The 101,708-nt window shown below is 67.5% G+C and carries 66 protein-coding genes and 3 pseudogenes (1 of these 69 only partly in view); 35 read left to right on the forward strand and 34 right to left on the reverse strand.

Features of this window, described 5'->3' with window-relative positions; translation table 11 throughout:
• Positions 1–1,300, reverse strand: partial view of an FUSC family protein gene (locus FB600_RS10050; RefSeq protein ID WP_145756700.1) — the 5' portion only. 923 nt of this gene lie to the left of the window's left edge; 1,300 of the gene's 2,223 nt are visible here — the first part of the coding sequence; its start codon is at positions 1,298–1,300; its stop codon lies off the left edge, out of view.
• A gap of 214 nt (positions 1,301–1,514) precedes the next feature.
• On the opposite strand from FB600_RS10050, the gene FB600_RS10055 reads away from it, so the two are divergent.
• Complete coding sequence (locus FB600_RS10055) at positions 1,515–2,498, forward strand: LysR family transcriptional regulator (protein ID WP_096751023.1); 984 nt, start codon at positions 1,515–1,517, stop codon at positions 2,496–2,498.
• A gap of 148 nt (positions 2,499–2,646) precedes the next feature.
• Here FB600_RS10055 and FB600_RS10060 read toward each other — a convergent pair whose 3' ends face one another.
• Positions 2,647–2,940, reverse strand: coding sequence for a DUF4148 domain-containing protein (locus tag FB600_RS10060; RefSeq protein WP_013690138.1), 294 nt, complete (start codon positions 2,938–2,940; stop codon positions 2,647–2,649).
• 283 nt (positions 2,941–3,223) lie between these two features.
• On the opposite strand from FB600_RS10060, the gene codA reads away from it, so the two are divergent.
• The 3 genes from codA to FB600_RS10075 all read left to right on the forward strand — a co-directional run bounded on the left by codA (position 3,224) and on the right by FB600_RS10075 (position 6,682).
• Entirely contained in the window at positions 3,224–4,483 is a 1,260-nt protein-coding gene (codA, locus tag FB600_RS10065) for a cytosine deaminase (RefSeq protein ID WP_145756702.1), read from the forward strand.
• 151 nt (positions 4,484–4,634) lie between these two features.
• On the forward strand, positions 4,635–5,999 hold the full coding sequence (locus tag FB600_RS10070) for a 2Fe-2S iron-sulfur cluster-binding protein (RefSeq protein ID WP_186029618.1): 1,365 nt from the start codon (positions 4,635–4,637) through the stop codon (positions 5,997–5,999).
• Positions 5,996–6,682 carry a M24 family metallopeptidase gene (locus tag FB600_RS10075; protein ID WP_096751027.1) on the forward strand — a complete coding sequence of 229 codons (687 nt, stop codon included), beginning with the start codon at positions 5,996–5,998 and terminating at the stop codon, positions 6,680–6,682. Before FB600_RS10070 ends, FB600_RS10075 begins: the two co-directional genes overlap by 4 nt.
• Positions 6,683–6,737: 55 nt before the next feature.
• Here the strand turns inward: FB600_RS10075 and FB600_RS10080 are convergent, their stop codons facing one another.
• The 5 genes from FB600_RS10080 to FB600_RS10100 all read right to left on the reverse strand — a co-directional run bounded on the left by FB600_RS10080 (position 6,738) and on the right by FB600_RS10100 (position 12,092).
• Positions 6,738–8,105: an amidase gene (locus tag FB600_RS10080; RefSeq protein WP_098182856.1), complete on the reverse strand. Its 1,368-nt coding sequence runs from the start codon at positions 8,103–8,105 to the stop codon at positions 6,738–6,740.
• Between the two features lie 45 nt (positions 8,106–8,150).
• Positions 8,151–8,858: a DUF2848 domain-containing protein gene (locus FB600_RS10085; protein ID WP_096751029.1), complete on the reverse strand. Its 708-nt coding sequence runs from the start codon at positions 8,856–8,858 to the stop codon at positions 8,151–8,153.
• A gap of 174 nt (positions 8,859–9,032) precedes the next feature.
• A complete protein-coding gene (locus FB600_RS10090) occupies positions 9,033–10,343 on the reverse strand; it encodes an MFS transporter (RefSeq protein WP_096752850.1) in 1,311 nt (436 codons plus the stop codon).
• Between the two features lie 41 nt (positions 10,344–10,384).
• Positions 10,385–11,038, reverse strand: coding sequence for a DUF4286 family protein (locus FB600_RS10095; RefSeq protein WP_145756705.1), 654 nt, complete (start codon positions 11,036–11,038; stop codon positions 10,385–10,387).
• A gap of 97 nt (positions 11,039–11,135) precedes the next feature.
• Positions 11,136–12,092, reverse strand: coding sequence for a LysR family transcriptional regulator (locus FB600_RS10100; protein ID WP_096751031.1), 957 nt, complete (start codon positions 12,090–12,092; stop codon positions 11,136–11,138).
• Positions 12,093–12,394: 302 nt separating this feature from the next.
• Here FB600_RS10100 and FB600_RS10105 point away from each other — a divergent pair, with 302 nt between their 5' ends.
• Entirely contained in the window at positions 12,395–13,660 is a 1,266-nt protein-coding gene (locus FB600_RS10105) for a porin (protein ID WP_145756706.1), read from the forward strand.
• A gap of 88 nt (positions 13,661–13,748) precedes the next feature.
• On the opposite strand, the gene FB600_RS10110 is transcribed toward FB600_RS10105, so the two are convergent.
• The 4 genes from FB600_RS10110 to FB600_RS10125 form a co-directional block, all read right to left on the reverse strand.
• Positions 13,749–15,050: an MFS transporter gene (locus FB600_RS10110; RefSeq protein WP_096751033.1), complete on the reverse strand. Its 1,302-nt coding sequence runs from the start codon at positions 15,048–15,050 to the stop codon at positions 13,749–13,751.
• 247 nt (positions 15,051–15,297) lie between these two features.
• On the reverse strand, positions 15,298–16,230 hold the full coding sequence (locus FB600_RS10115; protein ID WP_025101646.1) for a 3-keto-5-aminohexanoate cleavage protein: 933 nt from the start codon (positions 16,228–16,230) through the stop codon (positions 15,298–15,300).
• A gap of 60 nt (positions 16,231–16,290) precedes the next feature.
• Positions 16,291–17,088: an SDR family oxidoreductase gene (locus FB600_RS10120; protein ID WP_096751034.1), complete on the reverse strand. Its 798-nt coding sequence runs from the start codon at positions 17,086–17,088 to the stop codon at positions 16,291–16,293.
• A 105-nt stretch (positions 17,089–17,193) separates the two neighbouring features.
• Complete coding sequence (locus FB600_RS10125) at positions 17,194–17,943, reverse strand: GntR family transcriptional regulator (RefSeq protein WP_013690151.1); 750 nt, start codon at positions 17,941–17,943, stop codon at positions 17,194–17,196.
• 350 nt (positions 17,944–18,293) lie between these two features.
• On the opposite strand from FB600_RS10125, the gene FB600_RS10130 reads away from it, so the two are divergent.
• From FB600_RS10130 to FB600_RS10150, 5 genes are all read left to right on the forward strand, one after another.
• Positions 18,294–19,643 (forward strand): chloride channel protein, encoded by a 1,350-nt coding sequence (locus FB600_RS10130; RefSeq protein ID WP_261383361.1) that lies wholly within the window; start codon positions 18,294–18,296, stop codon positions 19,641–19,643.
• A gap of 388 nt (positions 19,644–20,031) precedes the next feature.
• On the forward strand, positions 20,032–21,429 hold the full coding sequence (locus FB600_RS10135; protein WP_025101642.1) for a cytochrome ubiquinol oxidase subunit I: 1,398 nt from the start codon (positions 20,032–20,034) through the stop codon (positions 21,427–21,429).
• Positions 21,430–21,433: 4 nt separating this feature from the next.
• A complete protein-coding gene (gene cydB, locus FB600_RS10140; protein ID WP_096751036.1) occupies positions 21,434–22,444 on the forward strand; it encodes a cytochrome d ubiquinol oxidase subunit II in 1,011 nt (336 codons plus the stop codon).
• Positions 22,445–23,139: 695 nt separating this feature from the next.
• Positions 23,140–25,668 (forward strand): glucose/quinate/shikimate family membrane-bound PQQ-dependent dehydrogenase, encoded by a 2,529-nt coding sequence (locus tag FB600_RS10145; protein WP_105819210.1) that lies wholly within the window; start codon positions 23,140–23,142, stop codon positions 25,666–25,668.
• A gap of 217 nt (positions 25,669–25,885) precedes the next feature.
• Positions 25,886–26,965, forward strand: a complete 1,080-nt coding sequence (locus FB600_RS10150) for a porin (RefSeq protein ID WP_145756708.1) — start codon at positions 25,886–25,888, stop codon at positions 26,963–26,965.
• A 10-nt stretch (positions 26,966–26,975) separates the two neighbouring features.
• Here FB600_RS10150 and FB600_RS10155 read toward each other — a convergent pair whose 3' ends face one another.
• Positions 26,976–27,965 carry a LysR substrate-binding domain-containing protein gene (locus FB600_RS10155; protein WP_164467667.1) on the reverse strand — a complete coding sequence of 330 codons (990 nt, stop codon included), beginning with the start codon at positions 27,963–27,965 and terminating at the stop codon, positions 26,976–26,978.
• A 140-nt stretch (positions 27,966–28,105) separates the two neighbouring features.
• Here FB600_RS10155 and FB600_RS10160 point away from each other — a divergent pair, with 140 nt between their 5' ends.
• Together FB600_RS10160 and FB600_RS10165 are read left to right on the forward strand one after the other, a co-directional pair.
• A complete protein-coding gene (locus FB600_RS10160) occupies positions 28,106–29,320 on the forward strand; it encodes an MFS transporter (RefSeq protein ID WP_145756710.1) in 1,215 nt (404 codons plus the stop codon).
• A 42-nt stretch (positions 29,321–29,362) separates the two neighbouring features.
• The gene (locus FB600_RS10165; RefSeq protein ID WP_096751041.1) at positions 29,363–30,124 is read left to right on the forward strand and encodes an SDR family oxidoreductase; all 762 of its coding nucleotides are present in this window, start codon (positions 29,363–29,365) and stop codon (positions 30,122–30,124) included.
• Between the two features lie 99 nt (positions 30,125–30,223).
• On the opposite strand, the gene FB600_RS10170 is transcribed toward FB600_RS10165, so the two are convergent.
• Together FB600_RS10170 and FB600_RS10175 are read right to left on the reverse strand one after the other, a co-directional pair.
• On the reverse strand, positions 30,224–30,697 hold the full coding sequence (locus FB600_RS10170; RefSeq protein WP_145756712.1) for a MaoC family dehydratase: 474 nt from the start codon (positions 30,695–30,697) through the stop codon (positions 30,224–30,226).
• Between the two features lie 10 nt (positions 30,698–30,707).
• Positions 30,708–31,466 (reverse strand): SDR family NAD(P)-dependent oxidoreductase, encoded by a 759-nt coding sequence (locus FB600_RS10175; protein ID WP_145756714.1) that lies wholly within the window; start codon positions 31,464–31,466, stop codon positions 30,708–30,710.
• Positions 31,467–31,746: 280 nt separating this feature from the next.
• On the opposite strand from FB600_RS10175, the gene FB600_RS10180 reads away from it, so the two are divergent.
• From FB600_RS10180 to FB600_RS10190, 3 genes and pseudogenes are all read left to right on the forward strand, one after another.
• On the forward strand, positions 31,747–32,037 hold the full coding sequence (locus FB600_RS10180) for an acyl carrier protein (RefSeq protein ID WP_098182865.1): 291 nt from the start codon (positions 31,747–31,749) through the stop codon (positions 32,035–32,037).
• 99 nt (positions 32,038–32,136) lie between these two features.
• On the forward strand, positions 32,137–33,174 hold the full coding sequence (locus FB600_RS10185) for a beta-ketoacyl-ACP synthase III (RefSeq protein ID WP_098182866.1): 1,038 nt from the start codon (positions 32,137–32,139) through the stop codon (positions 33,172–33,174).
• A gap of 86 nt (positions 33,175–33,260) precedes the next feature.
• A pseudogene (locus FB600_RS10190) lies at positions 33,261–36,767 on the forward strand (indolepyruvate ferredoxin oxidoreductase family protein).
• 124 nt (positions 36,768–36,891) lie between these two features.
• Here FB600_RS10190 and FB600_RS10195 read toward each other — a convergent pair.
• Positions 36,892–38,640, reverse strand: coding sequence for a hypothetical protein (locus FB600_RS10195; RefSeq protein WP_145756715.1), 1,749 nt, complete (start codon positions 38,638–38,640; stop codon positions 36,892–36,894).
• Positions 38,641–38,862: 222 nt separating this feature from the next.
• Here FB600_RS10195 and ccrA point away from each other — a divergent pair, with 222 nt between their 5' ends.
• From ccrA to FB600_RS10210, 3 genes are all read left to right on the forward strand, one after another.
• Positions 38,863–40,149 (forward strand): crotonyl-CoA carboxylase/reductase, encoded by a 1,287-nt coding sequence (gene ccrA, locus FB600_RS10200; RefSeq protein WP_098182869.1) that lies wholly within the window; start codon positions 38,863–38,865, stop codon positions 40,147–40,149.
• Positions 40,150–40,282: 133 nt separating this feature from the next.
• The gene (locus tag FB600_RS10205; RefSeq protein ID WP_145756717.1) at positions 40,283–44,164 is read left to right on the forward strand and encodes a type I polyketide synthase; all 3,882 of its coding nucleotides are present in this window, start codon (positions 40,283–40,285) and stop codon (positions 44,162–44,164) included.
• 121 nt (positions 44,165–44,285) lie between these two features.
• Positions 44,286–45,326 carry an aromatic ring-hydroxylating oxygenase subunit alpha gene (locus tag FB600_RS10210; RefSeq protein ID WP_261383362.1) on the forward strand — a complete coding sequence of 347 codons (1,041 nt, stop codon included), beginning with the start codon at positions 44,286–44,288 and terminating at the stop codon, positions 45,324–45,326.
• Positions 45,327–45,456: 130 nt separating this feature from the next.
• Here the strand turns inward: FB600_RS10210 and FB600_RS10215 are convergent, their stop codons facing one another.
• A complete protein-coding gene (locus FB600_RS10215; protein ID WP_244128327.1) occupies positions 45,457–46,338 on the reverse strand; it encodes an EAL domain-containing protein in 882 nt (293 codons plus the stop codon).
• A 420-nt stretch (positions 46,339–46,758) separates the two neighbouring features.
• On the opposite strand from FB600_RS10215, the gene FB600_RS10220 reads away from it, so the two are divergent.
• Positions 46,759–49,017, forward strand: coding sequence for an ATP-binding protein (locus FB600_RS10220; protein ID WP_261383363.1), 2,259 nt, complete (start codon positions 46,759–46,761; stop codon positions 49,015–49,017).
• An 85-nt stretch (positions 49,018–49,102) separates the two neighbouring features.
• Here FB600_RS10220 and FB600_RS10225 read toward each other — a convergent pair whose 3' ends face one another.
• Both FB600_RS10225 and FB600_RS10230 read right to left on the reverse strand, forming a co-directional pair.
• Positions 49,103–49,840 (reverse strand): response regulator transcription factor, encoded by a 738-nt coding sequence (locus FB600_RS10225; RefSeq protein WP_098182873.1) that lies wholly within the window; start codon positions 49,838–49,840, stop codon positions 49,103–49,105.
• Entirely contained in the window at positions 49,841–50,146 is a 306-nt protein-coding gene (locus FB600_RS10230) for a hypothetical protein (protein WP_145756719.1), read from the reverse strand.
• A gap of 764 nt (positions 50,147–50,910) precedes the next feature.
• On the opposite strand from FB600_RS10230, the pseudogene FB600_RS38155 reads away from it, so the two are divergent.
• From FB600_RS38155 to FB600_RS10245, 4 genes and pseudogenes are all read left to right on the forward strand, one after another.
• A pseudogene (locus FB600_RS38155) lies at positions 50,911–51,138 on the forward strand (hypothetical protein); the annotation flags it as partial.
• 39 nt (positions 51,139–51,177) lie between these two features.
• Entirely contained in the window at positions 51,178–55,836 is a 4,659-nt protein-coding gene (locus tag FB600_RS10235) for a beta strand repeat-containing protein (RefSeq protein ID WP_409995217.1), read from the forward strand.
• 127 nt (positions 55,837–55,963) lie between these two features.
• Positions 55,964–56,767 (forward strand): OmpA family protein, encoded by an 804-nt coding sequence (locus tag FB600_RS10240; RefSeq protein WP_145756723.1) that lies wholly within the window; start codon positions 55,964–55,966, stop codon positions 56,765–56,767.
• Between the two features lie 159 nt (positions 56,768–56,926).
• Entirely contained in the window at positions 56,927–57,280 is a 354-nt protein-coding gene (locus tag FB600_RS10245) for an H-NS family nucleoid-associated regulatory protein (protein WP_098182875.1), read from the forward strand.
• 91 nt (positions 57,281–57,371) lie between these two features.
• Here the strand turns inward: FB600_RS10245 and FB600_RS10250 are convergent, their stop codons facing one another.
• A complete protein-coding gene (locus FB600_RS10250; protein ID WP_145756725.1) occupies positions 57,372–58,277 on the reverse strand; it encodes an SDR family NAD(P)-dependent oxidoreductase in 906 nt (301 codons plus the stop codon).
• A gap of 104 nt (positions 58,278–58,381) precedes the next feature.
• Here FB600_RS10250 and FB600_RS10255 point away from each other — a divergent pair, with 104 nt between their 5' ends.
• Positions 58,382–60,133, forward strand: coding sequence for a hypothetical protein (locus FB600_RS10255; protein ID WP_145756727.1), 1,752 nt, complete (start codon positions 58,382–58,384; stop codon positions 60,131–60,133).
• Between the two features lie 22 nt (positions 60,134–60,155).
• Here the strand turns inward: FB600_RS10255 and FB600_RS10260 are convergent, their stop codons facing one another.
• From FB600_RS10260 to FB600_RS10310, 11 genes are all read right to left on the reverse strand, one after another.
• Positions 60,156–60,578 (reverse strand): DUF3224 domain-containing protein, encoded by a 423-nt coding sequence (locus FB600_RS10260; RefSeq protein WP_025100522.1) that lies wholly within the window; start codon positions 60,576–60,578, stop codon positions 60,156–60,158.
• A gap of 224 nt (positions 60,579–60,802) precedes the next feature.
• Entirely contained in the window at positions 60,803–62,917 is a 2,115-nt protein-coding gene (locus FB600_RS10265; protein WP_096751042.1) for an HlyD family efflux transporter periplasmic adaptor subunit, read from the reverse strand.
• 20 nt (positions 62,918–62,937) lie between these two features.
• Complete coding sequence (locus FB600_RS10270) at positions 62,938–64,392, reverse strand: efflux RND transporter periplasmic adaptor subunit (protein ID WP_013690162.1); 1,455 nt, start codon at positions 64,390–64,392, stop codon at positions 62,938–62,940.
• A gap of 4 nt (positions 64,393–64,396) precedes the next feature.
• Entirely contained in the window at positions 64,397–65,197 is an 801-nt protein-coding gene (locus tag FB600_RS10275; protein ID WP_096751043.1) for an efflux RND transporter periplasmic adaptor subunit, read from the reverse strand.
• The gene (locus FB600_RS10280) at positions 65,194–66,846 is read right to left on the reverse strand and encodes a TolC family protein (protein WP_096751044.1); all 1,653 of its coding nucleotides are present in this window, start codon (positions 66,844–66,846) and stop codon (positions 65,194–65,196) included. Before FB600_RS10280 ends, FB600_RS10275 begins: the two co-directional genes overlap by 4 nt.
• Positions 66,843–76,751, reverse strand: a complete 9,909-nt coding sequence (locus FB600_RS10285; protein ID WP_145756729.1) for a DUF4347 domain-containing protein — start codon at positions 76,749–76,751, stop codon at positions 66,843–66,845. Before FB600_RS10285 ends, FB600_RS10280 begins: the two co-directional genes overlap by 4 nt.
• 93 nt (positions 76,752–76,844) lie before the next feature.
• Entirely contained in the window at positions 76,845–77,459 is a 615-nt protein-coding gene (locus FB600_RS10290; RefSeq protein ID WP_046574614.1) for a phage tail protein, read from the reverse strand.
• 68 nt (positions 77,460–77,527) lie between these two features.
• On the reverse strand, positions 77,528–77,881 hold the full coding sequence (locus tag FB600_RS10295) for a DUF6916 family protein (protein WP_098152219.1): 354 nt from the start codon (positions 77,879–77,881) through the stop codon (positions 77,528–77,530).
• A 192-nt stretch (positions 77,882–78,073) separates the two neighbouring features.
• Positions 78,074–78,682: a GNAT family N-acetyltransferase gene (locus FB600_RS10300; RefSeq protein WP_244117758.1), complete on the reverse strand. Its 609-nt coding sequence runs from the start codon at positions 78,680–78,682 to the stop codon at positions 78,074–78,076.
• Positions 78,683–79,094: 412 nt separating this feature from the next.
• Positions 79,095–80,522 (reverse strand): cytochrome-c peroxidase, encoded by a 1,428-nt coding sequence (locus FB600_RS10305; RefSeq protein ID WP_145756732.1) that lies wholly within the window; start codon positions 80,520–80,522, stop codon positions 79,095–79,097.
• Positions 80,523–80,628: 106 nt separating this feature from the next.
• Positions 80,629–82,332, reverse strand: coding sequence for a phospholipase C (locus FB600_RS10310; protein WP_098152225.1), 1,704 nt, complete (start codon positions 82,330–82,332; stop codon positions 80,629–80,631).
• A 306-nt stretch (positions 82,333–82,638) separates the two neighbouring features.
• Between FB600_RS10310 and FB600_RS10315 the strand changes: the two genes are divergently transcribed.
• A complete protein-coding gene (locus FB600_RS10315) occupies positions 82,639–82,821 on the forward strand; it encodes a hypothetical protein (protein WP_124076768.1) in 183 nt (60 codons plus the stop codon).
• A gap of 128 nt (positions 82,822–82,949) precedes the next feature.
• On the opposite strand, the gene FB600_RS10320 is transcribed toward FB600_RS10315, so the two are convergent.
• Entirely contained in the window at positions 82,950–83,441 is a 492-nt protein-coding gene (locus tag FB600_RS10320; RefSeq protein ID WP_013690171.1) for an Lrp/AsnC family transcriptional regulator, read from the reverse strand.
• A 303-nt stretch (positions 83,442–83,744) separates the two neighbouring features.
• Here FB600_RS10320 and FB600_RS10325 point away from each other — a divergent pair, with 303 nt between their 5' ends.
• From FB600_RS10325 to FB600_RS10335, 3 genes are all read left to right on the forward strand, one after another.
• Positions 83,745–85,136 carry an amino acid permease gene (locus FB600_RS10325; RefSeq protein WP_036056459.1) on the forward strand — a complete coding sequence of 464 codons (1,392 nt, stop codon included), beginning with the start codon at positions 83,745–83,747 and terminating at the stop codon, positions 85,134–85,136.
• A gap of 47 nt (positions 85,137–85,183) precedes the next feature.
• Entirely contained in the window at positions 85,184–86,386 is a 1,203-nt protein-coding gene (locus FB600_RS10330; protein ID WP_098152227.1) for an amino acid aminotransferase, read from the forward strand.
• Positions 86,387–86,563: 177 nt separating this feature from the next.
• On the forward strand, positions 86,564–86,962 hold the full coding sequence (locus FB600_RS10335; protein ID WP_145756733.1) for a DUF488 domain-containing protein: 399 nt from the start codon (positions 86,564–86,566) through the stop codon (positions 86,960–86,962).
• A gap of 159 nt (positions 86,963–87,121) precedes the next feature.
• Here the strand turns inward: FB600_RS10335 and FB600_RS10340 are convergent, their stop codons facing one another.
• Complete coding sequence (locus FB600_RS10340; protein ID WP_096751049.1) at positions 87,122–87,784, reverse strand: HAD family hydrolase; 663 nt, start codon at positions 87,782–87,784, stop codon at positions 87,122–87,124.
• Positions 87,785–88,406: 622 nt separating this feature from the next.
• Between FB600_RS10340 and FB600_RS10345 the strand changes: the two genes are divergently transcribed.
• A complete protein-coding gene (locus tag FB600_RS10345) occupies positions 88,407–88,682 on the forward strand; it encodes a DUF1488 domain-containing protein (protein ID WP_036032971.1) in 276 nt (91 codons plus the stop codon).
• Positions 88,683–88,796: 114 nt separating this feature from the next.
• On the opposite strand, the gene FB600_RS10350 is transcribed toward FB600_RS10345, so the two are convergent.
• On the reverse strand, positions 88,797–89,441 hold the full coding sequence (locus tag FB600_RS10350; RefSeq protein ID WP_013690177.1) for a response regulator transcription factor: 645 nt from the start codon (positions 89,439–89,441) through the stop codon (positions 88,797–88,799).
• Positions 89,438–91,663: a PAS domain S-box protein gene (locus tag FB600_RS10355; RefSeq protein ID WP_145756735.1), complete on the reverse strand. Its 2,226-nt coding sequence runs from the start codon at positions 91,661–91,663 to the stop codon at positions 89,438–89,440. The genes FB600_RS10350 and FB600_RS10355 overlap by 4 nt, the downstream gene beginning before the upstream one ends.
• Before the next feature lie 609 nt (positions 91,664–92,272).
• On the opposite strand from FB600_RS10355, the gene FB600_RS10360 reads away from it, so the two are divergent.
• The 6 genes and pseudogenes from FB600_RS10360 to FB600_RS10385 form a co-directional block, all read left to right on the forward strand.
• Positions 92,273–93,295 carry a VTT domain-containing protein gene (locus FB600_RS10360; RefSeq protein WP_025102204.1) on the forward strand — a complete coding sequence of 341 codons (1,023 nt, stop codon included), beginning with the start codon at positions 92,273–92,275 and terminating at the stop codon, positions 93,293–93,295.
• A gap of 214 nt (positions 93,296–93,509) precedes the next feature.
• A pseudogene (locus FB600_RS10365) lies at positions 93,510–96,267 on the forward strand (type VI secretion system Vgr family protein).
• A 22-nt stretch (positions 96,268–96,289) separates the two neighbouring features.
• Positions 96,290–97,555, forward strand: coding sequence for a VRR-NUC domain-containing protein (locus FB600_RS10370; protein WP_233630314.1), 1,266 nt, complete (start codon positions 96,290–96,292; stop codon positions 97,553–97,555).
• Between the two features lie 30 nt (positions 97,556–97,585).
• Positions 97,586–98,920, forward strand: coding sequence for a type VI immunity family protein (locus FB600_RS10375; protein ID WP_145756737.1), 1,335 nt, complete (start codon positions 97,586–97,588; stop codon positions 98,918–98,920).
• 330 nt (positions 98,921–99,250) lie between these two features.
• Complete coding sequence (locus FB600_RS10380) at positions 99,251–100,495, forward strand: sel1 repeat family protein (protein ID WP_145756739.1); 1,245 nt, start codon at positions 99,251–99,253, stop codon at positions 100,493–100,495.
• 203 nt (positions 100,496–100,698) lie between these two features.
• Positions 100,699–101,708 (forward strand): thiamine pyrophosphate-binding protein (locus tag FB600_RS10385; protein WP_261383364.1); only part of this gene is annotated, 1,010 nt, incomplete at its 3' end.

The raw sequence follows: 101,708 nt of genomic DNA on the forward strand, positions 1-101,708 counted from the left end.
CGCTGGGCCAGGCCGTCGCCAGCCAGAAGGCGCCCACCACGGCGAGCACCACCACGCTGCGCACGAAGGTGAAGGCGACGAACACCCCATTGGTGCGCAGCGTGTAGCGCGGCACGTCGCCGTCGGTTTCGAGCACGTGCGTGTCGTGGGCCAGCGAGGCGCGGGTCTGCGCGTAACCGAGGAACTCGTCGGCGAAGCGCGACAGCAGTTCGATCGCGGTATCGAAGTCGAGCAGGTCGTCGGGCGTGCCGGCGGCGATCGCGAGCCGCGACTCGCGCGCCTGCGCCGGCAGCGTGGCCAGTTGGCGGCTCAGGTCGAGCAGGGCGCCGGCCGGCCGAGGCGCGGCGTCTCCCATGCCTTCCGCACCTTCCGCCTGCAACGCGCCGAGCGCGGCCGCCAGCCGTTCCAGGTGCGGGGCCAGCGCCGCCAGCACGGCTTGCGCGCGCCGATGCACCAGCCGCTTGTGCAACTGGCGCAGCGCATGCAGCCGCGTGCAGGTGCTGACGAACTCGCCGTTCAGGCGCGCCAGGCGCCGGCTGCGCGCGCGGATGCGCGGATCCTCGAAGGAGGCGTAGGCGCGGATCGCGTCGAAGCCGACGATGTCATCGACGAAGTCGGCGAAACGCCGCTCGAACTCGCCGCGTTCGAGCCGGCCGCCCAGCGCCGCCGCCGCGAAGGCCACGAAGCGCGCGTGCCGCGCGTTCAGCGAGCGCATCAGCGCGCGGCTCGAACTGAGCGGCAGCACCAGCGCGCTGACGGCCGCCGAGCAGACGATGCCCACCGTGACCTCGGCCGCGCGCGTGAGCGCCGACAGGAACAGCGCGTCGGGCGTCATCACGGCCGGGATGCCGATCAGCGCGGCGGTGTAGCCGGCCAGCACGTAGCCGTACCAGCGGAAGTGCCGGTTGCGCACCGCGCAGGCGATGCACAGGCCGATCCACAGCGTGATGCCGGCCATGTAGAGCCCGGGCTGCTGGGCGAACAGCCCGCCCAGCGCCAGCGCGGCCGCCAGGCCGACCACCGTGCCGATCGTGCGATAGAAGGCCTTGGCGAACACCATGCCGCTCATCGGCTGCATCAGCACGAACACGGTGGTCATGGCGATGCGCGGCTGGGACAGCTCGAAGCGCATCGCGATGCCCATCGCCAGCAGCGCGGCGCCCACCGTCTTGGCCAGGTGCAGCCAGACCAGGCCGTCCGAGAGCGCCCAATCGCGCGCGAGGCGCCCGAGCGGCGCGAGTCGTGCCGGCGCGCGACGGATTTCGGCGGCGGCACGGGGGGAGGCGGATGCGGATTTCATCAAGGCGACGAGAGGCTGGTGGGGCGCAGGCGCGGCGGTTCAAGGAGGGATGGCCGGCGTGCCGTGGCGAATCGGAACGATGCGGCGCAGATTGTAGAAGTCCGATAAACGCCCATTAACGCGGGTCAGGGGAAACCAGAGTTGCTGTACCGGTAACAATCGGATAAGCGCGCGGTAGGACAATGGCGCCTTCCCTGGCCGTCCCCCGATAAGCATGGACACCTTGCAAAACATGCGGGTCTTCGCCCGCGTGGTGGAAGCGGGCAGCTTCACCGCCGCCGCGCTGTCGCTCAACTCGACCACCGGCGCCATGTCGCGCGCCGTCTCGGAGCTGGAGGCGCGCCTGCGCACGCGGCTCATGAACCGCTCGACGCGTCGCCTCTCGCTGACGCCGGCCGGCGAAAGCTACCTGCTGCGCTGCCGGCAGATCCTCGCCGACGTCGACGCGGCCGAGGAGGAGGCGAGCTGCGCGCACGAGCGGCCATCGGGCCTGTTGCGCCTGCACAGCTACGCCAGCATCGGCCAGCACTACGTATTGCCGGCGCTCAACGCCTATCGCGAGCAGCGTCCCGAGGTCTCGGTCGAGCTGACCCTGTCGCAGCGCGTGCCCGACCTGTTCGACGGCAGCAGCGACATGGCCGTGGTGACGGCCTCGTCCCTGCCCGATTCGGAGCTGGTCTCGTATCGGCTCGGCGAGACCTTCAGCATCCTGTGCGCCTCGCCCGCCTACCTGCGTTCTCGCGGCGCGCCGGCCACGCCCGCCGAACTGGCCGCGCACGACTGCCTGACGCTGCAGACACCCGCCTTCCCGACCCACGACTGGCTGCTCGAAACCCGCCAAGGCCAGGTCGAGCAGATCCGCGTCAGCGGGCCGGTGCAGACCAATACCGCCGAATCGCTGGCGGTGGCGATCGGCGAGGGCGTGGGCATCGGCATGCTGCCGCTGTATGCCGCGATCGGCCTGCTGCGCGACGGCTCGCTGATGCGCGTGCTGCCGGCGCACACGCTGCAGCGCATGAGCATCTACGCGCTGTACCCGTCGCGCCGCTTCGTCGACGCGAAGGTGCGCACCTGGGTGGAGTTCCTGCGCGCCGACCTGCCCGATCGCATCGCGCGCGACGAGGCGATGCTGGCCTCGCTCGACGCGCGCATGCGCGCCGCGCTCGACTCCACCCGCCGCAGCGGCGTCACGCCCTGAAGCCGCGGCGCTCGCGCGCGGCCAGGCCGAAGCGCGAGCGCGGGATTGGGGCGTTGTCATCTGCGAGAGCCCGGGTTCGGCCTGGCGACAGGCAGCCGAGGCCATGGCGCGCGTGCCGGCCGAATGCGTGCCGCGCGTGCCAGCCGTCTTACTGCGTGGCCTTGCCGGCTTCCGACACGGCCTGCCCGTTCGGGCCGTAAGCCTGCTTCGCGGCCTCGGCCTGCGCGACTCGCCTGGCCTGCAGGCGCTGCTGCGCGGCCAGCACGTTCTCCGGATAGTTCGCGTCGTTGCCGCTGGCCGGCGAGTAGCCGACCGATTCCAGGTCGACCAGTTCCTGGATCACCTGGGCGCGCGTCAGGCCGTGGTTGGCGGTCTGGGCGAAGGCAAGGGCGGGGGCCGCGATCACGAGGGCGGCGGCGGTCGAGGCGATGAACGTTTTCATGGTTTGGCTCCTTCTGGCGTTCCGGTTCGATGTCAACGCAACGATCGAATCCATGCAGGCAGTGTAGGGAGCGGCCGCGGCAGGAAACACCGGGCCGGCTGGAGGGCAGCCTTCCGGATTTCGCAACAGTGGCGCGGCTCGACGCCCGCTGCGCGGCGGTGATTTTGGTGGCGCGGGCGTTTGATTAGAATGAACGTCGGCCGGTGCCTGCCTCGCGCGCCCGGCACCCGCGATATCGCCCGGCACGCGTTTGCGGCGCCGGTTGCCCACCACAGGAACGACCATGAAGATCGTCAACGCGACGCTGCGCCGGCGCAGCGGCCTCCATACCCTCGAACTCGACGGCGCGAGCATCGCCCGGATCGTCCCGCAGGAGGCGCGCATCGCGCCGGGCCAGCCGAACGCGCCGGCCGCGCCGGACCTGATCGACGCCGAAGGCCGCCTGGTGATCCCGCCGCTGGTCGAGCCGCATATCCACCTCGACGCCGTGCTGACGGCGGGCGACCCCGAATGGAACCGCAGCGGCACGCTGTTCGAGGGCATCGAGCGCTGGAGCCAGCGCAAGGCCACCATCACCCACGAGGACACCAAGACGCGCGCCCACACGGCGATCGCGATGCTGCGCGACCACGGCATCCAGCACGTGCGCACCCATGTCGACGTGACCGATCCGACGCTGGCCGCGTTGGCGGCGATGCTGGAGGTCAAGGAGGAGGCGCGCGGGCTGATCGACCTGCAGATCGTCGCCTTCCCGCAGGAGGGCATCGAGTCCTTCGACGACGGCCGCGCGCTGATGGCGCGCGCGATCGAGATGGGCGCCGACGTGGTGGGCGGCATCCCGCACTTCGAGAACACGCGCGAGCAGGGCGTGAGTTCGCTGAAATACCTGATGGAGCTGGCCGAGCGCAGCGCTTGCCTGGTCGACGTCCATTGCGACGAGACCGACGATCCGCATTCGCGCTTCCTGGAGGTGCTGGCCGAGGAGGCGCGCGTGCGCGGCATGGGCTCGCGCGTGACGGCCAGCCATACCACGGCGATGGGCTCCTACGACAACGCCTATTGCTCGAAGCTGTTTCGCCTGCTCAAGCGCTCGGGGATCCACTTCATTTCCTGCCCGACCGAGAGCATCCATCTGCAGGGGCGCTTCGACAGCTTCCCGAAGCGACGCGGCGTGACGCGCGTGGCCGAACTCGACCGCGCCGGCATCAACGTCTGCTTCGGGCAGGACTCGATCCAGGATCCCTGGTACCCGCTCGGCAACGGCAATATCCTGCGCGTGCTCGATGCCGGCCTGCATATCTGCCACATGATGGGCTACGACGACCTGCAGCGCTGTCTCGACTTCGTCACCGACCACAGCGCGGCAGCCTTGTCGCTCGGCGAGCGCTACGGGCTGGAGGCGGGGCGGCCGGCGAACCTGGTGGTGCTCGATGCAGACAGCGATTACGACGCGCTGCGGCGGCAGGTCAAGCCGCTGCTGTCGATTCGCGCGGGGCGCGTGATCCTGCGTCGCGAGCCGGAACGGATCGCCTATCCCTCGTAAGCCGAGGCGCGGGCCTGAACGGGCGGCGGCGCCTTGCGCGCCGAAGCCACCAAGGTATCTCGTCCATTGCCCCCGCGGGTAGTCGTTGCCGCGGGCTTCTCGCACAGGCAAGATTCCGCCATCGTCGATTTCCGCCGGACCCCAGATAGTCGTGAAGATAACGGACGCCCCCACGCAGTGGCAATTCAGGACATCCAGCGCCGAGGACGTGGTGACCTCGGCGCTGGCCGCCGATTTTCCGGTGCGCTTTTCGTGCCGCGAAGGCTTCTGCGGCCAGTGCCGCGGCGAGGTGCTGGCCGGGCGCTACCGCAGCGGCCGCGACGGCGAACCGCGCGAGGTCGCGCCGGGCGCCCGCGCCGAACCGGTGCTGCTGTGCCAGACCTATCCGCAGGCCGACCTGCTGCTGCGCGTGCCGCGCGCGGGCGACACCGCCTCGGGCGTGCGCGCCGCGCGCATCGAGTCGGTCGAGCTGGCGGCGGCCGATATCGCGGTGGTGCGCTTCACCTTGCTCGACGGCGAGCCCCTGCGCTACGAGGCCGGCCAGTTCATGGCGATCCGCTGGTCGGCGGCCGGCTACAAGCCGTTCTCGCTGGCGCGCGCCTGCGAGGGCGGGGCGGGCTTCGAGATCCATGTGCGCAAGATGGCGGGCGGCGAATTCACCGAATGGCTGTTCGCCGAGGAAGGGCGGCGCGCGGTGGGGGCGATCCTCGGCGTCGAGGGGCCGCTCGGCGAATTCGGCTGGCAGACGCCGCTGGACCGGCCGGCGATACTGGTCGCCACCGGCACCGGCTTCGCGCCGCTCGAGGCGATGATCGAGGCGCATCGGCTGTGGGAGCGCGCCAGCCCCGTGCACCTTTATGTCGGCGCGCGGACCGCGGCCGATCTCTACGCCGATGCGCGGTGCCGTGCCTGGGCGGCCGCGCCCGGGCAGGCCGGCCTGCGTTACGTGCCGGTGCTGTCGGGCGAGTCGCGCGAGGGAATGCGCAGCGGCAAGGTCGATGCGGCCGTGATGGCGGATTTCCCCTCGCTGGCCCAGGTCGATGTCTATGCCTGCGGCGCGCCGGCCATGGTCGAGGCGGCGCGGGTTGGTTTCGTCGGCGCGCGTGGCCTGCCGGCCGGGCGTTTCTTCGCCGATCCGTTCGCGCCGCCGCGCCCTTCGTCGGCGCGGCGCGACACGCTGCTGCGCATGAACCTGCGCTTGCCCGACGGCCGGCAAGGCCACTTGATGGCCGTGCAAGGGCGTCCCCTGCTGGGCGAACTGATGCGCGCCGGCATCGCGCTCCAGCATCTGTGCGGCGGCCATGCCGTCTGCGCGACCTGCGCGGTCCAGATCCAGGCCGGCGCCGACGCGCCGCCGCCCGCCGAGGACGAAGCCGACCTGCTCGACTTCCTGGGCGCCGCGCCCGGCACGCGCCTGGCCTGCCAGTTGCGGCTCGCCGCCGGCTTCGAGCATGCGCAAGTGAGCTTGCCGCGAGGCCTGCTGCTCGACGGCCCGCGAACGGAGGCGACGCGATGATGAAGCGCGAGGATTACGAGGACGTCGGCCCGCATTTCGACATCGGGGGCATGCTCGAGGTGCGTCGCCGCAGCCGCGAGGCGGTGCACGCGATCGCGGCGCGCATTGAGCCGGGCATGCGCGAGGAGGACGGGACGCGCCTGGCGCGCGCGGTGTTGCGCGAGCATGGGCTGCTGCGTGGTTGGCACAAGATCGTGGTGCGCTTCGGCCCGAACACGCTGCGCGAATACGGCAACCCCTCGGCGCCCGACGTGGTGCTGGGCGCCGACGACATCTTCTTCATCGATGTCGGCCCGGTCTGGCAGCGCTGGGAGGGCGACGCGGGCGAGACCTTCGTGGTCGGCCACGATCCCGAGATGCATCGCGCCCGCGCCGAGGTGTTCGCGCTCTGGAAGGCGGTGCATGCGCAATGGCGCGAGGCGCGCATCAGCGGCCGCGCGCTCTACGAATTCGCCACGCGCGAGGCCGAGGCAATGGGCTGGGAGCTGAACCTGAAGCGGATGTCGGGGCACCGGATCGCCGACTTCCCGCACGAACCGAAGTTCGCGGGCACCTTGTCGACGGCCGATATCGTGCCGAGCGCGCATGTCTGGATCCTGGAGATGCATATCCGTCATCGCACACGCGGCTTCGGCGCCTTCTACGAGGACCTGATGCTGGAGCGCGAGGTGCTGGCGCGCTGAATCATGAGGCAGGCAAGCGGGCCCGGCCGGGACGATCGGCCGGGCCCGCCGCGTTTCAGTGGCGCAAGGCCTGCTCGATGCCGGCCGCCACGCGCAGCACGCGCGCATCCTCCAGCGCGAGCCCGCCGACGCTGAGCCCTACCGGCGCGCTGCCGGCCGGCGTGCAAGGCAGCGATACGGCGCAGCCGTCGAGGAAGTTCACCACCGAGGGATTGCGCAGCACCAGCCCGTTGGTGCTGGCGAAGCGCGCCGCGTCGGCTTCGAGCGGGGCGATCGCGGGCGGCACGATCGGCACGGTCGGCATCAGGAAGGCGTCGAAGCCCTCGAACGCGGCGCGCGCCTGTTCGATCGCCTCGGCGCGCGCCGCCTGCAGTTCGATGTAGTCGGCCGCGAGCGCCGGCTCGCCGATCCGCAGCCGCGCCAGCACGCGCGGGTCATAGGCGTCGGCGCGCGTGGCCAGCGTCTCGCGATGCAGCGCATAGGCCTCGATCGGCGAGAAGCCGAAGCGGTTGATCGAAGGCAGCATGTCGAGCACCGGCAGGCGCACCGGCACCAGCTTCGCGCCGCAGCGTGACAGGCGGCCCAGCGTCTCGTCCCAGGCACGCGCGACGGTCTCGTCCATCTGTTCGCTCACGTAGTTCGACAGCACCGCCAGGCGCAGGCCGTCGAGCGGCGCCGCCGGCTGCGAGAAACCGCCGGCCTCGACGGTCTCGCCGGCCAGCAGCCGGTCGATCAGCGCGCAGCAGGCCACGCTCGGCGCGATCGCGCCGGTCGAATCGAGCGTGGTGGAGAGCGGGAACATGCCGCGCGTCGAGATCCGCCGCGCGGTGGGCTTGAAGCCGACCAGCCCGCAGAACGCGGCCGGAATCCGCAGCGAGCCGCCGGTATCGCTGCCCAGGCCGGCCGCGGCCATGCCTTGCGCGACCGAGGCCGCCGCGCCCGAGGAGGAGCCGCCCGCCACGCGCGGCTCGTCGGGCTGCCAGGGCGAGCGCGGCGTGCCGCGCCAGGGATTGACGCCGAGCCCCGAGAAGGCGAACTCGCTCATGTTGGTGCGGCCCACCAGCACCGCGCCGGCGCGGCGCATCAACGCGATCGCGGGCGCGTCGGCCGCGGCGGGCGGCGCGTCGTCGAGCACGCGCGAGCCGGCGCGCGTGACCTGGCCCGCCACGTCGTAGAGATCCTTGACCGAGACGGGCAGGCCCGCCAGCGGCGACAGGCGCACGCCGGCGCGACGCAGCGCGTCCTGCGCATCGGCCTGGCGGCGCGCGTCGTCGGCATCGACTTGGCAGAACGCATGGGCGCCGTTGCCGCCCTCGGCGTCGATGCGCGCGAGCGCGATATCGACCAGCTCGCGGCTGGTGGTGGTGCCGGCATCGAGTTGCGCGGCGAGAGTCAGCAGCGGGGTGGCGGGCGTGAAGCGCATCGGGGTGTCTCCTGCAGGTTGGTAGGGAGCGCGCATGCGGGCCGCTCAGGCGACCACGGGCAGCGCCTGGATCGCGTAACGGTGGCGCAGGCTGCGGCCGAGCACGGGATCGTGCAGCTCGAGCTCGAAGGCGTCGCCGCTCTTCATCGCGGCCATCTCGCCGAGCACGGCCAGGGTGCCGCTGTACATCGCGCTGCCGGCCGGCAGGGCCTCGATGTCGATGCCGCCGTGGCGCTGCCACAGCGTGGCGGGCGGCAGCAGGCCGTCGACGCTGCCTTGCTGGTAGGCGCGCGCGCCGCCGTCGGCGGCGACGAAGCGCGCGCGCAGCTCCAGGCGGTCCCAGTGCGCGGCCACCTCGGCGTAGCGCCAGGCCTCGCGCGCCACCGGCTTGACGCAGACCTGCTTGGAGACGGCCACGCTGTAGGCCTCGGTCTTGCGGTCGGTGTGATCGGAGCCGATCGTCACCAGGGTGCCGAGCGGGCTGCCGAACAGCACGCATTCGATCTCGCCGCTGGTGTCGGTGCCGAGCACCTCGACCGTGTCGGCCTGGCTCAGTTGCTGGGCGGCGACGCGGTAGAAGCAGGGCGTGCTGGAGGGCGGCGCCACGCCGAGCGCGGCCAGTTCGTCGATGTGGTGCTGGATCGCGGCCGCGTCGCGGCCGGCCCAGCCGGCGATGACGAGCGTGTCGAAGCCGAGTTCGAGCGTGCGAGGGGCGCCGTCGGGCGAGGAAACGGTGAAGGAAAGCTGGGTCATGTCGGGTTCGGGTCGTGCGGGAGCCGGCGTCGCGCCAGGCGCGCGGCCGGCCTCGCGCGGCGCCCGGGCATCGCGGCCCGCGCGTCGGCTAAGACGGCCGCGCCGGCATGGCGCCGGCGGGGAGCGTGGCAAGAAGCGCGGCGGCTGCCGCGCGGGAGTTTCATGGGCGAGGCTTCAGTCCTCGAGCGCGCGATGCGCGGTCTCGCGCGCGGCGAGCAGGGCGATCGCGGTGATGATCAGCGCGCCTGTCACGTACAGCGAGACGGCGATCGTGGTGTGCCAGTTGCGGAACAGCGCGACGATGATCAGCGGCGCGAATCCGCCGCCGAGGATGCCGGCCAGCGTGTAGGCCAGCGAGGAGCCGGCGTAGCGCACGCGGGTCGGGAACTGCTCGGTGACGAAGGCGGCCTGCGGGCCGTACATCACGGCGTGGATCACCAGGCCGATCACCACCGCCAGCACGATCAATCCCGGCTGCGAGGTGTTGACCAGCGAGAAGAACGCGAAGGCCCAGACGATCGCCGCCAGCACGCCGCCGAGATAGACGGGGCGCCGGCCGAAACGGTCCGACAGCGCGCCGAACAGCGGCACCGTCAGCGCGTTGCAGGCGGTGCCGCACAGCACGGCGGTGAGTGCCAGCGAACGCGACAGGTTCAGCACCGTGGTCACGTAGGTCAGCGTGAACACCACGATCAACGCATAGAGCACGTCCGAGCCGATCCGCGAGCCGCCGGCCACCAGCAGGCGGCGCCAGTGCTGCGAGAACACCTCGGCCACCGGCACCTTGGCGGTGTTGTGCGATTCGCTGAGCTTCTCGAAGGCCGGCGTCTCGCCCACGCCGCGGCGCACCCACAGCCCGAAGACCACCAGCAGCAGGCTGGCCAGGAAGGGCACGCGCCAGCCCCAGGCGAGGAATGCGTCGGAGGACACCGAGATGGTGATCAGCGCGATGAAGCCGGTGCCGAGCAGGGTGCCGAACGAGGGCCCGACCTGGGCCCAGGAGGCATTCAGGCCGCGCTTCTTCTGGTTGCCGTGCTCGACCGAGAGCAGCACCGCGCCGGCCCATTCGCCGCCCAGCGCGATGCCTTGCACGAAGCGCAGGCTCACCAGCAGGATCGGGCTCAGGATGCCGGCCGACTGGTAGGTGGGCAGCACGCCCATCAGCGCGGTGGTGATGCCCATCAGCAGCAGGGTCAGCATCAGCACGGCGCGCCGGCCGAGCTTGTCGCCGAGGTTGCCGAACACGAAGCCGCCCAGCGGCCGCGACACGTAGCCGACCGCGTAGGTCGAGAAGGCCAGCAGGGTGCCGGCCAGCGGATCGACCGAGGGGAAGAACAGGTGGTTGAAGACCAGCGCGGCGAGCGTGTTGTAGACCGTGAAGTCGTACCACTCCAGCGAGGTGCCGATCATGCTCGCGGTGGCGAGGCGTCCGCGTCCGGCGCGCGGTTGCTCCAGCGTCGGTGACGTGCTGGCGAGAGCGTTCATCTTTTTCTCCATCAGGTGGGGCAGCGGTGGCACATCGGGTTTCAGGCCGCCAGGCGCCAGAGCAGGTCGAAGGCGCGCACGTTCGCGGCTTCGACGTCGGCGAGCGCGGCCAGGCGCGTGGCGAGGGCGTGCGCGGCGGCGGCCGAGCTGCCTTCGACCAGCACCAGCGCGTCGCCGAGCGCGGCGCCGGGCGCACCGGCGCCGGTGGCGATCGGTGCCGACAGCGAGGCGTCGGTCGCGAACACGCGCACCGCGTGCACGCCCGGGGTGGCCTGCGCGGCGGCGCTGGCCGCCTCGCGCCAGGCGGCGCCGGCCAGCGCGGCGGGCGCGGCCACGAACAGCGCCAGCCGGCCGCCTTCGCCGGCACCGGCCGCGAACGCGAGCTCGCCGACGCGGCGCTGGTTGTTGCGCATGCGCTCGAAGCTGCGCAGCGACCACTCGGTCTGTTGCGCGAAGGCCTGGCGATAGGCCTCGCCGCGGAACACGTCGAGCGAGACGGTTTCATAGAGCGCCAGGTAGCGCCGCGTCGCGCCATCGCTGGCGAGGAAGCGCCGCGCATGGCTGAAGCCGGGGATCGCGACGCGCTCCTGCATGTGCTCGCGGTCGTACCACGCGTTGAAGTCGTCCTCGGTACGAGGGTCGGTATCGGTCCAGATGCAAAGCTGGCCCGGCCGTTGCGTCGGCTGTTCGCTCATCGTGGCGTTCCTGCGTAAGGTTTCGGACAGGCGCAGTTTGGCGAGGGCGGGCCGGATCGGTCCAACAAGAAAAAAAATACGGACTGAACGGGTTTTCTTATCGCTTGCGGGCGCGCCGCGGCGCCGCCGGGCCGGCTTCGGCGGGCTGGGCCGGTTCGGGCGCGGGGCCGTGCTCGGCCATGAAGTCGCGCGCCGTCTCGGCCGCCAGCTCGGCGATCCGCGCCGACAGCGGGTGGGCCAGCCGGTGGCTGGCCACCAGCGGCATCGGCGTGAAGCGGCTGTCGGTATCGAGCACCAGCAGCGAAGCCTCGCGCAGCTCGCGCTCGATGATGGCCGGCGGCAGCGCGGCCACCCCGAAGCCGTCCACCACCAGGCGCACGATCGCCGCCACCGAGCTGATGCAGTTGATCCGCACCGGCCGCTCGACGGCGCGCGAGAATTCGCGCTCGATCGCCGTATGCGGGCCGGAATGCCGCGAGAAGCTGATCACCGGGTGCTCGGCCAACTGGCCCAGCGTGACGCCCTTGCCGCCCAGGCCCAGCGAGGGGCTGGCCACCCAGCGCATCGGGAATTCGCAGAGCGCCGCGTTGACGAATTCGCGGTCGGCCAGCGTATCGGTATGAAGAATCAGGTCGACCGCATCGGCGCGCAGCCACTGCACCAGGTGGATGGTGGTATCGCTGGTGACCTCCACCTCGAGGCGCGGGAAACGCTCGCGGATGCGCGCCATCAGCGCCGGGAACCAGCTATGGACGATCGATTCGATCACGCCGAGGCGGATCAGGCCCGCGTCGGCCTCGGTGTCCTCCACCTCGCGGCGCATCTCGTCGCCCAGGCGCACGATCCGCTCGGCATAACCGAGCATCTTGCGCCCGGCCGGCGTGAGCGTGGCCGAGCGCGAGTTGCGGTCGAACAGGCGCACGTCGAAGCTCTCCTCGAGCGCGGCGATGCGGCTCGACACGGCGGCCTGCGTGGTGTGCAGCTTCTCGGCGGTGAGGCGGAAGTTCTGCAGGCGGGCCAGCCAGATGAAGGTCTCGAGGAAGCGGATGTTCATGATGCGGGTGGGGAGTCGCGGAATCGAGCCCGATGATAACGCGGCGCTTTTTTGAGAAGGCAGGCGCCCGCGCGGGCGACGACGGCCAGGCCGGGCCTGGGGCGCGGCGATAGCAAAAAGTGTTCGGCGCGAATTTATTTTCTTGTTGGAGCGAAGCGGGGCGGCTGGGCAACACTTCGGCATCCGAATGCGCGGTGCCCCGAACCGGCGTCGCGCCGCGGCCGGCCCGGCCCGACCCAGCGTCGAGGCGAGCCTGATCAATCGCAGTCCTGACGATACGAAACGGTTCAAGAGGAGCCAGCATGACCCCTTCGCGCTACCTGCGCCACGCGCGCGCCGCACGCCATTCGCAATCCCTTCGCACCCGCGCCCGACGGCGACTTGCCGCGTCGCTGTGTTCGCCATTGGCTTCGGGCCTGGCCGCCGGCGTCGCCGGCCTGGCGCTCGGCGCCGCGGCCGGCCCGGCGCAGGCGCAATCGAGCGTGACCTTGTACGGCACCATCGACACGGCGATCGTCTACGCCAACAACGCGGGCGGCAAGCGCCAGTTCGAGATGAACAGCAGCAACGTGCTCGGCAACCGCTGGGGGCTGCGCGGCAGCGAGGATCTCGGCAACGGCCTGCGCGCCGTGTTCGACCTGGAGAACGGTTATTCGTCGACCACCGGCGGCTTCCAGCAGGGCGGCGACCTGTTCGGTCGACAGGCCTGGGTGGGGCTCGCCTCGCAGCGCGCCGGCACGCTGACGGCGGGCCGTCAATACGACGCGGTGGTCGATTTCATCGGGCCCTTCATCGCCGGCACGCAATGGGCGACCTACCTCGGCGGCCACCCGGGCGACCTCGACAACACCAACAACGACTATCGCTCGAACAACTCGGTGAAGTACACCACGCCGACTTATCGTGGCCTGCGCGCCAGCGGCCTCTACAGCTTCGGCGGCACGCCGGGGCAGTTCGGGCGCAATTCGATCTGGTCGCTCGGGGTGGGCTACACGGGCGGCCCGATCGTGCTCGGCGCGGCCTACGTGCACGTCAAGGACCCGAACTTCTCCTACTTCGGCAACAACTCGAGCTCGAGCGCCACCGGCAGCAACATGGCCGCGAGCCGCGTCTATTCGGGTTACGCCTCGGCCGGCGACGAGCAGATCGTGGCGGTCGGCGGTACCTACACGGCGGGGCCGGCGATCATCGGCGCGGTCTATACCAACACGCGCTTCGGCGAACTGGGCGCGCATGCGAGCCTGGACCCGCTCGGCTATCGCGGCTCGGCCAGCTTCCACAACGCCGAGCTGAACCTGCGCTACTACCTCACGCCGGTCTGGCTGCTCGGCGCGGCTTACGACTACACGCGCGGCTACGGCGTCAACCACGTGACCTACCAGCAGGGCGACCTGGGCATCACCTACATTCTCTCCAAGCGCACCCAGCTCTACCTGGTCGGCCTCTACCAGCACGCGTCGGGCACCGATTCGAGCGGGCAGGCGGCGGTGGCCAACATCAACGGGCTGAGCGCCTCGTCGACGCCGAACCAGGTTTCGGTGCTGGCCGGCATCACGCATCGGTTTTGATCAAGCTGTCGTCGTGCAAAAAGGCCATCGCGAGGATTCGCGATGGCCTTTTGTTTCGTCTCGATTCAGCGAGCTTGCCGCGCGATGCTCATTCCTCGCCGTGCCTCAACCTTAGCGCGACCACCGCCGCGATCGCCAGCGCCACGGCCAGCAGGGTGAGGCCGTTCTTCGCGTCGCCGGTGGCCTGCTCGATCGCGCCCACCACGGTGGGTCCGACGAAGCCGCCGAGCAGGCCGCAGGTATTGACCAGCCCCAGCCCGCCCGCCAGCGCATTGCCGGACAAGCGCGAGGCCGGGAAGGTGAAGATGATGGCCTGCACCACGAAGAACATCGCGGCGGCCACGCACACGCTCAGCAGGGCCAGCCCCGGCGAGGCATGGGCGGCGCTGACCAGGCCCGCGGCCATCACCAGCAGCCCCGCGCAGAGCAGCGAGCGCGAGCGCTTCGAGTCGCGCGCCAGGCGCGGCAGCGTCGAGGCGCCGAGCGCGGCGGCCACCCAGGGCATCGCGCTCAGCAGCCCGACCGCGAACGATGAGAACTGCCCCGAGGCCGAGATGATGCCGGGCAGGAAGAAGATCATCGTGTAGATCGTCAACTGGTGGCAGAAGTAGACGAAGATCGCCAGCCAGATCTGCGGATCGCGTACCGCCAGCCCGAACGAATGGCCGCCGTGCGAGGCGCTGCCGGCCTGCTGCTCGGCCGCCAGCGAGCGCTCCAGCGCGCGGCCCGTCTCGGCGTCGAGCCAGGGCGCGCTGCTGGGCCGGTCCGGCAGCTTGCGCCAGACCACGAAGGCCAGCAGCACGGCCGGAACCCCCTCGATCGCGAACAGCCACTGCCAGCCGTGCAAGCCGAAGGCGCCGTCGAGTTCGAGCAGCGCGCCGGCCAGCGGCCCGCCGACGATGTTCGCCACGCACACGCCGAGCAGGAAATAGCCGGTCGCGCGGGCCCGCTCCTCGCGGCCGAACCAGTAGGTCAGGTACAGCATCACGCCGGGGAACAGGCCGGCCTCCGCCGCGCCGAGCAGCAGGCGCATCACGTAGAACGAGGTTTCGCCGCGCACGAAGGCCATCGCGATCGACAGCAGCCCCCAGGTGATCATGATGCGGGTGATCCAGAAGCGCGCGCCGACGCGGTGCAGCACCAGGTTGCTGGGAATCTCCAGCACCGCGTAGGTCAGGAAGAACAGGCCGGCGCCCAGGCCGTAGGCGGCCGAGGAAATGCCGAGATCGACGCTCATCGCGTGCTTGGCGAAGGCGATGTTGGTGCGATCGAGGAAGCTGATGACGTAGGCGACGATCAGGATCGGCATCAGCTTGCGCAACAGCAGCCGGTTCAGCGCGACGCGGGCATCGCCGTCGACGGCGGACAGGGTGGCGGGTTGGGACGACATCGAATGGACTCCATCGGCAAGGGGCCGGCGCGCGCCGCAAGCCGGGCGCACCGCGAGGTTCGGACGACAGGCGGGGGCGCCCGGCGCGTGCGCGCGCCGCGCCGGCCCGGCTTGCCGTGCGCTCCCTTCATCTCATGGAGCCCGGCCTTGCTCGGGGCGGCGCGCGCGACGGCGTGCCAGGGGCGCGGAGCCCGCGCTTGCTTGTCGGTCGTGCGTCAATACAGGAACGATTGCTTGGGGCTTCGGTTCAGAATCTGACCGCGTCGGGCCCCTTGAGGCCCAGCATCGCGCGGGCCTCGGCCGGGGTGGCGATCTCCAGCGACAGCCCTTCCAGCACCTGGCGCATCTTCAGCACCTGGGCGGCGCTCGATTCGGCCAGCTTGCCGGGGCCGATCCAGAGCGAATCCTCGAGCCCGACGCGCACGTTCGCGCCCTGCGCGGCGCCGATCGTGGCCAGCGGAATCTGGTTGCGGCCCGCGCCGAGGATCGACCAGACGTAGTCCGCGCCGAACAGCCGGTCGGCGGTGCGCCGCATGTGCATCAGGTCCTCGGGATGAGCGCCGATCCCGCCCAGCAGCCCGAACACGCTCTGCACGAAGAACGGCGGCTTGGCCAGGCCGCGATCGACGAAGTGCGCGAGGTTGTAGAGATGCGAGATGTCGTAGCACTCGAATTCGAAGCGCGTGCCGTTCGCGCCGCAACTGGTGAGGATGGTCTCGATGTCGGCGAAGGTGTTCTTGAACACCAGGTCGCGGCTGTTCGCGAGATGCTCGCGTTCCCAGTCGTGCTTCAGCTCGGGGAAGCGCTCCAGCATCGGGTAGAGGCCGAAGTTCATCGAGCCCATGTTCAGCGAGGCGATCTCGGGCTGGAAGTGATGCGCGGGGCGCAGCCGCTCGGCGATCGTCATGTGCGGGCTGCCGCCCGAGGTCAGGTTGATCACGGCATCGCAGCGCGCCTTGATGCGCGGCAGGAACTCCGCGAACACGGCCGGGTCCTGGGTCGGCTTGCCGTCGGAAGGGTTGCGCGCGTGCAGGTGCAGGATCGCGGCGCCGGCCTCGGCGGCCGCGACCGCGGCGTCCTCGATCTCGCGCGGCGTGACGGGCAGGTAGGGCGACATCGACGGCGTGTGGATTGCGCCGGTCGGGGCGCAGGTGATGATGACTTTGCGGGCGGAGGCCATGTGGGTTCCTCGTGAAGCGTGGATTCGGATCGAGCGGGAGGGCGGGGCGCGGGGGTGGGCTCAGAGCACCTCGACGTTGCCGCACACGGAGATCGCCTGCCCCGAGATGCCATGGCCGCCCGGCGAGCAGAGGAACAGCGCGGTGGCGGCGATTTCCTCGGGGTCGGTCATGCGGCGCAGCGAGATCTTCTCCAGGTAGCGCGCCTCCATCTCCTCGTAGGCGAGGCCGAGCTGCTTCGCGCGCGCCTCGATCACGCCGCGCATGCGCGGGCCGCGCACGATGCCGGGCTGGATCGCGTTGACGCGGATGCCGGTCGGCCCGAGCTCGATCGCGAGGCTCTTGACCAGGCCGACGATCGCCCACTTGGTGGCCGCGTAGGGCGTGCGGAACGCGTAGCCGAGCCGCCCGGCCACCGAGGACAGCGCGATGATCGAGCCGCCTTGCGGCGAGGCGCGCAGCAGCGGCACCGCGCGCCGCGCGAAACGGTATTGCGCGTCGAGGTTGATCGAGATGGTGCGTTGCCAGTCGCCCGGGTCGATCTCGTCGATGCCGCCGGTCGGCCCGGCGATGCCGGCGTTGTTGACCAGCACGTCGAGCCCGCCCAGCGTTCGGCCGAGGTCCTCGAACACGCGCTCGATCGCGGCCGGGTCGGCCACGTCGGCCAGCGTGGCGCCGTGCACGGGTTTGCCGGCGCGCTCGCCGAGCGCGGCGACGGCCGCCTCGGATGCGTCGCAGACATGCACGCGCGCGCCGGCCTCGGCGAACGCGTCGGCGATCATCAGGCCGATGCCGGAAGCGCCGCCCGTGACGAGCACGCGCAGGCCGGGGAAGGGTTTGAGCAAATCGAGGATGGCCATGCCGGTTTGTCTCCTGTTTCGTTCTACTGAGGGTCGTGCTTGCAAGCGCGCCCCGGTGGGCCGCGCTTTCCGTGTTGCGGTGTTGCCGTGCCGCCGGTGCGTGGTTCAGGCGCGCGCCGGCTTGAGTCGTGCCGCTGCTTCCTTGTTCGCGGGATCGGCGCCATCCTCGGCGTCCCGCGCCGTGCCGAGCGTGGTCGCCAGGTCGTGCGCGGCGCCGTCGATGTCGAGCGCGATGCCGGCTTTCGCGCCGGCGCCGTCGCCGCGCGCGATCGCCTCGACGATCGCGCGGTGCGCCACCATCGAGCGGCGCATATGCGGGATGTCGGGCGCCACCATGTTCAGGAACGGGCCGATCCGCATCCACAGGTTCTCGATGATGGCCAGCGTGCTCTCGCTCGCGCCGTGCCGGTAGATCGCGCGGTGGAAGGCGAAGTTGGCGCGCAGGTATTCGCGCGTGTCGCCGGCCTCGGCGTGCGTGTGCATGGTCTCGCAGAGCGCGCGGACCTCGGCCACCTGCGCCTCGTCCATGCGGGCGGTGGCACGCGCGGCCACGCAGCCCTCCAGGGCGATGCGCACGTCGCGCAGCTCGTCGAGCATCTCGAGCGTCATCGGCGGCACCACCAGGGCGCGGTTCGGGCCGTCCACCAGCGCGCGCTCGGCGGCCAGCCGCGTGAGCGCCGCGCGCACCGGCATGGTGGACGAGCCGACCGCCTCGGCCACGCCGCGCAGGCTCAGCGCCTGGCCCGGCGCGAAACGGCCGCTCATCAGCGCCTCGCGCAGTTGCTGGTAGACCTTGTCGGCCATCGTTTCGGATTCGACGAGCTGCAGGGCGGGCGGGGTGATGCGCGGTGACAAGGCGGTGGGCTCCGGGTTTGATGTGTGATCACACTGGAATGGATTGCAGTGTTGTCGATTCGCGTGGGCGAGTCAAGACTAGCGCGCTCAGGGAAAACGCGAGGGCGCCGGCATGTCGCGGGGAGCGGGGCAGGTGCATGATCAAGGCGGACGCGGGGCGGTTGGGATCGCGCTCGCGATCGCGCGCGGATCGGATCACTGTCGACCATGCGCGATGGGAATGAATCAAGTAGAAAAATCCATTTGTCTCATGAGTTTTCGCTCACTAGGATGTCGCCATGACGGACCCACGTGCTCCGCGCCTTCCTGACTCGCAGGCTCATTCCAAGACTCACCCACCACCGCCCATCATGTCCTCGCCGACCACTCCCTCCACGGCCCAGGCCGTCGTGCCGCCCCAGCCGGCCGCGCCCGCTTCGGCCACGGCCGCCACCACCACGACATCGTCCCGGGCCGCCAGCCGCCCGCTCGCGAGGCTGGCCATCGTCACCGTGCTGACGGGGATCGGCGCCGGCATCGGCGGCATGCTGCTGGCGCTGCTGCTGCACGAGATCCAGCATCTCGCCTACGGCTACAGCGTCGGCCAGGTGATCAGCGAGGAGAGCTTCCTGCACGGCGTGAGCGCGGCCTCGCCGCTGCGCCGCGTACTGGTGATGACCGGCTGCGGGCTGGTGGCCGGCTTCGGCTGGTGGGCGCTGTACCGCTGGGGCAAGCCGCTGGTCAGCATCAAGCGCGCCGTGAAGGCGGCCGACCCGCGCATGCCGATCCTCAGCACCACCGTCCACGCGCTGCTGCAGATCGTGACGGTGGGGCTCGGCTCGCCGCTCGGCCGCGAGGTGGCGCCGCGCGAGATCGGCTCGCTGTGGGCCGGCTGGATCGCGCATCGGGCCGGGCTGTCAGCCGCCGACCAGCGCCTGATGGTGGCCTGCGGCGCCGGCGCCGGGCTGGCCGCCGTCTACAACGTGCCGCTGGGCGGCGCCGTGTTCGTGCTGGAGGTGCTGCTCGGCGGTTTCGGCTGGTCGGCCGCGGTGCCGGCCCTGGCCAGCTCGGCGATCGCCGCCGTGGTGGCCTGGATCGGCCTGGGCAACGAGCACCAGTACACGGTCGCGCCGCTCGCCATCGACGCCTCGCTGGTGGTGTGGTCGGCGCTCTGCGGGCCGGTGTTCGGGGTGGCCGCCTACGGCTTCACGCGCCTGACCACGGCCGCGCGGGCCAGCGCGCCGCGCGACTGGCGGCTGCCGGCGCTCTCGGTGCTCAATTTCGCGATCATCGGCGGCCTGTCGATCGCCTTGCCGGCCCTGCTCGGCAACGGCAAGGGGCCGGCCTCGCTGGGCTTCGACAGCGCCCTGACGATCGGCATGGCCGCCGTGCTGCTGGTGGCCAAGGTGGCGATCGAGTGGGGCAGCCTGCGGGCCGGCGCCGAAGGCGGCCTGCTCACGCCGGGCCTGGCCAACGGCGCGCTGCTCGCGATCGTGCTGGGCGGCCTCTGGCACTTCGTGTGGCCCGGCACGGCGCCCGGCGCGTTCGCCATCGTGGGCGCCGCCGCCTTCCTGGCCGCCTCGATGCAGATGCCGCTGACCGCGATCGTGCTGGTTGTCGAATTTACCCGCGTCGGCCACGATTTCCTGGTGCCGGTGCTGATCGCGGTGGCCGGTTCGATCGCCGCGTTCCGGCTGGTCTCGACGCGCGCGCAGGGCTGAGCGGCACGCCGGGCGTGTCGCCCGGCATGGGTCGAAGCGCAACATGAGCCGGCGCCGTCTCGCGCCGGCTTTTCCTTTCTTGCAGGCACGAAGCCTGCCGCACTCGATATCGATGGAGCGATTCACGGCGAATGTGCGCGGCGTTCGCCGAATCGGCGCCTTTACCTTTGCCGAGGATGGTTTATTGTTGAGGCGTGCCGGCCGCCGTCGCGCGCTCGGCATGGTGGATTCGTCCGGCATGCACCGCGTCGCCACCCAGTCATGTTTCTCGGGCATCATGCCGGTTGGTTCAATCGATGCGCGAGCAACCATCGACGTGCCGCCGGCGAAGCGGGCCGTCGATGCCCGTCCCGCGCGTCACCCGCAATCCCAAGGCAGGAGAGGCCGCATGGAGATCTTCGACGCATTGCATCTGGCGCGCCTGCAGTTCGCGTTCACGGTGTCGTTCCACATCGTGTTCCCGGCGATCAGCATCGGCATGGCCAGCTTCCTCGCGGTGCTCGAAGGCATGTGGCTCAAGACCGGCGATTCGTCCTACAAGGACATGTTCCTGTTCTGGTCGAAGATCTTCGCGGTCGGCTTCGGCATGGGCGTGATCTCGGGCGTGGTGATGGCCTACGAGATCGGCACCAACTGGGGCGGCTTCTCGCGCATCGCCGGCAGCGTGACCGGGCCGCTGCTGACCTACGAGGTGCTGACCGCCTTCTTCCTCGAGGCCGGCTTCCTCGGCGTGATGCTGTTCGGCTGGCAGCGCGTGAGCCCGCGCGCGCATTACTTCGCCACGCTGATGGTCGCGCTCGGCACCCTGATCTCCACCTTCTGGATCCTCGCCTCCAACAGCTTCATGCAGACTCCGCAGGGTTTCGGCATCGAGAACGGGCGGCTGGTGCCGGTCGACTGGTGGAAGATCATCTTCAATCCTTCGTTCCCGTATCGCCTGTTCCACATGACGATCGCGGCCTTCATCGTGGCCGGCTTCCTGGTGGCCGCCTGCAGCGCCTGGCACCTGCTCAAGGGGCGGCGCGACGCGGCCGTCACGCGCAGCTTCTCGATGGCGCTGTGGCTGCTGCTGCCGCTGGTGCCGCTGCAGATCGCGATCGGCGACGCGCACGGCCTGAACACGCGCGAATACCAGCCGGCCAAGATCGCGGCGATCGAGGGCATCTGGGAGACCGAGCACGGCGGCACCGCGCTGAACCTGGTGGGCCTGCCCGACATGGACGCCGAGGTGACGCGCTACGCGATCCAGCTCCCGCACCTGGGCAGCCTGATCCTCACTCACAGCTGGGACGGCGAGATCCGCGGCCTCAAGACCTTCCCGCGCGAGGACCGCCCCTATTCGCCGATCATCTTCTGGACCTTCCGCGTGATGGCCGGGCTCGGCTTCCTGATGCTGTTCGCGGTGCTGCTGGGCTGCTGGCTGCGGCGCGGCGCGCGGCTCTACGATTCGCGCGTGTTCCAGCGCTTCATGCTGTGGATGGGCCCATCGGGCATCGTGGCGCTGCTGGCCGGCTGGATCACCACCGAGGTGGGCCGCCAGCCCTGGACCGTCTACGGCGTGCTGCGCACCGAGCATTCGGTCTCGCCGCTGAGCGGCCAGCAGGTCGGCGTGACCCTGCTGCTGTTCGTGATCGTCTATTTCCTGGTGTTCGGCACAGGGGTCTACTACATGCTCAAGCTGATGCGAAAGGGCCCCTCGATCGGCCATGACGAAGGCCAGGCCGCCCATCCGGTGCTGCAGAACCGGGCGCTGTCGCGCCCCCACGACGCGATCGACGAGGAGTGACGCGATGAGTCTCGACCTTCCCGTGCTGTGGGCCTTCATCGTCGGGCTCGGCGTGTTCCTCTACGTGATGCTCGACGGTTTCGACCTCGGCCTCGGCCTGCTGTTTCCGTTCTTCGACGCGCGCAGCGAGCGGCAGGTGATGCTCAACACCGTCGCGCCCGTGTGGGACGGCAACGAAACCTTCCTGGTGCTGGGCGGCGCGGTGTTGTATGGCGCCTTCCCGGTGGCCTATGCCACGCTGCTGCCGGCCAACTACCTGCCGCTGGTGCTGATGGTGATCGGCCTGATCTTCCGGGGCGCGGCCTTCGAGTTGCGCGCCAAGGCCCGGCGCACCCAGAACCTCTGGGACCTGGCCTTCATCGGCGGCTCGATGCTCGCCACCTTCTGTCAGGGCGTGGTGCTCGGCTCGCTGCTGCAGGGCACCACCATCGTCAACGGCGCGTTCGCCGGCGACCCGTTCGGCTGGCTCTCGCCGTTCAGCGTATTCTGCGGCTTCTGCCTGCTGATCACCTATGCCACGCTCGGCTGCGGCTGGCTGATCTGGAAGACCGATGGCGCGCTGCGGGAGAAGGCGTATTTCTTGATGAAGCCGCTGTGCCTGATCCTGCTCGGCGCGATCTTCCTGATCAGCGCCTGGACCGTGATCGGGCTGCCGTCGGTGGCCGAGCGCTGGTTCGGCGGCGGCCGGCTGATCGTGTTCTCGCCGGTGCCGATCCTGGTGCTGGCCTGCGCCACCGGCATCCTGCGCGCGGTGAACCATCGCCGTCGCGACCTGCAACCCTTCGTGCTGACGCTGGCGATCCTGTTCCTCGGCTACACGGGCCTCGCGATCAGCATCTGGCCCAACCTGGTGCCGCCCTCGCTGTCGATCTGGGACGCGTCCTCGCCCGCCGAGAGCCAGTGGTTCATCCTGGTCGGCACGGTGATCGTGCTGCCGGTCATCCTGGTCTACAACTTCATGCAGTACCGCGTATTCCACGGCAAGGTCCGGGAGGGCGACGCCGGGTATCACTGAGCGCGGGCACGCGCCTTGCCCCGCCCTGGAGCGAGGCTCCGGCGAGCCGGACGATTGCATCCGGGAAGGCGTTCTATCGCATCGTTTGTTGCGCGATTCGCGCGCGCCGCTTGAAGATCGCGATGGCCCGCCAGGCCCGCGAACGTGCAGTCCGACGGAAAAAAAGATATATTTGCGACCCTAAACGAAACGAGCCGAATGTTTCAGAAGTCTTTCATGCCGTGATGGTTCGCGCCTGACATGCGCCCCGTCGCGGCACTCGATGTGCATGCCATGCATTCACGTGACGGGAAGGACATGACAGCCAGGCAAACCGGGTGGGCGTTTCTTCGGGAAGTCGGGCCTCGCGCCGCGTCGAGCGCGCAGCGGGCCGGGCTCCCGCCGACATGATGCACGCGCCGTCGTCGCAGCGATTCGAATTCGCGCGGCCGGACGCGTCGCACGCTTCGTGGTGTGTTCCCAGAATCCTGCCGTGCCGCACTCGCCCGATCGCGCCTGCGTGCGCGGTCTTTCCGGTCTTTCGTATCGCGCCCGTGGCCGCCGTAAGCTCGGCGGCGCGGGTGCTGGCGTCGCGCGGGCAGGCCGTCCCGCGCGACGCGAATCCGTAGCGCCATAACAAAACAAGGATGGAGGATGACCTGCGTGTCTCGCGCACGCAGTCTGTTGATAACCGTCTCAAACAAAAGGTTGGGATCATGACAAAACAATCCTCGTCGCTCGGAGTCGTCGGCGGGCTGACATTGCTGTTCGCCGTGCTGGCCGGGCTGTACCTGCTGGTCGGCGGCGCGTGGCTGGTCGCCATCGGCGGCTCGGCGTACTACGTGGTCGCCGGCATCGTGCTGCTGGTCTTCGCCTGGCTGGTGCGCGGCCGCCGTGCCGTCGCGCTGACGCTCTACGCGCTGCTGCTGGTGGGCACCGCGATCTGGGCCGTCGGCGAATCCGGTTTCGATTTCTGGGCCCTCGCGCCGCGCTCCGGCGTGCTGGTCATCTTCGGCGTCTGGCTGCTGGTGCTGGTCACGCGCAAGCTCAACGGCGCCCGCGCCGCCAACGGCTGGGCCCTGGCGATCTCGCTGGTGATCTGGGGCGGCGTGCTGTTCTACGCGAACTTCAACGATCCGCAGGAACTGAACGGCACCCTCGCGGCGCAGACGCCCGCGCAGACCTCGCCGATTCCCGGCATCGCCGACGCCGACTGGCCGGCCTATGGCCGCACCCAGGACGGCACGCGCTACTCGCCGCTCAAGCAGATCACGCCCGATAACGTGAAGAACCTGCAGGTGGCGTGGACCTTCCGCACCGGCGACATGAAAGGCCCGAACGATCCGGGCGAGATCACCAACGAGGTCACGCCGATCAAGATCGGCAACCTGCTGTACCTCTGCTCGCCGCACCAGATCCTGTTCGCGCTCGACGCCGCCTCGGGCAAGCTCGCGTGGAAGTTCGACCCGGGCCTGAAGGCCGATCCGTCGTTCCAGCACGTGACCTGCCGCGGCGTGTCCTACGTCGACCTGTCGGCTTCCGCGCAAGGCGCCGCCGCCAGCGCGGCACCGGCCGCCGATACGGCTGCCGCCGCGTCCGCCGCCTCGGGTGCCGCCGCGAACGCGGCCACCGACGCCGCCAGCGCCACCGACGCGGCTGCCGCCGCCAGCGCCCCGGCCGCGCCGGCGCCGATCACGGCCGATGCCGCCACCGGTGCCGCCTGCGCGCGCCGCATCTACCTGCCGGTCAACGACGGCCACCTGTATGCGCTCGACGCGCAGACCGGCCAGCGCTGCGCCGACTTCGGCAACAACGGCGACCTGGACCTCCAGCATCTGCAGCCGGTCACCACGCCGGGCATGTACGAGCCGACCTCGCCGCCGATCGTCACCGACAAGGTGATCGTGGTGGCGGGCTCGGTCGAGGACAACTTCTCGACGCGCGAGCCTTCCGGCGTGATCCGCGGCTTCGACGTGCGCACCGGCAAGCTGCTGTGGGCATTCGACCCGGGCGCGAAGGACCCGAACCACATTCCGGGTCCGGGCGAGCACTACACCTGGAACTCGCCGAACTCGTGGGCGCCGGCCGCCTACGACGCCAAGCTCGACATCGTCTACCTGCCGATGGGCGTGACCACCCCCGACATCTGGGGCGGCCATCGCACGCCGGAGCAGGAGCGCTACGCGAGCGGCCTGCTGGCGCTGCATGCCTCGACCGGCAAGCTGGCCTGGTTCTACCAGACCGCCCATCACGATCTGTGGGACATGGACCAGCCCTCGCAGCCGACCCTGGCCGACATCACCGACAAGAACGGCAACAAGGTGCCGGTGGTCTACGCGCCGGCCAAGACCGGCAACATCTTCGTGCTCGACCGCCGTACCGGCGCCACCGTGGTGCCGGCGCCCGAGCTGCCGGTGCCGCAAGGCGCCGCCAAGGGCGACCATCTCTCGCCGACGCAGCCGTTCTCGGACCTGACCTTCCGTCCGAAGAAGAACCTGACGGACGCGGACATGTGGGGGGCGACGATGTTCGACCAACTGGTCTGCCGCGTGATGTTCCACCGCCTGCGTTACGAAGGCACCTTCACGCCGCCGTCGGAGCAGGGCACGCTGGTGTTCCCGGGCAACCTGGGCATGTTCGAGTGGGGCGGCATCGCCGTCGATACCGACCGCCAGATCGCGATCGCCAACCCGATCGCGCTGCCCTTCGTGTCGCGCCTGATCCCGCGCGGCCCGGGCAACCCGATGGAACCGGAACCGGGCGCCAAGGGCAGCGGCACCGAATCCGGCATCCAGCCGCAGTACGGCGTGCCGTTCGGCGTGACGCTCAACCCGTTCCTCTCGCCGTTCGGCCTGCCGTGCAAGCAGCCGGCCTGGGGCTACGTGTCGGCGATCGACCTGAAGACCAACGAGATCGTCTGGAAGCGCCGCATCGGCACGGTCCGCGACAGCTCGCCGATCCCGCTGCCGTTCCGGATGGGCATGCCGATGCTGGGCGGCCCGGCCACCACGGCGGGCGGCGTGTTCTTCATCGGCGCCACCGCGGACAACTACATCCGCGGCTACGACACCAACAACGGCAAGCTGCTGTGGGAACAGCGCCTGCCGGCCGGCGGCCAGGCCACGCCGATGACCTACGAGGTCAACGGCCGCCAGTACGTGGTGATCGCCGCGGGCGGCCATGGCTCGTTCGGCACCAAGCTCGGCGACTACGTGATCGCCTACGCGCTGCCGGACGGCAAGTAATCCGGCAGGCGAGGGCGCGGCGCGCGATGCAGCAAAGCGCGCCGCGCCCGATCCGATGCGCCGGCGGGAAAGGGCTCCTGGATGGGGGCCATGTCCTGCCGGCGTTTTTCGTGGCTGGCTGTTTTTCGGCCGGCCGCGTATCCATGGACATCGCCTCGATGCGCCGGCGTCGCCCGTGGATACGCGTGTCGGCGAAGTCCCTTTCCCTCCTTCGTTCATGCGTGATGAATCCGTTGCGCGCGCAAGCTTCGGCGCGCGTCGTCTCGTGCCGCCGTTTCGGGCGGCGCGGCAGCTTGCCTTTGCCGCCTTGTGCGGCGGAGCCGCCGCGCCCGCGTTCGCGCAGGGCTCGGTCACGCTCTATGGCGTGATCGATACCAGCATCGAGCTGACCAATCCCGGCTCGGGCTGGGTGCCGCGGCTCGATTCGGGCGCCTATCGCGGCTCGCGGATCGGGCTGCGCGGCGCCGAGCCGATCGGCGGCGGCACACGCATCCTGTTCGACCTGGAAAGCGGCTTCGGCTCCAACGACGGCACGCTCTCGAGCGCGGGCACGCTGTTCAACCGGCAGGCCTGGGTGGGGCTCGGCGCGCCCTGGGGCGAGATTCGCGTGGGCCGGCAGTATTCGCCGATCTACATCCCCTTCAAAGGGCAGATCGATGCCTTCGGGGCCGGCACCATCGCGTCCGGGCTCAACAACCTCTCGAAGATCACGCCCTACGAGAGCAATGCGATCACCTACCTGTCGCCCGATTTCCATGGCTTCTCGAGCACGCTGATGGTGTCGATGCGCGACCCGTCGGCGGGCGGCGCCAACGGCCTGGGCGGCACCATCGCGACCTTCGTCTATCGCCGCGGGCCGTTCCGGATCGCCTTCGCGCACCAGCAGACCAACGATTCGGGCGCGCTGCGCTCGAACCTCGGCGGCGTGTCCTACACGCTGGGCCGCGTGACGGGCTTCGTCTCGGTGTTCAACGGCGACGGCGGCGGCACGCCCCGTTATCACGACGACGGCGCGGCCGTGTCGCTGCGTTACGCGGCGACGTCGAGGCTGCGCGCCATGCTCGGTTACGCCTACCTGCGCGATCGCTCGGGCGCCGGCAACGATGCCGACCAGTTCAGCGCGATGGGGGAATACGATCTGTCGCGGCGCCTGCTGCTGTACGCGAGCGCGGGCTGGCTGCGCAATCGCGGCAAGGCGAGCTTCACGCTGCGCGGCGTGAACGTGACGGGCCTGCCGCCGGCTTATCCGGGCGCGACGGTGAAGGGCGTGCAGATCGGCATGATCGAGCGCTTCTGAGCCCGACGGCTCAGGCGCGCCGTGGCGATTTCCGTTTGCCCGCCGCCCGGGCGGCGGATTCGACACGCGGCGGCTCGCCCGAATGCTGGGCCGCTGCCGCCACGATCCAGCTCCTGAACGCCTTGACGGCGGCGTCCCCGATGCGATCGGCATTCACCACCAGGGTGTAGTCGGGGGCCCGCCACACGGGCTCCGGGATCGGGCAGACCAGGCGCCCGGTCGCCATCTCGCGCTCGATCAGCGGCAGCGAGGCCAGGGTCACGCCGAGTCCTTCGGTGGCCGCGCCCAGTTGCAGGAACACGTGATCGAAGTGCTGGTGGCGCATGCCCTGCAGCCCCGGCGCGCCGGCTTCCCTCATCCAGTCCGACCAGGCCGTGCGCGTGCTGGAGGAGTGCAGCAGCGTGTGCTGGCGCAGGTCGGCGACGCCGCGGATCGGCTGGCTTTGCAGCAGCGCCGGGCTGCAGGCGGGCAGGCGCAGGTCGGGCATCAGGCTCGACGAGGTGAGGCCGGCGGCGTGCTCGGGCCCCGAGCGAACGCCGACGTCGAAGGCGTCGCCCACATAGCGCAGGCGGCGCGAGGTGGTGGACAGCCGCACTTCGATATCCGGGTAGCGGGCCTGGAAGTCGCTCAGGCGCGGGATCAGCCAGCACAGCGCGAAGCTCGCCAGCGCGTTGACGCGCACCAGGCCGGTGATGCGGCGCGTGATGGATTCATGGCGCAGCCGCGTGACCGAGCTGCTCAGCCGCGCGAAGGCGCCGTTGACGTCACCGAGCAGCGCCGCGCCCTCGTCGGTCGGCACCACGCCGCGCGGGCGGCGCTCGAACAGCGGCACGCCGAACCAGTCCTCCAGCAGGCGGATCTGCTTGCCGACCGCCCAATGCGTGACGTGCAGTTCGGTGGCCGCCGCCGCGAAACTGCCCAGTCGCGCGACCGCCTCGAAGTGCCGCAAGGCATTCAGCGGCGGCAGGTGGTCGGCGTCCTTCTCGCGGTGCTCGTTCATGTCCATGCGTGACTTTTTCTCCCGGCTGGCGCAATTTTACGTCAGTTGTGGCGCCCGCCGGGCGAACCTAGACTCAAGGCATTCCGAAACCGAACCTCGAGCAGCCGCCAGGGACTGCCTTGGCGCGATCCAGCCTATCCATGAGACTTTCTTCCTTTTCCTCCCCAAACGCGGCCGTATCCGGCGGCCCCGAGCAAGCCGGCCCCGTCTCGTGCAAGCGGGTACTTTGGCTCTCCTGCACGGCGCATGCGCTGCACGACGGCTACACCGACATGATCTACGCCCTGCTGCCGGTCTGGCAGGCGGATTTCGGCCTCAACTACGGCGCGCTGGCGATCCTGCGCGGCATCTATGCCGGCACCATGGCAACCCTGCAGTTGCCGGCGGGGCGCATCGCCGCCATGCTCGGCACGCGCGCCACGCTGGTGCTCGGCACCTTGCTGGCCGCGCTCGGTTATGCCTTTGCCGGCATGTCGGGCAGCCTGCTGGGCCTGTGCGTGGCGCTGGCCATCTCCGGCAGCGGCTCGAGCACCCAGCATCCGCTGGCCTCGGGCGCCGTCTCGCGCGTGTATGGGCGCCAGGCACGCGGGCCGCTCAGCATCTACAACTTCTCGGGCGACCTGGGGAAATCCGCGCTGCCGGCGGCCATCTCGCTGCTGATCACCTTCATGCCGTGGCGCCATGCCTTGTGGGCGATGTCGGCGCTCGGCATGGTGGTGGCGCTGGTGATCGCGCTGTGGCTGCCGAACGTGCCGCGTAACGCGGCTCCCGCCGACGAGGCGTCGAGCCGTCATGCGGAGGGCTCCGGCTCCGGCTTCTCGCTGCTGTTCACGATCGGCATGCTCGACACGGCGGTGCGCATGGGCCTGCTGACCTTCCTGCCGTTCCTGATGAAGGCCAAGGGCATCTCGACGCCGATGATGGGCACCGCGCTCGCGCTGGTGTTCATCGGCGGCGCCGCCGGCAAGTTCGTGTGCGGCTGGCTCGGCGAGCGCATGGGCGTGATCGGCACGGTGCTGTCCACCGAAGGCGGCACGGCGCTGCTGATCCTGGCGGTGATCTACCTGCCGCTGGCGCCCGCCATGATCCTGCTGCCGCTGCTCGGGGCGATGCTCAACGGCACCTCGTCGGTGCTGTATGGCACGGTGCCCGAGCTGACCACGGTCGAGCGCACCGAGCGGGCCTTCGCGATCTTCTATACCGGCATCATCGCGGCGGGCGCGCTGGCGCCGGTCGGCTACGGCTTGCTGGGCGACCGGATCGGCGTGGTCGGCGCGACCATCGCCACGGCCGCCACCGCGCTGGCCATCTTCCCGCTGGCCTTGGCGCTGCGGCCGCATCTGCGCGTGGCTTGATACCGCCACGCACGATTTCATTCTCTTCCGGAGTTTCACCACATGAATACGGATTCGCGGATCCCGTTGATCCTGATAACGGGCGGCAGCCGCGGCGTGGGCGCGGCCACCGCGCGGCTCGCCGCCGCGCAAGGCTACGACGTGGCGATCAGCTTCGTCTCCGACGAGGCGGCCGCGCGGGCGGTGGCGGCCGATGTCGAGGCAGCCGGGCGCCGGGCCCTGGCGGTCCGCGCCGACAGCGCCGATCCCGTGCAGGTCGCCGGTCTATTCGAGGCGATCGACCAAGCGTTCGGCCGCCTCGACGTGCTGGTGAACAATGCCGCGATCATCGCGCGGCAGTCGCGGCTGGAGGATCTCGGCTTCGAGCGGATGCAGCGGATCTTCGCGGTCAACGCGATCGGGCCGATGCTGTGCGCGCAGCAGGCGGTCAAGCGGATGTCGACCCGGCACGGCGGCCGCGGCGGCGCGGTGGTCAACGTGTCGTCGGCTTCGGCGCGGCTTGGCAGTCCGAATGAATACGTGGACTATGCCGCGTCGAAGGGCGCGCTGGAGACGTTCACCACCGGGTTCGCCAAGGAAGTGGCGCGGGAGGGCATTCGCGTGAACTGTGTGCGCCCGGGGCATATCTACACCGACATGCATGCCAGCGGCGGCGAGCCGGGGCGCGTGGACCGCGTCAAGGATTCGATCCCGATGGGGCGGGGCGGGCAGCCCGAGGAGGTGGCGAGGGCGATTCTGTGGCTGGCCGGCGCGGAGGCCTCGTTCGTCACGGGGACGTTTCTCGATGCCACGGGAGGAAAGTAGGCGAGGGCAAGGTTCCATCAGCGAGCGGGGAGCGCCACCAACCGCCGATGTTTCCCGCGCGCGCCTGCTTGTCGCCTCGCGCGTAACAGGTCTCGCCGCTCAGTCCGCGGATGACGGTACGCGTCGTGCCGATGCGGCCGCTCGCTCGAGCTGCGAGGTCGGCATCACGATCGCCTCGCCATCCACCACCACGCGTCCATTCACCTCGCAGACGGTCGACAGCACCACCCGCTGTTTGTCCGGAATCAATGCGCTGATCGTGACGATCGCATTGACCGTCTCGCCCAGCATCACCGGCCGCTGGAATGCCAGGTTCTGCGACAGGTAGATCGTGCCCGGCCCGGGCATGCGCGAGGCGAGCGCGGCCGAGATCACCGAGGCCGACAGCATGCCATGCGCGATACGGCCGCCAAAGCGCGTGCCGCGCGCGTATCCCTCGTCGAGATGGACAGGGTTGTGATCTCCCGTCGCGGAGGCGAACAGGAAGATGTCACGTTCCGTCAAGGTCTTCACGAAACGTTCGCTCATGCCGACCATCAGGTCTTCCAGGTCGTAGCCGCCGGCCTCGTTCATGTTCGTCTCCTCAGGCCGCGCCCATGCCGCCGTCGATCGACAGCGTGGTGCCGGTGATGAAGGTCGAGGCATCGCCGGCGAGGAACACCACCGCTTCCGCCATTTCCTCCAGCGTGCCCATCCTGCCGAGCGGGTGCAGTGCATCGAGCCGGGCGACCTGCTCCGGATCGTCGAGCAGGTCGTGGATCAGGTCGGTCGCCACGAAGGCGGGACAGACCGCATTGACACGCAGTTTCTCCTTCGCGTATTCGAGCGCCGCCGCCTTGGTCAGGCCGATCACGCCATGTTTCGAGGCGTGGTAGGCGCAGGCTCCGAAGGTCGAGCCCTTCAGGCCATATGCCGAGGACATGTTGATGATGGAGCCGCCGCCTGCCTTCAGGATCTCGGGAATCTCGTACTTCATCGACAGGAACACGCCTTTGAGATTGATGTCGATCACGGCGTCCCAGGCCTGTTCGTCGGTCTCGGCGGTCGGCTTGCCGAAGCTGGTGATACCGGCATTGTTGAAGGCGATGTCGAGCTTGCCGAACGCGGCCACGGTACGCGATACGGCGGCCTCGCAATCCTCGGCTCGCGCTACGTCTGTCCTGACGAAGATGGCCTCGCCGCCCAGCTCGCAAATTTCCCTGACCACCTTTTCGCCTTGCTCCTGCCGGCGCGCCGCGATGGCCACTTTCGCGCCTTCCCTGGCGAACAGCAGCGCGCTCGCGCGGCCGATGCCCGAGGACGCGCCCGTAACGAGCGCCACTTTGTTGAGAAGCCTCTGCATGAATCGTTCCTCGACGTGATGTTGGGTTGTCAGTTGGTGTGGATGCCGCAGAGTAGACGCGTATCGAATGGAAATCCTTGAACAAATGTCACCGACCCGAAAGCCGCGCGGGAGCGCTTGATACAAGGGTTTTTCGTGCGTCGAGCGCAGCCTCGGCAGAGTGACAATCGTTCACTTTCAAGGCGAGTCCTTGAACCTATGATGTCCCGCAGCAATCGGAGAAACCCTCGGGCGCGTGCCGCCGCAAGCGCCTGCTCTTCAACCGTATCGGGGATGTGTGATGACGACTCAAACTGCCGCGCCGGATTCGAATGCCGTTCAACAAGCGGATCGTGCCTCGGTCACGACCGACGACATCCTGGGCATGATCAACACCTGGATGCGCGAGCGCAAACTCGCCCAGCCGTCCGACCTGAACACCACCTTCTCGGAAGCGGGCTTCGATTCGCTCGACTCCGTCGAACTGTCCTTCTTCCTGCAGGATCAGTTCGGCGTCGAGATCGACGAAACCGTGCTCTACAACTATCCCACCTTCGCGGCCCTGGTCGATTACGTGAAGGCACGCCTCTGAGCGGCGCCGGGACCGAAGGCGCCGCCTGGCGAGGCCCCTCTCGTTGCCGGGCAAGACAACCGGCCGCTTGAACTCAATGTATCGCGGGATCGAATCGACATGACCGTAAGCTCTCATTCCGAAACGGCCGGCGCCGCGCCTGGCCGAGCCCCCATCGCGCGTGCGCCGTTCCGCTCCCGCGTGGTCGGTTACGGCTCCGCCTTGCCGCAGCGGCGCGTGACGAACCATGAACTGGCCGAGACGGTGGACACCTCGGACGAGTGGATCGTCCAGCGCTCCGGCATCCGCGAGAGACGGATCGCCGCCGTGGGCGAGACCACCGCGGACCTTTCGATCGCCGCGGCAAGGCACGCGCTGGAACGTGCCGGCATGACCGGCGCCGATCTCGACCTGCTGATCGTCGCGACGGTCTCGCCGGACCAGACCATTCCCTCCACCGCGGTTCGCGTGCAGGCCGCGCTGGAGATGAACCAGGGCGTCGCCTTCGACGTGAAGGCCGCCTGCTCGGGTTTCGTCTACGGCCTGTCGATCGCCGACAGCATGATGAAGTGCGGGCAGGCCAGGACGGCCATGGTGATCGGCGCGGAAACGCTGTCGCGGCTGGTCGACTGGACCGACCGCGCCAGCTGCGTGCTGTTCGGCGACGGCGCCGGCGCGATGATCCTGCGCGCCGAACCCGACGACGGCAGCGCCGAGCAGCCTGGCCTGCTGTCCACGCACCTGCATTCCGACGGGCGGCACCAGGACAAGATCCGCACCGACGGCGGGGTATCCTCGACCGGGACGATCGGCCAGATCCGTCTGGAAGGGCGCGAGGTGTTCCTGCATGCCGTCATCAACCTGAGCGCCGCGGCCGACGAGGCGCTGGCCGCGAATGGCCTGTCGCGCGAGGACATCGACTGGCTGATCCCGCACCAGGCCAACCGGCGCATCGTCGAGACGGTGGGGCAGCAGTTGCATATCCCGGCCGGGAAGGTGGTGCTGACAGTCGATCGGCATGCCAATACCTCGGCGGCCTCGATCCCGCTGGCCTTCGACGAAGCCGCCTCGGACGGGCGCATCAAGCCGGGCGACCTGGTGATGCTGGCCGCGATGGGCGGCGGCTTCACCTGGGGCTCGGCCCTGCTGCGCTGGTAGCGAGAGCGCCCCGTTCGAGGCGTCGTTCCCCGCAATCGGCCGCGATAGCCGGCCTCATTCCGACGCCGACCGGCAAGGAACCGATCATGACGCTACGCAATGTCTCGCTCGGCGACAAATACGAGCTGGGCGAGAACCGCATTTTCATCTCGGGCGCGCAGGCCGTGGTGCGCTTGCTGCTGATGCAGCACGAGCGCGACCGGCAAGCCGGCCTGAACACCGCCGGTTTCGTGTCCGGCTACCGCGGCTCGCCGCTGGGCGGCCTGGATCACCAGCTCTGGAAGGCCAGCAAGGTCTTGTCGGCCGCCGATATCGTGTTCCAGCCCGGTCTCAACGAGGAACTCGCCGCCACCGCGGTATGGGGCTCGCAGCAGGCCGAGATGCTGGGCGAGGGCAGGTACGACGGCGTGTTCTCGCTCTGGTACGGCAAGGGGCCGGGCGTGGATCGCGCCGGCGACATCTTCCGCCACGCCAATCTCGCCGGCTCGTCCCGACATGGCGGCGCGCTGGCCCTGATGGGCGACGACCACCTGGCCGAATCCTCGAGCGCGGCGCATGCCAGCGAATACGCCTTCGCCGACGCCATGGTGCCGATCCTCAATCCGGCCGGCGTGCAGGAGATCATCGACTACGGCCTGTATGGCTACGCCTTGTCCCGTTATGCCGGCACCTGGGCCGCGCTCAAGTGCGTGAAGGACAATATCGAGTCGACCGCCTCGGTGGACCTGTCCACCCGTCGTATCGAGATCGTCGTGCCCGAGCTGGAACTGCCCCCGGAAGGCCTGAATATCCGCCGCGAGGTGGACGCGCTCGGCCAGGAGCAGCGCATGCTGGTCCACAAGCGCCGGGCCGTCGCGGCCTTCGTGCAGGCTAACCGCCTGAACCGCATCGTGTTCACGGGTGGCCCTCGCGCCCGGCTGGGCGTCGTCACCACCGGCAAGAGCCACCTGGACACGTTGCAGGCGCTGCGCGACCTGGGCATCGACGAGGCGCGCGCGAACGCGCTCGGCCTGCGTCTGTTCAAGATCGCCTGCCCCTGGCCGCTCGACTACGAGCACGTGGCCGAGTTCGTGCAGGGCCTCGATTGCGTGGTCGTGGTCGAGGAGAAGCGAGCGCTGGTCGAGGCCCAGTTGCGCGAGCAACTCTATGGCACACCGCATCGCCCGGCGATCGTCGGCAAGCGCGACGAGGCGGGAAATCCGCTGCTGCCGGCGACGGGCGCGCTCGATTCGAACCTGATCGGCATCGCGCTCGGCGAGCGCATCCTCGCGCGGCTCGGTCCGTCGGAGGAAGTCGCCGCGCGACTCGCGCGCCTGCGCGAGGTACAGGCGGCCCAGCGCGAGGCCCGCAGCCTCGCCTCGCGCGTGCCGCATTTCTGCCCCGGCTGCCCGCACAACAGCTCGACGCGCCTTCCCGAAGGTTCAATCGCCGGCGGCGGCATCGGCTGCCACTTCATGGCGATGTGGATGGATCGCGGCACCATCGGCTTCACGGCGATGGGCGTGGAGGGGGCGCAGTGGGTCGGGCAGGCGCCGTTCTCGCGGCGCGAGCATTTTTTCCAGAACCTCGGCGACGGCACCTACAACCATTCGGGATCGCTGGCGCTGCGCTTCGCGCTCACGGCCGAGGTCAACGTCACCTACAAGATCCTGTTCAACGATGCCGTGGCGATGACCGGCGGCCAGCCCGTCGAGGGCCAGCTCACCGTCGACGCGATCGCGCGGCAGGTGCATGCCGAAGGCGTGAAGCGCATCGCCGTGGTGAGCGACGAGCCGGAAAAATACCAGGGCGCCATGCAGTTCCCCAAGGGCACCACGGTCCACCATCGATCGGGTCTCGACGCCCTGCAGCGCGAGTTGCGCGAGGTGCCGGGCGTGTCGGTGCTGATCTACGACCAGACCTGCGCGGCGGAAAAGCGGCGCCGCCGCAAGCGCGGCAAGCTCCCCGATCCCGACCGGCGCGTGCTGATCAACGAACTGGTGTGCGAGGGTTGCGGCGATTGCGGCGTCGCCTCCAATTGCGTGGCGATCCAGCCGCTGGAAACCGAGTTCGGCCGCAAGCGCCGCATCGACCAATCGAGCTGCAACAAGGATTTCTCCTGCCTCGACGGGTTCTGTCCCGCGATGGTGACGGTGCACGGCGCCAAGCCCAGGAAGCGCCAGGCGCGGCTCGCCGCGATCGACCCCTTGCAGGGCGTGCCGGCACCGCGCGCGTACCCGCTGGAGCGGGGCTGGTCGGCGATCGTCGACGGCGTGGGCGGGACCGGCGTGATCACGATCGGCGCCGTGCTCGGCATGGCCGCGCATCTGGAGGGCAAGGGCGTGGGCATCATCGACATGGCGGGCCTCGCGCAGAAGGGCGGCGCGGTGCATTCGCACCTGCGTATCGCGGCGACGCCGGCCGAGGTCGACTGCATCCACGTGGCCGCCGGCAATGCCGATTTCGTGTTCGGCGGTGATCTCGTCGTGACCGGATCGAGCAAGGTGCTGACCACGGTTCGCCACGGACATACGCGCTGCCTGGTGAACACCGCCGAGACCATGCCCGGCGATTTCACGCGTTCGGCCGATTTCAGCCTGCCCACCGAAGCGCTGAAGCAGGCCATCCGCGACGCCGCGGGCCCGGAGCAGGTCAGCTTCTTCGATGCCGCGGCCGCCTCGACGGCGCTGTTCGGCTAATCGATCGGCGCCAACGTCTTCATGCTCGGCATGGCTTGCCAACTGGGCAGCCTGCCGGTGTCGCCCGAGGCGATCGAGCGGGCGATCGAACTGAACGGCGAAGCCGCCGCGATGAATCTCGCCGCGTTCCGCTGGGGGCGGCGCGCGGCCCACGAACCCGCCTTGGTACTCGAGGTGATGTCCAGTCTCGCGGCCACCCGCCGCGACCAGGCTGCCGCCACGATTCACGAGATCGTCGAGCGGCGGGCGGCATTCCTGGCCGACTACCAGGACCAGGCCTATGCGCTGCGCTATCGCGGATGGATCGAACGCGTGCAGATGGCCGAAGCGCTGGCGACGCCCGGCAGCTCGGTCGTCACCGAGGCGGTGGCGCGCGGCCTGTTCAAGCTGATGGCGGTCAAGGACGAATACGAGGTCGCGCGACTGCATACGGACGCGCATTTCCGCAGGCAGATCGAGGCGGAGTTCGAAAGCATCGAGCGGATCGAATTTCATCTCGCTCCACCGTTGTTCGCCCGTCGTGACGCGCAGGGGCGGCCGAGGAAGTCCGCTTACGGCCCATGGATCCGCAAGCCGTTCGCCTTGCTGGCCGGTCTCAGGCGGGTGCGCGGCACCTGGCTGGACGTGTTCGGTCATACCGCCGAGCGCCGCATGGAGCGCGCCTTGCTGGCGCGCTATGTCGACGACCTGGAGCAGATCGTGCATCTGATCGTCGAGGGCCGCGTGGAGCTGGCGAGGGAGCTGGCCGCGATCCCGGAGTCGATCCGCGGCTTCGGTCACGTGAAGGCGGCCAGCGTGTCCGCGGCGGCCGAAAAGCGGGCGAGGCTGATGGCGCGTATCGCCGAACCCGACGCGCCGGTCGCCGCGAAGGCCGGGCCGAAGCGGGTGATTCCCGTGGCCGTGGCGCAAGCATGAAGCGCGTCTTCCGGCGTCGTTCGGGGACGGTGATGTCCACCTCGCCTCGTGCGGCGCGCCCGGTTGGCGCGTCGCCACCGATGCCGCGCTTCCGTTTCGGGAGCGCGGCATCGCGGGAGATGGTTCAGCCCGCCGAGCGCAGATCCCCGACGTAGGCGCGGACATAATCGTCCTGCGCCATCGGTGCCCGGATCACCTCGGTCGAGAGCCGGAATGCATCCAGCAGGCGATCGAGCTCGCGTTGCACGATCTCGAAGGCGCTGGCCAGCGCGCGATCGCGGGCTGGGTAGGACAGCGCGGCACCGAAATGCTCGACGGCGTAGATCGTCGCGAGCGCCATCGCGGCCTCGGCATCCTCGTTCTGGGGCAAGGCCTGCAGGAAGCCTTCCAGCGCGATCCGGCAGCCATGCGTTCTTGCCAGGTCGAGCAGGGCGGGAAGGCGGGGATTCCAGGCGGCGAAGGCGGACTCGGCGTCGATCGCCTCGATCGCGAGGTCGTGCGTCGCCCGATCGTGCTGGCGACGTTCCTCGAGCCGGGCCAACCGGCAGAGCGCCGCGACATCGTCGAGCAGATCGGGTGGGACGAGATCGGCCGGCAGGCTCGACGGCGAGGAGGCGAGCTCGCGGCCGATCTCGAGCAGGCTCAGCTGGCTGTCGCCGCCGGCCGACGAATAGGCGTCCGTCAGGTCTTCGTAGCTGCCGAAGCGATTGGCGCCGAGGCAACCGTGCGCGCCGCTGGCGCGGCGGCAGTTGCGGACCACGTCGGCGGCCCCGGCCACGGTCACGGCCTTGGTCAGGGCGCCGATCCGGTTGATGGCGGCCCAGGGCACGGCGGCCATTCCCGCCGACATGGTGTCGTGATGGCCGCCTTCCATCAGACGACGCGCGAAATGACTGATCACGAAGGCCTCGGCCAGGGCGCCGAACAGCAGGCTCTGCTGATTGCGGAATGCCAGCACCACGCGATCGCCGCCCAGGCGCGCCCGGCTCCTGCGCTGCCGCGCGTATCGCAGGTTGGTCCAGATGCAGGCGCGTGCCGCGGCGCAGACACCCGCCGCGGTGGCCGCGTTCGCGTTGACGCCGATCCCCAGCGAGCGCACCAGGCGCTGATCGATGTCGAGCGGATCGTGGAATCGCCCGTCGGCGTCGATATCCGCGCTGTCCTGCAGCCAATGCGTGCGCGGCACGCGTACCCGGTTGAACGACACCAGGCTGTAGTCCAGGCCCATCGACGAATCACCGGGAAGCGCCTTGACGCGGATGCCGTCGAATACGCGCGTGCGGTCGCGAATCGGCACCGCGAACGGAAACAAGCCGTAGCCTTGGCCGCCGCACCAGAGCCGGGCGAATACCACGCCGGTCTTTGCGACGCCGTCCAGCGCCACGTTCGCCATCATCTTGCAGGCACCGTCCTCGGGCGTGACGAGCACGAAGCTGTCGGTGGCCGGATCGTATTCGGCGCGGGTCGCTACCGACAGATGGCTGCAGGCCATGCCCACCTCGGTGATCAGGATCGAGGCGACCGAATCGAGCCGGTCGACCTGCGCGATGATCCTGTCCAGTGCGGCGGAGGGCTTGCCCAGGGTCTTGAGCGTGAACAGGCAGACGCCGTAGTGCGCCTGCGCGACATTGAACAGCGGCGGGCTGACGGTGGCCGCGAAGGCCAGCGTGTCGATCAGGCGTCGGCGATCGGCCAGCAAGGCCGCGCCGCCGCCCGAGTATTGGTTGAGCAGGCGCAGTTGTTCGTAGATGCGTGCCTGCATCGCATGACGATCGGGCTCGTCGCGATCGGGGGCGAAGGCGGGATGGTTCAGCAGGTTCGCGAGTTCGCGCGAATGCTCGGTGTCCTGATCGAATATCAGTGGATGTGGCATGGCAGGATTTCCATTGGAGGTCGACGCCCGGACGATGGCGATCGTCGCCGATACTTGCATATCGCCGGCGCGCCGAATCTGAACTTTTGTGACGCCCGGAAGCCTTGTGCGGCAAGGCTCGGCAGGTGACAAAAGTTCACTTTGCGCGTCCATGCCGGCGTTCTATTCTGGCCGCACTTCGCACGCAGCGGTTCGCGAAAGAGACCTGATCGGAGCGCACAAATGGTTGACCTGGTTCTGGAAGACGCGCTGCAAATCGCGCATGAAACGCCCGAGATTTTCGATGTCGACGCCGATATTCCCCTCGGCGTGGTGCCCTTGAAGATGCATGCCTGGACGATCCGCCGGGAGCGGCACGGCGAACCGCTGACGGCCTTCGTGCGCGAGATCGTCGAGGTGCCCGAGCTGGGCGACGACGACGCGCTGGTGCTGGTCAAGGCCGCGGGCGTCAACTACAACGGCGTGTGGGCCGCGGTGGGCCAGCCGGTCTCCGTGCTCGACGTGCACAAGCAGGATTTCCATATCGCGGGTTCCGACGCGTCGGGCATCGTCTGGGCGGTCGGCAGGAACGTGCGGCGCTGGAAGGTCGGCGACGAAGTGGTCGCGCATTGTTCCCAGGTGGACGGCGACGACGAGGAATGCAACGGCGGCGACCCGATGCTGTCGCCTACCCAGAAGATCTGGGGCTACGAGACCTCCTACGGCTCCTTCGCCCAGTTCACGCGCGTGCAGGCCACCCAGCTGCTGCCGCGTCCCCGGCACTTGAGCTGGGCCGCCAGCGCCTGCTACACGCTCACGCTGGCCACCGCCTACCGCATGCTGTTCGGCCATCAGCCGCACGTGCTCGGCCCGGGCCAGTCGGTGCTGATCTGGGGCGGGGCGGGCGGCCTGGGCACCATGGCGATCCAGCTTGCCTCGCTGGTCGGCGCGAAGCCGATCGCGGTGGTCTCCGACGATTCGAAGGAGCAGTACGTTCGAAACCTCGGCGCGACCGGCGTGATCAATCGCGCGAAGTTCGACTGCTGGGGCACGCCGCCCGCCCTGGAATCGCCCGACTACGGGCGCTACATGGACAGCGTGCGCGCCTTCGGCAAGGCGATCTGGCAGGCCAGCGGCGAGAAGCGCGACGTGGACATGGTGTTCGAGCATCCGGGGCGCAACACCTTTCCGGTGTCGTGCTTCGTGGTCAAGCGCGGCGGCATGGTGGTGTTCTGCGCGGCCACCACGGGCTACGAGCTCAACTGCGATGCGCGTTACGTGTGGATGCGGCAGAAGCGGATCCAGGGCAGCCATTTCGCGAACCTGAAGCAGGCCGAGCAAGCCAACCGCCTGGTGGTGAGCGGGCGGATCGATCCCTGCCTGTCCGAGGTGTTCGCCTGGAACGAGCTGCCCCAGGCGCACCAGAAGATGCGCCGCAACGAACACGCGCCCGGCAACATGGCCGTGCTGGTCAATGCGCGCGAGGCCGAGGACGGCGTGGCGATTCCCGATCCGGCACGCCGCCCCTGAGTCGATCGCCTTGGCGGCGGCCGTGGCCGCCGCCGTTTCATTCCGCGCCGTGCAGCGAGCGCCATTTCCATCGAACGCGCAGCGACCCGACAGGATTCCTGCGCATTCCTTCACTGCCAGATGCGGGGAACCTATGCAAGGGACCAAGCGGCCGGAATCGCGCATCGCGATCACCGGCACTGCCTATCGTTTTCCAGGCGATGCCAGCAACCACGAATCCTATTGGGATTTGCTGGAATCCGGGCGAGCGGCGACGCGCGAGACGCCCAAGGCGCGCTTCGACATCGAACCGTTCTTCAACGAGGACGCCAGCGTGCCGGGCACCACCTACGCGCGCCATGGCGGCTACGTGGACGGCGCGTTCGAGTTCGACCCGGGATTCTTCCGGATCTCGGAATCGGAAGCGCTCGCGATGGACCCGCAGCAGCGCTGGCTGCTCGAGCTGTGCTGGCAGGCGCTGGAGAACGCCGGCATCGCGCCGGGCAAGGTGCGCGGGCAGCGCATCGGCGTGTTCCTCGGCAGCGGCGAGGTCGACTATGGCCGCCGCACCATGTGGGCCGGCGACATGAGCAAGCTGACGGCCTACGCCAGGCTCGGCGCGAGCCGGGCCACGCTGGCCGGGCGCATCGCCTATTTCCTCGGTGTGCACGGCCCCGCCGTGTTCGTCGATACCGCCTGTTCCTCGTCCCTGACTGCCGTCCATCTCGCCGCGCAGAGCCTGCGTGCCGACGATTGCGATATCGCCATCGCCGGCGGCATCAACCTGATCCTCTCGCCGGAAGAGACGATTGCCGGCGCGCGTTTGCAGGCCATGGCGCATGGCGAGATCTGCAGGCCTTTCGACGCTCGCGCCGACGGCTACCTGCGTGGCGAGGGCGGCGGCGTGGTGGTGCTCAAGCGCATCGAGGACGCCAGCCACGACGGCGACCGGATCGACGCCGTGCTGGCCGGCTCGGCCATCAACAACGACGGCGCCAGCAACGGCATGACCGCGCCCAACGGCGTCGCGCAGGAGAGCGCGATCCGCGTCGCGCTGCAGCGCGCCGGCGTCGGGCCCGAGTCGATCGCATACGTGGAGGCGCACGGCACCGGCACGCAATTGGGCGATCCGATCGAGCTGACCGCCTTGCGCAACGTCTACACGAGCAAGGTCGAGCGACGCCATCCGCTGCTGGTCGGTTCGGTCAAGGCGCAGATTGGCCACCTCGAGGCCGGGGCGGGCATCGCCGGCCTGGTCAAGGCGATCCTGGTCCTGCGTCGGGGGCGCGTGCCGAGGCAGGCGAATTTCGAGGTGCCGACCTCGCGCTTTCGCTGGGACGGCAGCGGGATCGGCGTGCCGCGCGCCAGCGAGGACCTGCCGGGCGAGGACGCCATGGTGGGCGTCAACAGCTTCGGGATCAGCGGCACGAACGTGCATCTGGTGCTGGCCAAGGCACCCGCGGGCGAGGCGCGTGCCGAGGATACCGAGTACCTGCCGCGGGTCCTGCCGCTATCGGCCAAGACACGCGAGGCCGTCGCTCGTCTTGCGCGAGCCTATCGGCATGCGCTTGAGGACGAGGGCTTGTCCCTGCACGAACTCTGCTACACGGCGAGCACGCGGCGCGATCACTGGTCTCACCGCGCAGTCGTGGTGGGCGAGACGCGCGAGCAGTTGAGCCAGGCGCTGGACGATTTCCTGGCCGAGAATCCGGAAGGCGAGTGGCATGCGGGGAGCGTCACCAAAACGCGCCGGCTGGTGTTCCTGTTTCCCGGCCAGGGGGCATGGAAGCCGGGCGTGGGCGCCGAGCTTCACGAGCGGAACGCGCTGTTTCGCGGCTTCGTCGATGAGTGCCTCGGGTATCTCGATGCGGCGCTGGCCGCCGACGTGCTGGCCGCGATCCGCGGCGAGCAGCCGGAGACGGTCCGGCATCGGGCGGGCCAGCTTGCCCATTTCGTGATGCTTCATTCGCTCGCGAGGACCTGGATCGCGCTGGGCAATCCGCCCGATGCGGTGGTCGGCCATTCTCTCGGCGAGCACGTCGCGGCGACGCTGGCCGGTGTGATGTCGCTGGAGGACGGCCTGAAGGCGGTCGAGGCACGCGGCCGCCTGTTCGATACCGCCACGCCGCCCGGCGCGATGCTCGCGGTGGCGGCCAGCGTGGCCGAGCTGCGGGAGCGATTCGAATTCGGCGAGGTGTTGTTCGTGGCCGGCATCAACGGGCCGGAGCAGACCGTGGTGAGCGGCACGGCGGATGCGGTCGAGAAGGTGCACGCCGCGATGCTCGCGATGGGCCGGCGCGCGTCGGTGCTGAGCACCTACGACACGCCGGGGCATTCGCCCCTGCTGGCGCCGATGCGCCCCGGATTCGACGAGGTGCTGTCGACGCTGCGCTTTTCGGCGCCGCGCATCGAACTGGTCTCGACGCTGACCGGCCGGCGCGCCGGCGACGATATCGCGAGCAGCCGGCACTGGCTGGACCTGGTGGAGCAGCCGGTGCTGTTCGCCGATGCACTGCAGCAGTTCGCCGACCAGGATTGCGTGTTCCTGGAGGTCGGGCCCGGGGCCGCGCTGTCGAACCTGGCGCGCGCCGCGACGCAGAAGTGGGATCAGGCCGTGTCGTCGCTGGCGGACGCGCCCGGCGATGACGCCACGGAAGCCGAAGGTTTCGCGCATGCCTGCGCGCGCCTGTATTGCCTCGGTTTCCTGCGCAACTGGGCCGCGTTCTATCCGCGGCCGCCGCAACCGGCCGAAGTGCCGACCTATCCGTTCGAGCGCGTGCATCTGGAGTTGCCCGGGATCGCCTATGCCGCGGCGAGCGCGGTCGAGGCGCCGGCGCTCCCTCGTGAATTGGCGAAGGCGGGGCAAGACAGCGCCCGGCCCGCGCATGACGGCGCTCCTGTCGATCAGGCGCGCTTGCTCGACACGATTCGGCGGATCGTCCAGTCCGTGGCCAGCGGTGCCGTGGTGCTCGAGGACGAGGCGCCGCTGGTCGCCTGCGGCCTGGATTCGCTGGCGCTGACCGAACTGCGTTCGCGCCTGCAGCAGACCTTCGGGCGTGCCTTGCCGGTGGCCTTGCTGGCGCGCGGCGTGTCGATCGCGAAGCTCGCCGGATTCTTCGGCGGTGCATCGGCCGCCACGCCGCCGGCCGTGGCGAGGCTCGCGTCGGGCCGATCCGGCGAACAGCCGCTGGCTGCCGGGGACGCGGACCCGGCGCCCGTCGACGAATCGCTGATCGTGCTGCGCCAGGGTCGGGGCGAACTCGTCGCCCTGGTCCATCCGGTCGGCGGCGACGTGCTGTGCTACCAGGAGCTCGCCGAGGCCTGGCCAGGGGAGCCGACCGTGGTCGGCCTGCGGCATCCCGATGTCGACCGGGCGGCCCTGGCGGTGCATCGGCCGCTCGCCGAGCTGGCCAACTGGTATCGCGTGCTGCTCGAACGCAGCTTCGGCCGCTTGCCCGACCGGCTCGGCGGCTGGTCCTTCGGTGGTCTCGTCAGCCTCGAAATGGCGGCGCAATGGGAGGCGGCGGGGCAGGCGATGGCGCCCCTGATGCTGATCGACAGCCCATTTCCCAGCGGCGACTTCGCCTCGCGGCTCAAGGCGATCGTCGGCCCTGTCGCCGGGCAGCCCACCCTGGACGGGATCGACGCCTTGTCCCGGGACGCCCGCTTCATCGCGCTGCTCGATCGCGACCTGGGCCTCGCGCAGATGCGCGACCGCCTCGACGCCGCCGAATTCGCGCGCATCTCCCGGCTCTATGCCTCGAGCGTGGTGTCGATCGTGTCTCGATCATTCACGCAGCTGCGCACGCCGATTCACTATGCCCTGGCTGCCCGGGGCAGCAATGCCGGCTGTCGCGAGGATGCCTTGCCGCATCTGCGCGTCCTGAGCACGGGCCCGATCGAAGTGGCGGTATTCGACGACGACCACAACTCGATCGTCACGGGGGATGCCGCACGCCGGCTGGCGGCGCTGTTCAACCAGCACGCTGGTGTCGATGCCGAGGTCGAGGTGCCGGCCGAGACGAATGGCCGTTGAGGCGACGCCGGGCGGCTTGCATGGAATGTCATCGGTCCGGACGAATGCCGCGGCCACGGAGCTTGGCATGTCGAGGCCCGAGCCGGCCTCGGAAACCGATTAGCGACACAAGGAACGATTCATGCAGCATGACACCCAGGTGGCCCTGGCCAAGCGCCTCTTCGCCCTGATCGACGAGCACGGCACGGACATGAGCGACACCTGCGGGAGCAATCCCGTCTCGGCCTACAGCAGCCCGGCGGTCCTCGAGCAGGAGCGCCGGCGCCTGTTTACTGATCGTCCCGTGCTGATCACGACGAGCTGCCGGATCAAGTCGCCCGGCGACTACCTGACCGACGATCGAAGCGGCGTGCCGATCCTGCTGGTGCGCAATCGCGACGGCAGGCTGAACGCCTTCGCCAATGTATGCCGCCACCGTGGCGCGCGGCTGGCCGACGGTTGCGGGCGCGATGCCAGCGCCTTCGTCTGCCCGTATCACGGCTGGGGCTACACGCTCGAGGGGAAGCTGCGCCTGCTGGCGCCGCGTGGTGCCTTCCCGGGACTCGATTGCGAGCACACCGACCTGACGCGGCTGCCCGTGCTGGAGCGGCACGGGCTGGTGTGGGTGTTGCCGAAGCCGGGCGGGACGATCGACGAGGACGCCTTGCTGCCGGGGCTGGACGAGGAACTGGCCTCGTACGGGTTGGCCGACTTCACGCATTTCGGCACGCGCGCGCTGGAGAAGCGGCTCAACTGGAAACTCGCGGTGGATACCTTCCTGGAAAGCTGGCATATCGACAAGCTGCACAAGGAAACGATCAATCCGATCTTCCTGCCCGGCATCGGCCTGGTCGACCGCTTCGGCGACAACATGCGGCTCACCTTCCCGCGACGCTCGATCGTCGAGATGCGCAAGCAGCCGGAGCGGGACTGGGACCTGTTGCGTCATACGCTGGTCGTCTACGTGCTGTTCCCGAATACGCTGCTGAACTGGCAGGGGCGCCACTTCGAGATCTGGCGCATGTTTCCGGCCGACTATCGGGATCCGGACAACTGCGTGGCCGAGGTCTCGCTATACCCGCCCACGCCGATCCACACCGAACAGGCCAGGGCGCACTGGACCCGTAATTTCGATTTGCTGACGAATACGGTGGAGAAGGAGGACTTCGAGCTCGCGGAATAGATCCAGCGAGGTTTCCACGGGCGCACGCAGGAGCACATCAGGTTCGGCCGGCACGAGCCGGCCCTGTCCTACTACCACGAGCGGATTCGCCAGGCACTGGCACCGGGATGAGGCGAGAGCACATCCGCCCTCAGGAAAGGGCCCTGGCTCGCTGCTCGGCGATGAAGGCCTCGACCGCCGGCTCGTCGAGCGGTTCGCCGAGGTGGTAGCCCTGGCCTTCGACGCCGGGCAGGGTTCGGGCCCAGGCGAATTGCTCGGCGGTTTCGATGCCGGTCATCACGATGTGCTTGTCGTTGCTTTTCGCCAGTTGCACCAGGGTTTCGACCACGCGCATGGATTCGCCGTTCTGCAGCACGTCACGGATCAGCGAGCGGTCGAACTTGATGGTGTCCACCGGCAATTGCTGCAGCAGCGTCAAGGAATTGAAGCCGGCGCCGAAATCGTCGAGCGCGACGCGCACGCCGATGGCCTGCACGGCATGAATGGCTTCCACCAGCCAGTCGAGCTGATCGGGCGGGACCACGTCGGTCAGTTCGATCTCGAAGCGTTTCGGATCGAGGCCGAAGGAGTCGAGCAGCACGGCGAGTCGAGCAGGGAATTGCGTTTGCCCCAATTCCAGCGAGGACAGGTTGATGGCGAGAGACAGGCCGTCATGCCCGGCGCTCACCCACTGCGCCAGCATGCGCGCGGCACGCTCGGTAAGCAGGTCGGTGAAGCGCGTGGCCAGGAAGGAATCCTCCACCACGCTGATGAACGAGGTGGGCGCCAGCACGCCGCGCTCCGGGTGCCGCCAGCGGATCAGGTATTCGAAGCCGGAAAGCTGGTGTTCGGCCAGCAGGAATTTGGGTTGCAGCAGGAAAAAGAATTCATCCTGGTGAAGCCCACGTTCCGCGTCGTCAAGGGGATGGTTTGCCACGAAGGTGCGGTTCATGAATATTCCAATTGGCCGGGCCAGGAGTTTCGGTTCATTTTTTGATGGCTCAATTTTATTGATAGAACTTTGAATTTTCAACTTCCAATAATGAACAAATGTAAATTTGCTTTAACGGTCTAGACTTGATTTTTTTGATAAGGTGCTATGTTTTTATTCGGTGTGTTGCCCTTGTGGATGAGTGGCTTGTCAGGAATATTTGCGCCTCGGTGAGGTTATCGAGCAACGTGGCGGAGAGCTTTGTCTTGCATCAAGGAGATGCCTGACGAGGGCGGGAGGCAGGCTGGTCTTGCGGAGCGTTGCTGGAAAGTGAAATTTATTGAGAATTGGTCATGGTAATTCTGTATTGATGGGTGCGTTCATGTTTTTAATAATGCATGTGTATTATTGTTGTGTTTTTTGATGTAATATAAAATTATTCAATGATGATTAGTGGGGTTGTTTTTATCGATATTGCCGTTGTGTGTCGTTGATTGATTCGATGCGGGTGTCGATGTTTGAGTGGAAGAAATTCTCAGGTTTTTTGTCATTGATTTGAATTTCGTCCAGGGCGATATGATGAAGGGCCATCGAATTGACATGCTGGGGAAATTCTTCGAGCCGGGCCGATGTCGTCCACCTGCCACGGAAAATCGAGGAGGCGAGGTGGCCCGCTTCAGGCTCGCGAGAGAGTGGGTCGGCCTGAGCGCCGTGCTGATGCTGATTTGCCTGGTACTGACGGCAACGCATCTCCTGTCGCGCTTCGACCAGGCTTTTTTCGACCTCGTGCCGCAGCCGGCTCACCGAGGTACCGCCAGGCCCCTGGCCTTGATCGTTGTCGATGCTCGCACCACGGCCCGATTGGGGCCGTGGCCGTTTGATCGTGAAACCCGCATGAAGATGCTCGATCGGCTCACCGACAGCGGTGTCACGGTAATCGGTATCGATCTGATGAGCTTGCGTGAATCGAATCCGGTTCGTATCGGCGGCGACGTACACGCAGCCGGCATGGCGCGCTCCGATAAAGTGGGGAACCCATCGTCCATTCACCAGGCTGGTGCCGACAGTTCGGGCGCCAGCCGCGTCCGGGCCGCATCCGGATGCGGCAAACGTTACGAGCGTTACTCGTACATCAATGTGCTGGACGGGCGTGTTTCCCCGGAGCGCTTGAAGGGCCGGCCGGTCCTGATTCGCGCCCTGGTAGGAGAAACCGGTCTGGGTTCGGCCTGGCCGACGAGCGGAGCCCGGCTCGGCGACACATTCGACATGCGTCGCGTGTCCGCTATGCCGCGCTCGCCGGGCTTCGCCTTCGAACTGCTGTTCAACGAGTTCGTCGTCTGCCTGGTTTGTGTCTTGCTCTACCGGCTGGGGCCGCGTGCCGGCCTGCTCGGGTCGTTTGGTATTTCCGTTGCGATCGCAGTGCTTGCCGCCGTCCTGTTCTGCTGCGCGGATCGGCTTCTGCCGCCTGCCACCGCCGTGCTGATCTGTGCCGCTGCCTGCTTGTTATGGTCGTGGCGGCGCCTGGAGGCCTTGTTGAGATTCATCGTCCTGATGGCGGACCGCCTGGCGGCCGAACCGGCGTTGCCGGGAAAGCCGATGCCGGAGCGCCGCGGCGTGGATCCGGTCGAGCGCCAGTTGAGGCGGGCCGCCGATCTGGACGAACGGGTGCGCAGCTATCGCGAACTGATCGACGAATGGGTCGACAGCCTGCCGGAGGCGACCTTGATTGCCTCGACCGGCGGCACCGTGCTGTTGGCGAACGAGCGCCTGGCCGCGCTGTATGGCGAACCGGGAGCGAATCCAGTCTCCAATGGCGTGCCGGCGGGGCGTTCCGTGTCCGACGTGCTGTTCCAGATCACCGCGTCGCACCGGGCCAACGAGTTTGCCGAGCAGGCACTGGCCTCGCTCAAGCCCTGGCCAGAAGGCGAGAATCTGTCCGCCCAGACGAAATCCCAGCTCGGCCAGGGCATCGAGATCGCGAACGCGCGCGGCGGCCTGTCCTTGCTGATCAAGTGCGCGCCGATCCGGCCGGCCAGCTATGGCGAGGGTGCGCTGGTGTTTCATGTGGCCGATGTCTCTTCCGTGAGAATGGCCGAGCGGCAGCGGGACATGGCCTTGCGGTTTCTTTCGCACGACATGCGCTCGCCGCAGGCTTCGATTCTCGCGCTGGTTTCGCAGGTCCAGCGCGATCCGTCGCGCCATACCCCGCAGCGCTTCGCCGAGCTGGTTTCCCAGTATGCGACGCGGGCCCTCAGCCTGTCCGACGATTTCCTGTTCCTGGCCAAGGCGGAGAACCTGCCGCCCAAGCTGGCCTCGGTGGACCCCGCGCTGGTGCTGGGCGATGCGGTGGACGATCTGCTGCCGCAGGCGAGTGCCCGTTCCACCATCGTGAACCTGATGGCAGAGCCGGGCCTGAGCACCATCGCCGACGTGCAGTTGCTGAGGCGGGCCTTCGTCAACCTGATCGGGAACGCGATCAAGTTCGGCCGCGAGTCGTCGACCGTCGACGTGGAACTGTCGGCGACCGAGCAGCATGTGAAGATTGCCGTCACCGATTACGGCAAAGGCATATCCGAGCTGGACCAGGCGAAGCTGTTCCGGGAGTTCACCCAGCTCGACGGCAGTTCGTCATTGTCCGGCCACGGCCTGGGCCTGGCCTTCGTGAAGACGGTGGTGGATTCGCTGGGAGGCAAGCTGCAGGTGCGCTCGAAGCTCGGGGAGGGGACCACCTTTCTCATGCTGCTGTCGAAACACGAACATGATGCGGCCCTGGGCGGTTGAAGCTCGTGGCAGGGTTCGCCGGCGCGTCCCCGCGCGACATGCGTAGCAGCAGGTGCGGGTGCCGAACTCGCGCGATCGCGCTGCTTCAGGCGCGGCTCTCCATCAGCATTCCCGCGTTGGCGTGAAACTCGCCCGAGGGCTTGGTCTGATCCAGGCGATAGCCGAGCGTGTAGATGGCCGACAGGCGCAAGCCGTTCTCGATGCTCAGCTTCAGCTTTTGCCGGATTCGGTAGATATGGGTGTCGAGCGAACGCGATTCCGTCCCCAACTCGCGTCCCCAGGCCGTGGTGGCAAGCAGTTCGCGCGACATGATCTTGCCAAGGTTGTGGAACAGGCAGGCGACCAGCTGGAATTCCTTGGTCGTCAGTTCGATCTTGCTGTCCCGCAGCCGCACCGCGCGCTCGACCGGATCGAGCACGTAGTCGCCGGCCCGGATCGGCTCGTCGCGCTTCACGTTGCGCGCCACGCGGCGCAGTAGGGCATTGACGCGTGCGGCCAGTTCTTCCGGCCGGAACGGCTTGCTCAGGTAATCGTCGGCGCCGGCCTCGAGCGCCCGCACCACGTCGAGCTCTTGCACGCGGCTGGTCAGGAACAGCACGCCGTATTCGACATCGGCCCGCGTGCGAATCCAGTTCAGCACCTCGATGCCCGTCATGCTGGGCAAATGCCAGTCGAGCACCACCGCGTCGACGGATTCGGATCGTAGGAAGCGCAGCGCCTGCTCGCCGTCGGTCACGAGCTTGATCGTGTGACGGAACGGCGCCAGTGCGCTTTGAACTTCCTCGGCCTGGATGGGATCGTCCTCTACCACCAATATGCGCATTCATGCACCCCTGAGTATCGTGGTTCGACTGGCAACCTGGCAAAAATGCTGGGTTTCAGCAAACGTTTGCCATTTGATGCGTTTGGTATGAATGGTTGGGAAATATAAATCAACGGGAAGGAATGCAATTGTGACATTTTGTGAATTTGTAGGATGAATTGCGGGCCAGGTAAAAACGATCGGCGTGCCGGATTCGGGTAATTTTTTCTCGAACCGGGATGTGAGCTTGGGTTTTGAAAGAGGGCAGCCGCGTCCCGGCGCAATGGCACCGCGGGCACGTCGTTGCAGGCCGTTGCGGTGTTGCATCGTTGCTTGTCGGGTCCATGTTTCGGACTGCGATCGATGTCGCGTCGGCGATGTCTGATTCCGCCGATCACCGGATCGGAGCGTGGTCATGGCGGACGCATGACACGCCGACCATTCACCGTTCCTCGCTCCCGGTTTGTCTGCTGTCCAGGCGGATCTATTCCATTCCTCACGCTTGCCGTGCAGGCGATTGAACCGCACCGCTGTTCATTGGAACGAGCCGCCGTGGCACATCCATTTTTCAAATCAATTGAAATGCCAAGGCGGTGACAAATGTTCACTTTTTGGTCGATGCGGTTATTTGTCAGAAAGTTTAAAACCGTGACAATTGTTCACTTTGCGATTTGAAAAGATGTCGATAATTTGGCAATTAATAAAGGATCTCCTGTGGTAGGAATTAAGGGGTTTTATAAAAATTATTTCCCCGTTCTGTTGGGAAGGTCGTCCTGTTGCTATTCAAATAATCGCGAATGTCCCGGCGCGGGAAGCTGTTGCCTGCGTGGGGGATGTCGTGTCATGAGATTTTTTTGTCGCGACTCGATGGGAAATGCGAGGCTGCATTTCGGTTGAATATCGAGAATAAATCAGAAAATTTAAATTCAGATGGAGTTTCCATGGCTGAAAGTTATTTGAGTGCAACCGCGCGTGATCGCGTACATGATGCCAAGTCGATTCAGACGCGCTCGCCGCGCCGGAGTCGCCGTCATCTGCCGGCGGGTGTTGAATCTGCGCGGCTTCGTCCGCTCGTCTCGGTCTTGGGTCTCATGTTGGCAGGTCTTCCGTATGGGGCGGTGGCTCAGCAGGCGACGGGATCCGTCATAGTGAGCGGGACCAATTGCCCAACGAGCACGACAGCGGTCAACGGTGTCAGTATTGGCTGCGCCTCAAACGCAGGTAGCGGGGCCACGGCGATCGGCTTTGATTCAAACGCATCAGGATTCAATAGCGTGGCGGTCGGTCAACATGCAACGGCTTCCGGAACAGGCTCCTCTGCGTTTGCAGGCGCGGCAACCGGGTCGGGGGCGACAGGGATCGGGTTCGGTGCGACGGCGTCGGGTGACGGCTCTTCAGCGTTAGGACAGGCCGCTGCAGCGAGCGATGTCAATGCCACGGCTGTCGGGGCTCGCGCGACGGCGTCGTCCGCGGGGTCAGTGGCGCTTGGCCAGGCATCGACGGCGACGGGTACCAACGCCTCGGCGATCGGCCCGTTGTCCACAGCCTCCGGGACGAATGCCAACGCGATCGGCACGTCCGCGTCAGCGTCCGGATCCGGAGCGAGCGCGATCGGTGCCGGTGCGAGAGCATTGACCGACAACACGCTCGCGGCCGGCCTCAACGCACAGGCGACAGGGAACGGCGCGGTGGCACTGGGTGCTACGTCAGTGGCCTCACAAACCTTTGCCACGGCTGTCGGCATCAATGCCAACGCGTCGGGCGTGGGCGGGACCGCCGTCGGAAACCAGGCGAATGTGACCTCTGCGGCCGACGGCGGCGTGGCCCTGGGCAGTGGCGCATTGGCTGGCGGACCTTCGGCGGTTTCGATCGGCACCAATACCGGCTCGACGGGCACGAGTTCGATCGCGATCGGCGCTGGCGGCGGCGTGGCAGGTACGCCTGGGTCCGGTACCTCGGCATCTGGCAACCAGTCGATTGCGGTCGGCTTCGGCAGCAATGCGAGCGGCGCGCAAGCCGTTGTTTTCGGTCCCAATTCCATTGGGGCAGGCGCGAATGCGGTCGCGGTTGGCTCGTCCGCGAGCGCAAGCCAACAATCGGCTGTGGCGGTTGGCAATCTCACCGTGTCCAACGCTGCGAGCGCCACGGCGCTCGGCGCCGGCAGCCAGGCGCTGGCCGCCTCGACCGTCGCTTTCGGCGATACCAGCGTCGTGGCGGCGGCGGCGGGCACCGGCTCCATCGCCGGTGGCCACAACTCGCAGGTGACAGGTGGCACGGGCGCCGTTGCGCTCGGCGAGGCGCAGACGGCCAACGGCAACGGCGCGGTGGCAATCGGCGATCCCAATTCGGCCACCGGCAATGGCGCGGTGGCGGTGGGCGCCGACAACACCGCGAATGGCGACGGCGCCGTCGCATTGGGCAACACCAATGTCGCGACCGGTCAAGGCGCAGTCTCGATCGGCAATGCATCGCAGGCCAATGTCGCGGGCGCGGTGGCGATCGGCGATGCCGCCAGCGTGCAGGCTGCCGCCACTGGCGGCGTGGCGCTCGGCTCAGGTGCCTCGACGAGCGTCGCGAACAGCGTGGCGCTCGGCGCGAATGCAACCACCACGGCGGCCACGCCGACCGCCAATGCCACGATGGGTGGGGTGAACTACAACTTCGCGGGCGCGACGCCGGCCGGCGTGGTCAGCGTCGGTTCGGCAGGCGCCGAACGCCAGATCCAGAACGTGGCGGCCGGCCAGTTGAGCGCCACCAGCACCGATGCGGTTAACGGCTCGCAGCTATTCGCGACCAACCAGCAGGTGAGCACCAATACCACGGATATCTCGACCGTCAGCTCGACGCTCACGAACATTAATAACGGCGCGGGCATCAAGTATTTCCACGCAAATTCGACCGATCCGGACAGCCAGGCCGTGGGTGCCAACAGCGTCGCGATCGGCCCGAGCGCGGTGGCCAGCAACGCCGGCGACGTGGCGCTGGGCAGCGGCTCGAGCACGACGGCGGTGACGCCGACGGCTGGCGCGACGATCGGCGGCGTGAACTATACATTCGCCGGCGCGACGCCTGCCAGCGCGCTGAGCGTGGGCAGCGCGGGCGCCGAGCGCCAGATCCAGAACGTGGCGGCCGGCCAGTTGAGCGCCACCAGCACCGATGCCGTGAACGGCTCGCAACTGTTCGCGACGAACCAGCAGGTGACCACCAACACCACGGCCATCACGAACATCAACAACGGCGCGGGCATCAAGTATTTCCGCGCGAACTCGACGGATCCCGACAGCCAGGCCGTCGGTGCGAACAGCGTGGCGATCGGGCCGAACGCGGTGGCCAACAACGCGGGCGATGTGGCGCTGGGCAGCGGATCGACCACGGCGGCGGTGACGCCGACGTCCGGTGCGACGATCGGCGGCGTCAACTACACGTTCGCCGGCGCGACGCCGACCAGTGCGTTGAGCGTGGGCAGCGCCGGTGCCGAGCGGCAGATCCAGAACGTGGCGGCCGGCCAGTTGAGCACGACCAGCACCGATGCCGTGAACGGTTCGCAGTTGAATGCCACCAACCAGCAGGTAACGGCCAACACCACGGCCATTACGAACATCAACAACGGTGCCGGCATCAAGTATTTCCACGCGAATTCGACGGATCCCGACAGCCAGGCCGTCGGTGCGAACAGCGTGGCGATCGGGCCGAACGCGGTGGCCAACAACGCGGGCGATGTGGCACTGGGCAGCGGATCGACCACGGCGGCGGTGACGCCGACGTCCGGTGCAACGATCGGCGGCGTCAACTACACGTTCGCCGGTGCGACGCCTGCCAGCGCGCTGAGCGTGGGTAGCGCGGGCGCCGAACGCCAGATTCAGAACGTGGCGGCGGGGCAACTGAGCGCCACCAGCACCGATGCCGTGAACGGCTCGCAACTGTTCGCGACGAACCAGCAGGTGACCACCAACACCACGGCCATCACGAACATCAACAACGGCGCCGGCATCAAGTACTTCCACGCCAATTCGACGCTGGCCGATTCGACGGCGAGCGGCACTGACGCGGTGGCGATCGGCGGCAATGCGCAGGCGACGATCGCGAATTCGGTCGCCCTGGGTTCCAACTCGACCACCACGGCGGCGACGCCGACCGCGGGCGCCACCATCGGGGGCGTGAGCTACAGCTTCGCGGGTGCCGCGCCGGCAGGCGTGGTCAGCGTGGGCGCCGCAGGTGCCGAACGCCAGATCCAGAACGTGGCGGCCGGCCAGCTGAGCGCGACGAGCACCGACGCCGTGAACGGCTCGCAACTGTTCGCCACCAACCAGCAGGTGGGCACCAACACCAGCGACATCGCGAACCTCAACACGGCCGTCACCAACATCAACAACGGCTCGGGCATCAAGTACTTCCATGCCAACTCCACGCTGGCGGACAGCCAGGCCACCGGTGCCGACAGCATTGCCGTCGGCCCGCAGGCGGTGGCCAGCGCGGCGAACAGCTTCGCGGCGGGCACGGGGGCGCAATCGAGTGCGGCGAATGCCACGGCGCTCGGCGCGCAGGCGGTGGCGTCGATCGCGGGCGGCGTCGCGATCGGTTCGGGCTCGGTGTCGGATCGCGCCGTCGCGGCGGGCAGCGGTACGATCCCGGCCGGCAGCCACACGGTGCCGTTCAACACGTCCGACGCGACCCTGCTGGGTGCCGTCTCTTTCGGCAGTGCCTCGGGCAACACCTATCGTCAGCTCGTCAACGTCGCCGACGGCACCGAGGCGCACGACGCCGTCACGGTTCGCCAGTTGACGGGAGCGCTGCAATCCTTCGCCGTGACGCCGACGCTGTACTTCCACGCGAACTCCACGGCGGCGGATTCCCTCGCCGTAGGCGCCGAATCGGTCGCGGTCGGCCCCACCACGGTAGTGAACGGCGACAACGGCGTGGGCGTGGGCAACGGCGCGATCGTTCAGCAGAGCGCGCCGGGCGGCATCGCGATCGGACAGGCCGCCAATTCCGGGCAGGCCGATGCGATCGCCATGGGCAGCGGGGCGAATGCCACCGGTCCGCAGGCGATTGCCCAGGGTGCCAATGCCGTGGCCTCCGCCTCGGGCAGCGTGGCGATCGGCTCCGGCGCGAACAGCAGCGCAAGCGACGCGCTCGCCTTCGGTTCCGGCTCCAGCGCGACCTTCGCGAACAGCGTGGCGATCGGCGCCGGCTCGGTGACGACGGTCGGCGCGTTGAGCAACTACATCGGCTACGGGCTCAGCACGCCGCAATCCTCGGTCGGCGAGGTGAACATCGGCAACCGCCAGATCACCGGGCTGGCGGCCGGCGTGGCGGGCACCGACGCGGTCAACGTGAGCCAGCTGCAGGCGGTCAACCAGAGCCTCACCACCATGATCCAGAACATCAGCAATACCGGTGGCACCGGCGGCTTCCCGTCCACGCCGGGTTCGAGTTCGCCGGCCAGCTCGACGGGCTCGAACTCGTCGGCGGGCGGCAATGGCGCGGTGGCCTCGGGCAACAACAGCACGGCGGTCGGCAACGGCTCGACGGCATCGGGCACGGGTTCGACCACCATCGGCGCGGGTTCGACCTCGTCCGGCAACAACTCGGTGGCGATCGGCGCCGGCAGCAACGACGGTGGACGCAACAACGTGGTGTCGATCGGAACGGCGGACACGCCGCGGCAGATCACCAATGTCGCGGCTGGCACGGCGCCGACCGATGGCGTGAACGTCCAGCAGCTGAACGCCGCGGTTGGCAATGCCAATGCCTACACCGATGCGCGGATCCAGAGCCTGCGTCGCGATGCGGACGGCGGTACCGCCAGCGCGATGGCGGTGGCGGGCCTGCCGCAACCGTCCGGGCCGGGCAAGAGCATGGTGGCGATCGCGGGCAGCGTGTATCGCAGCCAGTCTGGCCAGGCGATCGGCATCTCGACGATCTCGGAGAACAATCACTGGATCTACAAGGCGGCCGTCACCACCAACACGCGCAACGACTATGGCGCGGTGGTCGGCGCCGGTTACCAGTGGTAAGGACGCGCGTCCTCGCCGTCTCGCCATGAACGGGCAGGGCCGCGGGAGCAGTGCCAGGGCGTATCGCACGTGGCCCTGGCCGGCTTTCGCGGCCTGCCGATCCCAGCATTCCTCATCGAGTCATGACATGAACATTCGAACCATTGCCGCCGTGGCGGCCAGCCTGCTGACGGCCGCCGTCCTGCAGGGGTGCGCGTCGCCGAAGACGCCGCCGCAGTTTCCGAATCAGCAATCCGCCTCGCCTTCCGGCGGGACCTTCGTCAACCTCGACAACCTGCGCAACGTCAGCGCCGGGTTGAACAAGGACCAGGTCTACGACCTGATCGGGCCGCCGCACTTCAACGAGTGGTTCGTCGGCAAGCGCGTCTGGAACTACCTGTTCGATTTCCGGCGTGGCGGCGAAGTGGTGACCTGCCAGTACCAAGTGCAGTTCGACAAGCATGGGAAGGTCAGCGGCACCTACTGGCGCGAGTCGGCCTGCGCGGATTGGCTGCGCACCGCGGCCCCGGCGGCGCCGGTTGCCGTCGAGCAGAAGGTAGTGACGATCGAGCAGTTCTCGCTGGAGAGCGATGCGCTGTTCGCGTTCGGCAAGTCGGATATCGATTCGATGCTGCCGGGCGGCAAGACTGAACTCGATCGCGCTGTCGCGCGGATCAAGGGCCATCGCGCGGTGAGCGAGATCGCTATCGTCGGCCATACCGACCGGATCGGCTCCGCCGCGTTGAACCAGCGCCTGTCGCTGGCGCGCGCCAATGCCGTGCGCGACTACATGGTCGCGCACGGGCTCGCGCAAGCGAGCATCCACACCAGCGGGGTGGGCGCCAGCGAATCCGTTACGACATGTCCGGAAGGCGAGAGCGGGGCGGTGATCGCCTGCCTGCAGCCGGACCGCCGCGTCGCCGTCACCGTGAAGGGGCAGCGCGACGATTGAGCGAGTCGGCTGCCCGCCGCGGTTTCCTTGCCTCGGTCATGTCCCGGAGCTACGTCGAGACGATTCGATCATGCGGACGGGACATGGCTTTTTTCATGCCGTAGTGCAACGCGCCATCCGGTCGTCGGAGACGATCGATGCACCTGTTCGAGCCATGCAATGAATCAGTTTGAAGAAAAAGGCGACGCGAAATCCGAGTACCTGGACCTGGTTCGCCAGCAGCGCCAACTGGACGAGAAGGTGGCGCGAGCCAGGGACCTGGTGCTCGCCGATGTCGTGAAATCGATTATCAGGGTGATGCTGGAATATGGGGTGGAAGTCGAGGACGTGCGCAAGGCCTTTCCCCGTGGCAGGGATTTGCCGCGAACCGGCATCAAGCGGCCGAGGCTCAAGCATGTCGCCAGATATCTGGATGCCGCGACCGGGCGCACCTGGAGCGGCCGCGGACGGATGCCGAAATGGCTGAAAGGGAAGTGTCTCGACGACTACCTGCTGAAGCCCGGCGGATCGTGATCTCGCGCCGGGCACGATGGGAAGGGGGCGGCCCGACCGCGCCGGCGGATGCGCGAAATCCGGCATCCAGTCGGCGGCCATGATGCCGGCCTCAGGGCAGGTCCTGCACATGCATGCACGGAGCTTCTCCGAAGGTGTTGCTCAGCGCATGGGTGACGATTCTCGTCGCGGCTTCGCGCGGCGTGTACACCGTGTCGTTACGCACCATCTCGAGGTACGCGTCGCGCGTCGGAAAGCGTTCGAGATCGGCGCTGCACACTTCCTTCAGCATGTTCGTATCGACCTTGCCGGGCCGGATGGCACAGATGCGCAGCCGGTCGCTCGCATCGAGCGCGACCGTTCGCGCATGCTGTTCGAGCGCGGCCTTGGAGGCGCAATAGAGGCTCCAGCCGGCCATCGAGATTTGCGCGGCGCCGCTGGAGATATGCACGATACGCCGATCGACGGCCTCGGCGCTGGCTTTCGCGAAGGCGGCAGACAAGGTCAGGGGGGCCGCCACGTTCACGGCGATGGTATGCGCCACGCTCGCGGGGTCCTGCAGTTCGAGGCGGCCGATCGGATTCACGGTGCTGGCGTTGTTGAACAGCATCACGCGCTGCGCGCCGCCGACGAAGCGCAGGAACATCTCGCCGCCGAGCCATTGCAGCAGGCGCTCGCGGTCGCCGAGATCGAGTGCGACCTCGTTGAAGCGCTCGGGATGGCGTTGCGACAGGGTTGGATGTTTGGCGAGCGAGACCCCGAGGACTTCGATGTTGCGTTCCAGCAGGGATTCGGCGATCGCTTCGCCAAGGCCGCGCATGTGTCCGCTCACGATCGCGCGGGTAAGGGGGGAGGTGTCGATAGCGCCCACAGTGTCGATTCCATGAAAGAGGCGCGAACGCGCCGGACCTTGGGATACGCGGGCTCGCCGGATACGCAGCGAAACCGCGGAAGGCAGTCTAGTGGGCAACGCAGGCGGCAGGTTTGAACAAATGTGAACCGCCTCCGGTCCATCCATCGAGCCCGGGCCGGTTCACAAAAGTTCAGATATCGGCGCTGCCCGATGTGCAACCATGAGCGCCGAGATTCGACCCATCCACGAACAAGCAAGGAGAGTCCACGATGCTGCGCAAACTGGTTCGCGGGCATGAAGCGAGGCACGAGAGGGAACTGGTGGCCCTGCTCGAGCAGCCCGCATTCGCCGCGATCGACGACGAGCCCCATCGCGGCAAGCAGCAGCATGGCATCTACCGGCAGCTCGAGTTGCTGAACGGCTGGGCACGTTCGGGCTCGGCGCTGATCGCCGATAACCAGCGCCTGTTCGACGCGCTGGCATTCGCGGCGACGGTGAGTCCGCCCCTGTTCAGCGTCGCCCAGGAGCATTATGGCGTGTGCCTGGCGTCGATCAGGACACTGGGCCGTCCTTCGGCCGCGCTCGATCGGGTCATCACGGACCTGGACAAGCTCTCGTCCGTCGCGGTGATCCTGAACACCGAAATAGGCGTGTCATGCAGCCACTTCGCGATCGGCACGCGTGCCGACTACGATCCGGCCAGCGATGAATTCGTCCTCACCACGCCGACGGCAAGCGCATGCAAGTTCCTGGGCAACGTCGCGCTCGATGGCGTGGCAAAAACCGGGCTGGTTTTCGCGCAGGTGTGGTGTGGCGATCGTCATCTCGGCTTGTTCCCGTTCGTGGTGCCGATCCGCGATCGAGAGCGAGTATGCGAAGGCGTCAACATCAAGGAATTGTCGGGCGCTTCTTCCCTGGGCCTCGACTATAGCGTCGTGTCGTTTTCCGGCGCTCGCGTGCCGCGCACGCATTGGCTGCAGGACAGCGCCACACTCGGCACCGATGGCGAGTTCCACGATCCGCTGGGGGATGCCGGCAAGCGCATGCTGCGTTCGCTGAGCGCCGGAACCAATGCCTGGATCGCCTCGGCCGTCGGCTCGGCGGCCGCCGCGCGCGCCAGCGCATGGACGGCGATTCGTTACGCATCGAAAAGGAAGACGAGCGCCTTGCTGGATCGGGATGGGTCGATACTCGCATTCCGCAACGTGCAGGGCATGTTGCTGACGGCTCTTGCCGAAGCCTTCGTCATCAGCCATTTCGCAAGCCGGCTGACCGGCGGCGTCAAGCACGAGGGCACCACCTCGGGCATCTCGACCGTGCCCTGGGCGGCAGTCAGCAAGATCGGCGCGCTGACCAAGGCGATCACGGTGGCCGGCGCGGCCGACGCGATCCACAACTGCCGCCGGGCAACCGGCGGTCACGGCTTCGTCGGCGAAAACAGGCTCTGCAGCTACAAGGATCTCGTCGATGCTTATGGATCGGCCGGCGGCGACAGCCAACTGATTCTCATCGAAATCGGGCGTGAACTCGCGTCGAAGCCGTCGGAACTGCCCGAGGTGCCGGCGCTTCCCGAATCGCTGGATGGCGTCGATGCACTGCATGCCCTGATGAGGTTCGAGGAGCGCAGTCAGCACCAGCGTGCCAGTGCCGGTCTCGCGGCCGCGAAGCCGGGCGACGACGCGTATCTTTCGATCTGGAATCCGCGCCTGCCGGCGCTCATCGATCTGGCTCGCGCGCATGGTTGCCGCCTCGCGGTCGAAAGCTTCCTGGCCCAGGAGGTCGCGAGCGAGGATCGCCAGCCGATTCTCGCGCTCGCGACCCTCTATGTGCTGGAGCATTTCGGCCAGCGTCTTGCGCATGAGTTGCGCGATGCGGCGCTTGCCGGCGCGTTTGACGTCGTGATGGCCAATCTCGACCGGCTGCTCGATGCCTTCGACTTGTCGACGGCGCTGGTGAACACCCCCTTGGCCCAGGACGACTACATCGCCGCCTACATCGCAGACCTGCCGCTGGGCGGCTGAGCGACTGAGCCTCGGGGTTTGCTCAGGCCATCCAGTACGTCAGCGTGTAATCGTGCCTCCCGGCTTCGCGCCGGATCTGCAACTGCCCCTTGATCCCCGCCAGCTCGCCGGTTCCGGAGCCGGGCACGATGCCGATCCGCAGGAACTCGCTGCCCGCATCCATCTCGCCGAGATGGGCCAGCGCGAATCCGCCGGATCGGCCATCCAGGGTGCCTTCGAAGGACTCGATCGCCACGTAGCCGGCCTTGGCCTGTTGCGGCTGTCCGGCGCTCAGCATTTCCCCGAGCGAGTGGCCCGCCAGGCCGCCGTGGTAGGTTTTCTCGATCGCGTGACGGCCGATGGCGGAAGCGCCGGGCGCAACGGCGACCGGCTCGGGGGGCGAGATCTTCACGTCGAATCCGCCGGTGGCGACGGACGAGGGCGAGTCGGAAGGAGCAAGGTTCACGGGATGCCTCACAAGGGGATGCGATGGATCGCGGCCATTCGGAATCGCCGGATCGGAAGCGAGCCAGGCCTGATGATCGACGAAAAGGCCTGCCCCGGGTTGCCGTCTTGAACGCCGGGCAAGACAGCCTATGCTGTCTGGGGCGGCTTACGGAATCCGAATCATGGGGCGAGCGACGAAGACAATGATCGCGACCGTATTGGTCATTGTGTCTGGCCAGCCCCTCAAAACCCCACCTCCCGCTGCAACACCGCCGCCACGAACCGAACCCCGTTTCCCGCCAGGCTCTCGCGCCCCGCGCCGAGCTGCACCGTCCCCGGCACCTCCCGCCCGATCCCCGGATCGCCGTCGCAACCGGCGAAACGAACCTGCCAGGTCGCCTGCAGCGGCACGATCTGGCGCGTCTTCATATCCTGCTCGGCCGGAATCGGCCCGCCATAGACGCTCGCCACGGTCGGCTCGTCGAGCGTGGCGACATTGACCTTGTCGATCGCGTCGATCCGGCAGCGCCGCGCCGCGAGCTCCGGCAGGTTCGCCACGAAGCTGGCCGACTGCCCGGCCTCGAGTCGCGCGATATCGTTCTCGCCGACATAGGCATCGCCCTTCACGCCGCCCGGCGCGACCAGGTCGTAGAGCCGCTCGCCGCGCGGCAGCCAGGTGCCGGGCGCCTGCGCGTCGTCGTTGGCCTGCACGGTGCCGTCGAAGGGCGCGCGAATCGTCAGTTGTGCGATCTCGGCGCGCAGCCCGTCCACGGTCTGGCGCGAGGCATCCCAGCGTCGCGCCAGCGCCGTGCCTTGCTTCTGCAGGCGATCGTCGAACGACTGCTGGTCGACCTCCCAATGCAGCTGCGTTTCCTCGGCCGTCGCGGCGGCCAGCTTCGCCTCCAGGTCCGGCGAGACCAGCACCGCCAGCGTGTCGCCCGCGCGCACGCGCTGGCCGTCGCGCGCTGGCGGCGGCGTCTCGGCCAGGTAACCGGCCGCGACGGTGTACAGCCCCTGCGCGCGTTGCGGGCCGAGCACGGCCGGCGCGCTCACGCCGGCATGCCAGGGCAGCACCAGGAAGGCCAGCAGCGCACCGCCGAGCAGCGCGCTGCGCCGGGTCTCGCGGCGCCAGTGCAGCTCGTCGCGGCGCTGCCAGCAGACCTGCGCCTCGCGCCAGACCGGCCGCGCGATGAACCAGCCGAACTCCACGCAGAACAGCAGCATGCCCAGCAGCTTGAAGAAGGCGTGATAGACGATCAGCGCGATCGACATGAACACCACCACGCGATAGAGCCAGGTGGCGAACGAGAACGCGATCAGGAAGCGCCGCCGCTGCGTGCTGCAGGGCTCGGGCTGCGGGTCGCCCAGGCCGAACAGCCATTCGCGCAGCCACCAGCGCCCCAGCGCGAAGGCGCGGTCGTGCAGGTTCGGCATGTCCAGCCAGTCCGACAGCAGGAAGTAGCCGTCGAAGCGCATGAAGGGGCTGGCGTTGATGCCGAGCGTGGCCACCCAGGTGGTGGTGGCCAGCAGGAATGCGCCGGCGCGCAGCGGGCCGTCGGGCAGCACGGTCCAGGCCAGGGTGGCGAAGGCGGCCAGCGCGATCTCGCTGAGCATGCCGGCCGCGCCGATGCGCAGCCGGTCGCGCCGCGCCGGCACCTTCCAGGCCTCGGTGGTATCGGTATAGAGCACCGGCACCATCACCAGCAGGGCCACGCCCATGGTCGGCACGCGGCAGCCGTGGCGCTGGGCCGTGTAGGCATGACCGAACTCGTGCAGCACCTTGGCGAAACCCAGGGCGATGCCCACCCCCACCAGGCCGCGCCAGTCGGCATAACCGTGGAAGGTGTGCAGGAACTCGTCCCAGCGCCGCGAGACCAGGAACAGCCCGAGCAGCGCCACGGCGGCCACCAGGTACCAGAACGCCGGACGGAACGCGAAGGCGACATGGCGGGCGGTGGCGCGCAGGAAGGGCATCGGGTGCCACAGCGGGATCCGCACCATCAGGTAGTGCTTGAGCAGCCACATGCCGCGCGAGGTATGGTGCGCGGCTTCGTGCTGCTCCAGCCGCGCGGTGTCGGCGGCCGAATTCGAGACCAGCAGGTTCTGGTGGCGCAGCAGGCGCAGCAGCGCGTCCAGGTCGTCGAGCGTCACCGTCAGCGTGGTATCGCGGTTGACGGCCTCGACCATCGCGCGCGGATCGTCGAGCGGCCAGCGCGACAGCAGCTCGAAGGCGGGCCAGCCGAGCTGGAAGAAGCGGTTCGCGGCGGGGTCGTGCAGCATCCAGGTGGGCGCGCCCTCGGGCGTCGCGGCGCCGGGCGAGAGCGTCAGTTCCTGGCGCAGTTGCGGAAGTCGTGGCATGGAGCGTGGGCGCCGGCAAATCACCAGCCGAGCCACTGGCGGGCCAGTGTCAGCGGACGGCGCAATACGTAGTAGATCGACGGCACCCAGCCGCCGCGAATCCGCGCGGTGCCCATCGCGCCGAGCGGCGCGCGGGCCTCGCCGGCGTCGAGCGTGGCGCGCACGCGATAGGCCAGCACGCCCTCGGGCGTGGGCTCGGCGCGCCAGGCCACCGAGTCGATGCGCGCGTCGTAGCTCGACAGCGGCGAACTCTTCGGATAGAGCGTGAGCGACATGCCGGGCTTGACGTCGATGTTGTCGGCCACCGGCAGCCAGGCGGTCACCTCCACGTGGGCCGGATCGGCCAGCACCAGGATCTTCTCGCCGACGGCCACCGCCTTGCCGGTCCACTCGTTCGGATCGCTGAAGATCGCCACGCCGGCGCGCTGCGCGTTGACGCTCACGCGCGCGAGCTGGCGCGCCGTGTAGTCGAGCTCGACGCGGCTCTGGTCGAGCTTGCCCTGGCGCTCGGCCATGTCCAGCCGGGTCTTGTCGTCGGTGACGGCGAGCTGGGCGGTCTGCCGGTATTCCTCCTGGGCGGTGTCGTAGTCCTTGCGGGCCAGCGCGTAGCGCGACTGCAGCGTGGTGGCGTCCAGGCCGAGCAGGGGCGTGCCGCGCTGCACCGGCTGGTTCGGCTGCACGTAGAGGCGGTCGATCACGCCGTCGAGCGGCGCGCGCACCACGAACGGGTCCTTCGGCGTGACTTCGGCCGGCGCCAGCACGGTCAGCCGTACGGGGATCAGGCACAGCACCGCCAGGCCGATCAGCACGCGGCGCTGCTGGCGGCCGGGCCGCAGCAGGGCGCGCGCGCGTTCCTGCCACGAGGCGCGCGGCGCGAAGGATTCGAAGGCATGCGCCCAGACCTGGCCGAGTTCGGTCAGCAGGGCCGAGTCGGTGGCGCTCCAGGGCTCCTCGCGGGCGAACACCACGCCGCCCACGGCGCGCCCGCCGCGATCGGTCAGCGGCAGCCAGGCGCCGTGCGCCGGCCACCAGGCGCTCCATTCCTCGGCCACGTGCGGCGCGCCGGCCTGCAGGTCGGCGGCCGTGAAGGTCCGCACCTGCGGGCGGGCCGGCAGCACCGGCGCGCCCTGGCCTTCCACGCGCGCCGCGGCGTCCTTGGGCGGTGCGTCCTGCAGGCCGCGCGCGAGCGCCTTGCAGAGCGCGCCGAGCCACTGCACATAGGGCGCGTTCGGGTCGCTCTGCGGCAGGCCCGAGACCGCCGCCACGTGGCCCGGCGCGTCGCCGCGCCACCAGGCGGCCTGGCGATAGGGCACCAGGGCCAGGGTTTCGTTGACGATCGTGAAGCCGAGCGTGGTCTCGCTGGCGGCCGCGCGGGCGCGGGCCGACAACTGCCAGAGCAGCGCGAGCTGCTGGCCGTCGATGCGCACCTGTTCCTGGGCTGCCTCTTCCGCCATGCGGGTTGCCGTCACCGTCATGACATCACCGCGCGAAGCTGGCCCAGCCGCTCATGCCCGGCAGCAGCTCGGGCGCGCCGGCGTTCAGCGCGGCGGTCACGTCGACGGTCTGCGTGACCGGGTCGACGCGCGCGCCGATCCGCGCCACCTTGGCCGGGTAGGTCTTGCCCACCTCGTCGACCTGCACGCTCAGCGCATGGCCTGGCTTGAGCCAGGCCAGCCATTTCGACGGCACGATCATCTTCAGTTCGAGATGGCCGGTGTCGACGATGGTCAGCAGCGGCTTGCCGGGCTCGGCGAACTGCTGCGGCGAGGCGCTGCGCTTGACCACGCGCCCGTCGAAGGGCGCCGCGATCGCGCACTTGTGCACGGTGGCCTGCATATAGGCCACGTCGGCCGCGCTGGCCCTCTGCTTGGCCTGCGCCTGCTGCACCTCCAGCTCGCCGATCGAATGCAGCGCGAGCAGCTTGCGGTTGGTGTCGAGCAGGTCGCGCGCGCCGTCGGCGTCGGCCTGGGCCTTGCGCAACTGCGCGCTGTACAGCGAACAATCGAGCGTGACGAGGGTCTGCCCGGTGCGGAAGCTGTCGCCCTCGCGGAACGGCAGCGAGGCGATCTTGGCCGAGATTTCGCTCGACACGTCGACCTGGTCGCGCGCCACCAATTGGATGCGGATCCGCGAATCGGGGCTGTCGGCGGCCGGGGCCTGGGCCGTCGCCGGAGCGGGCGCGGCGGCGGGAGCGGAAGCCGGCGGCGCCGCCATCGCGAAACCTGTCGCGACGAGCAGCGCGATCGCGCCGGCTGCCCGGTAGTGCCTGGCCTGCGTCATTTCTGGGTGGCTCCCGCTGCGTCGAGCGCGGCTGCGGCGGCCAGCGTCGGGCCCGGCTGGGCGGGCGCGGCGGCAGTCAGGTCGCCGCCCTGGGCCAGCACGTCCCAGCGCTGCTGTTCCTCGCCGATTGACTTGCGCAGCGAGGCGAGGTCATGGCCGTTCAGCTTGTCGCCGACCGGGTCCAGGCCCAGCGTGGCGAGCATCTGCCCATAGGCGCTCTCGAGTTCGCCGTAGCTCTGGTAGAGGCGCAGCTCGGACATCATCGCGGCGGTGGCCACGCGGATCTCCTCGAGCTTGCCCTGCGCGTTGGCCGTGGTGGCGTTGTGGGTGTGTTCGAGGATCTGCTGGTCGACGTCGTTCATCTGCTTGAACAGGTCGAACTGGCGCGTCTTGGCGGCCAGCTCGCTGCGTGCCACGTGCACCTGGGTGAGCACCGCCATGCTGAGCGCCATGCGCTGCATCTTCGCCACCTCGAGCTGGGCTTGCGCGGTGCCGCGGATATTGCGTTCGTTGAGCAGGTTCAGCAGGTTCCAGCTCACGCTGATGCCGGCCGAGCGCCAGGCGTTGTAGACCAGGAAGCTGTTGCTGTCGTAATGCGCGCCGAGGCTGAACTCGATGCCCGGCAGCAGCTTGGCGATCGCCTTGTGGGTCTCGTTGACGCTGATGCGCTCGTTGTAGCTGGCCTCGACCAGCTCGGGCCGGCGTTGCAGCGCCATGTCTTCCATCTTGGGCATCGGCATCTCGAACACCGGCACCTTGAAGTCGTCGCCGGCGGCCAGCGTGAAGTCGCGGCCGGGCTCCAGGTTCATCAGCGAGGCCAGGCGCGGCTTGGCTTCCTCGAGCTGGTCGCGCACCGCCTCGAGCTGGCGCATCAGGTCGAGCAGCGCGTGCTGGTAGTTGAGCGTCTCGATCGGCGAGCGCAGGCCCTGCGCCTGCGTCTTGCGCGAATCGTCGAGCGCGGCGCCGGCCTGCTCGAGCAGCGGCCCGATCCTCTCGCGCAGGCGCTGCGCGCCCACCGCCTGCCAGTAGGCCTCGCGCACCTGCTGCATCATCAGCTGCACCACCTTGCGGCGGCGCTGCTCGAGCACCAGCACGTGGTCGGCCTGCTCCTTGGCCTCGAAGTAGCTGACGCCGAAGTCGAGGATGTTCCAGGACAGGTTGAGGTCGGCGGTGCGGCTGTTCTTGTCGGTCGAGTACGAGGGAATCAGGGATTCCTCGTGCGTGAACAGGCCTTCCGAGGCCGAGGCGAGCTCGTGGTTGCGGTTGGTGTAGCCGGCTTGCGCGGTCAGCTTGGGCAGCAGGTCGAAGTTCGACAGGTCGAGCTGCCGCTGCGCGAGCGCCTCTTCCATCATCTTCAGGCGATGGTCGAGGTTGTAGCGGATCGCGCGCGCCATCGCCTCGTCGAGCGTGATCGGGCCGTTCACCGGCTGCTGGTTCGTGAACATCGCCGCGCGGTCGGTGCGGGCCGTATCGGCGCGCTCCGCGTCGGTGAACGGGACCGGCTTCACGGCGCAGCCGGACAGCCAGATCACGGCAAGGGCGGCGGCGAGCAGGGCGGGACGCGGCGCGCGTCCCCGGAGCGTCTTGTTGTTCACGGCGAGTGGTCTCTTGGCGGAATGGGCAAAGGAAAAAACGAATGCGGATTTCATGAGCGGCGCTCCGGGGTGACGGCCGCGACGGCGGACTGCCGCTCGGCGAGGGCCGCGTCGTGGCGCGGCACGTGCAGCGTGGCCACCGCATTGGCGAATTGCGCGGTGAGCGAGGCCTTGGCGGGCGGCATGGCGGCTTGCGGCGCCGGCTTGGCTGCCGGTTTCGGCGCGGCATGCGCGTTGGCGGCGGGCTTGCCGTGCGCGTCGAAGCGCACCACCACCTCGCGGCGCACCACGTTGCCGGCGGCATCGCGCGAGACCAGCGTGACGCGGATCTCGTGCACGCCGGCCGGCGGCGTGCCGCTCAGCGTGCCGTGCGTGGCGTCGTAATGGAGCCAGGCCGGCAGGGCCGCGCCGTCGGCCAGCGTGACGGCCACGCTGGCCTGCTCGTGCGCGGCTTCGGCATTGGCCGGCGCGCGCAGCAGCGGGGCCACGTTGAGCGCGAAGGCGCTGCCGGGCTGGTGCATGGCGTGCACGTCGGCGGCTGGCAGCAGATGCGCGGTTGCCGGTGCAGCGGCCGCCTCCTGCGGCACGATTGAATCGAGCGAGGTGACGGAGGTGTCGCCCAATGCGTTTCCGCGCGCGTCGTGGGTGGCGAAGGTAAAGGTGTCGCGCGGCACGATGGTGCTGATCTGGCGCGGTGCGTCGAGCGCCGTCAGCACGATCAGGGGATTCGACACGCCGTCGTTGCGCTCGTGGGCATCCGGTGCGATCAGCATGGTCGAACGCGGAATCTCGACTTGCGGCGGCGCGATCGGCGGCGTCGGCTGGTGATCCGGTTCCACGGTAGGCGGCAGGATCGGCACGCCGACCGGCTGCGGCACGCCCACGATCTGCAGCGTGCGCGTGAGCGGCGCGCTGGTGCGCGTGCCGTCGCCGACCGTGAACACCAGGGTGCGCGAGCCGTTGGCGTGCTCGGCCTGGGTGTCGGTGTAGGTCACCGCGTCCAGCGCCGCCTGCCATTGCGCGGTAGTGGCGCTGCCGCTGGCCGAGCTGAAGGTCAGGGTGCCGGTGGCGGCGTTGTAGCTGGCCGTGATGTCGCCGCTGGCGGCGCTGGGCGTGAAGCCCAGCACGTCGTGCCTGGCGTCGAAGCTGCCGCCGAAGGCCACCGTCGCCGTGGTGGGCGGCGTGTTGTTGCGATCGCCCAGCGTGATGCCGTCGCCGACCGTGATCGTGGAGCCGCTCTTGCCATCGGCCGTGTAGCTGAGCTGCGCATCGCCGCCGCCCAGTTGCGGCGTCTGGTGCGTGGCCGTGACCGACACGCTGCGCGTGAGGGCGGCGCTGGTCCTGGTGCCGTCGTTGACGGAGACGATCAGCGTGCGCGAGGCCGTGTTGGGCAGCACTGCCGTGTCGGTATAGGTGACCGAGCGCAGCGCGGCCTGCCATTGCGCGAGCGTGGCGGTGGCGCCGGCCGAAGTCAGCGTCAGGGTGCCGTGCACGGCATCGTAGCTGGCCGTGATGTTGCCCATGGTGGCGCCGTCGTTGACGAAGGCGAGCAGGTCCTCGCTGGCATGGAAGCCGGCGCCGATCTGCACCGTGGCCGAGGCGAAGGTCGTGTTGTCGCGGTCGGACAGCGTGATGCCGTTGTCGATCGCGATCGGCGTGGAGGGGGCGTTGTCTCCCGAGACGAAGGCGGCCGGCCCGGTGTTGCTCGACGAGATGAGCGGCGTCTGGTCGACATCGGTGACGGTCACGCTGCGCGTGATGGCGGTGCTGGCCTTCACGCCGTCGTTGACGGCGAAGCTGATGCTGCGCGTGGCGGCATCGGGCGTGACGGCCGTGTCGGTGTAGGTGACCGCGCGCAGCGCGGCCTGCCACTGCGCCAGCGAGGCGATCGCGCCGGCCGAGTTCAGCGTCAGCGTGCCGGTGGCGGCATCGTAGCTGGCCGTGATGTTGCCCATGGTGGCGCCGTCGTTGACGAAGCCGAGCACGTCCTCGCCGGCGTGGAAGCCGGTGCCGATCTTCACGGTGGCGGAGGCGAAGGTGGCGTTGTCAAGGTCGCTCAGCGTGATGCCGTTGTCGACCACCACCGGCGTCGAGGCGACGTTGTCGCCTGCCGTGAAGGCGACCGAACCCGTGTTGCTCGACGAGATGATCGGCGTCTGGTCGGTATCGGTGACGGTGACGTCGCGCGTGATGGCGGTGCTGGCCTTCACGCCGTCGCTGACGGCGAAGCTGATGACGCGCGTCGTCGAATCGGGCGTGATGGCCGTGTCGGTGTAGGTGACCGAGCGCAGCGCTGCCTGCCATTGCGCCAGCGAGGCGGTGGCGCCGGCCGAGCTCAGCGTGAGGGTGCCGTGCACCGCGTCGTAGCTGGCCGTGATGTTGCCCATCGTGAGGCCGTCGTTGACGAAGCCGAGCACGTCCTCGCCGGCGTGGAAGCCGGTGCCGATCTGCACGGTGGCCGAGGCGAAGGTGGAATTGTCGCGATCGGTCAGCGTGATGCCGTTGTCGACCACGATCGGCGTGGACGCCGCATTGTCGCCGGCCACGAAGGCGGCCGGGTCGCTGTTGCTCGACGAGATGATCGGCGTCTGGTCGGTATCGGTGACCGTGACGTTGCGTGTGATGGCCGCGCTGGTCTTCACGCCGTCATTGACCGAGACGATCAGGGTGCGCGTGGCGGTGGCGGGCGTGACGGCCGTGTCGGTATAGGTGACCGAGCGCAGCGCGGCCTGCCATTGCGCGAGCGTGGCGGTGGCGCCGGCCGAATTCAGCGTGAGGGTGCCGTGCACCGCGTCGTAGCTGGCCGTGATGTTGCCCATGGTGGTGCCGTCGTTGACGAAGGCGAGCACGTCCTCGCCGGCATGGAAGCCCGCGCCGATCTGCACCGTGGCCGAGGCGAAGGTGGCGTTGTCGCGATCGGACAAGGTGATGCCGTTGTCGATCACCACCGGCGTCGAGGTGACGTTGTCGCCGGCCGTGAAGGCGACCGAACCGGTGTTGCTCGACGAGATGAGCGGCGTCTGATCGACGTCGGCAACGGTGAGGTCGCGCGAGTAGGTCGCGCTGGTCTTGGTGCCGTCGTTGAGCGAGAAGCCGATGCTGCGAGCGGCCGTATCGGGCGTGATGGCCGTGTCGGTATAGGTGACCGAGCGCAGCGCGGCCTGCCATTGCGCCAGCGAGGCGATCGCGCCGGCCGAGCTCAGCGTCAGGGTGCCGTGCGCGGCGTCGTAGCTGGCGGTGATGTTGCCCATCGTGGCGCCGTCGTTGACGAAGGACAGCACGTCCTCGCCGGCATGGAAGCCGGCTCCGATCTGCACTGTGGCGGAGGCCAGCGTGGCGTTGTCGAGGTCGCTCAATGTGATGCCGTTGTCGACCACGATCGGCGTGGAAACGGTGTTGTCGCCGGCCTGGAAGGCAGCCGGGCCGCTGCTGCTGGAGCCGACGAGCGGCGTCTGGTCGACGTCGGCAACCGTGATGTTGCGCGCGAGCGAGAGGCTCGACTTGGTGCCGTCGTTGATCGAGAAGCTGAGCGTGCGGGTGGCCGTGTCGGGCGTGATGGCCGTATCGGTATAAGTGACCGAGCGCAGCGCGGCCTGCCATTGCGCCAGCGTGGCGGTGTTGCCCGAGGAACTTAGCGTCAGGGTGCCGGTGGCCGCGTCGTAGTTGGCGCTGATGTTGCCCATGGTGGTGCCGTCGTTGACGAAGCCGAGCACGTCCTCGCCGGCATGGAAGCCGGCGCCGATCTGGAAGGTGGCCGAAGCCAGCGTGCCGTTGTCGAGATCCGAGACGACCATGCCGGTGTCGATCGCGACCGGCGTCGATGCCACGTTGTCGCCGGCCGTGAACGCCACCGAACCCGTGCTGCCGGTTGTGAGGATCGGCGTCTGGTCGGTATCGGCGACGGTGAGGTCGCGCGAGTAGGTCGCGCTGGTCTTGGTGCCGTCGCTGACCGAGAAGCCGATGCTGCGGGTGGCCGTGTCGGGCGTGACGGCCGTGTCGACATAGGTGACCGAGCGCAGCGCGGCCTGCCATTGCGCGAGCGCGGCGGTGGCACCGGCCGAAGTCAGCGTCAAGGTGCCGTGCACGGCGTCGTAGCTGGCCGTGATGTTGCCCATCGTGAGGCCGTCGTTGACGAAGCTCAGGACATCCTCGCCGGCATGGAAGCCGACACCGATCTGCACGATGGCCGAGGCGAAGGTGCCATTGTCGAGATCGGACAGCGTGATGCCGTCATCGATCGTGACCGGCGTGGACGGGGCATTGTCGGCGGCCTGGAAGGGTACCGAGCCGGAGCTGCTTGAGCCCACGACAGGCGTCTGGTCCACATCGGCCACGGTGAGGTCGCGCGAGTAGGTCGCGCTGGTCTTGGTGCCGTCGCTGACCGAGAAGCCGATCGTGCGGGTGGCCGTGTCGGGCGTGATGGCCGTGTCGGTGTAGCTGACCGAACGCAGCGCGGCCTGCCATTGCGCGAGCGTGGCGCTGGCACCGGCCGAAGTCAGCGTCAGGGTGCCGTGCACGGCGTCGTAGCTGGCCGTGATATTGCCCATGGTGGCGCCGTCGTTGACGAACAGCAGCACGTCCTCGCCGGGGTGGAAGCCGGTGCCGATCTGCACCTTGGCCGAGGCCAGCGTGGCGTTGTCGAGGTCGCTCAGCGTGATGCCGCTGTCGATCGCGATCGGCGTGGAAACGGTGTTGTCGCCGGCCTGGAAGGCGGCCGGGCCACTGCTGCCGGAGCCGATGACCGGCGTCTGGTCGACATCGGCGACGGTGACGGTGCGCGTGAGCGGGGTGCTCGACTTGGTGCCGTCGTTGACCGAGAAGCTGATGGTGCGGGTGGCCGTGTCGGGCGTGACGGCGGTATCGGTGTAGCTGACCGAGCGCAGCGCGGCCTGCCATTGCGCGAGTGTGGCAGTGCCGTGGGCCGAACTCAGCGTCAGGGTGCCCAGCGCGGCGTCGTAGCTGGCCGTGATGTTGCCCATCGTGGCGCCGTCGTTGATGAAGCCGAGCACGTCCTCGCCGGCGTGGAAGCCCGTGCCGATCTGGAAGGTGGCCGAAGCCAGCGTGCCGTTGTCGAGATCCGAGACGACCATGCCGGTGTCGATCGCGACCGGCGTCGATGCCGCGTTGTCGCCGGCGGTGAACGGCACCGAGCCGGTGCTGCCGGTGCTGAGGATCGGCGTCTGATCGGCGGCCGCCACCGTGATGGTGCGCGTCAGCGTGTTGCTGGTCTGCGCGCCGGCGCTCAGCGTGATGCTGACCGTGCGCGTCGCCGTATTCGGCGTGACGGCCGTGTCGGTATAGGTGACCGAGTCCAGCGCGGATTGCCACTGCGCGAGGGTGGCCGTGCCGCTCGACGAGCTCAGCACCAGCACGCCGGTCAGCGGGTTGTAGGTGCCGGTGATGTCGCCCATCGTCAGGCCATTGTTGACGAAGCCGAGCACATCCTCGCCGCTGTGCAGGTTGCCGGTGATCGCGATCACGGCGGTGTCCACCACGTTGCCGAGCGGATCGCCGACGGTCATGCCCGCATCGATCGCGATCGGCGTGGCGGGCGCGTTGTCGCCGGCCTGGAAGCTCGCACTGCCGGTGCTGCTGGTGGCCAGCGACGGCGCGGAGCTGATCACGTCGATCGAGTATGTCGCGGGCGCGCTGGTCTTGACGCCGTCGCCGATGGTGATCGAGATCGCGCGCGTGCCGAGCGGAGCGCCGGAGCCGGTCTGGAACTGCAGATTGTCGAGCACGCTCTGCCACTGCGCGAGGGTGCCGCCCGTGGAGGTGATCGTCAGCGTGCCCGTGGACGGATCGTAGGATGGGGAGATGCCGTTGACCGGAATCTGGCCCAGCCCGCTGAAGGACAGGACGTCGCCGCTCTCGAAACCGGACGTGATTTGCACCGTGATCGTCAGCGAGACCAGCGCGGACGGGTTGCCGACGTTCAGGTCGGTCAGCGCGAGGCTGCTGTCGATCGTCGTGGCCGAATTGCCGGGCAGGTAGTCCCGGCTGGTCGAGGTACCGCTGGTCAGGACCGGCGTCTGGTGAGTCGCGACGATGCCGAGCGACCTGGTCTCGGTGGCGCTGGCCTTGGTGCCGTCGCTGACCGTGAACGAGATGGTGCGGGTCGTGCCGGTCGGCACCGCCGCCAGGTCGGTATAGGTCACCGAGCGCAGCGCCGCGATCCATTGCGCGTTGGTCGAGGTGCCGGCCGAGTTCAGTGTGAGCTTGCCGCTGTTGGCGTCGAAGCTCGCGGTGATGTCGCCGAACGAGCCGCCGAGCGCAAGCACGTCCTCGCCTGCAACGTAGTTGCCGGTGATCTGCACGGTGGCCGAGACCATCGTGGGGCTGTCGCTGTCGGTCAGGATCAGGCCGGTGTCGATGGCCACCGGCGTCGAGGGGGCGTTGTCGGCCGAGGTGAAGGTGGCGGTGCCGCCGCTGGTGGTCAGCAGCGGCGTCTGGTCGGTCAGCGCCACGTCCACCGTGCGGCTCCACGTGCCGCTCGTCTTGGTGCCGTCGCTGATCACGAAGGTGATGACACGCGGCGTGGTGGTCGGCACCGACGAGAAGTTCTGGAATTGGATCGAGCGCAGCGCGGCCTGCCATTGCGCGACCGTGGCAGCGCCGCCGGCCGAAGTCAGTGTCAGCACGCCGTTGGAGTACGAGCCGTCGATGTTGCCCATCGTCGACGGATTGCTGAAGAACAGCAGGACGTCGCCGCCGTCCTGGAAGTTGCTGATCGCGACGGTGGCCGAGGCGAGCGTGCCGTTGTCGAGGTCGGACACCACGATGCCGCCGTCCACCGTGACCGGCGTGGAGCTCGTGTTGTCACCCTGGGTCAGCGTGACGTTGCCGCTGCTGCCGTTGATCAGCGGCGTCTGGTCGGTGTCGGCCACGTTCACCGTGGCCGACACGGTGCCGCTGCTCTTGGTGCCGTCGCTGATGCCGAAGGTGACGGTGCGCGACAGGTTCGACGGCGTGACGGCGGTGGAGGTATAGGTGACGGCGCGCAGCGCGGCCTGCCATTGCGCGAGCGTGGCCGTGGTACTGGACGAACTCAGCGTGAGCACGCCGTTCGAATAGGTCGCCTGGATGTCGCCGTAGAGCGCCGGATTATTGTTGTTGAACGCCAGCACGTCGGTGGCCTGGTAGTTGCCGCTGATCCTGACGGTGGCCGTGTGCAGCGGGCCGCCGTCGGCGTCGGCCACCGTGATGGCGTTGTCGACCACCACCGGCGTGGAGACGGTGTTGTCGCCTGCCGTGAAATTGACGGTGGTGCCGCCGCCGCCGATGATCGGTGTCTGGTCGACCGCCGTGACGCTCACGGAGCGGTTCGCCACCGGGCTGACCTGGGTGCCGTCGTTGATCCGGAAGCTGACCGTGCGCGTCGCGTTCGACGGCACGACCAGGTCGCTGGTGAAGGTGACGGCGCGCAGCGCCGCCTGCCATTGCGCCAGGCTGGCCGTGCCGCTGGCCGAGGTCAGCGTGAGCAGGCCGGTGCTGGTGTTGTAGACGGCGCTGATGTCGCCCATCGTCGCCGGGTTGTTGGTGAACAGCAACTGGTCGTGATTGACCTGGAAGTTGCCGGTGATCTGCACCGTGGCGCTCGCCAGCGTGCTGCTGACGCCGTCGGAGACGGTGATGCCCGAGTCCACCGCTACCGGCGTCGAGGCCGTGTTGTCGCCGGTGACGAATGCGGCCGAGCCGCCGTCGGTGGTGACCGTCGGGCCGGCCGTCACGACCACGCTGTGATGCAGCGCGCCGCTGGTCTTGGTGCCGTCGCTCACGGTGAACGTGATGTCGCGCGTGCCGCTGGTGGTGCCGCTCGAGGACGCGAACGTGACCGCATCGAGCGCGGCCTGCCATTGCGCGACCGTGGCGGTGCCGCTGCCCGAGAACAGCGACAGCGCGTGCGTGCTCGTGTTGTAGCTGGCCTGGATGTCGCCGTACAGCGTCGAGTTGCTGTTGATGAAACTCAGCGAATCGCCGTTCGCGAAGCCGCTGGCGATGGTGACGGTGGCGGCGGCCAGCGAGGCATTGTCCGCGTCGCTGACGTGAATGTTCGCGTCCACCGCGGCGGCGGCACTGCCGGCGAGATAGCTGGTGCTGGTCGCGCCGCCTTCGCTCAGCACCGGGCTCTGGTCGACCGCCGTGACCGTCACGTTGCGCGTGGCGATGTTGCTGACGAAGGTGCCGTCGTTGAACGAGAACGAGACGGTGCGCGTGGTGGTCGAGAGATTGGGCGAGGTCAGAGAGCTCGAGAACGTCACCGATTCGAGCGCGGCCTGCCATTGCGCGATGGTCGCCGTGCCGGAGCCGGTGCTCAGCGTCAGCGTGCCGGTGGACGTATTGTAGACGCTGCTGATGCCGTTCTGCGCCACGAAGTTGAGCATGTCGCCGGCCTGGAAATTGGTGATCTTGACGGTGGCCGTCTTGGCCGTGCTGGAACTGCCGTCGCTGAGGATCAGGCCGGAATCGACGCTCACAGCCGTGCCGCCCGTGCCTGTGCCGTTGTCGGCCGAACTCCAGGCCGCGTTGCCGCTGCTGGTGGTGACGGTCGGGCCGGTGTCCTGGTAGGTCAGGTTGTCCAGCGAAGGCTCGAAGGCGCCGCTGTCGTTCTGGTCGATCAGCGAGAACGAGACGATATTGTTGAAGGCGCTGCCCAGCTGGCTCGACACGGTGGCGCCGGGGAAGCCGCCCACCGCGGCCGTGGCGAGCTGGATCAGCGCGCTGCTGGTGCCGTTGGCATAGTGCGCCTGGATGTAGAGGTCGCCGTTGAAGGAGCTGAGGTCGAAGCTCTGCAGGTTGAAGGTATGGCCGTTTGCCAGCGAGATGGTGACGTTGCTCATCGCCGAAACCCCGTCCGCATTGATCTCGAGCACGCCGTCGGTCGGCGAGTCGGTGATGTCGGTGGGGCCGTTCGGCGAATTCGAATCGTTGTAGGCGAAGGTGTTGGCGGCCTGGTCGAGCGTGTAGACGATGCCGTCGAGCGTGAACTGGGACGAGCCGAGCGCCTGGAAGTTGTTGTTGGCGGCGGTGTCGTAGGTTTCCACCGTCACGCCGAGCAGCTCGTTGAACTGCGCCTGGGCAGCGGCCGATTCGTTCAGCGCCGTGTGCACCTGGCCGACCTGGTATTCGAGCGTCCAGTTGCCGCCGAGCGCGGCGGCGCCGGTCGCGTCGATCGAGGCCGCCACGTTCAGGTGCGTGAGGCCGGCGATCTGCTGCACCAGCGCCTGACCATCGGCCCGCTGGGCGACGTCGCAGCCGTAGATCAGGAAGTCGCCGCCCGGCTTCATGGCCGCGCCGATCTGCGCGAGTTGCGCGCTGTAGGCCGAGAAATCGGAGGCGGTCAGCCAGGTCGAACCGGCCTGGATCGCGCCGTCCGTGCCGTGCGAGATCAGGCTGATCGATTCGACCCCTTGGTGCGATCGCAGATAACTTGCGATCTGCGCGAAGCCGTCGCTGCCGGCATCGAGCACCACGTACTGCGTGCCGGCGGGCAGGCCGGCGATCAGCGTCTGGTAGTTCGCCACGCTCGGGTCGATGAAGACCACATCGGTCTGGCCGACGGCCGGCATCGCGATGCCGACGTCGTTTGCCGTGGCGTGCTGCGTATCGGTGTTCCCTTGGGTGGCCGATCGCGATTGGGCTTGCGCCGAGGTGTCGGTGCCTTCGGCGGTGGCGCGCGAGGCGCTGCGTACCGGCTTGTCGACCGGCGCCGAGGACACTTGCGGCGGGGTGGCGTTGCCGGCCGTCGCGGTATCGGTCTGCGCTTCGGTGCGATGCGTTTCCGCATGCGCGTGTTCATGGGCGTGCGTCTGCGCGGCGACGGCAGCCACCGACGCGTCGTAGACGACGCGCGGTTCGAGTGCGAGCAACAGCGGGGAGGCCGCGACGCGCGAGCCGGGCCGTTCGGCATCCCGCTGCTTCCGGCTCTGGCGTGCGAACCACTGCTTGACGATCTTCATGACGATACTCTCCGTGCTGCTACCGGCCCGACGCCGTGCTCGCGTGCCCGGGCGGCCGATCCGCTCCGGGCGATGTTTGAAGCTGTGACGCGCCTAGCCCCGCGTCGGGTAAACCCCTTGCAGCGCGATGATGAACGTCAGGCCGATGTAGGGATTGCGACTGTCGAACGGCAGGCTGTTGCCGGCCACCGAATTCGTGATGCTGGGGGGGGCGGTGGTCACGCTGGCGTTGAACGGCAGCAGGTTCGTGTTCGGCGTGGCGGTGCTGTACACCGTGGCCGTGTGGCCGCTCGATGCGCCCGGGCCAAGCACCATGTTGCTGCCCGGCACCGACTGCGGACTCGTGGTGGTGGTGGTGGCCGGGATCGAGATCGACACCGAGCTGGTGCCGCCGCCGCCCGTCACGGCTGCCGCGTGCGTATGCATCGGCATTTGGGAGCTGGTCAGCGTGATCTGCTCGGCGCCGCCAGTCTCGCCAAGCACGATCGGCGCGAGGCCCGCCCCGGTGCCGACGCCGACCGGCGAGCGGCCCTGCAGGTTCGGCAAGCCGAAGGTGGAGGTGCCGGTGCCGCCGTAATTGGTGCCGAGCAAGGCGAACAGCGCGTTGTTTTGCGAGATCTGCAGCAACTGGCCTCCGCACAGCGCCCAGCCATAGGGCGCGAAGTCGAAGGCGACCATGCGGATTTCACCAAGGTACTGATCGGACATGTTGACTCCTGAGGGAGATCGGGTGGGGAAACGGATGCGCTGCGGATGCCGATGGCGGCTCGTCGGCGTCAGGCATGGGGCGTCGCCAGGCCGGTGGCGGCCTGGTCGTCGGATTTCTTGCGGTGGATGACGGCGCAGAGCATGCCTGCGCCGCTGGCGAGCGGCCGCGTCGGCGAGGCGAACAGCAGCCAGTGGCGGCCGTCCGGAACGCGAAAGCGGTAGGTGTCCTGCGGCAACCGGACGTTGACCGGCAGTTCGAAGTGCGCCAGGTAGCAGTCGTAGCTGCTGTCCATCGGCAGGCCGGCCGGCGCGTCAGTCAGGCGCGTCTGGGTCAGCGGCAGCGCGGCTTCGTCGGCCGTCTCGATGGTCAATACCTGTCCGAGCAATTGCACGAGCTCGTCGTGAGTGGGTAGAGCTGACACGTCGTTTCCTAGGCGTTTGGTCCATACGCCCGCCGGACGCCCCACCCCCCCGGGTTGTGCGAACCAGCGATCCCTGTTGGCCGTCCTGTATTCCGGGCCGCGGTAAAAGCTTCCACGCTCCGCGCCCGGCTTCCTTGAATTTTCCGCTTCACGATTTCAAACGATCGTATGCGGGATATATTGAATAGGTAGTTATACGGAATGCGCGTTTTCCCCGTTGCTTCCGCTTTCGCTGTTAACGGCAGGCTCCGGATTTCCTGAAGTCGAAAATCGCGCACTTAATATATTGAGCGGCAAAGGCCGCGTCGCGGCCGCCGAAGCGGGCAAATCGCCGGCGCCGCATTCGCGGCGCATCGTGTCATAAATACCGCTGTTTCCGATTTTCGAAAAACCCAGCCGCCTATATAAAGCCTGCACCGGATTGTCGACTTCCACCTGCAGGCTGACGGGCAGGCCCTGGCGGTCTGCCTCGGCCACCACCGCCTGCATCAGGCGGGTGCCGATACCGCGGCCGCGCCAGGCCGGCAGCAGGGCGATGTCGATCACCCGCGCCTCCTCGCCGAGCTGTTCGGGGCGCCAGGCGTGGTAAAGCCGCCCGATCGGTTCGCCGTCCAGGCGCACCACGTCGAACCGACCCTGCCCGTAATGCTGGCGGTAGTAGCGGTCCTGCATCCGCGATTGCTCGTGCAGGAAGGCCTCGACGCGCTCGCTCGGCCAGCCGGTCCGCATGAATTCCTCGCGGCGCGTGGTCACGAACACGGCATGCAGGAAAGCCTGGTCCTCGGCGGTCGATGCCTGCACGGTCAATTCCGCATTCGCGTGAATTGACGCGGTACAGCTTGTCGAGGTATGCGGCGATTCGAGTGCCATGGAGCAGGAAGTGTCGAAAAATCAGACTACAAAATTAACAATCGAGATCCTAACCAAATGTCAGACCAGCGGCAACAGAATTTCAATTCCGCTTATTCGGTAATTGCCCGAATACGTTTGCGCGGCGAGTATCTAAATTTTTTTGATCGATTGCGCGGGGAATTACACGCCGCGAGATTGTTAAAATGTGTGGCGAATTTGAAATGAAATTGAAAGGCGTGGATGTCTTGCAATACCGGATCTTCATGGCAACCGCTATCGCCGGGATCAAAAAAAACGCCCCGGAAAATCCGGGGCGTGGCGGCCGGGCTGGAGCGCCGGCCGGTGCAGGCAGGGGCGGGCCTCAGTGGCTCGGCACCGGGTCGTCGTCGAGCGTCTGCAGGAAGGCGATGATGTCCTTGATGTCGTCCTGCGTCATGGCCGGCTGGTCGCCGAACTTGCGGTCGAACGGCGCGTCGGTCACGTCGACGTTGGCCAGGTACTTGGCCGGGATGTCGTCGTATTTGTGGATCTTGCCGTCGGCGCCGCGCGGGTAGAACTTGCCCGGGTTGGTATTGCGCTCGTTGTAGAAATCCATCACGTGCTGCAGGTCGTGATAGATGCCGTTGTGGAAGAACACGTGGCGCGTGGCCGAGTTGCGCAGCGTCGGCGTGAGGAACATCGAGCAGTATTGCGACTGGTCCTTCAGGTCGCTGCGGAACGGACCGCACACGCCGATATCGTAGAAGGCCGGGTCCTTGTTCTGGGCCAGCGCGGTGTTGCGCGGCACCGCCAGCGCCTCGTACTGGTAGTCGGTGAACATCGGCGGCAGGCCGTCCGGGCTCGGCTTCGAGAGGTGGCAGCCGGCGCAGTTCGCCTTGTCCGGGTCGTTGAACAGGCGCAGCCCGTGCAGCTCGGCATGCGTGAGATGGGCCTTGCCCTCCAGCCAGCGGTCGTACTTGCTGTTGTAGGGGTGGAAGGATTGGTCCTCGATCTGGTAGCGCGCGATCGCGAACATCACCTCCGAGATCGCCAGTTGCGGATCGTTGAACAGGTTGGCGCCGAACAACTGCTTGAGCGGGCCCGCGTAGCGGCTGTTCTCGACGCGTTTGGCGACGTCGACGCCATTGGTATTGGCCATTTCCACCGGATTGAGCAGCGGGCCGAAGGCCTGCTGCTGCAGCGTGTCGGCGCGGCCATCCCAGAACAGGCCGCCTTGCGGCACCATCTGCGGCGCGGCCGAGACGCCGGCGGTCTTCTGGGCCTTCACCACGCCGGCGTTCTGGCTGGCGAGCTGCTGCACGGTGGGCGCCGCGTCGTTCTCGCCGGCATCGGGGCCGATGCTGAAGTTCGGCTGGCGGTACAGGTACATCAGCGAGGGCGGCGGGCGATAGCCCTCGAGCTTCATGTCCTGGCCACCGAGCTGCACGTCCAGGTCGTTCGGCGGGCCATAGGCATGCGAGGCGCTATGGCAGGAGGCGCACGAGAGCTTGCCGGACGCCGAGAGCATCGGATCGTTGAACAACGACTTGCCGAGCAGGGCGACCGCCGACAGCGGCTGCACCGCGGGGCGTTGCAGCACCACCGGGTGCGGATTCGCGCCGGTCAGGTTCTCGACGATCTCGCCGACGGCCTCGGGCACGTCGGCCGGAAACGCGACCGCGTAGCCGGCATAGCCGATCGCGGCGACGAGTGCCGCGCCGAGCACGGTGTACGCGAAACCGCGCAGCGCGCGACGGCGCGGTGCCGGGGAGGAGGGAGGGACGGCGGGCGTGGCGGAAAGCTCGTTCATGCTGGTATGGTCGATTCTTCCAGGGCGGCCACGACGGCCGCCGCACAGGCAAAAGGCCGGCGCTAGCGCGCCGGCCGGTTGTGTCGGTTCGTCGATCGGATCGTGATCAGTTCGACGGCGCGGTGGCGACTTGCGTGCCGAGCGTCGGATCGAGGAACAGGGCCGTGGTGTTGGCCGAGCCCGTCGTGTTCAGCATGTCGGTGATGCTGCCCGCCGACGCGTCGAACGAACCGCCGCCCAGGCGTGCGCCGCCCAGCCAGTTGTCCTCGATGAAGCGGACCACCGAAGCCTGCGTGATCGGCGTGTGGCTGACGAAGTTCGTCTTGGCCCACGGCGAGATCACCAGGAACGGGATGCGCGTGCCCGGACCGCAGCGGCCGTTGACCGGTTTGCCCGTCACGCCGTTCGGCTGCGAACCCGAGGTGCCGCACAGGCCGTTGCCGTTGACCTGGTCGACCGCGTCGAACGAGCCGTGCGTCGGTGCCGTGTAGGCGTGGTCGTACCAGCCGTCCGAGTCGTCGTAGGTGACGATCACGGCGGTGTTCTTCCAGTCAGGCTGCTGCATCAGGAAGTTGACCACCTTGGTCACGAACTGCTGCTCGTCGAGCGGATCGGAGTAGCCGGCGTGCGCGTCCTGCGCGGCCGGTGCCTTCAGGAAGCTGACCGACGGATAGTTGCCGGCCTTGACTGCCGCGAAGAAGTCGTCCGAGTCGTACTGGTGGTTCGCCGGCTCGGGCGTCTTGCCGTCGGCTTCGACGCTGGAACCGATCGCCGCGATCGAGCTCGGGCGCGTGTGTTGCGGGTTCGAGGTCGAGGCGAAGTACTGGAACCAGTTGTGGTGCGGGATGTAGTCGGCCGTCGCGGCATTCACGGCGGTGGCGATCGTGCTGCGCGCGCAGCCGGTGGTGCCGTTGCCGTTGGTGGTCGACAGGTTGAAGCCGCCCATGAAGCCGCCCCAGGTGACGTTCTGCGCGTTCAGCAGGTCGCCGATGTTCCTGCCCTGCATCATTGCCTGGTCGGTCTTGCTCGAGCAGACGTCGTAGCCCGGGTCGACGTCGTTGATCATCGTGTAGCCGCTCTGGCCGTCATTGATGAAGTACGAGCTGGCGGCCAGCGTCGAGACCTGCTTCGAGGTCTTGACGATCTGCATGCCGTTGGTATTGCCCGACACCACTTCCAGCGCGCCCGGCGTCGACGGACCATAGGTGTCCGTGTACGCGTTGTCGTTCATCGAGAAGTGCTGCGCGTAGTTCCAGAGCGCCGTGACGGTGTTGCCGTCGAAGAAGCCCATCACCTGGCCCTTCGTGCCGAACGCACCTGCGCCGCCCGGGCTTGCCGAGCCCGTGAAGAGCGGGAACAGGTCGGCCGCGCCGTTGTCGTAGGCCTGCTGCTCCGCCGTGTAGGCGTGGTTCTGGTCGGCCGACGCGGCTTGCGTGCGGTCGAGGCGGAACGGGTTCGCGGCATTCGCGCCGTTCTGGGTGTTCGTGAAGTTGCCGTTGGCCGTCAGCAGCGTGCCCGTCAGGCCGTTGATGCCCGGCGTGCCCGCGGCCGGCGTGAAGGCCGGTTCGCCCGCCGGGTTGGTCGCGTTCGGGTAGGAACCGAAGTAATGGTCGAACGACACGTTCTCGCCGTAGATCACCACCAGGTGCTTGATCGGCGTCGCGGTCTGCAGGGCGTCCTGCGACGACACCGTGCTGGCCGGCGGCGTGGTGGTCGTCGAGGGCGGCGTGGAACTGTCGGAGCCGCCACAGGCGTACAGCGCCAGCGCGGACGCGGCACAGGCAGTGGCGATCAGGGTTCGACGAAGCATTGTGTGAGACTCCATTGGAAAGGCCGTCTGTGTGTTGCGGACACCCCCGTGCGGACGGCGCGGACCATTGTTGGTAGCGGGCGGGGTCTTCGCGGGGATGGTCCCGCTGCGAAGTGCGTGCATTGAATCAGGTCGGTATGAAGCTGGCGGGAAGAGTTGCTTTCGCGATCGTTACGCACGTGTGACTCGATCATTACGACAGATTCGGAGAGGAAAGAGAGGTGAAGGCGGGGACGGGCGACATCGTTTGCGAGGCCGCGCGTGGCCCGCCCGAGCGGAATTTTGTCGATGACGCAGGCATGATGAATGGATGACGATCGCGGGAAGAAATGCTTTCGTTGTTATTGTTTTTTCATGAACGAGGCATTTCATTTCGCGGCGGCGGCGCGCGTGGACCGCATGGATCGATGCCTCGGCGACATCGGCCCGAACCGGGCGGGGCCAGATCCGGCGCGGCTCCGATGTGACGGCGCGATGTCGGTCTCGTGAAAGAACGGCGGGCGGCGGCTTGGCGTTGGTGCAATCGGCTTCATGCCGGCGGCGCGCAGGGCAATGCCGCGTGCCGACAATCAATCGAAGGAATGAAGAAGGGTTGGTGAAAGCAATTCGGCGCGATCTCAGGACTCGAGCGGCAGTGCACTGGTGCACTTGATTTCGTCGAGGCAAACGCTCGATTGCACGCCGCTCACGCCGGGAATCCGCATCAGCGTGTCGAGCAGGAAGTTCGACAGCCCCTTGAGGTCGCGCGCCACCACCTTCAGCACGTAGTCGATATCGCCCGTCACCGAGAAGCACTCCTGAATCTGCGTATGCTCGGCCACCAGTTTCTGGAAGGTCGCCAGGTCGCGGATATGGCCGCGCTCCATCTTCACCTGGACGAAGGCGGTCACGCCGAAGCCGAGCATCGCCGCGTCGAGCCGCGATTCGTAGCGGCGCACCGCGCCGATCTCCTCGAGGCGGCGATGGCGGCGCAGGGTCTGGGCCGCCGACAGGCCGACCGCCCTGGCCAGTTCGAGGTTCGAGATCCGCCCCTGCTGCTGGAGCACGCGCAGCAATTCCCGGTCGAGACGGTCGAGGCGCCCGCCGGCCTCGGATGAGGGTTCATGCATGTTGGTTTCCTGATTGCCGCAATTCGCGAAATCCTATCTCGCCAAAAAGGGTAAATACGGGTTTCCGGCACAACCCCATTTCATCGCGCTGCGGCTACACTGCGTGCACGATTTTCGTGCGTGATGCCGTAGCCGGGCGGACCGGTGGCGGCCGCCGCGAGGATGGACGACCGCAAACCGTTACAATTGCGGATTTTCGGCGCGCAGCCAGCGCGCCCCGGGCGGTCCGGGGCGTTCGCCAGCCGGCGCCTGCATGGGGGACGACACGTGCCGCCTGGCCAGGGCGGATCGTACGGAGACGATATGGTTGAACACACACAGAACGAGAACGGTGGTCTGAAGCGAGGGCTCAAGAACCGCCACATCCAGTTGATCGCGCTGGGCGGCGCGATCGGCACGGGCCTGTTCCTGGGCATCGCGCAGACCATCCAGGCGGCCGGGCCGTCGGTGCTGCTCGGCTACGCGATCGCCGGCATCGTGGCCTTCTTCATCATGCGGCAGCTCGGCGAGATGGTGGTGGACGAGCCCGTGGCCGGCTCCTTCAGCTACTTCGCCGACAAATACTGCGGGCACTTCACCGGCTTCCTGTCGGGCTGGAACTACTGGGTGCTCTATATCCTGGTCAGCATGGCCGAGCTGTCGGCGGTCGGCCTCTACGTCCAGTACTGGTGGCCGGGCGTGCCGACCTGGGTCTCGGCGCTGGTGTTCTACGTGGTGATCAACCTGCTCAACTTCGTCAGCGTGAAGTCCTACGGCGAGACCGAGTTCTGGTTCGCCATCATCAAGGTGGCGGCGGTGGTCGGCATGATCGTGTTCGGTGGCTGGCTGCTGCTGTCGGGGCACGCCGGGCCGCAGGCGAGCGTGGCCAACCTGTGGCGCGAGGGCGGTTTCTTCCCGAACGGCGTGAGCGGCCTGACGATGTCGATGGCGGTGATCATGTTCTCGTTCGGCGGGCTCGAGCTGGTGGGCATCACCGCCGCCGAGGCCGACGATCCCTCGCGCAGCATCCCGCGCGCGACCAACCAGGTGATCTACCGGATCCTGATTTTCTACATCGGCGCGCTCGGCGTGCTGCTCTCGCTCTATCCGTGGCAGAAGGTGGTCACCGGCGGCAGCCCCTTCGTGCTGATCTTCCACGCGCTCGGCAGCGACCTGGTGGCGACCGTGCTCAACGTGGTGGTGCTGACGGCCGCGCTGTCGGTCTACAACAGCGGCGTCTACTGCAACAGCCGCATGCTGTTCGGCCTGGCCAAGCAGGGCAACGCGCCGCGCGCGCTGCTCAAGGTCAACCGCCGCGGCATCCCGGTGGCCGCGCTGGCCGTGTCGGCGGTCGCCACCGGCATCTGCGTGCTGCTCAACTACCTGATGCAGGGCAAGGCCTTCGGCTTCCTGATGGGGCTGGTGGTGTCGGCGCTGATCATCAACTGGGGGATGATCAGCTACATCCACCTGCGCTTTCGCGCCGCCAAGCGCGCGGCGGGCCAGCCCACGCAGTTCCGCAGCCTCGGATATCCGCTCACCAACTACCTGAGCCTGGTCTTCCTGGCCGCGATCCTGGTGGTGATGTACCTGACGCCCGAGCTGCGCCTGTCCGTCTATCTGATTCCGGTGTGGCTGATCGTGCTCGGAATCGGGTATCGTTTGCGGTCACGCCCCGCCAACGGTGCCACGCCCGGCGGCGTGTCGGCACATTGAAGCGCACCAGGGCGCATCCGTTTCCTCCCGATTGACCAGGACTTGCCATGTTCGAACACATCGATGCCTTCCCGGGCGACCCGATTCTCTCGCTGAACGAGAATTTCCAGAAAGATCCGCGCGAGCGGAAAGTCAACCTGAGCATCGGCATCTATTTCGATGAACAAGGCCGGATTCCGGTGATGGGCGCGGTGCGCGAGGCCGAGAACCGCCTCGCCGCCGCGATCGGCCCGAAGCCGTACCTGCCGATGGCCGGCATCGAGGCCTACCGCGAGTCGGTGCAGACGCTGGTGTTCGGCAAGGACTGCGCGGTGCGCGACGCGGGCCGCATCGCCACGGTGCAGACGGTGGGCGGTTCGGGCGCGCTGAAGGTGGGCGCCGATTTCATCAAGCGCTACTTCCCGGATACGCCGATCTGGGTGAGCGACCCGAGCTGGGAGAACCACCGCTTCGTGTTCGAGCGCTCGGGCCTGAAGGTCGAGACCTACCCGTATTACGACGACGCCACCGGCGGCCTGCGTTTCGACGCGATGCTGGCCGCGCTCGATGCGCTGCCGCCGCGCAGTGCCGTGCTGCTGCACGCCTGCTGCCACAACCCGACCGGCGTGGACCTGGACGACGCGCAATGGCTCAAGGTGATCGACGTGCTGCAGGCGCGCGAGCTGCTGCCCTTCGTCGACATGGCCTACCAGGGCTTCGGCGCAGGTCTCGACGCCGACGCCTTCGCGGTGCGCGAGATCGCCCGTCGCGGCATCCCGGCGCTGATCGCCACCTCGTTCTCGAAGAACTTCTCGATCTACGGCGAGCGTTGCGGCAGCCTGTCGGTGATCTGCGAGGACGCCGCCACCGCCGGCCGCGTGCTGGGCCAGTTGGCCAGCAACGTGCGCGCGATCTACAGCAACCCGCCCACCCAGGGCGCGAAGCTGGTCACCGCCGTGCTCGGCTCGGCCGAGCTGCGCGCGCAATGGGAAGAGGAGCTGGCCGCGATGTGCCGCCGCATCGCCAAGATGCGCGCCGCGATCCACGACGGGCTGAAGGCGCACGTGCAGGGCGAGGCGCTGTCGCGCTACATCAAGCAGCGCGGCATGTTCACCTACAGCGGCCTGACCGAAACCCAGGTCGACGTGCTGCGCGAGAAGTACGGCGTCTACATCCTGCGCTCGGGCCGCATGTGCGTGGCGGGCCTGAACGAGTCGAACGTCGGCATCGTCGCCGACGCGATCGGCGAGGTGATTGCCAGCGGGGTCTGAGTCTCGCGCGCCCGGTATCGTGGGCGCGCCTGGCAGCCTGGCGGGGCCGTGGTTCGTCGTTGCCTTCGGGCGGCGACGCGCCACGGCCCCGTTTTCGTTTGATGGCGGGTCGATAGGCGCATCCGTGTCGATCGGCGTATCGTCGATCCGGATTCGCTCGACGCAAGGGAGGCAAGGATGAGTATTCGCGTGGTTCGGCTCGGTTCGCCGCGCGCGCCCGACGAGGGCGTGCGGATCGGCACGGTGCGGCGGCCGCCGCGTGGCGTGCCCAGGAGCGAATTCGAGACGCGAGATTATTACGACGTCTGGCTGCCGGTGCTCGCGCCGAGCGAGCCGTTGGTCAAGGCCGCGCACGCGGCGCAGACCGATGCGCAGTGGCGCGCTTTCCAGCGGGCCTTTCGCGCCGAGATGGCCAAGGGCGAGGCGGGCAAGGTGCTGGACCTGCTGGCGGCGCTGTCGCACGGCAGTGATTTCTCGGTCGGGTGTTATTGCGAGGACGAGGCGCATTGCCATCGTGGCGTGCTGCGCAGCCTGCTCGAATCGCGCGGCGCGGCGGTGCTGCCTGCGGGCAGTTGATACTGGCCAGCTTGTTGGCGACGTGCGGACAGCCGACGGCGGCAGCCCGGCCAGCCGGCTAGCCCAGGGCTCCAATCGAAGCCGGCCGGGCTCGCTTCCGTGGTCTGTCGAAAGCGGTGGCCCCGGCCCGGCGTGCCAGGCGGGTGCTCATGGCTCGCCTCAGATGCCCGCGCGCGCGAGCCAGGCTTCCAGTCGCGGGTCCGAGAAATCGCGGATCGTGTCGTGGGCGCCGGCCTCGCGCAGTTGCGCGTCGTCGAGCGCGGTGCGCATGCCGAAGGTGTGGATGCCGGCGGAACTGGCCGAGCGCACGCCCGAGGCCGAATCCTCGAAGGCCACCGCGTGCGCCGCGTCGCCGCCGATCGATTCCAGCGCGGTGAGGTAGGGCAGCGGATGCGGCTTGCCGTGCGCGAGTTCGCCGCCGATCACGAGCGTCTCGAAGCGTGTCCCGAGCCCGAGTGCCTCCAGCATCATGCGCGCGTTCTCGCGCGGCGCGTTGGTGACGACGGCGCTGCGCAGGCCGGCGCGCGCGATGCGGTCCAGCAGCGCCTCGGTGCCGGCCGTCGGCGTGAGACGCGCGCCGAGCTGGGCGCGAAACAGTCGCTCCTTCTCGGTGGCCAGTTTGGTGAACTCGGCGGCCGGCATGCCGGGAAATAGGCCGCCGAAGATCATGTCGTCGGGAAAGCCCATCACGTGGGTCTTGTAGTAGTCGAGATCGATCGAGCGCTGCCAGCGCGCGAGCAGCGTGTTGTAGGCGTTCAGATGCAGCGCGTCGGTATCGACGAGCGTGCCGTCGAGATCGAACAGGAACGTGATGTCGCTCACTTCGTGGACACTCCTTCGGGGCAGGGGAATGGGCGGCGCCGGATCGGGTCTCGCGAAGCCCGGGCAGGAACGGCAGCGTCACGAGCGGGCACGCCACCATGGCGCAGTGGGAGGTGGGCGCCAGCGCGCGAGGTCGATGATGCCGATATTCATCGGGGCCATCGATGTCGCCGAAACGAATGGCAATTGACGAGAATCGGGCGGCCTCTTTGGGGTTTCGTTGCCGCCGCCGCGTGGGGCACAAAGTTATCAGAATATTTTGCATCGACAACCTGATATAGATCTCAGTGTCCGCGGGAGCGATCAAATGCCGGAAATGCGACGGATGAGGCGGCGACGCGCTCCTCGATCTGCCGGTAAAGCGTTTTGGCGTGAAGCCGCTGCGCATCCCGGCAGTAATTCTCCCGCGGCATATCCGCTTGCAATAAATACAGATTCCGGCGGAGCGTTTCTTGTCCTTGTCCGACCGAAGTCGTGGCATGCGGATTGCGATCCCACCTGTTCCGCACCCGACGTCAGCGCATGGCGTTGCGCCTCGCTTGATCGCGCGCAAGCACAGCGCCGTTTCGCCGACTATCTTGAATAGTCGGGTGCATTCGCACCGCCCGAACAGGAGGACGTCATGCAAATCTCGTTTCCACAGGATCCCCCGCAATTCACCCCGGCCGATCCGGCCATCGCATTCCCGGTGCTGGTCGACGCCACGCGCCTGCGCTGCGAGATCAGCGCCGAGGCGCTCGAAAGCCATTACGGCGCGGCCTCGTGCGGCGAGGGTGACCTGCGCCACGCCTTCGCCGCCCATCGCGACGAGATCGAGGAAGCCGCGCGGCGCATGATCGAATCGGCGGGCGGCAAGCCGATCAAGCTCACCAGTGGATTCTTCCGTTTCTGCGGCTGAGGTTTTGCGGCCGAGGCCGCGAGCACGGCAGCCGCCCGTCGCCAACCGCCGGCCTTCGGGCCGGCTTTCCCATTCGATGCCGGACTGTCGTCCGGCATTGTCGTTTTTACGCGCTCAATCGTCCGGATCGTCGACCAGGCGATGCCGCAACGCATAACGCACCAGCGCCGCCTCGTGCGGCATCTGCATCTTCTCCAGGATCCGCGTCTTGTAGGTGCTGACCGTCTTCGCGCTCACGCATAGCGCGTTGGCGATCTCGGTCAGCGTCTGGCCGGTGGCGATGCGCCGGAACACGTCGAATTCGCGATCCGAGAGCCGCTGGTGCGGCAGCGTATCGGCCGGCTCGTTGAGACTCTGCGCGAAGCGCTCGGCCATCGACAGGCTCACGTACACGCCGCCCGAGGCCACCTTGCCGACCGCGCCCACCAGCTCGGCGCTCGCGCTCTCCTTGGTCAGGTAGCCCGAGGCGCCGGCGCGGAACGCGCGCAGCGCGTATTGCTGCTCGGCGTGCATGGTCAGCACCAGGATGCGCAGGGTCGGTTTCTCGTCCTTGATCTGCTTGATCAGCTCGACGCCGTTGCGGCCCGGCATCGACAGGTCGAGCACCAGCACGTTGGCCGGCGTCGAGCGGATCAGCGCGATGGTCGAGGCGCTGTCGTGCGCCTCGCCCGCCACCTCGAAGCCGGTGGCGTCCTTGAGGATATGGCGCAAGCCGTCGCGCACGAGGGCGTGATCGTCGGCAATCAGCACATTGATCATGGCGAGTTCGGGTCCTGTTGAATCGAGGGAAGGGGGATCGTGATGGTGATCGCGTAGCCGCGGTCGCGCGCGGTCTCGATGCGCACCGCGCCGCCCAGCATGTGCGCGCGCTCGCGGATCCCGAGCAGGCCGAAGGACTTGTCGTCGGGCGTGCGATGGCCGTCGGCCTGGGGCGCGCCGACGCCGTCGTCGACGATGCGCAGCACGCACTGGCGCTCGTCCACGCTCAGGGTCAGCTCGACGCGCGAGGCGTCGGCGTGGCGCGCGACATTGGTCAGCGCCTCCTGCACGATGCGGAACAGCGCGGTGGCGCTGGCGTTCGAGAACTGCACCTCGCCGGGCTCGATGCGGCGCTCCACCTCGATCCCGTAGCGGTTGGTGAAATCGTTGACCAGCCATTCGATGGCCGGCACCAGGCCGAGGTCGTCGAGCATCACCGGGCGCAGGTCGGCCGCGATGCGCCGCACCGAGGCGACCGTCGCGTCGATCAGGCGGCGCATCTCGCGCAGCGGCTCGGTCACGCTCTCGTGCACCTCGTCGGCCTTGTTGCGCAGCAGCCGGTGCTCGACCGCCGACAGGTCCATCTTCAGCGCGGTGAGCTGCTGGCCGAGGTCGTCGTGCAGTTCGCGCGCGATGCGGGTCTTTTCCTCCTCGCGCACGCGCTGCAGGTTCGCCGACAGCTCGCGCAGCTCCTCGCGCGAGGCCTTCAGCGCGTTCTCGGCCTGCAGGCGCTCGGTCACGTCGCGCATCATCACCGTGTAGAGCTTGCCGGCGCCGTCGTGGATCTGCGAGATCGAGGCCTCGATCGGGAATTCGTCGCCGTTGGCGCGCAGCCCGTAGAGCAGGCGCTGGCTGCCCAGGTGCCGCTCGGACTGGCCGGTCACGCCGAAACGGTTGATGTGCTGGCTGTGCGCGTGGCGAAAGCGCGGCGGGATGAAGCGCGTGAGCGGCGCGCCGATGGCGTCCATTGCCGACACGCCGAACACCTTTTCCGCCATCGGATTGAAGATCACCACGCGCTGCTCCTCGTCGACCGTGATGATCGCCTCCATCGAGGAGCGGATGATGCCCATCATGCGCGCCTCGTTGAGCCGGCTGCCGCTGGGCGCCGCGCGCACCGCGGCCCGCGCGCGCGCCCAGCCGGCCACCGCGGCCGCCAGCGAGAGCGAGGCCACCAGGCCGGCGGCCAGCACCAGCGAGGCCAGCGTGCGCGCCCCTGTGGTGGTGTCGACGGTGGTGTAGGCGAGCCTCAGCGTGTTGCCGCCGAAGCCGAGCGCCTCGCTGCGGCGGTAGCGGCGGTGCGCGATCGGCGTCTCGTCGGCCGGCATGTCGGTGTTGTAGAGCGGAGCGCCGCCCGGCTCGGCATAGGCCTGCAGGCCGAGGTTGCGATCGTCGGCGGTGGCCAGCTCGAACAGCCGCGTGGTGTCCAGCGGCGCGAACAGGAAGCCGGCCAGCGAGCGTCGCCGTGCCTCCAGGTCGAGCGGCTCCGGATCGGTATAGACCGGCAGGTAGAGCGTCAGCGCGGCCGGCGCGGCATTCGCGTCGCCGGCGGGGGCATGCACGGCCAGCGCGACCTGGCCGCTGTCGGCGGCGCGGCGCAGCGCGTCGGCATCGGCGGTGGGCAGGTCGGGCGTCTCGCCGTAGGCGATCGGGGCGAACAGGGCGATGGTGGCCGCGGCCGGGGACGGCGGCATGACGGCAGCGGCCGAGGATGCCGGCGCGCCGAGCATCGACGGCGCCCGCGCCGTATCGGCGGCCGAGCCGGCAAGGATGGCTGCCGGGCCTTGGGCCGGGGTCGCCACGATCGCGGAAGCCGGCCCCTGCCGGGCCGGGGACGCATCGAGCCGCGCATAGCCGAGCCCGCGCAGCGGCGCGCGGGCGTTGGCGAGATCGAGGCTGGCGACGTAGGCGCGCCAGGCGTCCGGCGCGATGCCGGGCGTGAGCTGCAGCAGGCCGCGTGCGCCGTTCAGCATCGCGCCGCTGGCCAGCAGCTCGCGATGCAGGTTGGCGGTGACATTGCCGGCGCGCCGCGCGAAGCGCGCGCCGACGGCATCCTGCCAGGACTGGCCGACGAACCAGGCCAGCGCGGCGGCCAGCGCCGCGCCCACCACGAAGGCGCCAAAGCCCACGCTGGCCGGGCGGGACAGCTCGACGGCCAAGCGCGAGCGCGGGCGGGCGCCGGACGGGCCGGCAGAAGGGCGGGAAGAGCCGCTATCGGTCATGACGTTATAGGTGTGAGCCGCGCCGCGAGCCGTATCCGCGCGCCCACTGCGGCGCGCGTCCATCGGCCGGCTCGCCGCGGTGACGAGCGTTCGTTCTTTTCAATGTGAAATTGTGATCGGTTTACCTATTTTTGGCTAATGGCAAGAGGCAATCGAGCACAGTTTGTTAAATCGCAACGATGATCGCCGTCGTATCGCGCGCTCGAGGCGGCGCTGCGTCTGGCTGTATCGATGCAGGCGATCGTGATGGCCGTCTGCGTGGCGACGCATCCGCCCAGGCCCTGATCCTGGCAATCCTGGGGGCGGGCACGCGACGCGATGTGCCGCTTGGCCCCAATGCCGATGGGGTCGTTTGGGGCGCGTCCGTGCATTTAGTGCACCGCATCGGTTCGCGCCGAGGGGCTTGCGCCCGGCCGCGAGCCGCTTGCGGCGGGGCTCGCGCCGCATGGATCGCTTTGCGCAATGATGCGTTGCCTGCGTGCTGTAACCGAAACCGTCTAAAATGCGGCCATCCCGGTCATGCGGCCGGATGCCGCAACCGGCGCGCTCGACGCCGGTCGGTTCCATGCCGCGCAGCCCGGCTCGATCTGAAGAATCAGGAGCGGCGCCGTGTGGCACTTTCCCGTAGCAATCCCCTCGTCGCTCGGCCCCTGGGCCGTGTTCCTGAGCGTGCTCGTCACGCAGCTCGGGCTGCCGGTGCCGGCCGCGCCGATGCTGATCCTGGGCGGCACGATGGCGGCAATGGGGCAGGCTTCCTACGCGAGCATGTTCGCGGCCGCGATCGGCGCCACCTTGCTGGCCGATTCGCTGTGGTTCAGCGCGGGGCGCCTGCGCGGCCGGCGTTTCCTGAACGGGCTGGTGCGCTATTCGCTGTCGCTCGACACCACGCTGCGGATCGCGCGCAAGGTGTTCGAGCGCTACGGCGCGCCAATCCTGGTGATCGCCAAGTTCCTGCCGGGGCTCGGCCTGATGTCGGCACCGCTGCTCGGCACCACGGCGATCGCGGTGCCGGTCTTCCTGTTCTGGGATCTGACCGGCGCCACGCTGTGGGCCACCGTCTGGCTGCTCGGCGGCGCCGCGCTCGACCATGAGATCGTGCGCATCGTGCTGTGGGTACGCAGCAGCGGCGGCACCATCTTCGACGCCTTCGCGGCGATCTTCGTCACCTTCCTGCTGTACCGCTGGGTGCGGCGCCTGCAGTTCCGCCGCTGGCTGGCGAAGGTGCGCATCGAGCCGGCCCAGCTCGACGCGATGATGAAGTCCTCCGATCCGCCGCTGATCTTCGACGCGCGGCCGCGCGCGATCCGCCAGAAGGACGCGTATCGGATCGCCGGCGCATATCCGCTCGATCTCGATTCCTCCGATCAAATCGATCCGGCGCTGATGACGCGCCCGCTGGTGGTGTATTGCGTGTGCCCGAACGAGGCGACGGCCAAGAAGATCATTCAGCAGCTGCAGCGCAAGAATATCCACCATGTGCGGGCGCTGAAGGGCGGGCTGGATGCCTGGGAGAAGCATGGTTATCCGGTCGAGGCGCTGCCGGTGGATTTCGATGCGTCGAGGTATACGGTGAAGCCGGAGCTGGAGATGGATGGGGAATATACGGTTCGGGCGCGGTTGTCGGATACGTGATTTGGCAGGCCGTGGATATTTATTGTGGCGATGCCGGAGTGCAATCTCATTAATTCGTTGGAAGTAAGATGAAATAAACCTCGCGTCTCATCAATTGCGGGGTTTATTTCATTGTTTGCGTTTTTGCAATTCCTGATACTCGTCGGATTGCAGCCACGCTCTCGTCATACGTAAAATCGCGCAACTAGCCGGGATAACGAACGAGAGAGGCGCTATGGACGCGCGGAGCGTGGTCGGGGTCATCATGGGTGGGCTGTCGCAGCAGGACCGCCTTCTGAAACTGGATACGCCTGCCGGCAGTGATGTCCTGCTGCCGCATCGGGTGATTGGCCGTTCTCGCATCGGCCGCGACTATCTGTTCATGCTCGACTGTGTATCCACGTCGAGCGATGTGCAACTCAAGACCCTCATTGCGCAGGCAGCCACGCTCTGGATACAGCAGGCGAACGGCTCGTACCTGCCACATCATGGCTACGTGCATACGGCACGCCGATTGGGGAGTGAAGGCGGTCTCACGAGCTATCAACTGGCGTTTTCCTCATGGATGTATTTCCTGAGGTTCCGGCGCGACCAAAAGCACTGGCAGGATAAAAGCGTCGAAGAGATCGTCTCCGACGTATTCAACGAACATCCGCAGGCACGCGGGATGTTTCGTTTTGTCGTGTCGAAACCGTTGCCGACACGCTCGTATTGTCGGCAGGATGAAACCGATTGGAACTTCGTGCATCGACTGCTCGAGTCGGAAGGGCTGTATGGCGTGTGGCAGCAGGCGAACGACGGCAAATCGCACACGCTGGTGATGACCGATCGCCTTCAGACGCTCGAGCCGCTCGCCCCGAGGTTGTCAGTTTCTATCGAGCCGGCGTGGGCAGCGAAATCGATGCGCTGACCCAGTGGTCGGGCACGCGGACGCTGCAATCCGCGCAGTTGTCGACTCGCACGTTCGACTACAAGAATCCGCCAACGCCGGTCAATCCGAAAGCGACGTCGACGCCGACGATGGCGAATCAGGGCGCGTTGCCGGCCCAGTCAGAAGTCTATGAATACACGGGCGCCTATACCTATCCGGAACAGGAGCGTGGCGACCACCTGTCGAAAATCCGCATGGAGGAATGGGAATCGCAGGCCAAGCGGTTTCATGGCGAGGGCGGTCTGCGAGCGATGGATGCGGGGCGACGCTTCACGATAGCGGATCACCCGTGCACGATGGCGATGCCGCCGAGCAGCGCGAGTTCGCCGCTATCGAGGTCGAATGGACCATCGAGAACAATCTTCCGCTCGCAGGGCACGAAGCGCATTACCCGCATAGCCTGGGTAATCAGCTTGCACGGGCTCGCGCCGACGATCCTGGCAAGCAGTCCGACGTCACGCATGCGGATGGTTCCACCGGTTTCTACAGGGTGTCTGTCGAAGCACAGCGCACGAGCGTGCCATATCGCAGTGCGTTCGAGCACCGGAAACCCGAGGCCCGGCTGGAGTCTGCCATCGTGGCGGGCCCGGACGGGCAGGAAGCCTATACCGATGGGCTGAACCGGATCAAGGTGCTGTTCGTATGGGATCGGCTGAACCAAGGTGACGAGCGCGCATCGTGCTGGGTTCGTGTGGCGCAATCCGATACCGGCGATGGTTACGGCAGTGTCCACATGCCGCGTGCCGGCGAAGAATTGCTGATCGGCCATATCGGCAACGACATCGACAGGCCGATCGCGCTGTATCGCGTGTACAACGGCGCGGCGACGCCGCAGTGGCATTCGAATGGGCTGCTCTCCGGCTTCCGTTCGAAGGAATTCTCCGGTAGCGGCTTCAACCAGATGGTGATGGACGACTCGACCGGCCAGAACCGCCTGCAACTCTATAGTTCAAGCACGAATGCGCAACTCCATCTCGGGTACCTGATCGATCACACCGGCAATACGCGTGGCAACTTCCTTGGCAGCGGGTTTGACCTGAGTTCGGACGCATATGGCGCGTTGCGTGCAGGGCATGGATTGTATGTATCGACCCATCCGGCCGGCAGCCAACCGCTCGATGCAGGTGAGGCGAGCAATCAACTGGTCGGCGGGGAAAGCGTGATGGAGGCCTTGTCGCAGGCCAGCGAGACGGCGCAGGCCGAGAGTCTGAGCGACGGGTACGAGGCGTTGAAGATCTTTACGGACGCGACACGGCACGGCAAGACAGGCGTGTCGGGCAAGGGTGGCAATACGGCTGGAGGCGGAACCGGTAGCGCAAATGTATTCGCGCAACCCGTCATGCTTTTCGCCGCGCCTGCCGGCGTGGCGCTTTCCACTCAAGATTCGATCCACGTCGCGGCGGACCATCACGTCAATCTGGTGAGCGCGCAGAGCACGCATGTCGTGGCGGGTAAATCATTGCTGGCGAGCATCGCCGAGAAACTGAGCCTGTTCGCGCAAAACGCGGGAATGAAACTTTTTGCCGCGAAGGGAAAGATCGAGGTTCAGGCGCACGACGACAATATCGAACTCACGGCACAGAAGGCGGTGCGGCTCGTGTCCGCCACGGAAACGATCCAGGTTGCCGCGCAGCAGGATGTGCTGTTGACCTCGGGCGGTGCCTATATCCTCATCAAGGACGGCAACATCGAGATCCACGCGCCTGGCAAGGTCGACTTCAAGGGCGCGTCGTTCAACTTTTCCGGGCCGGTCAGCGAGACTTACGCGCTACCGCAGTTCAAGCCGTCATATCAGGCGCAATACATTCTGAAAAACCAGGCGGATGGTACGCCGCTGGTTCAGCACGCCTATGAACTGAAGTTGCCGTCGGGGCGAACCTTGCTCGGGCATACGAACGATCTAGGTGAAACGATCCCGGTTTATACGCCGACCGCGCAACCCGTGAGCCTCAAGGCGTTCGAGCAGGACAAGGAGGATATGCAGCCATGGAAATACGCGGGCGGCGGGGAACCGGATATCTGGGCCGACTACCTGAAGGTCGACCCCGACGAGCGCGCCTGAGTGCCGATACGCTACGGAGAACATGATGGGTGGATCACTTCAAGCGGCAGGATCATGCGAGACGATCAGGGAGCGGGTGCCTGAATATGCGTTGCTGCCGCCGGGAACCAAGGGGTATTTGCAGGAGAAGGTCGAGGTTGCGCTGAAGACGGCGAAGTACATTCCGGTCAGGTTGCGCGATGGTTCGATCATTTACCGCTTGCTCATGCAGGTTGCGATGAGCGGGCCGATGATAATCGAAGAAAAGGCGAGGAATTGGCTGTTCCAATACAAGGCGGAGGTGAGTTTTGACATGGAGCCAAGCGTTCTTTCCGGGGGGATAGAAGCACCGATTCCTTTTTTAAGCACTGACAGGCCGCAAAGGGGAGAGCGTCGTCGTAGCCTGAACCCGTTTCCAGTGGGAGCGACTCCCGGTCAATTACGGCGTCCCGATGTGATCATCGTGGAAAATCCCGCTATTCTTTGGCCCGGTCGCGGCACCATTGATCGTGAGGGCGGACACCATGCCAGTAATTTATTACGGCTTGTCGAGGTAAAGTTTCCAGGAGATACCTTGGGTAGGGAGCAGGAAGAGGCTTATCAAATAATATCCGGGGATTTTAAGAATCGCATGACAGTGATTGATGTGACGGATTGTAATGGGGATTTGCAAAAAATTCCGGTTCCAGCTCCAGTTCCAGCGCCGAAGACGGAAAATGAGCAGCAGAGGCAGACTGTGCCTATTCGGACTGTGCCTGCCATCCCTCATCATGTCTGGTATGAAGACTGGTGGCAAAAAATGCAGGAATATGGTGAAGACGTCGAAGCAGCCGTGACGCCAGTTTGGGATGCCGTTCAGCGCGGATATACGTATTTGTCCGCTGAGACGAACACCTTTCTGCATAAGCATGCGGCTTGGATGTTTACGGCTGGGCGATGGATGGCTGATACCGCGCATAGTGCATGGGTATGGATTGACGAAGCAGGAAAAGAGGTATTCCGTTACACAGCTGCCGAGCTTAAAGCGGGATGGGACGCCATCGTTCGAATGACAGATATGACATGGGACGTACTCACGCATATCGACTGGGCGCAAGTCGGGGTAACTCTGATGAAGGATGTCGCCATAGCGATAGCCGTGGTCGCCGGTGTGGCTATTGTGATTTTGCTCCTTCCAGAGCTGATTGCAATATTTGCAGCGCTTTGCGCCATCGTTGCGGCTGGGGTGGAGGCCGTTGCTGCGCTGGCTGCTACACTCGGCGTGGTGCTCGGAGGCGCAAGTGCAGTTGAAGCACTGGCTGCTGGTTGAGTGAGTTGGTTAACGATAAATTAGCAAATTATGACTTTGAGTGATCTCAAGCCAGCGTTGACTCCGTTTCAAGCGCTCGCTCGTTATAAAGAGGATTTGAGTGTGCGACTCGCCGACAACACGTTGGGAATTCTTCCCGGTGTGATCGGCACGATATTTTTTGAACGAGGTTCGCAACCGCAGGTGCGTCAAGAAATTCTCGATTGCTTCGATCAATTCAATAAAATGTTTGGCGAAAAACTGAATGGTGGAAAAGATTCCGATAGAGGTAAATTCACGAAGCGTAACGTGAAAGGCGTCGAGAAGATTCATCGCGCAATCATCGATACACCATCGAATCTGGCAGTAAGTGTGTTGCATTCAAGTGCAGTCGATCAGGATGTGGCCGCCGATTATAATATTGAAGTGTTGACTGGAGTTGCGAATCCGAAAGACTATGTGTCTCCGAGAGGATGGGCAGCACCGAAGGGGCAGGAGTCTGGATTGTCGCACCTGAAATTCAACGTTCCAATGGACTTGATTACCACTGACGCAGGTCTGTCGAAGTACGAAGAGTTTTTGCACCTGGTGTGCAATAAGCTTGTGGTCCGAGGTGGCTACGGAGGGCTTGCCCCGATTCTGCCATTCAGCTATCACCGATATATGCCGCAAGAGTGGGTGCTCGCCGAGCGATTTAGTGGATTGGAAATTGACAGTACAGCGCATTTGCAGAAGCGGGACTATGACCCGGTTTCGTATGAAGGAGATTCAACGGAGGCCATGACGGCTTTTTATCCCGATCTGCATCCCGGTGCCAAGGTCGCGCGCTGGGGCTTCATCAAGGGCGTGAACTGGTACACGATCCTCGGCGAACTATTCATCGATCGCCTGGGTGGAGAGGATGCGATCCGGGAGAAACTCGACCGCCCCGACATCCATATCGAGCGTGCCAATGCCTGCCTGATGATCCGCGCCGGGGACTTCCCGCGCCTCGGCGCGCCCGAGGAAGGCTTACCCGAGCCATATGTCTTCGTGAACAGCGTATTGCGTGTGCTGCGTGATCCGAAGCCCGACGCGCTGCATACCTACATCCCCGACTTGCCGAGCGCCGACGTGAAGAATACGTGCGCCTGGGCGGCTCGTTTCGATTTGCCGGACGCTCCGCCGATTCCCGAGCCGCCGACCATCGTTCCTCAACCGATGAAGCGTGAACCTGCCCGTCGTAGTGTGCGAGGCGGCAGTCCATGCCCGGAAGCAGGCTGGTGGCTTACTCCGGCAAAACCGGGAAGTCGCCGTTACTTTGAAGCGGGCGAAATCATGCCGGTGATTGAAGGAAGCTCTTGGGGCACGACAAGTTGGCATTGGTCGCCGGACGAGAACCGTTGAAGCCGACTTTGATCGTCGGGTTTGATAGAGGGATGTTCAAGGACTGTCATGGAGATCGACTACGTTCTCGCCTGACTGATGATGAGGCGATCCGGCTCGTCGACGCGGTTGTGAACTCGATTCGACTACGTTCGCCTAGCGGAAACTAACTTGGCCGATACCGACATACCACCTATGAGTCTGGGCGGTCTGAAAATGAAACTGCGCCACATGGCTACTCGCGACTCGGCGCGCGGTGGTTGGAGGCCGAGGAGAGCTATTAGGCGGCGAGCCCGGATCGTCATTGTGCTTTCGCTTCTGATGGGGGCCTGCACGAAAAAGGAACCTCCGGTGACCTCATTACCCGACATGAGCGCCGTTCGCGCCAATCTCGCCTTTACCTGCACGCATCAGGCCGATCATCTTCCGCCGCTGGACTCTCAGGCTGACAGCCTGTTTCGCTATGCGCGCTATCTGGAAACAAGGGAAGGCGCCAAGGATTTCAACGACGTCGCTCGCTACTACAGGATTGCGGCGGCTTACGATCACTACAAGGCTAACCAAAACCTGCAATCGCTGCTATCGCAAGGGTTGGCCAATTCACCCGATGCGCCGACGGAAACAGTCGATCTCGCCATGCAACTGATGAAGCAAGGCATTCCCAGCGGCTACTACGACGTGGGTCACTATCTTGAAACGGGCTACGGCTTGAAACCGGACGCCGAATCCGCATTGCATTACTTCCGCAAGGCGGCGGATCTTGGCAACCCCGAAGCACAGTTCTACGTTGGAGATTTGCTGTTGCCTGATGACAAGGCTCCCGACATTGCACGACAAATGCTGGCATGTGCGGCCGATCAAGGATTCGGCCAGGCGGCGAGCCTGTTGGGCATCGACCAAAAAACGGGGAAGCTCTACGCCGATGCCGTAAAAACTTTTCAGAAGGGAGCGCAAGCAGGCGACACGCAAGCCACTTCCTTCTTGGAAAACGGATTTAAAGGTCCGGCGCCCTCCGATGAACTTTATTATCTCGGTGTCCAAGGCGACCCTGAGCGCTCGCGCCGGTATCGCCAGATTCACGAGTTTTTGCGTGCCAACGACGGCCGCAACCCCAAAGTCCCCGATCTCGACAAGATCGTGCCGCTGCCGCCCGCGAAGCTTCCGCCGTGGGACGGCAGTTTCCAGTGGCAAAAGGAGCAGGACGCGGCCGTGCCGCCGCAAAAACCATCCGACGAGACCATCGACCGGATGGCGAAAGCCAGGCAACTCGATCCTGCAACCGGTTTGCCGCTGGCCGGCCTGTCGAGCAAGACCTCGCAAGCCGACGAGCCGGCATCGCCCGCCGCCGCCAGCCGCGTCCCGCTGGGCACGCTGGCGAATACCGGCGACACCTGCCCCGAAGACGGCGTGTGGCACGCGAGACTCGAAGCAGGGCAGGCCGCGGACGCGCAACGGCGTTTTCTCAAGGGCGATACCATGCCCTCGCTGCTTGTCCATGAGCCGCGCGTGGCCGCCTTCCTGGATCGCATGATGGGTACGCGCCAGCAGGTCGTGCACGTGGCCTGGGAACTGGTCGCCTATATCGACCAGGCCTGATTGTCCGACAAGCTGCTGGCAGGGGCTGACAGGCGCTGACGCCATCATGGCAGCCCGCCCTCACTGCGCATTTCCCCGCAACCGTGCACAATCACCCGCAGATTCCGACCCGGATGCGCGGGGCACAACCCCTGCATCCTCCTCGCGCGCGCCGCTGGCCCGTGGCGGCGCGCCATCGATCTCACCCAAGTAGTGGAGGACTCATGGCAAGCAAGACCATTGCGGACTATCTCGCTAGCACCCTGGCTCAGGCCGGCGTCGAGCGAATCTGGGGCGTCACGGGCGACAGCCTGAACGGGTTGTCCGACAGCCTGCGCCGGCTCGGCAAGATCAGCTGGTCGCATACGCGCCACGAGGAAACCGCCGCCTTCGCGGCCGGCGCCGAAGCCGCGGTGACGGGCAAGCTCGCGGTCTGCGCGGGCAGCTGCGGCCCGGGCAACCTGCACCTGATCAACGGCCTGTTCGACTGCCAGCGCAACCATGTGCCGGTGCTTGCGATCGCGGCCCACATCCCGTCCTCGGAGATCGGGCTCGGCTACTTCCAGGAAACGCATCCGCAGGAGCTGTTCCGCGAGTGCAGCCACTTCGTCGAGCTGGTCAGCAACCCGAAGCAGTTCCCGCGCGTGCTCGATCGGGCGATCCGCACCGCGATCGAGCAACGCGGCGTGGCCGTGATCGTGCTGCCCGGCGACATCGCGCTGGAGGCGGTACCCGAAGCGAAGCCGGGCCAGGTCAGCTACGAGGTCACGGCGAGCGTGCCGCCGGCGGCCCAGCTCGACGCGCTGGCGGCGCTGCTCGACGGCTCGAAGCGCGTCGCGCTGTTGTGCGGCAGCGGCTGCGCCGGCGCGCACGACGAGGTGGTGGCGCTGGCCGACACGCTCGGCGCGCCGATCGTCCACGCGCTGCGCGGCAAGGAGCACGTGGAATGGGACAACCCGTTCGATGTCGGCATGACGGGCCTGATCGGCTTCAGCTCGGGCTACCACGCGCTGAAATCCTGCGACACGCTGGTGATGCTCGGCACCGATTTCCCGTATCGCAATTTCTACCCGGCCGACGCCAAGGTGGTGCAGATCGATCATCACGGCGCGGCGATCGGCAAGCGCGTGTCGGTCGACCTGGGCCTGGTCGGCGACGTCAAGGCGACGCTCGCCGCGCTGCAAGGGCGTCTCGCGCGCAAGACCGAGCGCCACTTCCTGGAAGCCGCGCGCAA

Source organism: Burkholderia sp. SJZ089, assembly GCF_007828315.1.
GTDB classification, from domain to species: domain Bacteria; phylum Pseudomonadota; class Gammaproteobacteria; order Burkholderiales; family Burkholderiaceae; genus Burkholderia; species Burkholderia gladioli.

Excerpts from the sequence above, each read along its gene's own strand:
- FB600_RS10055 (WP_096751023.1), top strand. The coding sequence starts at position 1,515 with ATGGACACCTTGCAAAACATGCGGGTCTTCGCCCGCGTGGTGGAAGCG.
- FB600_RS10060 (WP_013690138.1), bottom strand. The coding sequence starts at position 2,940 with ATGAAAACGTTCATCGCCTCGACCGCCGCCGCCCTCGTGATCGCGGCC.
- codA (WP_145756702.1), top strand. The coding sequence starts at position 3,224 with ATGAAGATCGTCAACGCGACGCTGCGCCGGCGCAGCGGCCTCCATACC.
- FB600_RS10075 (WP_096751027.1), top strand. The coding sequence starts at position 5,996 with ATGATGAAGCGCGAGGATTACGAGGACGTCGGCCCGCATTTCGACATC.
- FB600_RS10080 (WP_098182856.1), bottom strand. The coding sequence starts at position 8,105 with ATGCGCTTCACGCCCGCCACCCCGCTGCTGACTCTCGCCGCGCAACTC.
- FB600_RS10085 (WP_096751029.1), bottom strand. The coding sequence starts at position 8,858 with ATGACCCAGCTTTCCTTCACCGTTTCCTCGCCCGACGGCGCCCCTCGC.
- FB600_RS10090 (WP_096752850.1), bottom strand. The coding sequence starts at position 10,343 with ATGAACGCTCTCGCCAGCACGTCACCGACGCTGGAGCAACCGCGCGCC.
- FB600_RS10095 (WP_145756705.1), bottom strand. The coding sequence starts at position 11,038 with ATGAGCGAACAGCCGACGCAACGGCCGGGCCAGCTTTGCATCTGGACC.
- FB600_RS10100 (WP_096751031.1), bottom strand. The coding sequence starts at position 12,092 with ATGAACATCCGCTTCCTCGAGACCTTCATCTGGCTGGCCCGCCTGCAG.
- FB600_RS10105 (WP_145756706.1), top strand. The coding sequence starts at position 12,395 with ATGACCCCTTCGCGCTACCTGCGCCACGCGCGCGCCGCACGCCATTCG.
- FB600_RS10110 (WP_096751033.1), bottom strand. The coding sequence starts at position 15,050 with ATGTCGTCCCAACCCGCCACCCTGTCCGCCGTCGACGGCGATGCCCGC.
- FB600_RS10115 (WP_025101646.1), bottom strand. The coding sequence starts at position 16,230 with ATGGCCTCCGCCCGCAAAGTCATCATCACCTGCGCCCCGACCGGCGCA.
- FB600_RS10120 (WP_096751034.1), bottom strand. The coding sequence starts at position 17,088 with ATGGCCATCCTCGATTTGCTCAAACCCTTCCCCGGCCTGCGCGTGCTC.
- FB600_RS10130 (WP_261383361.1), top strand. The coding sequence starts at position 18,294 with ATGTCCTCGCCGACCACTCCCTCCACGGCCCAGGCCGTCGTGCCGCCC.
- FB600_RS10135 (WP_025101642.1), top strand. The coding sequence starts at position 20,032 with ATGGAGATCTTCGACGCATTGCATCTGGCGCGCCTGCAGTTCGCGTTC.
- cydB (WP_096751036.1), top strand. The coding sequence starts at position 21,434 with ATGAGTCTCGACCTTCCCGTGCTGTGGGCCTTCATCGTCGGGCTCGGC.
- FB600_RS10145 (WP_105819210.1), top strand. The coding sequence starts at position 23,140 with ATGACAAAACAATCCTCGTCGCTCGGAGTCGTCGGCGGGCTGACATTG.
- FB600_RS10150 (WP_145756708.1), top strand. The coding sequence starts at position 25,886 with ATGCGTGATGAATCCGTTGCGCGCGCAAGCTTCGGCGCGCGTCGTCTC.
- FB600_RS10155 (WP_164467667.1), bottom strand. The coding sequence starts at position 27,965 with ATGAACGAGCACCGCGAGAAGGACGCCGACCACCTGCCGCCGCTGAAT.
- FB600_RS10160 (WP_145756710.1), top strand. The coding sequence starts at position 28,106 with ATGAGACTTTCTTCCTTTTCCTCCCCAAACGCGGCCGTATCCGGCGGC.
- FB600_RS10165 (WP_096751041.1), top strand. The coding sequence starts at position 29,363 with ATGAATACGGATTCGCGGATCCCGTTGATCCTGATAACGGGCGGCAGC.
- FB600_RS10170 (WP_145756712.1), bottom strand. The coding sequence starts at position 30,697 with ATGAACGAGGCCGGCGGCTACGACCTGGAAGACCTGATGGTCGGCATG.
- FB600_RS10175 (WP_145756714.1), bottom strand. The coding sequence starts at position 31,466 with ATGCAGAGGCTTCTCAACAAAGTGGCGCTCGTTACGGGCGCGTCCTCG.
- FB600_RS10180 (WP_098182865.1), top strand. The coding sequence starts at position 31,747 with ATGACGACTCAAACTGCCGCGCCGGATTCGAATGCCGTTCAACAAGCG.
- FB600_RS10185 (WP_098182866.1), top strand. The coding sequence starts at position 32,137 with ATGACCGTAAGCTCTCATTCCGAAACGGCCGGCGCCGCGCCTGGCCGA.
- FB600_RS10195 (WP_145756715.1), bottom strand. The coding sequence starts at position 38,640 with ATGCCACATCCACTGATATTCGATCAGGACACCGAGCATTCGCGCGAA.
- ccrA (WP_098182869.1), top strand. The coding sequence starts at position 38,863 with ATGGTTGACCTGGTTCTGGAAGACGCGCTGCAAATCGCGCATGAAACG.
- FB600_RS10205 (WP_145756717.1), top strand. The coding sequence starts at position 40,283 with ATGCAAGGGACCAAGCGGCCGGAATCGCGCATCGCGATCACCGGCACT.
- FB600_RS10210 (WP_261383362.1), top strand. The coding sequence starts at position 44,286 with ATGCAGCATGACACCCAGGTGGCCCTGGCCAAGCGCCTCTTCGCCCTG.
- FB600_RS10225 (WP_098182873.1), bottom strand. The coding sequence starts at position 49,840 with ATGCGCATATTGGTGGTAGAGGACGATCCCATCCAGGCCGAGGAAGTT.
- FB600_RS10230 (WP_145756719.1), bottom strand. The coding sequence starts at position 50,146 with ATGCAACACCGCAACGGCCTGCAACGACGTGCCCGCGGTGCCATTGCG.
- FB600_RS10240 (WP_145756723.1), top strand. The coding sequence starts at position 55,964 with ATGAACATTCGAACCATTGCCGCCGTGGCGGCCAGCCTGCTGACGGCC.
- FB600_RS10245 (WP_098182875.1), top strand. The coding sequence starts at position 56,927 with ATGAATCAGTTTGAAGAAAAAGGCGACGCGAAATCCGAGTACCTGGAC.
- FB600_RS10250 (WP_145756725.1), bottom strand. The coding sequence starts at position 58,277 with ATGGATGGACCGGAGGCGGTTCACATTTGTTCAAACCTGCCGCCTGCG.
- FB600_RS10255 (WP_145756727.1), top strand. The coding sequence starts at position 58,382 with ATGCTGCGCAAACTGGTTCGCGGGCATGAAGCGAGGCACGAGAGGGAA.
- FB600_RS10265 (WP_096751042.1), bottom strand. The coding sequence starts at position 62,917 with ATGCCACGACTTCCGCAACTGCGCCAGGAACTGACGCTCTCGCCCGGC.
- FB600_RS10270 (WP_013690162.1), bottom strand. The coding sequence starts at position 64,392 with ATGACGGTGACGGCAACCCGCATGGCGGAAGAGGCAGCCCAGGAACAG.
- FB600_RS10275 (WP_096751043.1), bottom strand. The coding sequence starts at position 65,197 with ATGACGCAGGCCAGGCACTACCGGGCAGCCGGCGCGATCGCGCTGCTC.
- FB600_RS10280 (WP_096751044.1), bottom strand. The coding sequence starts at position 66,846 with ATGAAATCCGCATTCGTTTTTTCCTTTGCCCATTCCGCCAAGAGACCA.
- FB600_RS10285 (WP_145756729.1), bottom strand. The coding sequence starts at position 76,751 with ATGAAGATCGTCAAGCAGTGGTTCGCACGCCAGAGCCGGAAGCAGCGG.
- FB600_RS10290 (WP_046574614.1), bottom strand. The coding sequence starts at position 77,459 with ATGTCCGATCAGTACCTTGGTGAAATCCGCATGGTCGCCTTCGACTTC.
- FB600_RS10305 (WP_145756732.1), bottom strand. The coding sequence starts at position 80,522 with ATGAACGAGCTTTCCGCCACGCCCGCCGTCCCTCCCTCCTCCCCGGCA.
- FB600_RS10310 (WP_098152225.1), bottom strand. The coding sequence starts at position 82,332 with ATGCTTCGTCGAACCCTGATCGCCACTGCCTGTGCCGCGTCCGCGCTG.
- FB600_RS10315 (WP_124076768.1), top strand. The coding sequence starts at position 82,639 with ATGGATGACGATCGCGGGAAGAAATGCTTTCGTTGTTATTGTTTTTTC.
- FB600_RS10320 (WP_013690171.1), bottom strand. The coding sequence starts at position 83,441 with ATGCATGAACCCTCATCCGAGGCCGGCGGGCGCCTCGACCGTCTCGAC.
- FB600_RS10325 (WP_036056459.1), top strand. The coding sequence starts at position 83,745 with ATGGTTGAACACACACAGAACGAGAACGGTGGTCTGAAGCGAGGGCTC.
- FB600_RS10330 (WP_098152227.1), top strand. The coding sequence starts at position 85,184 with ATGTTCGAACACATCGATGCCTTCCCGGGCGACCCGATTCTCTCGCTG.
- FB600_RS10335 (WP_145756733.1), top strand. The coding sequence starts at position 86,564 with ATGAGTATTCGCGTGGTTCGGCTCGGTTCGCCGCGCGCGCCCGACGAG.
- FB600_RS10345 (WP_036032971.1), top strand. The coding sequence starts at position 88,407 with ATGCAAATCTCGTTTCCACAGGATCCCCCGCAATTCACCCCGGCCGAT.
- FB600_RS10350 (WP_013690177.1), bottom strand. The coding sequence starts at position 89,441 with ATGATCAATGTGCTGATTGCCGACGATCACGCCCTCGTGCGCGACGGC.
- FB600_RS10355 (WP_145756735.1), bottom strand. The coding sequence starts at position 91,663 with ATGACCGATAGCGGCTCTTCCCGCCCTTCTGCCGGCCCGTCCGGCGCC.
- FB600_RS10370 (WP_233630314.1), top strand. The coding sequence starts at position 96,290 with ATGATGGGTGGATCACTTCAAGCGGCAGGATCATGCGAGACGATCAGG.
- FB600_RS10375 (WP_145756737.1), top strand. The coding sequence starts at position 97,586 with ATGACTTTGAGTGATCTCAAGCCAGCGTTGACTCCGTTTCAAGCGCTC.